This is a genomic window from Archangium violaceum Cb vi76, from assembly GCF_000733295.1.
GTDB classification, from domain to species: Bacteria; Myxococcota; Myxococcia; order Myxococcales; family Myxococcaceae; genus Archangium; species Archangium violaceum.
Genome location: NZ_JPMI01000367.1, coordinates 1 through 112,905, shown reverse-complemented (window position 1 = coordinate 112,905; position 112,905 = coordinate 1). Strand labels below are relative to the sequence as shown.

Sequence of the window (112,905 nt, the reverse complement as noted above, 5' to 3'; positions counted from 1 at the left end):
TGGTGGATGCGCTGGCCGGCGTCGGGCAGGGAGCGCAGCAGCTTCAGCGCGTAGCGCAGGTGGCTCACCGCCTCCTGGTTGGCCGAGTGCAGGCTGGCGCGGATGCCGGCCCTCATCCAGTGGTGGATGGCCGGCACGAAGTCCCCCGCCTCGGTGTAGTGGTGGGCCAGCACCTCGGGCTGCGTCTCCACCACCTCGGGGAATTGCTCCACCAGCGCCTGGGCGATGCGGCGGTGGTGCTGGCGCCGGGTCCCCCGCAGCAGCGACTGGTAGGCCGCGTCCTGGAGGAGGGCATGGCGGAACTGGTAGCCGGGCCCGCCCCCCTCGACGTCGTGTTGGAGCAGGCCCGAGGCCACCAGCTCCTCCAGGTCCCCGCGCAGCGAGGCGGCACCGCGCCGCGTCAGCGTGGCCATCAACGCGTGCGAGAAGCCGCGCCCCACCACCGCGCACAGTTGCGCCAGCGCCTTCTGTCCTGGCGGGAGCCTGTCCAGCCGCGCCAGCAACAGCTCGTGCAGGGTGATGGGGATGGAGGGCAGGACGCCGCCTCCGGCCACCATGCGCGTCATCTCCTCCACGAAGAGGGGAATGCCGTCCGTCTTCTCCACGAGCCTCAGCACCGTCTCGGGCGGCAGCTCCCGCTCCCCGGCGGACTCCCGCACCAGCGTGGCGGTGAGGCGGGCCGGCAGCCGCTCCAGCCCCACCCGGAGCAGCGGGCCCGTGGCGGGCCAGGTGTGCTGGAAGCCCGGGCGGGCGCTCAGCAACACCAGGACGCGCGCCTTCTCCACCCGGCCCATCAGGAAGTCCAACAGCTCCAGCGTGGAGGGATCCGCCCAGTGCAAGTCCTCCACCACGGCGAGCACCGGGCGCATCCGCGACATGCGCAGCAGCAGCTCCGCCAGGGCCTCGAAGGTGCGCTCCTTCTGACGCTCCGGCGAGAGCTGGAGGATGGGCAGGTTCTCCTTCACCGGCAGCGAGAGGAGCGCGGCGATGAGGGCCATGTGCTCCGGCGCCAGGCCGAACGCCCCCAGGTGCGACTCCAGCCGGGCCAGGTTGGCGCCGGGCGAGCCCTCCGCGTCCAGGCGGAAGAGGTGCTGCAACATCCCGACGAGGGGGTGGAAGGCGCTGTTGGCGAACTGGCTCCAGCACTGGCAGCGCAGGCGGAGGCGCGTGCGCGTGGGCACCCGGAGGCGCAGCTCCTGGAGGAGGCGCGACTTGCCGATGCCGGCCTCTCCCGAGACGAGCACGAAGGAGCCCCGGCCCTCCCCGGCCCGCTCCCAGACCTCGAGGAGCAGGCGCAACTCGTCCTCGCGGCCCACGAAAGTGGAGAGCGGACCGGTGGCCAGCGCCCGGTCGAAGCGGAACACCGCCTTGCGCACGCGCGTCACGCGCCAGGCCGCCACGTTGCGCGCACCGGACACCCCCTCGAAGGTGCGCGTGCCGAGGGCATCGGCATCGAAGGCCGCGCGCACCAGGGTGTGCGTGGCGTGGCTGAGCACCACCGTGCCGGAGCCGGCCTGACGCGCCAGCCACGAGGCGATGCGGGGGGCCTCGCCCTGGATGGTGGGCGTGCGCCCGCGCAGCTCCGGGAGGTTGTCGTCGAACACCACCGTCTCGGTATGGATGCCCACCCGCACCGGCAGCGACGCGGCCAGGCGCAGCCCCGCGTCCACCGCCCGCACCGAGTCCTCCTCGCGCGCCACCGGGTAGCCGAAGCAGGCCAGCACCTCGTCTCCCACGCAGGTGGTGATGGAGCCGCCGTAGCGTTGGATGACCTCCGAGCAGCTCTTCTGGAAGCTGGCCTCCAGCTCGCTGAAGTCCTCCGGGTCCAGCTCACCGGCCTGGACTCCGGAGCCCGCGAGCCGGCAGGACACCAGGGTCACCTGACGGCGCTGGGGCACCAGCGAGCGCGGCTCCTCGCGCCAGGGCCCCAGCCGCTCCTCCACCCGGCGCAGGCTGTCGCGCAGCTCGGCGGCGGAGCGCGGGCGCTCGTGGGGCTCCTTGGCCAGGACGGCGGCCACCAGCGCATCCACCTCCTCCGGCACCTCCGGACGGTGGGCACGGATACGAGGCGCGGGCTCGGCGGACACCACCTGGTCGCGCAGCTCCTCGAGCGTGGCGCTCGGGTAGGGCAGCTCGCCGGTGAGCATCTCGTACAGCATGACGCCAGCGGACCAGAGGTCCGTGCGCTCATCCTGCGCCCCGCCGCGCCACTGCTCCGGGGACATATAAGGAGGCGTGCCCGCGGTGGGCAGGTAGGGCACGGGCGAGTTGCTGGTGGACGTCAGCCACGCGAGCCCGAAGTCGAGCAGCTTCACCGGCCCCCGCCGGGTGAGGAAGACATTGCTGGGCTTGAGGTCACGGTGGACGATGTGGCGGTCGTGCGCGTGCGCCAGGCCCGTGGCCACCCCGGACATGATCTCCACCGTCCGCCGCACCCCCAGCCGGCCCTCGCGATGGAGCAGCTCGGCGAGCGACTCCCCTTCCAGACACTCCATGACGAGGAAGGGAATGCGCGGCTCCCAGGAGGCGCCCACCCACTCGGCCACGTCGAAGATGCGGACGATGTTCTCGTGGTCGAGGTGCGCGATGGCCCGCGCCTCCTGGCGCAGCATGGAGGTGAGCCACTGCCCGTCATGGCCCGTGCGCGGGAGGATGAACTTGAGGGCCACCTCGCGCTGCAATTCCTCGTCACGGGCGCGGAACACCTGTCCCATGGCGCCTCCGCCCAGCGCCGAGATGATGTCGAAGCGGCGGCCATCCGAGCCGCCCAGGCGCTCTCCGGGAGCGGGCTTGCGGAACGGGAGGGGCTCCTGCGCCACCTCCTTGAGGAAGGAATCGCCGAAGCCCGAACCCTCTGAGGAATGCCCCCCCGCCGGGCGAGGCTGGCCGCCCCTGGGATTGTGACCGGTCTCCTCACGCATTCGCTGCTCCCCGGTCGACGGGCCCTCGCGATGCAAGGCCTTGCTGGATGAAGTTACGGGTCCCATGGTCACCGGGCAATGCAACGGGCCAGCAGGGCAGGAGCTCTGTCCAGGGCTGGCAACCACCTCGTTCCGTCGAAGTACCTGTGGAGGCGGAGCCACGGTGCCGTGTTCGTGACGCGGCGGAGGGACGCCGCTCCCCTCTCCGCTCCCTGAGCATCCAGGCGAGGCGGCGCAAGGCGCCCCCGAGGGCCATACGCCCGGTGCGTCACACCACGGGGGAGCCCATTCTACCCGCCGAATCCGATGTGGCACGGGGGCCATGGGCGTGACATTTCCTTTCACGAATCTCGTCTTCGAGGGGGCCGGGGTCCGCAATTGCGCCTACGCCGGGGCGATGCTCGCCCTGGAGGAGCGGGGTGTCTTCGGGCAGGTGGAGCAGGTGGCGGGCACGTCCTCGGGCTCCATCGTCGCCACCCTGGTGAGCCTGGGCTACACGCCAGCGGAGATCCGCCAGGAGGTGTTGAACCTGGACTTCGCGGGCATCCAGGATGGCAACCTGCTCACCGGGCCCGTGCGCATGTTCAGACAGTATGGGTGGAGCCCGGGCGACTACTTCCTCGCGAGCATGGAGAAGGTCATCGCCCGCAAGACGGGGGATGGGCGCATCACCTTCGCCCAGCACCGCGCGCGCGGCTTCAAACCGCTGTACGTGGTGGGCACCAACCTGTCGGCGCGCGACGTGCGCGTCTTCCCCGACGAGCGCAGCCAGGACATGGCCGTCGCGGACGCGGTCCGCATCTCCATGTCCATTCCCTTCTTCTTCGCCAGCCGCGAGTTCCAGGGAGAGATCTACGTCGACGGCGGGGTGATGTGGAACTACCCCATCGACCTGTTCGACGGGCCGGAGGGCTACAACGCTCGGACGCTCGGCTTCTTCCTGGACACGTTCGACCAGCCGAAACCGGATCCCATCCACAACCTGCATGACTTCACCGGGTCCTTCTTCGCCTCGCTGATCAGCTCGCAGGAGATTGATTTGATGAACAGCCCCGCCAACCTGGCGCGGAGCATCCGCATCGACGACCTGGGCATCAAGCCCACGGAGTTCGACATCACCCGCGAGCAGAAGCTGGCCCTCATGCAACAGGGCGAGCAGGCCGTGCGGGCCTTCCTGGAGCGCCACGCCGCATCACATTCCGCGGCGTGAACCTCCCCCTCCCGAGGAGTGTGTCCATGTCCAGCCATGCCCTGACCGTCGTCACCCCCATCCAGCCCGACAAGGTGAAGGATCTCGACACCCTGCTGAGTGAAATCGGCGAGGACATCAGCAACCGGACGGGGCGCCACATCTCCTTCGCCCGGCTCACCACGGTGCACTTCCTGCGCTGGGTCATCCTTCCCGGGGACAATGATGGAGGGCGCCACTACCGCCCACAGCTCGCCTTCGAGAGCAATTACGACGGTCCGCTCGACGCGCACCTGGAGGAGCTCATCCGCGTGGGCGGGCCGGTGCTGGCGCGCATCTACGGTTACTGCGCGGGCTGTCCCTCGGACGTGGCGGGCAGTGTCGCTTCCTTCAAGCGCTTCCTGAAGCGCTATCAACTCCGCAGCGCCGCCTTCTACCGGGGCTACCCGAACCACAGCGTCCAGGACGTGATGGAGAACACCCGGGCGCGGCGGGCCATCCAGGACTTCCTGGACGACCCCGAGCGCCGGGCCACCCTGCGAGACATGCAGCCGGAGCGGCTCTGCCAGGAGATACAGAAGTACCTGGCCACCGTGCCCGGGCTGAAGCTGGAGCGCGACCCCGAGCCCAGGCCGAGCCGGTTGGATCGATTCGTCGAGCGCCTCATGGACTCGCGCCCCGTGCAGCTGGCCGTGGGCATTCCCGTGGTCCTGCTGCTGCTGCCCGTGCTCGTGCCGACGGCCCTGGTGCTGCGGTGGAAGGAATCCCGCGACGAGGTGGAACCCAAGACGAAGGACCTGGTGGATCCGCGCGTGGAGGGGCAGGAGGACTACAAGGTCCAGAACCAGCTCACCCACCTGGTGGAGGTGCACCCGGGCTTGTTCCGCCAGCTCACGCTGCGCACGGTGCTGGGCGGAATCAATTTCCTGGCGCGCCACTACTACAACCGCGGCAACCTGGGCGGCATCCCCAGCATCCACTTCGCGCGCTGGGTCCTCATCGACAAGGGCCGGCGCCTGCTCTTCTTCAGCAACTACGACGGGAGCTGGGAGCGCTACCTGGGTGACTTCATCGACCAGGCGGCCGTGGGGCTCACCGGCGTGTGGAGCAACACGCGCGGCTATCCGAAGACACGGCTGCTCTTCGGCCAGGGCGCGACCAACGAGGAAGACTTCAAGCAGTGGACGCGCGACCACCAGCTCTACACCCAGGTCTGGTACAGCGCCCACCCCGACGAGAGCGTCCGCAACATCCTGCAGAACGTGGCGGTGTGCGCGCAGCTCAAATCCCAGCTCAAATCCCAGGAGGCGGCACAATGGCTGCTCAAATTGTAACGTCCGGCGCTCAGACGGCGGCGGCGGTACCGGGCGAGGCACTCGAGTTCGAGGACATCCAGGGGCTCGTCTTCTTCGGGCACGGGCACCTGAAGTACTCGCGGTATGTCTTCCTCCGGGTGAAGGACGGCGCTGGGGCGCGGGCATGGTTGCGCACGCTGGTGGAGCGCAAGGAAGTCACGACCGCGAGCGGCAAGCAGCATCCCGGGCATGGGGAAGCCAGGGGCGAGCACGCGCTCCAGGTGGCCTTCACGGCCTCGGGACTGGAGCACCTGGGAGTGTCCCCGGAGGTGATGATCACCTTCCTGCAGGAGTTCCGCGAGGGGATGAGGGACCGGCGCCGCGCGCGCATCCTGGGAGACACGGGCGGGAGCGCGCCGGAGAAGTGGCAGTTCGGAGGCACGGACGAGACGGTGCCCCACGTGGCGCTGGTGCTCTTCGGCCGGGACGACGCGGACCTGGATGTCTTCCACGCCTCGCACCGCGAGCGCTACCAGGACGCCCTGGAGGAGGTGTTCATCCAGGACGCGGACATGCGCCAGGGAGACAAGGAGCCCTTCGGCTTCCGGGATGGCATCTCGTTCCCCTACATCAAGGGCGTGCCCACCACACGCACGTCGGACGCGCTCGGCCTGCCCATCGACGCGGGCGAGTTCATCCTCGGCTACCACAACGCGTACGGCCAGTACCCCTTCTCGCCCCGGGTGCCGCGCGGCGAGGATCCGCGAGACCTGTTGCCCGAGGTGCCTCGAGGGCAGACGGCGCCCGGAGAGCCCAGGCCCAAGGACCTGGGACGCAACGGCACCTACCTGGTCATCCGCAAGCTGCGCCAGGACGTGAAGGGCTTCTGGAAGTTCGTCGAGGAGAGCAGCCGCGACCCGGACAGGAGCGCGGAGGAGAACGAGGCGAACAAGGAATTGCTGGCCGCGAAGCTGATGGGCCGGTGGAAGAGTGGCGCGCCACTGGTGCTGTGCCCGATGAAGGACGACCCGAAGCTGGGCGGGGACGCCACGAGCAACAACCACTTCGAGTTCGGAGATGACCCGTACGGAACGAAGTGTCCCCTCAGCTCGCACGTGCGCCGCGCGAATCCCCGGGACACGCTCGTCGAGGACCCCGAGGAGTCCACCAAACTGGTCTCCCGCCACCTCATCATCCGCCGGGGCCGGCCCTATCACGACAAACTGGCCGGGGGAGAAGAGGAGCAGGGGCTGATGTTCGTGGCGCTCAACACCAACATCGGGCGCCAGTTCGAGTTCATCCAGCAGACGTGGATGAACAACCCCAAGTTCAACGACCTGTACGACAGCAAGGACCCCATCGCCGGAGACAACTACGATCCCCAGTATCCGGAAGACGACCCGAAGGACTACACGGCCGTGGTTCCCGGCTTCCCGGTGCGCCAGCGCATCTCCGGTGTGCCGCGCTTCGTGCACATGCGGGGCGGAGACTACTTCTTCATGCCTGGCATCAAGGCGCTACGGTACCTGGGCGCGGAGCGCGCGCGATGAGCTCCCGATTCGTCCGATGGTTCACCGGCGCGGACATGCAGCGGGCGGTGTTCGGATTCCTGCGCCAACACCACCCCAACATGAGGCTGGGCAAGCGGCTCCTGGTGACCCGGGCCGAGGACGTGAACGAGGTGTTGAAGACAGACGCTGTCTTCGGAGTGACGGAGATCTACGCCGAGCGCATGGAGCGCACCACCGGAGCCTTCTTCCTGGGCATGGAGAACACGCCGCAATACCAGCGGGAGGCGTCCATCTCCCGGAAGGCCGTGCGCCCGGAGGACCTGGAGCGGATCCGGAGCATGGCGCGAGAGCATGCCGAGCAACTCATCGCCCTGGCGCGTCCCACGGGGCGGCTGGACGTGGTGAACGGGCTCGCGCGGCCGGTGGCGGTGGGGATGGTGGACCGTTTCTTCGGCGTGCCGGGACCAGATCCGGAGACGATGAAGCGGTGGATGCGCATCATCTTCTGGGACATCTTCCTCAACCCGGGCAACGACGCGGACGTCACCGCGCGGGCGAAGGAGGCCAGCGCGGAGCTGAAGCGCTACATGGAAGGGCTCATCGCCCAGCGCAAGGCCGGGCTGGCCACCGAGAGCCGGGACGACTTCGTCACCCGGCTGCTGCGGATGCAGGAGGACGAGGCCACGCGCCTGGACGACGATGCGGTGAGACGCAACGTGGGCGGCATCATCGTCGGCGCGGTGGACACCACCTCCAAGGCCGTGGCGCAGCTCGTCAATGAACTGCTGGAGCGGCCCGAGGCGCTGGGAGAGGCGCAGGGCGCGGCCCGGGCGGGAGACACGGCGCGCGTGGCAGCCCATGCCTTCGAGGCGTTGCGCTTCGATCCGCACAATCCACTCCTGATGCGCACGTGCCACGAGGACTACGTGCTCGCGAAGGGCACGGACCGGGAGATGAGGATTCCGAAGGGCACGCTCGTGATCGCCTCGACGCTCTCGGCGATGTTCGATCCAACGGTGATGCAGCACCCGGACGAGTACCGGGTGGACCGTCCGCCCCAGGGCTACATGCACTTCGGCCGGGGCCTGCACACCTGCTACGGGGAGCGCATCAACCACCTCGTCCTGCCCGAGGTGCTCGGGTGCCTGCTGCGGCTGCGCAACCTGCGTCGCGCGCCCGGCGGCGAGGGACGTATGCGATTCGAGGGCCCCTTCCCGGATCGGCTGATGGTGGAGTTCGACCCGGGCTGACCCCGCTAGAGTGGGAAGCCTCCATCGGAGGCACTGATGACATCCATGCCGCGGGTGCTGAGTTCCCCATCGAAACGGCCCGACAACCCCCCCCCCGTGGATGTCTCGACGGGACGGTGGTGTAGGCGGACGCGCCTGAACGAGACGACACTGGCACTGCTGCTCGTGCTGGCCCTGCTGTCCACCGGCTGCGCCTCGCTGACGCCACTGCCCGGCAGGGGAATGAACCTACGCTACACGCATGGCGATGCCGACGCGCCCTCATGGGCCGGGGAGCATCGCAAGGGCGCGAGCGCGGCGGTGGACTCTGGCCGTGCGGAGGAGACCAAGAGGGCAAGCGCCCTGGCGGCCCACCTGGCGTTTCGCGGCGCACGGGATGAGGTGACTGGAACCCTCCGCCACCTTTCCGGAGAGCTCTCCAGGTTGGAGCAGAGCCACTGGGGCATCGCCGGAGAGAGCGCTGGCCTCTTCCTCCCCCATGTGGAGTATGGCCAGCGCCAGCTTCGGTGGATGGAAGCCGAGCTCACCACCGCCACCCGGCTGGCCCTCATGGCCTCTGAGGTGGAAGACGAGGACATGCAACTGGCCCTGTTGCGACTGGCGGGTCCCCGGCTCGAGGCAGCCATGCTGGGCTCGCTGCTGCTGGCCACCTGGGCGGACGTCCTCCACCTGCTCGATGTGGCGTTCAAGCACGGCTACACCTCGTTGGAGACGCTGTTCGTGGAGATGGACCGCTGGCGGAAGATGTTGGAGCCGGCCATGACGGCCCTGGCCTCGCATGCGCCAGGGCATCTGGAGGCAACGGCCCAGGACATGCCCATGCTGATGGGCCACCTGTCCAGCGAGTTCAACGCGACGGCACAGAGACTCCACTCGGGGCTGAGGAACACCCAGAAGGTGATGGCGCTGGCGCAGTTCGTGGAGATGGTGACGATGGTGTCGGCGATGAAGTTCTCGCTGCCTCGGCTGGGACCATCAGTTCCCGCGACACTGGGTGTGGGCATGGTGATGGGAGGCGATGGGGTGATGATGGGCACACGCATCGTCGTCTCCGCCGAGTGGGTGGAGATGATGCGGCGACTGGTGCGTACGGGCGTCCTCTCACTGCCTGTTGTGAGCGCGGCGGTGCGGATTCAGGCCGGACAGGTGTTGATGGCCGAGGCGCACGACGAACTGCCGCGCGGCGTGCGTGCGGCACTGGGCGATGGACCCGAGGTGCGGGGCATGCACGTGACGGGTAGAACAGGGGCAGGCATGGCCGAGCCACCGCGACACCACGTCCTGCCCAAGGAGTTCCGAGAGTGGTTCGAGAAGCGTGGTTTCACGGGCGAGATGGACATCGACCAGTTCTGCGTCAAACTGGAGCAGGCACACCATCAAGCCATACACGGCGGTGGGAACTGGAAGCTGGGGCGCGTATGGCCCGGTGAGTGGAACCGGATGATCATGGAGGCATTGCGCGGAGCCGAGTCCAAGACGGGCCGGATGTTGAAGCAAAACGAGGTCCTGGAACTCGTCGCGGAGCGCATGGAGGAGTACAGCATTCCGATGAACTTCATCAGTTGGAGTGGGCGATGAGCGACGGGCGTGCCTGGGAGGGCAACTGGAAGGTCCGCATCTACGAGCGGCTCCGCGAGCGCGGTTACGATTCGCTCACCGATTTCGCGGGAGCGCGCCCCACGGCGTCACTCGTGGCGCTGGCAGAGGAGCTTGGCAGGGATGACGTCGCCGGAGTGCAGGTATTGAGCGGTTTGCTCGCCGAGGCGGAGCAACGCAAGCAGGTCACACGCTTTGTGCGCGATGTGCTCGTGCGCATGTTGTGCAAGAGTCTGCCTGATGGCTGGCCTGCCGAGCTGGACGACACCAACCGGTTCAAAGTGGCCAAGGCGCTCGGCTCGTGGGTTGCCTATACCCCTGAATCCCATAAGGAGCGCGCCGATAAAGCTGGCGACGCGCTTCTTGCAACACCGCCGCCCCCCGGGTGGCGCCCGCTCGGCCCCGACGACGAGTTGCTCCTCACGCTCCTGCCCGACGAGGAAGTCTGACTGGCGGAACTCCACCCCGTTCAACGGTGCTCCGGGAACCTCCGCCGGAACTCCTCGCGCAGGGACTCGAGGTAGGCCGGGGCCTCCGGCGTGCCCTCCGCGGGCGCCCAGGACGCGAAGGCCTTGTCATTCGCCGGTGCGTACGGTCCGTTCTTCACCTCGTAGATGACGGTGTCCGGCGCCAGGGCCACCAGCCCGTGGAAGATGCCCGGTGCCAGGTCCACCCCGAAGTGCTCTCCCCCCGCCTCCAATGACAGACAGTCGCGCACGCGCCCATCGTCCTCGAAGGTGAAGAAGGCCACCGCCCCGCGCAGCAGAATCCACGCCTCCGTCTTCGGCGGCTCCAGGTGCCGGTGCGGCCGCACGTAGCTGTCCGGCTGGATGACGTTGAACATCCGGTGCAGCAGCTCCGCGTCACTCTTGTGGAAGGGCTGGATGATGCGCCGGCGGGGGCTCGTCCGCGAGGCCTCCGTCACCTCCTCCACCAGCGAGCGGGAGAGGACCACCAGTTCCCCCGCGGGGGCATCCAGGGCACGTCGATGGGAAGCGCTCATGTCCCCGAGCGGAGCACAGGCGCGTCCCGCCGGCCAGCCCGGACCCACGTCTTCCTCACGGATGGCGCGCGGGCGGCTCCTCCGCGAGCCCCAGCCGGCGCAGACTCGCCTGGGCCCGCTGCTCATAGGCCCGCATCCCGTGCTCCTGTGCGAAGCGGATGGCCTCGAGGAACGCCACGCGCGCCTCGTCCTCCCGGCCGGCCAGCCTCAGCAGCTCGCCACGGACACGGTGCAGCTCGGGCAGGTAGGAATACTCCTCCGTCACCGCCGGCCACGTCAGCGCCTCGTCCACCGCGGCCAGCCCCTCCCGCGCCTGTCCCAGCCGCAAGTGGATGTGGGCCAGCATGCCCAGGTTGTGGTGCATGCCCGCGATGATTCCCGAGCGCTGCCACCCCTCCAGCACCTGGCGCATCTGCACCAACCCCTCCTGGGGACGTCCCAGCTCGGCCAGGGCCCACCCCCGCACCGCCGAGGGCCACAGGACCCACAGGAGGAAGCGGTGCTCGCGCGCGAGCGGAATGCACTGCTCGGCCAGGCCCAGCGCCGTGCGCGCGTCCCACCGCAGCTGGCTGGCGATGGCGCAGTAGGTCAGCGCGAGCGACGTCGTGTGCGGATGGCCGATGCGGCCCGCCAGCTCCAGCGCCTCGCGGGTGAAGCGCTCGGCCCGATCCCACTGTCCGGACACCGAGAGCGGCAGCGTCGCATACGCCAGCGCGCCCACTCGCGGATTCACCCACTGCCGGATGGCGAGCGCCCGGTGCTGCTCCAGGTCCACCTCTGGTACCGACAGCGCCAGCTCCAGGTGCCGCAGCGCATCGTCCACCTGCCCCCAGGTGAACAGGTCCGTGGCCATCATCCGGTGCCCCATCGAGAGCAGCTCCGGCTTGTGCTGACGCTCGCCCAGGCTCACCAACAGCTCGGCCACCTCGTGCGAGTCGTGCGACTTGCCCCGCGCGAAGTAGTACGCGAAGGAGCCCCAGAAGCTCAGCTCCAGGCGGGGCAGCTCCTCACCCACCTCGCGGAAGAGGGCCTGCACCCGCGTGTACGTGCGCTCCACCTCGGGCGAGCGGTAGCCCTGCACCTGCACCAGGGGCATGCCCAGGGCGATGAGCAGTTGCAGCTCGTCCCGCGTGAGCACCGGGGCGTCCGGCAAGCTGCGCAGCAGCTTCAACGACTGCGAGAGGTGGCTCACCGCCTCCTCGTTGGCCGAGCGCTGGCTCGCCCGCATGCCCGCCAGCTTCCAGTAGTGGATGGCCAGCTTCAGCTCCCCGGCCTCGGTGTAGTGACGGGCCAACAGCTCTGGCCGCGTCTCCGCCACCGCGGGGAAGTGCGTCCCCAGGGCCTGGGCGATCCGCTGGTGGTACTGCCGCCGCGCGCTCCGGGGCAGTGACTGGTAGGCGGCCTCGTGGATGAGGGCGTGGCGGAACTGGTAGCCGGGCTCGTCCTCGTCCTGCGCCTGGAGCAACCCCGCGGCCACCAACCCCGCCAGGTCCCTGCGCAACACGGTGCCCCGGAGCCCCGTCAATTGCGCGAGCAGCGCGAAGGAGAAGCTGCGCCCCACCACCGCGCACAACTGCGCCAGTTGCTTCTGCCGGCGTGGCAGCGAGTCCAGCCGGGCCAGCAACAGTTCCTGCAGGGTGACGGGAATGGAGGCCGCGGCCCCGCCCTCCAGCATCACCCGCGTCATCTCCTCCACGAAGAGCGGAATGCCGTCCGTCCGCTCCACCAACTGCGTCACCACCTCCGCGGGCAGCTCCTGGCCCCGCGTCACCTCCTTCACCAACTGCTCCGTGCAGGCCGCGGGCAGCCGCTCCAGGGGGATGCTCTGGAAGCCGGAGTGCTGGGCCCAGGGCGGACGGAACTCGGGGCGGGCACTGAGGACGAAGAGCAGGCTCGCCCGCTCCACGAAACCCATCAGGAAGTTCAGCAGTTGAAGCGTGGAGGGGTCCGCCCAGTGCAGATCCTCCACCACCACCAGCACCGGGCGCTCCCCCGAATTCTCCATGAGCAGGGTGGCCAGGGCCGCGAGCGTCTCGTCCTTCAGCCGCTGGGGAGTGAAGCGCAGGTGCGGCGAGTCCTCCCTCACCGGCAGCGACACCAGCGAGGCCAGCAGGCGCACCTGCATGGGCGTCAGGCCGCGCTTCTCCAGGTGCCGCTCCACGGCGCGCAGGTTCTCCTGGGGCGAGCGCTCCGGGCTCAACCACGCGCGCTGCAGCATCTCGATGACAGGGTGCAGGGCGCTGGTGCTGTACTGGTGCCAGCACTGGAGCCGCAGGAGGAGGGGCTTCTCCGGCAGCACCCGCTCGCGCAGCTCCTGGATGAGGCGGGACTTGCCGATGCCGGCCTCGCCGCACAGCAGCACATAGCCGCCATGCCCCTCGCGGGTCCGCTCCCAGGCGGCGAGCAACTTCCCCAGTTCCTCCTCCCGGCCCACCAACGGGCTCAACTCGCCCATGGGCAGACGGGTGCCGGCCGTGCGCGAGCGGCCCAGCACGTGGTGCACCTCGAAGGTGCGCCGCCCGTCGAAGACGCGGGCCCCGAGCGGCTGGGTGTCGAAGGCGCGCCGCACCAGGCTGTACGTGCTGGGGCCCACCACCACCTCGCTCGGCCCGGCCTGCTGCGCCAGCCACGCGGCGATACGAGGGGCCTCCCCTTGAATGGTGGGGGTGTGCCCTCGCAGCTCCGGGAGGATGTCGTCCAGCACCACCTGGTCCGTGTCGATGCCCACCCGCACCGCCAGCTCCGCGCTCGTCCCCGGCGGCAACCGGGCCTGGAGCGCCGCGAGCACCACCGGGGGCAATTCCAGCCCCGCGCGCACCGCGCACTCCGCGTCCCCCTCCTTCGCCACCGGGTAGCCGAAGCACGCCAGCACCTCGTCTCCCAGACACAGGGTGATGAAGCCCCCATGGCCTTGAATGCCCTCCGAGGCCGCGCGGTGGAAGGCCGCCTCCAGCTCGCCGAAGTCCTCGGGATCCCACTCCTCCGCCAGCGCGCTGAGCCCCGTCACCCGGCAGTGCAGCAACGTCACCTGCCGGCGCTGGGGCGCCGTCGAGCGCCGCGGCGCCCGGCCCGGCCGCACGTGCTCCTCCATCTCGCGCAATTCCTCGCGCAGCTCCTCGGCCGACAGCAGGCGCTTCTCCGGGTCCTTCTCCAGCAGCACCGACAGCAGCGACTCCAGCTCCCAGGGCAGCTCCGGGTTGCGCTCGCGCGGCGAGGGCACCGGCTCCGGGGAGAGCACCTTCGCGCGCAGCTCGCCCACCATGAGGTGCGGATAGGGCAGCTCTCCGGTGAGCAGCTCATACAGCATGACGCCCGCGGCCCAGATGTCCGTGCGCGCGTCCACCTTCTCCCCGCGCCACTGCTCCGGGGCCATGTAGGGCGGCGTGCCCGCCGTGGGCAGCTCCGGCTGTTCGACGGCGAGGCCCGGCGCGGGTGCCAACCACGCGAGCCCGAAGTCCAGCAGCTTCACCGTGCCCTGGCGGGTGATGAAGACGTTGCTGGGCTTGAGATCCCTGTGGACGATTTGATGCTCGTGCGCGTGCGCCAGGCCCGCGGCCACGTCGCGCATGATGTCCAGCGCGCGCGCCAACGGCAGCGTCCGCTCGCGGCGCAGCAGCTCCAGGAGCGACTCGCCTCCCAGACATTCCATGACGAGGAAGGGGACGGTGGGCTCGCCCGGTCCGCCGCTCCACTCGGACACGTCGAAGATGCGGACGATGTTCTCGTGGTCCAGCCGCGCGATGGCCCGGGCCTCCCGCAGCCCCATGCCGGCCAGCTCCTCGCGCGGGAAGAGGAACTTGAGGGCCACCACGCGCTGCAACTCCTCGTCCTGGGCCCGGAAGACCTGGCCCATGGCCCCCTCGCCCAGCGACTCGAGAATCTCGAACCGGCGCCCGTCCGCGCCGCCCAGCCTGTCTCCGGGCGTGAGCCGGCGGAACGGCACGGGCACGTCGGCGCTCAACACCTCGTTCAGGAATGAATCACCGAAGCCGAGCTCATCGTCCAAATCCAGCTCGTCGTCGAAGTCGAGCTCGCCGTCGAAGTCGAGCGCGTCATCGGCGTCCTCCCCATGGGGAGCCCCCGGCTCCTGGCCGTCCTGCTCGCCACTGCGTCCCATGGCGCTTCCCCCCGCCCCTCTCGGTGAAAACTAGGGGCGCCAGCCAGGGCGGGCAACGCGCCGGCCCGGCGGGGTGGGGTAGACGTTGCCTTTCCACCGTCATTCCCGCCCGGCTGGCTGGCCCCGCCGCGGCCCCCCCGGCGTCCAGCGACGGAGCAGGCGGGCCCTTCCCACGTGGATGTGGCCATCCCGAGCAACGCGCACCAAATCACACACATCACACCAGGGAGACGTGGACTCCACCCGTTAGAGGCGGCATCCGGAGCTCCCTCCCTGGAGAAGCCCGGATCACGCTCTATCCCCAACCCGAGGAAAGGACAGGACAAGTCATGAGCACCATTCTTCTCGTTGATGACGAACCCGAGCTCCTCGACCTCTACACGGAAGTCCTGGAGCTGATGGACCATCGCGTGCTGCGTGCACATGATGGAAGGGAGGCCCTGGAAATCGCCCACGCGCGGCGGCCGGACCTCGTGGTGACGGACTGGCAGATGCCCCGGATGAGCGGAGTGGAGTTGTGCCAGTGGCTCGTCCAGGACGAGGAGTTGCACGACGTCCCCGTCATCATGCACAGCGCCGCGACGGACCCGCACGCGCCCGGCGTGACGGCGTTCCTCTCCAAGTGCTCGGAGCTGAGCGAGTTTGAAGAGGTGGTCAACCGGGCGCTCACGGATTCGGGCGTCTCCCCGCAGGGTCCGCCCACTCCGCGCAGGCTGTACCTGGATTGGGAGCACGAGCACGTGTGCTCCATGGGCCAGTGAGGCCCGGGCAGAGCGGGTGACCGAGCGGGCCGGGAGAAAATCTCCTGGCCCGCGTGCTTTTCGGGATGAGGCCCCCTCTATCCATGCAGGAGGCCACATGCCACGCACTTTCTCTGGAAACAGCCGGGAGTTCGCGGAGCTCATCGCCCCGCATGGAGCGCTGCTGATGGGGCTCGCGCACAAGCTCTGCCGCAACGGAGGAGTGGAGCCCGAGGACCTGATGCAGGACACCCTGGAACGCGCGCTGTTGCACTTCGAGTCGTTGCGGGGCTGGAGCGAGGGCACCCGCCGCGCGTGGTTGTGTACCACGCTCCAGCGGCGCTTCCTGGACCACTGCCGGCGCCAGCGCACCGAGAGCACCGAGGGGCCCGCGCTGGAGTGGGTGCACGCGCCCGTGCTCGTGCGCGAGCCGCGTCAGTGGCACACCTGGGAGCGCGTCTCCGACGAGGAGTTGCACGAGGCCATCGCATGTCTGCGCGCTCCGCTGAGGGAAGCCTTCGAGCTACACACGGCGGGAGTGCGCTACAAGGACATCGCGCGGCGGCTCGGCACCACGCCGGGGACGGTGGGCTTCTGGCTGCACCAGGCCCGGCTCGAGCTGAGGAGCCTCTTGCGGCCGCTCGCCACGGAGCGCGCGGAAGAGCTCGCGGCCTGAGCGGACAAAGCCAGACAAAACTCCGCCGGAAAGACAGACAAAAAGCCCGCACAAGAAAACCAACGCCGCGCGTCATGAACCCGGCACCCGCTGAAAACAAGCCAACCCCAACCCCAGAAGACAGACACCCATGAACTCACTCATGCGTCAGACGAATCCCCTTGCCCCGTTCTCCTCCTCCCGCGCCGACGAGAGCCGCCAGGGCTGGCGCCCGCGTCTCGTGCGCACGCTGGCGGCGCATCCCAAGCGCGACTACTGGATGGAGCGCGTCCCCGAGACTCCCGGCCGCTACCAGGTGCGCGGCGTGACGGGTGTCATCTTCATCCTCTTCGGGCTGATGAAGGCCTTCGACTTCACGCTGCCCATCCTCGTCGGCGCGCCGGGGCTGCAGGTGCACACCGGCGTGGAGGGCTTCGCGCAGTTGATCTCCGGCATCGGCATGCCCTTCCCGCTCTTCAACGCGGCCATGGTCATCGCCATGGAGGTGGTGCTGGGCCTGGGGCTCATCCTCGGCGCGTGGACGCCGGCGACGCGGCTCATCACCCGCCTGTGCGCCCTGCCGCTCGCGGGAGACATGCTGGTGGCGCTGCTGGTGGGCATCCGCCAGGTGCAGGGCAACCCGGTGCTCATCGACGGGCACGCCATCATGAACCAGTTCTGGCGGCTGCCGCTGGAGCTGGGCCTGCTGGCCGGCATGATGTACCTGCTGTGGCGGCCCGCGGCCCGGCCGGTGGCTCCGCGGCTGGTGCCCGTGCCCGCGCGTGAGAGCTGAGCTGGCGAGCGGACGAGCACCCCGCGCCCTGGTCTCCTGGCGAGCAGCGAGCCAGGAAGCCGGGGTGCTCGTGTATCCGGAGCCAGGGCTCCGGGCCCAAAGCCGGTGTCCGGTTTCCGGCCGATCCTTCGTTCAACCCAGAAACTCCAGGAAGGAGCTACAGGCCCGCCTTTCTTCCCACCAGGCAGGGGGACAGGGTCACCCGGCCGCTACACGGCGCGTGCGTAGCTTCACCCCCGCACCACAACGCAGCACGGAGGGGTCTCCATGACACCGACTCTCACGACCAGCGCCTATGTGCTTCACAACCTCGGCCTCGCGGCGGGCTTCGGCGGTTCGCTCTTCGGACGTATCGCCCTGAACCCGTCGGCCCGGCTCGTCAATGACAAGCAGGACCGGGCGAGGATCGTCAACGCCGCCTGGAACGGCTACAACATCATCAACGCCGTGGGCCTGGGCGCCACCGCCGTCACCTGGCTCATCGGCCGCTCCAGGATTTCCGGCCGCTCCATCTCCGCCAGCGCGCGCAAGCTGGTCCTCGTGAAGGATTTCCTGATGGGCGCCACGCTCGTCAGCGGTGTCATCAACCTCATCGGTGGCGGCTTCCTCGCCAGGCGCGCCCTCCAGGACGGCATCCCCATGGAGTCCGGCGGCAAGGCCGCCGATGACGCGCCGGAGGACGTGAAGAGCGCCACCAGGCTCGTCAACTGGCTGGGTGTCTTCAGCCTCGCCACCATGGCTGGCCTCATCGGCGTGTCCACGTGGCTGGACAACACCGCCCAGGCCAGCGGCAAGTGGAAGTTCATCGCTCGCGCCCTGCCGTAAGGACAAAGGCAGACAGTCGTGTCCACGGCCTCCGCGCGCCCTGCGAGCGGGGGCCGTCGTGTTTCCACGCCCCACGCCGTGCAACCCGCCGCCGGACACGAGCCGCTCGCCCGCCTGCCCTCCGGCGTGGGCAGCACGGGGGCGCTGGCCGGAGTGGGATGCAAGCCCCGCTCCCCAGCGGCCTGGACGGTGCACACCCTCTGGTACGAGGGGGGTTCGAATGGGCTGGCGGGAATGGACTCGGGTCCTGGTGTGTGCATGCGCGGTCCTCGTCGTGGCGGGATGCGACTCCACCACCCGGGAGGTGGAAGAGTCCGTCGAGCCACCCGCGTCCGAGGAGCCCACCTCCGAGCCGCCCGTGCCGGGCGACGAGGAGCCACGGCCTCCCACCGAGGATCCGGTGGTGGTGACACCCGTCGAGCCACCGCCCCCGGAAGAGCCCCGGCCACCGCCGCCCATGTTCCAGCCCGGCTTCCATCAGGCGCTGCGCTGGTCCTACAGCACGGGCAGCGTGACGTTCCGCCTGCGCGTGCCGGTGGGCCGGGCCGGAGAGCGGGTGCGGCTCGCGTTCCGCGCGGGAGATGGGAGCCTCGTGTTGCGCAAGGCCACCGTGGCGCTGGCGGGTCCGGATGGCTCGCTGGCCTCGGAGCCGGTGGCGGTGACGTTCTCCGGCACGCCGGGCTTCTCCGTGGCCGCGAGGACGCGCGTGGTGTCCGACCCCGTGTCGCTGCCCGTGCGGTTCCGCGACGAGCTGGCCGTGTCCTTCGAGGTGCAGGGCGCGCTGGGAGTGAGCGCCATCCATGCGCTGCCGGGCAGCTACGTGCGCTCGGGCGCCTACGCGAGCGTCACGGGCCCGTTGGGTGGGACGCCGTGGGATCGCGCCGTGGGACTGGCCACGGTGGACGTCGAGGGCCCGCCCGCGCGAGCCTTCGTGGCCCTGGGTGACAGCATCACCGAGGGCTACATCGACGAGCAGGACGACACGCGCCAGGCCTGGCCCTCCGTGGCCGAGGCGCAACTGGGCGTGCCCATCGTCAACGCCGGTGTCTCGGGCCAGGGCTTCTACGACGCGCTGCAGAACCTGGACGCGGAGGTGCTCTCGCTCCAGGGCATCACCGACTGCGTCGTCCTGCTGGGCACCAATGATCTGGCCGCGCTGGACATGGGCGGCCTGAAGTCGCGGATGAACACGCTCGTCTCGCGGCTGCATCCCTTCTGCCGCCTCTGGGTGGGGACACTGCTGCCCAAGGAGAAGAGCAACCACGGCGGCTACGAGGTGGTGAAGCAGCAGCGGCTGGACATGAACGCGTGGCTTCGCGCCACCTTCCCGGACGTCATCGACTTCGAGGCGGTGACGCGCCGGCCCGACAACGTGCACCTCTTCCTGGACGGGCTGGAGGTGGACGGCATCCACCCGAGCGCCGAGGGACACCGCGTCATGGCCACCGAGGCGGCGCGTGTGCTGCGCGAAGCAGGCGTGCAACCCGGCCCGGGCGTGCTGCTGCCCGCCGAAGGGGAGCCCTGAGCGGCGCGTCCCGGGTGCCGAACGGCTCGCCAGGAGGACGGCGGGCCGTTATGTCTCCAGGTGCCGGGGAGCGCCTCCGGCACGGCACCATGACGAACACCTGGTACGACACGGTGGTGGTGGGCTCGGGCTTTGGCGGACTGGCCACGGCGCTGGAGCTCACCCGGAGGGGCGCGCGGGTGGCCCTCTGCGAGACCCTCAACTACCCGGGAGGCTGCGCCAGCACCTTCCGCCGGCACGGCTACGCCTTCGAGGCGGGCGCCACCCTCTTCTCCGGGCTCGACGAGGAGCAGCTCTTCGGCCGGTGGGTGCGGCAGCTCGGGCTGGACGTGGCGGTGGACTGGTTGGATCCAATGGTGGAGCTGCGCACCCCGGCCATGCGGCTGGAGGTGTACCGCGACCGCCAGCGCCTCGTGGATCAGCTGTGCGCCTTCCCCGAGGCCCCCGTGGACGCCCTGCGAGACTTCTTCACGCTGCAGCGGCAGGTGGCCCAGGCGCTGTGGCCGCTCTTCGATGACCCGTCACTGCTGCCGCCGCTCGACGTGCGCGCGCTGCTGCGGCATGCCTCGCGTGCCCTGCGGTACACGCCGCTGGTGCGCTGGATGGGACGGCCCCTGGGCGCCATCCTGGAGCGGCTCGGGCTGCTGCGCTTCACCCCGCTGCGCACGTACCTGGACGCGCTCTGCCAGATTACGGTGCAGTGCGCCGCCGCCGAGGCCGAGGCCCCTTTCGCGCTCGCGGCCATGGACTACTACTGGCGGGGCACCGGGCACGTGCGCGGAGGGATTGGAAGACTGGCCAGTGCGCTGGCGGGGGCCGTCACCGCGGGGGGCGGCGAGGTGCTGTACGCCAACCGGGTGAAGTCGCTCGAGGCCGTGCCGGGAGGGTGGAAGGTGTCGGCGCGCCGGGGCGAGCTGCTCGCGCGCCACGTGGTGGCCAACGTGCTGCCCCAGGGGTTGATGCGGCTGCTGGGCCTCCCGCCCGAGCGGCTGCCCGCGCGCCTGCGGGAGCTGGCGGGACGGGTGGCGGACGGCTGGGGCGCGGTGATGTTGTACCTCGTGGTGCGAGCGCCCGGGGACGCCTCACCCGGTGCGCACCACCTGGAGCTGGTGCAGAACGAGCAGGCCGCCTTCGTCGAGGGCAATCACCTGTTCGCCTCGCTCAGCGGAGAGGCGGACACGGGCCGGGCGCCGCCGGGACACAGGACGCTCACGGTGTCCACGCACGTGCCGCTGCGCGCACTGACGGGGCGGCCCGAGGAGGAGCAGGCGCGCATCGTGTCCACGATTCAAGAGCGGATGCGGCAGGGATTGCGGCGCCTGGCGCCCGAGTGGATGGAGAACCTGCAGCACGAGATGACGGCCTCACCGCGAACCTTCGAGCGCTTCACGCAGCGCGAGGCGGGCGCGGTGGGCGGAGTACCGAGGCGGGCCGGGCTGTACCACTACCGTTCCCTGGGGCCGAGGCCGGTGATGAATGGATTGTGGCTCGTGGGGGACTCGGTGTTCCCGGGACAGAGCACGCTGGCCACGGCGCTCGGAGGCGTGCGCACCGCCGCGAGCATCACGCGCGGGTGACGAGGGAGGCTCAGTCGCCCTCGAAGCGCACGCCCGCCTTCCTGGCCTCGGCCACGAGCATGTCCACCTTCTCGAGATAGGCCTCCATGTCCGCCTTGCGCTCCAGGCCGCCCGAGGACATGTAGCGCACGGTGCCGAAGATTTCGCGCTCGCCCCAGGGCCTGTCGTGCAGTCCGAACAACCAGCCCACGTTCGCGTAGGAGTTGGCGTCACGCCCGTCCAGGAAGTACCGGTTGTTGAGCGCCAGCGTCGTGGCGTGCGCGTGCTCGGGGGTGCTGCTCCACTCGAGGATCTTCTTCCCCCAGTACATGCGCATGGCGTTGTGCATGTAGCCCGTGTAGCGCATCTCCCGCATGGCGGCATTCCAGTACGGGTCATGCGTGCGCGCCTGCTCGAGCTGCTCGCGCGAGTACTGGTGGTGCCGCTCGTCGCCGCGGTGCTTGTCCAATGTCTTGCGAGCCCACTCGGGCACGCACGCGAAGGTGTCGTAGTGGGGCGAGTACTCGGCGAAGTTCTGCGCCAGCTCGCGCCGGACGATGAGCTCCTCGAGGAAGCTCTCGCGCTGATGGTCGGCGGCCTTCGCCTCACGCGCCGCGAGCGCCACCTGCACCGGGCTCACCTGCCCGAAGTGGAGGTACTTGCTCATGTGCGAGACGTGCGTCGTCTCCGGGTGCGGCCGGCTCTCCTCGTACTCCGGGAGGTGCTCGGTGAGGAATTTGCGCAGCAGGCGCTTCGCCTCGCTCGTGCCTCCCCGAAAGCGGTGGCTCACCGGTGGCACGGTGCGATCCAGGTCCAGCTTCGCCAGCACCGCGTCGAGGTCCTCCAGGTCGAGTCCCTTGACGCTCAGCCCCAGTGAGTCTGTCTTCAGAGGCGTGGACGAGAGCTCCACCAGGTACGCACTCCAGAGACGATGGATTTTCGGGCGGAGGGTGCGCGCGGCGTACTCGGCCTTGCCCGAGGCGGCCTCCACCGGCACCACCACGTCGCCCTCGACTTGAATCACCGGGCAGGAAGCCTTCTGCGCCACGGTCTCGCGCCACTGCTTCTGGTGGCGCAGGTAGCCGCGGTCACACACCACGAGCGAGGCCTTCTTCGCGAGCTTCAGCGCCACCTCGTCGGGCGCACCACGCTGGAGCACGAGGGGAATCTTCCGGCGCGCCAGCGTGCGCTGCGCGTCCAGGAGCCCTTCCAACATGAAGCGGTAGTGACGGACATTGGCCTCGGGGTAGCCATCCATGAGACCGAAGCCCACCAGCAGCGGCAGCTTCGCCTCGTTGGCGCGCTGGATCGCGTACTCCAGTGCCGGGTTGAATTCGGCCCGCTGGCTCTGCTGCATCCAGTAGAGGATGTAGTCGCCGCGCTTCGGCTCGTGCGTGTTGAGCCGCTGGATGCGGCCCTCTTCGATGGTCCTGCTCGCCATGGAGCCCTTTTAGGGAAGTGCCTGCTCCACGGCCAGGAATGCCCCTTCTCCATGACGGAGCTTCCGCGTTAAAGGTGAAGTGAAGAACCATGCCGCCCGCCCCTGCGACGGGGCTGCTCTCGGGAGAAGGACACATGCGCTGGCGAGGCGTGCTCACGTTCACGGTATGGATGGCGATGGGGACCGGGTGTCCGGAGACGTGGCGGGAGGGCGGTACCATCGACCGGGCGATGGCGAAGGATCTCGCGGAGGAGATGCACCGCCACGACTGCTTTCTGAGTAAGGAGGAGTGGGAGACGCGCTGCAACGTTCCCCCTGAGCAGTGGGAGAATGAGGAATGCCCTCATGAGTGTCGGTTCCGAGGCAACCCATGAGCCGTTGGCGCATGGCGCTGGCCCCCTTGCTGGGGCTCTTGCTGCTGCTGCCCCTGGCCTGGGCCATCCATACGGCCATGCTCGGAGGACTGCGGCCATCTCCCCAGGTGAAGCTCGTCCCGATGCTGTCCCCTGGAGAGCGCCAGAGCCTGATGAGCTACCAGCGCCCTTGTAAGGGCCGCGCGGACTGTGAGCCACCGCTCGCGTGCTTCTTCAATGCACGCTCCATGTGGAGCTACTGCACCGACAGCCGGTGCATGACGGATCAGCAGTGCTCGGACGGCATGGTGTGCCGCACGATGGAGACGGTGAAGGGAGGCACCCGCCTGCGCCAGTGCACGCTGGTGGGCGTGCGCAAGGAGGGAGAGCCTTGTTCGGCCCTGTCGTCTTTGCATGAGGCGGCATGCGAACAGGGCCTGCTGTGCCAGGACCGCCGGTGCGGCCGGCCGTGCCGGGTGGAAGAGCCCGGGAGCTGTCCGGAGGGGTTCTTCTGCCGCGAGGGCCTCAATGGGCCTTCCTGCCTGCCCACCTGTGAGGGCCGTGCGTGTCCCGAGGGCCAGGACTGCATCCAGCCCAACGGGGAAGAAGGCGTGTCGATCTGCGCGCAGGTGTATGGCCAGAACTGCCAGCGGACACCCTGTTCCGAGGGCCAGAAGTGTGCCATGTCGAATGTCTTCGACCACCCGCGCGAAGCCTGGGGGAGGTGTCTCATCCGTTGTGGTGAGGAGCACACGCCCGCCTGCCCCGAAGGATTCGTCTGCCGGATGCATTATTGCAGGAAGACCTGTGACCCGGCCGTCCCCGGGGCCTGCGGGCCTCATTACAAATGTCACCGGTACAACAAGAATTTCGACTGGACGTGCGAGCCGGACTGGTGAGGCGCGCGGCTGGCGGCCTCGCCCGTCTCGCCCCGTCCGGGAAGTCCTCTACCGGCGCCAGGACCGGGGCTCGCGCGTGTCCCGGGAGCGCGCCGAGACCGGCATGTAGCACTTGCCCTTGTACTCCGCCTGTTTGTCGTGACAGGGCGGGCGCTTCTCGAGTGCCACCCAGCAGCCCCCGTTGATCTCCACCTCGCCTTCATTGGGGATGCAAGGGGCCTTGGCCTGATCGTCGAACGGCTTCCCAGGCAGGGGATAGGCGATGGGCCCCTGCCCCACCGCGGCCTTGTTGATCAACGCGGGCGCACGATGCACGACAACAGGCCGCACGGGCACCTCACGCTCCACGACCCGGGGGCTCATGTCCCAATTGAACCCATACACTTCCATCTCCACCACGTGGACGGCCAGACGCACGCCCAGGTACACCAGGAAGAAGACCGCGAAGGTGCGCCCGCGGCTGGCACGAGTCCACCGCCACGCGCGCCCGGCCCGGTGCCTCAACGCCTCCAGTGGCCCCATCGGCGGGCGCGTGAGGTGGGCCCGCGCCTCCTCCCCGTTCCCCAGCCGCTCGACAGCGGCTCCGAGCAACTCGAGCACCCCGCGCAACTGCGACAGCCTTCCCGAGGCCGGTGCCTCCTCCACCTCCAGCGCGATGTAGGGCGGCTCGGCCTGGGAGCGCAGGCGCACCCGCCACTCCTCCTGCGGCTCCTCGGGTGCGCTTTCGCTGGGGATGAGCACCAGGGCCGGCTTGTCCGTGAGGGCGTTGTGCGCCTCGTAGACGCGTCCCACCTCGCAGCCCCCTGGCTCCGGCTTGCGCGTCGTGTACCGCCGGGTGAGCTTGAACGGCCCCAACCACCCCTTGAAGAAACGCCTGCCCGCCATGAGCACCTCCTCGTTCCTCTTCTTGTAGCGCATCTCCCGCCTGACACCGCTCCCATACGGTAGAAGCCCCCCATCCATCCCCTGGACTCCCAAGGGCGGAAGGAGCCAGACATGAAGCCGAGAGTCACGCAGGCCCTGCCCGTGTTGATACTGGTGGCCCTGGCGCTCCAGGCCACACCAGCGCGAGCCCAGCAAGCACTGCCCCTGCTGGAGCCGGTGGAGGTGAGCGGCTACCAGGGGGAAGCGGGACAAGGGCTGCGGCTGCGCTTCAAGCGGTTGAAGCCAAACCCGGCCCTGGCGCCGTGGACGGTGGACCAGGCCAGGGAGGTGGTGGCGGCGCTGGAGGAGGAATTCCAGCAGACAAGCGCGAGGCCTGGACTGAAGCTGCTGCCGGAGGCCCACACGCGGGCGATGGCGGGCCTTCCGTTACCGCCGGACCTGCGCCCCTCGGCCCTGGAGAGACGGGTGCGCGAGGAGTACGAAGCGCTGTTGGGTGCGTCCCTGGTGCAGCTCCCCGGCTCTCTGGAGAGTGCCCGGTGGTTCCAGGCGCTGAAGCTCTCGCCGCGCTACATGGGCGAGGGGGTGCGCCAGGCCGCGGTGGAGCTGTTCAGCTCGCCCGCCGTCCTGCTCTCGGTGGCTACGTCCCTGGCCCTGTACGCGCTGGCGTGGGCAGCACCGGAGCCCGTGTTGTCCAAGGCGTTGGCGGGAGCGGTCACAGTGGCCCTGCTGCTGACGTACAGCGCGGCGGAGCTCTACAACGTGGGGCTGGCCTGCCTGACGCTGTACCGGGAGGCGGAAGCGGCAACGACGAGGGAAGCGCTGGAAGCGGCGGCCGAGCGCTTCGGCAAGTCGCTTGGCGGTGTGGGGCTGCGGGTGCTGGTGACGGTAGCGGGGGCGAAGCTGGCGCGCGGACTGCCGGAAGTGCCGAAGGGAGGGCTGTGGGCGAGTCTGTCCCCGCCGCGCTTCGCCCTGGCGGGAGGAAGCGCACGGGGAAGCGTGAGGGTGGTGGCGGGGACGCGGGCCCAGGTGAGCGTGGCGGACGGAACGGTGGTGTTGATGGGCGTGACGGGGAGCACGGCGGCGGCGGCGGTGACGTCGGCGGTGAGCGCAACGAGGACGACGGGAGCGTGTGCGGAGTCGGGGCAGGACGGCCACCAGCGCCACCACCTGTGCACCAACAAGAACGACATCTCCGAGAGCAACGGCGGCCCCTGGACTCCCCGGTTCGAGGGACTCTTCAAGCGAGCGGGGATGAGCCTGGATGACCCGGCGAACATCGTCTATCTGCGAGGCCACCAGGGGCCCCACCCCGAGTCGTACCACGCCGAGATTTTCGAGCGATTGGAGCAGGCGTTGTCGGGATGTTGGCCCCAGGCCGATTGCCGAACGAAGCTCGTGGACGAACTCGACAGGATCGCAGGAGATGTATGCAAGCAGGGCTCCAGACTCAACAAGCTCGCCACGAGGAAGCCATGACTGCCCAGACAAGATATTACAAGCTATACGACGACGTATACATCCCGGGGCGCTGGGAATTGGACATGCCGCTCTTCAAGGATGGCGAGCCCGAGAGAGGGCGCGAGGAAGATGACCAGCGCGAGTTGTTCGACATCTGGCGGTTCAAGGAGGGCCGCGTCCTGGAAATCGACGAGCCCATTCGCTTGAGCATGAAGCCGGCGGGCCTCGCACTCGAATTCAGTCATGCCATCGGTGTTCCCGTCGTCCACCGGAGGGTCGTCTCGCTCTTCGAGCGTCTGGGGCTCCAGAAGGACATGCAGTTCATCCCCGTGGAGATAGAGGGGCAGACGGAGCCCTGGTTCATCCTCAATGCCTTGCGCGTCATCCGGTGCATCGATGACGCCCGGTGTGAGGAGGTGCTCTACTGGCTCCCCGAGGACAACCGCCCGGACAAGGAGGGGCAGTACCGCAACGTCGCGGGGCTGAAGGTGGACCCGGAGAAGATTGGCGACGCCCACATCTTCCGCCCCTGGGGCTGGAAGGTCGTCCTCATCGTCTCCGAGCACGTCAAGTCCGCCATGGAGTCCGAGGGCATCACCGGCATCAAATTCCTCGAAGTCTGAAGCGCCAGCTGCTCCACTTCCTGCAGCTTGGACACCGCGAACCGCTACCTGCGCAAGGACCGGGGCTCTCGCGTATCCCCGGGAGCGGCCACGACCGGCAAATTGTCCGTGAGGACGTTGCGCGCCTCGTAGACGCGCCCCAGTTCCGGCTTCCGGGTCGTGTACCGCCGGGTGAGCTTGAACGGCCCCAACCACCCCTTGAAGAAACGCATGCCCGCCATGAGCACCTCCTCGTTCCTCTTCTTGTAGCGCATCTCCCGCCTGACACCGCTCCCATACGGTAGAAGCCCCCCATCCATCCCCTGGACTCCCAAGGGCGGAAGGAGCCAGACATGAAGCCGAGAGTCACGCAGGCCCTGCCCGTGTTGATACTGGTGGCCCTGGCGCTCCAGGCCACACCAGCGCGAGCCCAGCAAGCACTGCCCCTGCTGGAGCCGGTGGAGGTGAGCGGCTACCAGGGGGAGGAAGGACAAGGACTGCGGCTGCGCTTCAAGCGGTTGAAGCCAAACCCGGCCCTGGCGCCGTGGACGGTGGACCAGGCCAGGGAGGTGGTGGCGGCGCTGGAGGAGGAATTCCAGCAGACAAGCGCGAGGCCTGGACTGAAGCTGCTGCCGGAGGCCCACACACGGGCGATGGCGGGCCTTCCGTTACCGCCGGACCTGCGCCCCTCGGCCCTGGAGAGACGGGTGCGCGAGGAATACGAGGCGCTGTTGGGTGCGGCCCTGGTGCAGCTCCCCGGCTCTCTGGAGAGTGCCCGGTGGTTCCAGGCGCTGAAGCTCTCGCCGCGCTACATGGGAGAGGGGGTGCGCCAGGCCGCGGTGGAGCTGTTCAGCTCGCCCGCCGTCCTGCTCTCGGTGGCTACGTCCCTGGCCCTGTACGCGCTGGCGTGGGCGGCACCCGAGCCCGTGTTGTCCAAGGCGTTGGCGGGAGCAGTGACAGTGGCCCTGCTGCTGACGTACAGCGCGGCGGAGCTCTACAACGTGGGGCTGGCCTGCCTGACGCTGTACCGGGAGGCGGAAGCGGCAACGACGCGGGAGGAGTTGGAGGCGGTGGCCGAGCGCTTCGGCAAGACGCTTGGCGGTGTGGGGCTGCGGGTGCTGGTGACGGTGGCGGGGGCGAAGCTGGCCCGAGGACTGCCGGAGGTGCCGAAGGGAGGACTGTGGGCGAGTCTGTCACCGCCGCGCTTCGCCCTGGCGGGAGGGGGCGCACGGGGAAGCGTGAGGGTGGTGGCGGGGACGCGGGCCCAGGTGAGCGTGGCGGACGGAACGGTGGTGTTGATGGGCGTGACGGGGAGCACGGCGGCGGCGGCGGTGACGTCGGCGGTGAGCGCAACGAGGACGACAGGAGCGTGTGCGGAGTCGGGGCAGGACGGCCACCAGCGCCACCACCTGTGCACCAACAAGAACGACATCTCCGAGAGCAACGGCGGCCCGTGGACGCCTGATTTCGAGAGAGTCTTCTCCCGAGCGGGGATGAGCCTGGATGACCCGGCGAACATCGTCTATCTGCGAGACCACAAGGGGCCTCATCCGGAGGCATACCACACCGAAATCTTCAAGCGGCTGAACGATGCACTTGGAACCTGTAGGCCCCTGGCGGAATGTCGAGCGAAACTCGTGGACGAGCTCGACAGGATTGCAGGGGACGTCTGTAAACAAGGCTCCAGGCTCAACAAGCTCGCCACGAGGAAGCCATGACCTCATCAATGAAGTATTATGAACTATACGACAACAAATACATCCCGGGGCGTTGGCACTTGGGGATGCCGCTCTTCGCGGATGGCGAGGACGAGGACTCGGGAGATCCCGAGAAGCGCGAGCTGTTCGACACCTATCGGTTCCTGGAGGGGCGGGTCCTCGAAATCGAAGGGCCGATCCGCCTGGTGGTGAAGCCGGTAGGCGTCGCACTCGATTTCAGTCAGGCCCAAGGTATTCCCATCGTCAACCGGCGGGTCGTCTCACTCTTCGAGCGTCTGGGGCTTCAGAAGAAGGTCCAGTTCATTCCCGTGGAGGTCGAGGGACAGACGGACCCCTGGTTCATCCTCAATGTCTTGCAACTCATCCGGTGCATCGACGACGCCCGGTGTGAGGAGGTGCTCTACTGGCTGCCCGAGGACAACCGCCCGGACAAGGAGGGCCAGTACCGCAACGTCGCGGGCCTGAAGGTGGACCCGGAGAAGATTGGCGACGCCCACATCTTCCGTCCCTGGGGCTGGAAGGTCGTCCTCATCGTCTCCGAGCACATCAAGTCCGCCATGGAGGCCGAGGGCATCACCGGCATCAAATTCATCGAAGTCTGAAACATCAGCGCTCACCGCACGGCGAGGGCCCAGTGCGTCTTGTCACTCCGCGCCCTGGACCGCTCCGCTCCGCTCCCGCGCCGCGTGCCACGCCAATGCGCCGAACGTCCCCGCCAGCGCGCTCAGCAGGCCTCCCGCCGCCAGGAACGCGCCTCCCAGCCCCACCGCGCCAATCAGCGGCTGCGCCAGCAACGGTGACACGAACTGTCCCAGGAAGAGGCTCGTCGTCAGCAGACCCATCACCCGGCCTCGCGCGGCTTCCGGCGCCACCTCGCCCGCCCAGTTGGCCATGTTCGGCGTCAGCAACCCCTGCCCCAGTCCCGACACCGCCAGCCCGCCCACCACCGCCGCGTACGACTGCGACAGGCCCACCAGCACGTAGCCCAGCGCCATGCACGCGAAGAGCACCGCCATGATGCTCCGGTACCCGAGCACCTGCCTCACCCGCGCGTAACGCAGCGACACCACCGACCCCACCACCGTCGACACGCCCACCGCCAACCCCGCCATCGCCGAGGACTGCACCCCCAGCCTCCTCAGCAGGAACGGCAGCTGCACCGGAATCAGGTAGAAGATCATCATCCCCACCATCGCCAGCGCGTAGACCTGCCACAGCGTGCTCCACGGCAGCGCCACCCGCGCCCCACCACCCGCCGCTCCCCGCTTCACCTCCGGCTCGGGCAGGAACAGCAGGATGAGCGGGAGAATCAAAAAGGCATACAGGTAGACGGCGAACGGGGCCCTCCAATGCATGTCGGCCAGCAGGCCCCCGCCCAACATGAAGACGAAGCCTCCCACGCCCATGAACGCCGCCTGGCGCCCCAGCACCACGCCCCGCTCGGGGCCCGCGTAGTAGTCCGCGATGAGCGCCGCCGCCGTCGTCATCAACCCTCCCACCGCCAGCCCCAACAACGCCCGGCACACCAGGATCAGCGGCAGCGACGTCAGCACTCCCGGCAGCGAGCCCGCCACGCCGTACAGCGCCACCGACGCCACCAACAGGCGCTTGCGGCCAAAGCGGTCGATCAACACCCCCGCCAGCGGCGCCCCCATCGCGGTGAACAGCGCCGGCAGCGACACCACCAGCCGCACCCACAAATCAATCCCTGGCACCCACTCGAAGGCCATCCGCAGCCGCGGCAGCGAGGGTGAGATGGCGGCGCTCGCCATGATCGTCATCATGCTCACGAGCAACAGGGTGAGCAGACGCAGGGTCGGGTGGGGGGGGCGCATCCAGGGTTTGTAGCCCCACTGCTCCCTCGACTCCAGCCCCCCCGGGTGCGGCTCCGGCTCAGAGCTCCGTCACCGCCTTCACCACTGTCGCCGCACCGCGCCACTGATGAGCATCGCGAAATCGGCGTCCCCTGATTGATGACGATGATGGGCTCGTGCAGCGCCACCTCGCGCGCCGCCGACAGGATGGCCCGCGCGTCGCCAGATGTGGAACAGGCGCCTGACTACGCCCGGGACCGTGTTGGCGGTAGGCTTCTCCCGCCATGGCTCGCCGCAAACAAACCGATGAGGCCACCGCCCGTGTCCGCAACCTGATCGCCCTCGACGCGGCCAACATCATGCGCCGGCTCGACGCCCGCCGCGGTGAGATGTTCGCCCTCTTCTCCCGCCTGCGCAGCCGCGAGCCCATGCTCAGCACCATCTCCACCCGCTACACCTCGGCCACCTTCCAGGAGCTCATCCACCTCCCCGTCCTCGAGCAGTCCGTCGTGGACCACTTCTACGAGTGTCTCGACACGCTGCGTTGGTACTTCACCTACACCGAGGACATGCCCAGTACGGCGCAGCAGACCTTCAATACGCTGCACCGCCGTCTGGAGGAGGCCCACCGCAAGCTCGTCGCGACGCTCGGACACCCGGTGTCTCCGGATGGCACCACGGTGGTCGAGGGCGAGGTGCTCCGCCGGGCCGACAAGGCACTTCCCTGAAGCGAGTGGGCGGGCAAGCGACAGCCTGCTACGTGCCCCCGCTTCTCGGCCGGTTCCTGTCTCGGTCCGGTTCTTTCGTTTAGAGTTCCCGCCGCATGTTCCAAGCTTCTCGTGGCAGGCGGTGGGCGGTCGTCCTCCTCGTTCCCTTCCTCCTCGGTGCCCTCCTCTGGGCGTTCTGGCCAGTTCCCGCGAAACCACCGGCGCACCGGCTGGCCCGTGCTCCGCGTGCCCCGCGCGCCGCCGCCTCGGCCGACAAGCCGATCCGGCTCGCCCAGGCCTCCGCGCCCGCCCAGGCCGCTCCGGCTCCCTCCGTCCCGGCTCCCGCCGTCAACCGCGCGCTGCCTCCGCCCTCGCCCCGGGCCCTCAAGCTGTATCAGCTCGGCAAGAAGCTCGGTGTCCACGAGCCCCGTCTCGAGGACCCCTGTGTCGCTCCCTCCGGCACCACCTGCGCCCGCACCGCGCTCGCCCCCTTCTTCGAGTCCCTCGACGCCCTCTCCTCCCGCGAGTCCTCCTCCCCCATCGTCATCTCCGCCTTCGGCAACTCGCTGATCGCCGGAGATCGCATCGTGGACGTCATCCGCGAGGAGCTCGGCGCCACCTTTGGCGACGGGGGGCGCGGTGTGCTCACCGTGGATCGCCTCGCCAACTATGGGCCCCGCGTCCGCGCCGGCTTCGCTCGTGGCGGCTGGGAGCCTCGCACCCTGGGTGAGGTCAAGCTCGCGGAGCTCCCCTTCGGCATCAGCGGCATCTACCACCGCGCCACCACCGCGAAGGCCAGCAGCCGCTTCGCGCTCGACCGGGAGCCGCGGGGCACCCTGTGGTGGCTCGACGTGCCCCGCGCCGGCCGGCTCTCCGTCGAGGTGGATGGCAAGGAGCTCGCCCGCGCCGAGCCCCAGGGCTCCGGTCAGGCCCAGGCCCTCTCCTTCGACATCCCCGAGGGCGCCCGCTACCTGGAGGTCATCGCCGAGGGCCGTGACGCCGTGGTGCTCGGCGTCGTCCTGCAGCACCAGCGACCCGGCATCGTGCTCGACACGCTCGGGGTGCCCTCCGCCGATGCCAATCTCTTCCTGCGCGCCCGCGAGGACATCTTCCGCGCCCAGCTCGCCGAGCGCTCCCCGCGCCTGCTCCTCTTCATCCTCGGCGGCAACGAGGCCAAGCGCCTCGAGTGGGGCCGCTCCAAGCTCACCGAGGTCGAGGAGGGTCTGCGCACCTTCGTCCGCCGCTCGCGCGCCGCCGCTCCCGGCAGTGCCTGCCTCGTGGTGGGCCCCATCGACGCCGTGCGCGGAGGCAGCGGCGCCAAGAGGCTCGTCCAGCGGCCCTACCTCGACGAGGTCATCTCCATCGAGCGGCAGATCGCCCTCTCCGAGGGCTGCGCCTTCTTCGACATCTTCTCCGCCATGGGTGGCGCTGGCTCGCTGGCCCGCTTCGTCGAGGCCGGGCTCGTCCACGAGGACCTCGTCCACCCGCGCGGCCATGGGCTCGACATCCTCGGCCAGCTCATCACCGATGCGCTGCTGCGCTCGTGGGTGGACGCGGCGGACCCGAGCCGCCAGGCCGCCATCGCCCCGCCCCTCCAGGCCTCCGAGGAAACGCGGTGAGAGCGCTCCTCGCCACCCTCCTCCTCCTCTGCCTCACCGCACCGCTCCCGGCCCCGGCCCGCGCCCGCACCACCGCCGCGGCCCGGAAGAAGGACGCGCCCTTCCCTCCCGAGGTGCGGCGCGCGCTGAATGCGCTCGTGCGCGCCGAGCTCGCCAAGGGCGCCTACGCCGGGCTCTCGGTGGGCGTGCTCCACGGCGGAATGCGCTGGGTGCAGGGCTATGGCATGAGGGATCTCACCCAACAGCTGCCCGCCACGCCCCGGACGACGTACCGGATGGCCTCCATCACCAAGTCCTTCACCGCCGTGGCGGTGATGCAACTGGTGCGGGAGGGCAAGCTCGAGCTCGACACGGACGCGCGGACCTGGGTGCCGCAGTACCCCGAGAAGCCCTGGAAGTTCACCGTCCGCCAGCTGCTCGGCCACCTCGGCGGCGTGCCCCACTATGACGGGCCCGAGGCCGCGGAGAACACCCAGCCGCTCGACACCGCGGGAGCCCTCGCCCTCTTCGCCGACAAGCCGCTCGCCGCCGAGCCCGGCACGAAGTTCGTCTACACCACCTGGGGCTACAACCTGCTCGGCGCCGCCGTGGAGAAGGCCTCGGGCCAGGGCTACGGCCGCTACCTGAAGTCCCACGTCTTCGGCCCCGCCGGCATGCGCCACGCCGCGCTGGATGACCAGCGCACCCGCGACAAGCAGCACGCCGTGGGCTACCGCCACTTCCGGGGACAGCTCGTCCCCTCGCACTTCCTCGATGTCTCCAGCCGTTTCGCCGGCGGTGGCACCCGCGCCTCCGTGGAGGACCTGCTCGCCTTCGGTCAGGCCATCCTCCAGCACAAGCTGGTGCCCGCTGAAACAGCACGGATGATGCAGGCCTCCCTGAGCACCCGCGAGGGCCAGCTCACCGACTACGGCCTGGGCTTCGCCACCTACCCGCTGCGCGGCCACTACATGGTGGCCCACGCCGGAGGCCAGCCGGAGACCACCTCGCTGCTGGTGATGCTGCCCGCCGAGGACGTCGTCATCGCGATCGCCAGCAACCTGGAGGGCGAGGCGAAGCGGCAGCGGCGCATCTCCACCCGCATCATCGAGACGCTGCTGGAGGACGGGCTCGTCCGCCGCGACGCGCACCTGGTGGACCCGGTGGACGCCGTGGTGCACGAGGGACTCGCCCGGCTCTTCACCTACGGGCTCGCCTACCACCTGTGGGCCACCCGCGGCCCCGGCGCGCTCCCCGAGCCGGGTGACCTCTCCGAGGCCTTCACCCGCATGTCCGCGCTGCTCGACCGCGCCACCATCGCGCGGGACCCCGAGGCCGCGCTGCGGCGCGTGCGCGACGCCCACCACCCCCGCGAGTCCTCGCTGCTCATCCGCGTGGGCGCGCACATGGCCCTGACGCTGGAGAAGACGCTGGGGCCCGAGAAGCTCCGCGAGTACCCCCAACGCGGCGCGCTCGCCTTCTTCACCGACTACCTCGCCGCCTGCGAGCAGGTGCCCTGCCCCGCCCCGTTGCGCTTCAGCGAGGCACTCCAGAAGGACGCGCGGCACTTCGACGACGTGTGGCAACGCGCGCAGGTGGCCGAGCTGCGGCGCGTCCGGCTGGACGAGGTGAAGGACCCCGAGGCGCTCTGGCCCGCGCTGGAGCTGGCCACCGCCAACACCGCCCTGCATCCGGACTACGTGGATGAGATGCTCCGCGTCGCGGGACTGCTCGGCAAGCGAGGCAGGAAGGAGGAGCAGTTGCGCTGGCTGGAGCGCACCGTGGCCCTGCATCCGCAGTCGGCGCCGGCACGCGAGGCGCTCGCCAAGGTGCAGGCCCCTGGGACGCAGGCGCCGCAGACGCTCCCCGCCGCCACCGCGCCCCTCCGCGCCACCGATGGCAGCAGCCCCGTGCCCGATGACGCCGGACTCCTGCCCGCCTCACGCCCCGCTCCGAAACCGGCACAGGAACGCGCCGCGGACCAGGGGGGCTGACCCGCGGAGTTCACGCTGTGCAGGCTACCCCGCCCTCCACCTGGAGCCACCGACGACCATGATCGAGCTGCGCGCCTGTATCGATGTCGAGGACCTGGACAAGGCCATTGCGTTCTACACCCAGACGCTCGGGTTGAAGCCCGGGCGCCGGCTGGGCTCCGACTGGGCCGAGTTGCTCGGGGCCACCTCCCCCATCGACCTGCTCGCCCGGCCGGCGGGGAGCCCGTCCAGTCCCGGGGCCTCCACCGTGCGCGACTACCGCCGGCACTGGACCCCCGTCCACCTGGACTTCACCGTCACCGACCTCGACGCCGTCGTCCAGCGCGCCCGGGCCGCCGGCGCCACGCTCGAGCGCGACATCCAGGAGCAGAAGTGGGGACGCATGGCCAACATGGCCGACCCCTTCGGCAATGGCTTCTGCCTGCTCGAGTTCCGGGGCCGCGGCTACGACGAAATCGTCGGCGCCTGAGCCACGCCCGCCCGCCCGCCGTGCTCGCGGCCTGACGTGCCGCCGGGTGGCGTTGATTCCGTTCGGGCCAACCGGCCCCCTCCATGGAAGACTGCGCCGCCATGCGAGCCTTGCTCCGTTCATCGCTCATCGCCCTGACGCTCGTGCTGTCCACCGCCGCCGGTGCAACCCCGCCGGCCGGCAAGCCCAAGGCCTTCCACGCCCGCGTCCCCGAGGAGGCTCGCGTGGAGCGCGTCCTCCAATCCCTGTCCCCGCGCGAGAAGGTGGGACAGTTGCTCCTCGCCTACCCGCAGATCGGCAAGGAGAACCCCGTGGAGGTGGGTGGGGTGCTCTTCGTGGGCGGGACGCTCAAGAAGCTCGACGCGGCGAAGGAGCGCATCCGCTCCTCCAGCGCGCGGGCGAAGATTCCTCCCTTCTTCGCGGTGGACATCGAAGGGGGTGGCTTCAACCGGCTCAAGGCGCACCCCTCGCTCAAGGAGCTCCCGCTGGCCCGGGACATGGCCACCCTGGCGGACGCCGAGGTGGAGGCGTGGGGCGTGCGCGTCGGCAAGGCGATGCGCGAGGTGGGGCTCAACATGAATCTCGCGCCCGTGTTCGATGTGTCCCCCAAGGGCCACATGTTCCGCAACGGCCGCGCGTTCTCCGGAGACCCCGAGGTGGTGAAGCAGAAGGCCACCGCCTTCGCGCGCGGCCTGGCGAAGGCCGGCGTCGTCTCCATCGGCAAGCACTTCCCGGGCTATGGGGACATCGACGCGGACTCGGACCACGAGCAGGCCGTCGCCGACTGGGACGAGGAGCGCGTGCGCCTGGAGGCCGCCGCGTTCCGTGCCGCGGACAAGTACCTGGGCGGGGTGATGCTGTCGAACGTCGTGTACGCGAAGCTCGGAGCGGGGCCCGCGATCCTCGAGCCCGCGCTCGTGTCCATGGCGCACGAGAACGGGTGGATCTCCGTCACCGACGACGTGGCCATCCGCGCGCTCGCCGAGCGCATTGGCGCCGAGCGCGAGGAGGTGGTGCGCCGGGCCTTCCTCGCGGGCAATGATCTCATCCTCACCACCGAGCCGCCGGACTGGTCGGGCGGCCTGGACTACTTCGGCATCCTGACGAAGCTGGCCGGGTCGGACCCGAAGGTCGCCGAGCAGCTGGACGCGGCGGTGCGGCGCGTGCTGCGCATCAAGGACCGGATGGGCCTGCTGGACGGGATGTAGCGAGCACTCCGGATTCTTGAGCCCGAGAAGGGTTCGGACTGAAGTGTCTGCGTCCATGGCACTGAATCCGAACCCGGTAGCGCCTCACCAGAACGCCCGTTGGCGGCTCGCGCGCCTGCTGCTGACCAGCGTCCTGCTCGGCGCCTGCGCCACCAGCCCCGGGCATCCTGGCCCTGCAACTCGCGGAGACTTGCGGCTCGACACGGAGACCGCCGCCCGCGCGCGCTACGCGGGCCTCGCGCGCGGTACGGGCACCACGGTCTCTGGCAAGGCCTTCATGCTCACACCAAGAGGGTTCTTTTGATGAAGGAGCACATTCCCCATATCCGAGTGCGGGCGAACAATGGGTTCCTGGTGGCTCGTGACGGCCTCATTCTCAGCTTCTTCATGCGCCGCTCCCATCAGGAGGTTGCCCCCCTTGTTTGGAGGGCCCTGCAGACGTATCTCGATGCCATCCCGCCTGGGGCTTTGAGCGGGTACGTCGCTTGCGAAGGGGGACTCCTGCCTCTCGATGATGAGGGCTGGGAAGACATCCGTCAGGACATGCTCGAACGCCCCTGTCCAGTCTCTCGCAGCGTCTATCTGCGGGAGCACATCGATCAGGTGGGCAGCTACAACTTCGAGTACTACGGCCGCCGGCTCGATGCGCCCATATTCGCCCGCGACGAGTACTCCACCAGCGCCGTGAGCTTTACCCTTCCCACGGGGTACCTGATGGAGCACGGCCCCGCCCGCATTCGCGCCCTCGCTCTTGAGCTCGCTCGCGAGCTGCCCTTCAGCTTCGGCTACGCCAGCCCCGTTCTCGTCGCGCCCAACTATTGGTGGTACGCGGCTCGCGGCGCGGTTCGAGCACTGCGAGACCGCTACCCGGGATTGGATGTCTACGACCTTGAGGAGACCAGCCGGCGCCTCGGAAGCCGTGCCCGAGGCGTCTATTGGCTCACCTTCCTCGGTCAACCCCTGCTCGGCCATCTCGGCGGGCTCGAGAGTCTGCGGCAGCGGCTTCCCTTCTCAGAGATGTCCTTCCAGGCCCTGGATGGCGAGCGTGCACTGCTCTCCCTCAGCGAATGGCCCGACGCCATCGACACAGAGCAGGAGCCCATTCCACCCCAGTTCCCCGCCCTCGCCCGGCTGCTCGAGCCTTTCATGTACGAGCAGGAGGTCTCCGGCTGGTTCTTCCACGACGACCAGGAAGGACTGGAGGACATGCGCCGGTGGATCCGCCGCTTCTGTCCCTGAGCCGCGCTCCCTGGCTCACCGCTTCCGTCGGCGTGTCTCCCGCTCGTAGCTCTTGAGCTTGCGGTACAGCGTGGTCGCGCCAATACCCAGTTCCTGCGCGGTGCGCGTCCGGTTGCCTCCGTTGTGCGCGAGCACCGCGAGGATGTACTCGCGCTCCACCGCCTCCAGCGTGCGCACCTCTCCCGTCAGCGCCGGCATCGGCAACGCCGCCCGCACATCCTCCGGCAGGTCCTCCAGCTCCACCCGCACACCCCGCGAGAGCGCCACCACCCGCTCCATCGCGTTGCGCAGCTCGCGCACGTTTCCCGGCCAGTCGTAGCGCTGGAGCTGATCCGCCACCTCCGCCTCCAACCCTGGCGCCGCTCGCCCCAACTGCCTCGCCGCGTCCACCAGGAACACCCGCGCCAGCGGCAGGATGTCCTCACGCCGCTCCCGCAGCGGAGGCACCGTCAGCTCCACCACGCGCAACCGGTAGTACAGGTCCTTGCGGAAACGGCCCGCCGCCACCTCCTCGGCCAGCGGCCGGTTCGTCGCCGCCACCACCCGCACGTCGATGGGCCGGTTCGTGTTCTCCCCCACCCGCCTCACCTCGCGCTCCTGCAAAGCCCGCAGCAGCTTCGCCTGCATGCCTGGCGGCATCTCCCCCATCTCATCCAGGAAGAGCGTCCCGCCCGCCGCAGCCTCCAGCAGCCCCACCCGCTCGTGCGTCGCCCCCGTGAAGGCTCCTCGCGCATGGCCGAACAGCTCCGCCTCCAGCAGCGACTCGGTGAGCGCCGCGCAACTGATGGCCACCAGCGGCCCTCCCGCTCGCGCCGACTCCTCGTGCACCAGCCTCGCCACGCGCTCCTTCCCCGTGCCGCTCTCCCCGATGATGAGCACCGTCGCCTCGCTCCTCGCCGCCCGCTGGGCCAGGTCCACCACCCGTCTCATCCCCGGGCTGCGTGCCACCAGCCCTCCCGGCCCCTCCGGCTCGCCCACCACCTGCTCCAGTGCCCTCGCCCGCTCGCGCAGCTTGCGCTCCGTGCGCTTGAGGGCACTCGCCACCTGGTGCAGCGAGGCATCGAGTACCTCTCCCTGGAAGTACGGCAGGTGCTCCTCCAGCTGGCTCCCCCACTCCTCCAGCGTCCGGCCCGCGAAGTGGCAGGCCGCATCCCCCCTCGCCACGCACCGGTCCTCCAGCACGTAGAGGGGCCGGCCCGCCGCCCGGCTCATGTAGCCACTGGCGAAGCCACACTGCGTCCAGCACGAGGGCGCCTCCGCCCGTCCCAGGTGCAGCAGGTGCTGCTCCGCTTCGTACGAGTACTCGACCGTGGCTCCCCGGGGCGCCAGCGGATTGTCTTCCCCCGGCCGGATACGGATGAGCCCCTGCAGCGTGTGGAGGAGCCCCCCGGCCATCTGCCACTCGGCCTCGCTGCTCCACCGGTAGCCCGTGCGCAGCGCCTCCGCCATGCGCCAGCCGTGGGCGAAGCCGAAGCGCGTCAGCACCGCCCTCGCTCCCGCGAGGCCCAGCATCTCCACCAACTGCTTGCGCAGCATCCCCATCGCCACCGCGTCCAGGATGAGCGCCCGTTCTCCCGCGAAGCGCACGCCCTCCCGCGGATCCACCTCCAGCAACGTCTCGATGCGCAGCTCCCCGGCTCGCATGGGTGACCCTTTCATTCTGGAAGAAGGGTCATTCGTTTCGACCGGTGCGTCCAGCCCCACCTTTTCCAAGCCCTCGGACGTCCTGGACCCATGGAATGGCCCGGGGTTTGCTGTGTTCTCGGGACGCCAGGAGGACCCATGTCGTTCAAACGAGAGACGCTGGAGGACGGCGCGGTACGGCTGTCGAGCGAGCGGTGCAGCTTCACCTACCTGCGACCGCGCCCGGGCGTGGTGTTCATGCGCATCGTCGGGACCGACAAGGGCGAGTTCGGCACCGCCCCCATGGACGAGCTGCGCGAGGACATCAGCCGATACAGCCCCATCGAGCTGTTCATCGAGATGGATGAGATCACCGGCGCCAACCTGCCCGTGCAGGAGGCGTGGACCGCGTGGTTCAGCACGCACCGCCCGGCCCTCAAGAGCGTGAGCATCCTCACGCGCAACAAGTTCATGCACTTCACCGCCGAGGTGGTGAAGTTCTTCTCCCGCACCGGCGAGCTCATCCGCGTCTACCTCGAGCCTCGGCCCTTCGAGGAGGCGCTCGAGCGCGCGGCACCCGACTTCCCGGGGCTCGACGCCGCCCGGAAGCTCGGCCCCTAGTCAGCCCCTCCGGAGTCAGGCCCTCCGGAGTCAGGCCACACGGCCCCGCATCACATCCACCAGCCACTGCCAGTAGGGCGTCAGGGGATAGCGGAAGGAGACCAGCGCGCCCACCAGCGCCCATCCCCAGGCCGCCCACCAGAGGCGCGGAGCGGGTGGCGCCGAGGCGGGCCGCTCGGCCGCGAGCACCAGGGCGGGCACCACCAGCGGCAGCACGTGCCAGTAGCCGTGCGAGCGGTCCATGAGAGCCACCATCGCCCCCGCGAGCACGCTGAGCGCCGACCACACGTACCGGTAACGGACCAGGTACCCGGCAACACCGAGCGCCAGGAGGATGAAGGCGGGCGGCGAGGACTTGCCGCGCAGCAGGTGGGAGAAGTGCACGGGGTTGTCGGCGGGGATGGTCTCCAGCGTGCCGGAGAGGGCCGCCGCGCTGGCCGCCGCGGTGAGGACGAGGCCCACCGCCACGGCCCCCGACGCGAGCGCCCTGCCCCGCCCGGCGCGCCACGCCGCGAGCAGCGCCCAGAGTCCCACGGGCGCGAACACCAGCGCGCGGAAGTGCACGGCCGCGCAGAGGCCCAGCAGCACCACCGCGGTGGCGGGCCTCTGCTCGCGGAGCGCCAGGAGCGCCGCGGTGCCCACGAGCACATAGGCCACGTCGTAGAAACCATTCGCCCCCGAGCCCACCAGCCCGGGCCACAGGAGCAGCGCGCCTCCAGCCAGTGCCCACCGTCCATGCGGCCGCAGCAGCACGAGGCCCAGGAGCCCGGCCGCCAGCGCCACCGCGAGCCACTGGAGCGTCATCAACCGGTGCGCCGTCGTGGGCGCGAGGTACCCCGCCCGCTCCAGCCAGCCTGGCGGCCAGTGCAGGAGCATCCCGAGCGGCGGGTACGGCGCGGTCCGGTCAGGGAACAGCCCCTCGTGCTCGGGACAGGGGAACAGGCCACGCGCGGCCTCGCCATACGGCTGCCGGTAGATGGCGAAACCCCGCTCCACGAGCGCCTGCGACTCGGCCATGTGCCGCAGGTGGTCCGTGTAGTGACTCGAGAGGTCCCCGCCCGGTGAGGCCAGGAGCGCCTGCGCGCCCAGCAGCCCCAGCACGAGCAGGGCCACGAGGGCGGTACCGCGGGAGGGCCTGGGCAGCGAGCGCGCCATGGCCCCTCCCTATCAGAAGGCGCAGAAGTACGGGGCCTCGGAGTCCTGGTTGAGCAGCTCCGCCTTGTCGCCGCGCCGCACGGCCACCGTGAAGAGGTGCCCCTCGTAGCGCCGGGTGCCGAGCACCACCACCACCGGCCCCTCCTTGCCCAGCTGGAAGGCCGCTTCCGGGCGAGGCACGCCCACCTCGTCCTTGTCGTAGAGGTTCAGCGGCGACCGCTCGCTGCCCTCCATCTCGCCCTTGGACATGGAGTCCGTCCCCACCTTCTTGCCCCCGAGCAGCACGGTGAGCTGCCCGCGCAGCTTGCCCGTCTTCGTCAGCAGGAAGCCGAGCCCCCCGGCCTCGTAGGCCCGGAGCTCCTTGCTCGCCGCCTTCTTGCCCTTCGGCAGCGGGGCGCCCAGCGAATTCGCGGGGACTTCCTTCACCGGCAGGGACTCGAGCCCCTCGCTGTCTCCGGGCGGGAGCACCCACACGGGGCCCTCGGGCAGCGGCTTCGCGGAGGAGAAGCCGGCGAAGGTGGCCGTGTTCCCGTCACACCCGTAGGACTCATCCGAGGTGCCCAGATAGGTGCCCTCGCCCGGCCCGGCCGAGGAGACGAGCCGCACCTTCGTGCCCTCGGGTACGGACTTCCACATATCCGTGAAGAGCACCACCTGGGCCTTCGGGTGCCTGGGCGTCCAGTACGCCCGGCTCTGCTCCACATCGGGCTTCACCGTGGCGAAGCCCAGCCACCCGGGCAGCCCCTGCCAACGCGGCTCCGGCAAGGAGGCCGGGGCCTTGGCGCCCTGGGCCGCCGCCGGTGCCTGCGCCCGAGGCTCCGGAGCCTGGCTCCCATCCGCGAGCGCCACCACCACGAGAACGACGAGAGAGAAGGTATTCATAGGGGCCAGCAGCCTAGCCGCCCCAAGCGCCGATATGCCCGGGCTTCCCGCGCGTTACCGCCGCGACCCCCTATCGGGCCGGAGGGGGACAGGAGACATGTCCATGTCGGAGCTGACGTCCGAGGTGCGCGTGGTGGTCGCGCGGTTGAGGAATCTCTTCGTCGACATGGCCCGGCAGGGGGCCTTCGCCAACCCGCTGGACGAGCTTCCCCACGCGGAGCTCGAGCCCCGGCAGATGCAGGCGCTCTGGTGGTTGCGAGCCGAGAGCTTCCTCTCCGTCAACGGACTGGCCGAGCGCATGGGCATGGCGATGCCGCCCATGACGCGCCTGCTGGACCGGTTGGAGGAGCTGGAGCTCATCACGCGGCATCGGGGCATGCGCGCGGACAAGCGGCAGGTGGCGGTGCGGCTCACCGCCAGGGGCGGCGCGGTGGCCGACGAGGCCGACGCCGTGGTGCAGGAGCGTCTGGCCCGGCTGCTCCTCCCCATGGAGGGAGAGGAGCGCAGCGTGTTGCTGGATGCGCTGGAGCACTGGGTGCAGGCCCTGGCCCTGGCCCGCACCTCGGGAGACGACAGCCGCACCGCGGCGTGACTCAGCGCTTCTCCAGCTCCTCGGGGTGGAAGACGCGCGAGGCCACCCGGTCCAACACCTCGTCACCCCAGACGACGCTCGCCTTCGCCAGCCGCTTCATGTCCTTGGCGAAGGCGTTGCCGTCCGGCACCTGCGTGTAGTCGCGGCTCAGGAAGAGGCCCCGGTTCTCCCGCTCGTAGTCCACGGTACCGCCACCGGTGTCCGTGCCCTCACGGGCCTCCGCCTGGAAGCCCTCCAGCACGCCCGGCTTGGGCGGCTCCTTGAAGCGGTAGACGAGCGCGCTGCACTCCAGCGTCTTCGTGTCCTCGTGGTACTCGAAGTACACCTGCGCCGGGCCCACGGTGATGCCACCGAAGCCCTGCGCGTTGAGGCCCTCGCTCAGCACCGCGCCCTGTGAGCGCGCGTACCAGCGCAACAGCTCCCGCGCCAGCTCGCGCGTCATCTCGCCCCCGCTCGGAGGCGGAGGCGGGGCCATTCCCACCGCGGACAGAATCCACTGCAGCATGGCGCGGGGCTCCGTCAGTTGAACTGGCCGGCGCGGGCCTGGTCGAAGGGCACGCGCTGCGGCAGGTACGCATCCCCCAGCCCGTGCGCGCCATTGATGCCCGAGCCGTGCTCGAAGCGGTGGATGACCGCGCCCCTGCCGCCGTTGCGCGCCCACTCGTCCACGCCCGAGCCGTTGCCCTGGCCGAACCACGTGGGGACGAGGTCCTTGTTGTTGACGTAGTGCACGTACTGGGGGCCGTCCGGGAAGTTCGCCGCCGCGCCGCCGAAGGTCTCCACCTTCACCTTGCTCAGCAGCTTCTCCACGTCCGCCTTGGACATCCCATCTTCGATGCGCAGCCGGTTGGCCACGTCATTGAGGGCGCGGCTCGTCACCAGGGCGCCCTGGCTGTGGGCGAACAGGTGCACGTCTCGCCCCGCCTTCAGCTCCGAGTAGACGGTGTCCGCCATGGAGTCCACGGCCGGGTTGTGGCCCTTGTCCAGCTTGTCCTTCACGCACTGGGCGAGGTCCGCCACCATGCCCTCGGTGGAGTTGTGGATACCGACGACCTTGGCCCCGGTCCGGTCGGCGATCGCCTGCATGCTGTTGAACTGCTGGTCCTTCGTGTTGGAGATGCCGTTGACGTAGATGAACGTCTCGGAGGGGTTGGGGTTGTTGCGCGGGGTGACGCCCGGGACGTCGCTCAGCGAGGTGCCCGGCGGGAACGTCTGGCCGCCCGCGCCCACCAGGTGCCCGTCGAACGCGCGGTCCGGCTTCGAGCCACCGAAGAACTGGTTGTTCAGCTCACGGGCCTTGCTCGTGGCCTTGTCCTCGAAGCCGTCGACGAACTGGCCCACGCGCTGAGCGCCCTCGGTCACCTTGTCGGTCACCGTGTTCGCCACCTGCTGCGTCTTCTCAACGGCATTCTGCGCGCCAGTGCGCACGGTGTTGATGAGGTTACGGCCGCGGTCGATGATGCTCATGGGGGGCTCCAGCGGTAGGGCTCGGGAAAATCCGTTGAGGGATTATCGCGATCAGCGGGCGGAAGTTGCGTCCCACTCTCCGTGCGGGCTCCCACACCCCGAGTCCGGCCCCAGTCCCCATGACGCCCCGCGTCACACGGCCGCGTCGACGGCGCGGCGGACGCGGGCCCAGTCGAAGTTGTCGGCCGGGTCCGTCTTGCGGCCCGGGGCCACGTCCCGGTGCCCGAGGATGTTCTCCTTCGGCACCCAATACCGCCGGGCCAGGTACGGCACGAGCTGCTCCAGCGCCCGGTACTGCGCCTCGGTGAAGGGCGTCTGGCCGGTGCCGTCGTTGGTGATTTCGATGCCGATGGAACGCGTGTTGACGCTGGGCTCGGTGTCGCCGTGCAGCGAGGAACGGCCCGCGTGCCAGGCGGCCATGCTGTCCGGCACGAGCTGGTAGACGGTGCCATCCGGCCCCACCAGGTAGTGCGCGCTCACCCGGTTGTTGCCGCGCACCCAGCGCAGCGTGGCCAGGTCTATCCGCGCGCTGTTGGTGGCGGTGTGGTGCAGGACGATGGCGTCGATGGGCACGCCCCGGCGAGACTCCTGGTTTCGCGAGGGCTTGGAGACAATGGGGGGCTTCTTCACGGGCACCAGCGCCTTGAGGAGCGCGGCGCGCGTCCGGGGCCCGTACTCACCGTCCTGGGTGAGCCGCCACTCCCGCTGGAAGCGCATGAGGGCCTGCTTCGTCTTCGGCCCGAAGTCCCCGTCCGCCTTGCCGCTCAGGTACCCGAGCTGGATCAACACGGCCTGGAGCCGCTGCACGTCCGGGCCCTTGCTGCCCTCGGACAGCGGGCCCTCGGGGAGGGAGGAAGAGGAGCTGCCAGAAGCGCCCAGAGCGGAGGCATTCGACGTGGCCATACCCGGGATTATCGCCCCGGCCTGACCCCGCCGCGCCTCGGGGCCGGGCCGAGCCTCCGGTAGCCAACACCCGGAAGAGTTCGTGACGGATAGGCCCCACGCATTGTCTCCACGTCAACGAAGGGCCCTGAACTTCACGCCCGCGCTGAAGCGCTGTCGATGATCTGGAGAATCTGCTCGAAGTTGGAGATCCGGTGCGTCGGATGCGCATTCTTACGAGCATCGCCATCAAGGATGCTCGCAGCATGGCGCTTCGTGATGGCCGGAGCCGAGATGATTTCGAGCCGCTCCTTGTACTCCAAAGAGATGTAGGTGCCGTATTCGGCCCAGCAGTCCACTGCACCCACCTCCCGAGCCACGGCCACGTCCTTCTTGAGCGCGTCACCCACAACGAGCGTCTCCGTCGGCGAGACCCCCATCTCCTCACAGATGCGCCGCAAACCAAGCGGATTTGGCTTCTCGTAGTCTCGAGGCAGCTCTGTTACCCGACATGCGGCCCGGTACTCGCCCTGCTGCTCTTTTTTCTCAATGCGCGGAGAGATCTTCTTCTCTCCGCCATCGCTTTTCGGGAACTCGAATCCCGGCAGGCAGTAGATGGCGTCCAGATACTGATCGAGCTTGAGCATCTTCGCCCGAAGTTCCACGGGATTGCGCGGTGCGTCCGTAAGCGCCACCACGGGGATACCCTGCTGTTTCAACTTCTCAAGCGTGTCGATAACGCCCGGGTAGGGCTGGAGGTACTTCTTACGGGCGTCCTTGAAAGCGGTACGTGCGGGCTCGATGATCAGTTTGTCGAACGAGCCGAACTCGGGGAACGCCTCGAAGATCTCCGACTCCTGGAGGACGAACGGATACTCGTTCGATTCGTACTTCGCGTAGACCTTCTTGAGTGCCTGCACAATCTTGATGCGCGGCCAATCGGTCGAACGCTCCACTGAGCCGACCAGCGCCTCCACCGCCGGAACGATGTAGTCAATCCACGAATACAGCGTTCCGTCCATGTCCGTGACGACCAGCCGAATCATGAGGTGCGCTCCAGGGAGACCGCAAAGGGACCCGGACGATCTACACCCCTGCAGAGAACACGCAACGACCCTGACGCTGGGAGGCCTCTCACACGACCCCACCCCATTCCGAGAAGGAACGGTAAGCGCGCCCATCCTCGTACAGTGCCGCAGCGCTTATAGGTGCACGAAGAGCGGGGGACCGCTAGCGGTTGGTGCTGGTGGTGCTTACTCCTACCTGATCTTTGACTCCACCGGGATCCCTGGGAGGATGCCCCCGTGCAAAAGCGTCACCTGAAGAAGGGTTTGCTCCTCGTCATCGAGGGCATTGATGGGGCGGGAAAGACCACTCAGGCCGAGCGCCTGCACAAGATCCTTGCCGAAGATGGCTGGGACGTCATCCGCAGTAAGGAACCCACGGATGGGAAGTGGGGGCGCAAGCTGCGTGAATCGGCCACCACGGGTCGGCTCTCACCTGAAGATGAACTCGAACTCTTCATGCGAGACCGCAAGGAACACGTCAAGACGCTGCTCAATCCCGCGCTGGAGCAGGGCAAGATCGTCATCGTGGATCGCTACTACTTCTCCACGGCTGCTTATCAAGGGGCTCGGGGATTCGATCCTGAAGAGATCCTCCGGAAGAACGAAGAGTTCGCTCCGCCACCAAACCTGCTGGTGTTCCTTGATGTGGAGCCAGAAGAAGGAGTGCGGCGCATCCGCAAGCGTGGAGACCGAGAAAACCTCTTTGAAGAGAGGGACACCCTCGCCGCAGTGGCAAAAGTCTTCCGCAGCATCAAGCGGCCTTACCTACACCCCGTGAACGGCATGTTACCGCCCGACGACATCACCCACGGGCTGATTGAAAAGCTCTATGCAGGACCTCTCTCCTCGGCGCATCCACAGGAATTTGATGCACCGACATCTGGAGACCTCTGGATGGAGCAGTTCGCACTCGTCGGCACGAAGGGCCATAAGCGGTAGCCCCATGCCATCAGGAGTGAGCCTCGGGCTCGCGTGTTGAACCCCGAGAAGCACGACCCAAGCCAGTTCGGAATCAGTTCTCTCAGGGGTGCTCCTGTAGGAAATGGGAGCACCTTCCAGAGCGAGGCATGCCGATTGGTCCGACTATTGGGATCAATTGCCCCCGCTCGTAGCCAAAACCAGGGCAGGCCCTCTGCACAGCGGCTCCCTGTCCCGACAACCCGTCCAACGCCCGAACCACGGAGTATTTGACGCGCTTGGCCAACAACCAAGCCTGCGGCAACACCCGTGTGTGCAGCGCGTAGCGGCTAATGGGACTGGCATCGAAGCCACGGCCCTTGGAACACGCCGTCAGCTCTCAAGGTAGCCCCCCTCCGGTTAGTGCCGAGCCTCCGGTAGCCACCACCTCTCGCCCCAGAGGGAAGGACTGTTGCCTCCCGAACGTCCCAAGGAGGCCTTGCCTGCTCTCCTGCCTCTTCCGCTTGAACTGGACTTTCATGTTTTTGTATATTGGTTCAACTTCATGAACGCGCGCTCAACCACCCCCCGCGGCAAGCCCCAGTCCATGCGGATGCGGATGAAGGAGGAGGCGCGGGCCGCCATCCTCGACGCCGCCGAGCAGGTGCTGAGCGAGCAGGGCCAGGCCGCGCGCATGGACGACATCGCCGCGCGCGTGGGCGTCTCCGTGGGGACGCTCTACAACTACTTCGAGGACCGGCAGCAGCTCCTGGCGGCCCTGCGCGACACGCGTGGGCGCGAGCTGCTCGCCCTGCTCGACGCGGAGCTGGAGCGCAGCCTTCAAAACCCCTACCGCGCGCGGCTGCACGGGTTCCTGCGCTGCATCCTGGAACACTCCCAGACGCACTTCCGGCTCCTCTCCCTCCTGTTGGAGGACTCGCTGCGGCGCGATGCCTCGCGGGAAGAGGACCTGGATCGCCACCTGGAGATGTGGCGCGAGGTCTCCCTGCGCCTCGAGCACCTCGGCGAGCAAGGCATCCAGGAAGGTGCCTTGCGGCCCGAGGATGCCCCCCACTACCCCGGGCTGTTGCTGGACATGATGTATGGCCTCGTCGTGCGCCAGCTCCTCGCGAAACAGCCCTCGCCCACCGAGGCGCTGCTCGCGCCGCTGCTGCGGTGCTTCCTGGAAGGCGCCGCCCCGCGCTGAGCCCTCACTCCTGTCACCGCTGTCGTTCCCACCAAGGAGCCACACCATGAGCCTGTTGGACACGTTTGACGTCCTCAACCCCGAGGTCATCAACAACCCGTACCCCTACTTCGCCGAGCTGCGAGAGAAGGCGCCCCTCTTCTGGCTCAAGAGCCTCCAGGCCCACGTCGTCAGCCGCTACGAGGACGTGACGTACATCCTGAAGAACCCCGCCCTGTTCTCCTCCGTGGACATCCGCGTCAACGGCCAGCTGGCCAAGGAGACCTCCCCCCTGGATGGCTCGGTGGCCAACCTGGTCAACTCGGATCCGCCCATCCACACGCGGCTGCGCGGCCTGGTCAGCCGGGCCTTCCTCCCCAAGCGCATCGCCGAGATGGAGCCCCGCGTGCTCGAGCTGTCCCGGGGGCTCATCGCGGAGATGACCGCCCGTGACGAGTTCGACTTCATGGACGGACTGGCCTCGCCCCTGCCCGTCACCGTCATCTCGGAGATGCTCGGCATCGAGGTGTCCCGGCGCCGCGACTTCAAGCGCTGGAGCGACTCGCTCATCCAATCCGGCGCGCAGACCCTGCGCGATGGCAAGCCCCCGGAAGAGGCCATCCGCAACACCAAGGAGATGAGCGACTACATGTCGGAGATCGCCGAGAAGCGCCGCCTCGAGCCCAAGGGCGACCTCATCTCCCTGCTCGTCCAGAGCAGTGACGGCGTCGAGGCCCTGACGCCCCAGGAGGTGAACTCCTTCGCCATCATCCTGCTCATCGCCGGCAACGAGACGACCACGAACCTGCTGGGCAACAGCCTGGTCTCCCTCATCCGCAACCCGGAGCAGTACGAGTGGCTGCGGCGCAACCCCACGCGCGAGGCCTGCGCCCGGGTGTCCGAGGAGACGCTGCGCTACGACTCGCCCGTGATGGGGCTGATGCGCCGCGCCACGCAGGACGTGGAGCTGAGCGGCGGGAAGGTGCCCGAGGGGTCCACGGTGGTGGCGATGCTGGCGTCCGCCAACCATGATCCGCGCAAGTTCTCCAACCCCGAGCGCTTCGACCCCGAGCGAGAGACGAACGGCCTGATGTCGTTCGGCCACGGCATCCACTTCTGCCTGGGTGCTCCGCTGACGCGGCTGGAGGCCCCCGTGGCGCTCAAGGATCTGATGGAGCGCGCCCCGCGGCTGGGCTTCGCCTCGCGCCAGCCCGAGCGCATCGACTACGGTGGCTCGTTCTTCCTGCGTGGGCCCCGCTCGCTCTGGCTGCGCAAGAACTGAGGCATCCACTCCCGGGAGACGACCGATGACCCCTGAAATCAACCTCAAGACCCCGGAGCTCCGGGCCAACCCGTACCCCACCTACGCCCGCTTGCGGAAGGAGTCACCGGTCGTTCTCTACAAACACCCCATCTTCGGGAAGACCTACTACCTCACGCGCTACAACGACATCGTGAGCTCCTTCACGGACCCACGGCTCGCCAACGACCGCCGCAACGTCCTGGAGGGCAAGGATCCCATGGACCGCTGGTGGGTGCCCAAGCTGTTCCGGATCCTCCAGAACAACATGCTCTCCAAAGACGCGCCGGATCACCGCCGCCTGCGGGATCTGGTGCACAAGGGCTTCACCCCCCGGCGGATCGAGGAGATGAAGCAGGCGGTGGAGAAGATCGTCGGCGAGCTGCTCGACGCGGCCCAGAAGAAGCCGACCGTCGATCTGCTCGCCGACTTCGCGCTCCCCCTGCCGCTGACGGTCATCTCGGAGATGATGGGCGTTCCCGAGGAGGATCGGCTGACGTTCCACCGGCAGATGGGCGGCCTGCTGGACAACCTCGGCACCCCCTCGGGGTTCCTGCTCCAGACGCCCAACGCCTTCAACATGATGCGCTTCTTCCGCAAGCTCATCCGCCTGCGCCAGACGGAGCCCCGGGATGACCTGCTCACGGCGCTCGTGCAGGCGGAGGAGCAGGGAGAGCGTCTCAGCGAGGACGAGCTCATCTCCATGATCTTCCTGCTGCTGCTGGCGGGACATGAGACCACGGTCAACCTGATTGGCAATGGAACGCTGGCGCTCCTGCAGCACCCGGAGCAGCTCCAGAAGCTGCGCGAGAATCCCGAGTTGATCGGCTCCGCGGTCGAGGAGCTGCTGCGCTACGGCAACCCCGTCGACCAGCCCTCGCCCCGCTACGCCCGGGAGGACATCCAGCTGGACGGGCACGTGATTCCCCGGGGAGCCACGGTGCTGCCCCTGCTGGCCTCGGCGAACCGGGATGAGTCGGTGTTCGAGAACCCGGACACGCTCGACATCACCCGCAAGCCCAACCGCCACGTGGCCTTTGGAATGGGCGTGCACTACTGCCTGGGGGCGCCGCTGGCGCGGCTGGAGGGAACCATCGCGCTCCAGCATCTGGTGCGGCGCTTCCCGGAAATGAAGCTCGCCGTGCCCGCGGAGAAGCTGCGCTGGCGCGGCTCCATCGGGCTGCGGGGACTCAAGGCCCTGCCGCTGATCCTGTCGCCGTCCGGAGCCCAGACCGCCGTGCGCGAGGCCGCCTAGCCGCGTACCCACGCTGGATCGCGGAGCGGCGGGTTCGATTCCCGCCGCCTCTTGAAAGTAGCCCGCCACTCTGAGCCAAGCCCACTCCTACCGAGGAGGCGCGGATCGCCTGGGAGACCAAACAGGTTCTTGGCGGAGGGCTGGAACCGAGGGGTCGCGGAGGGCTGCTGCCGAGTGTCACGCGAGCTGTGCGCCGTGCTGGTGGAGAGGCAGTGCAGCCCCTTTGGGCACACGCTGACCCAGGCGGCTCCCCCCCCAGCAGGGGCAGTGGGCGTCTGGGGCACAGTGACTGCTCACCCCAGGCCTTCGAGCGCGGTTGCCTGGTGGGCGTACCGCCCCACCACTGGAAATCCGTCAGCCCTCTCGACCGCATACGGGAAGATCGTGGAGTTCCAGGGCGGAGATCAGTCGTGTTTGCCCACGTGCTTCGGCCCGTGTTCGGGACATTCCCATGCCATGGCGCACGAACATGGAACCTTATTGGCACGAGGACAGCATCGGCCAATGTCATAGTTCGCCCTGCGCATCGGCAAACTATATGCTCTTCCCACTGAATGCTCGACGGCAGCAGGCAGTTCGCGAAGTGGGTCGTTGGCTCGTGGAAAAGCATGACCCTTGAGTGTCCTCGCAGGGGAATGTCCACAACATCCTTTGGCCAAGCATTTTCGGCATAACCTGCGACCACACCCCTCGCACGAGCTGAACGCGGGCTCATTGGGTCCGGTGTACCAGCCACAGCCCTCGCAGCACTCGACCGGTGTATGATTCATACGGATGACAGTATCGGGTTTGGGACGAAGTCGGCGAAGCCGGAGAGGGCCGCGGCTGAGGACAGGTGCCTAGTGCCTTGCCGCCTCGCGGCCCATGGCCGAGCCGGGCAATAGAATCAGTACGCGTTCACTTTCATCCCCTGCTCCGATTGACTCCCACTCCTTCCAGGAGAGGCCATGCCGGATGCAATGCTCAAGCTGGGTGTCGAGCGTCACGAGTCCCTCCGCCTCCATGCGTGCGGAGCCGAGTGCATCGCGAACCGAGGCTTGCGCTGCGGGAGCCAGCGTGAGCAGCTCCGGATGTTTGTCGAGCTGACGGAGAGGCGCCCGCAGCACCTCGGTGAACTGCTCCACCTCTTTCTTCACAGGCAGGAAATGCTCTCGGGCCTGTTGGGGTCCATCGAGCAATGCATCGCAGCGCGCCCGAGCAAGGCCGCTCTGCGCCAGACCCATCAAATGGGCCATGTAGGCTCCTGCGTGCGCATGGACCCGTTTCGCGCTGCTGGCCGCAGTCAACAGTGCGCGATGGTGAGAACAGGCTGCCGTGAACGCATGTCGCAACTGCGTCAATTGCTCCAGCCGACCGGACCGTTCCGCCCAACGCGCTGATTCGATCGCCGCCGCGGAGCGCGCGAAGATCTCGGCATCCGCGCGCCGATCCAGCCAGGACACCTCCACCTTCAATTCGGCGAGTCGATTCAGTGCTTCATCCAATCGTTCCTGGATGCAGCCGAGTTTGCGATACAGCAGCGCGAAACCGATCGCCGTCAGCCCCAACTGAAGAGTGGAAAGTCCGATGGCGCTGGTGGTGGGCACGCCAGCCTGATCCATTGCCCCCTGCAGGGTCCGCTGTGCGGCTTGCACGGGCTGGGCCTCCAGCGCTTTCTGGAGCCCACCTGACTCACGCAGCCACATGACGACGGCTCCATCCGGGCGCTGGATGACCCCGCCCCGTCGAATCAGTTCTCCCTTCTTCAATCCTTCCAGGATCCGTCCAGGGACCTCGAAGGCAACGGAAATGGTCAAGTGGGTCACAGGGCCACCTTGTAGGCCTGCTTCTGGCGCAAAAACGCCACGTGGCACACGCAAGGCAAGGTCACCCGGAACGCCGGGCCCGCGATGTCGATCGCCGTCCACAGCCCCGTGAGCACCCAGCCGATGGGGCCCGCGGCCATTCCCAGCACGCGCATGAGTGCCGCATTGGCACCCACGGACAGCCCCCGGCCAAGAACCGCGCGAGCCACCGCATTGGCGACAATGGCGGCCAACCGGTAGGCCATGAAGCCCGACAGACGCACTCCGCCTTGCAGGATCAGTATGCTCAGTGGGACGGTGGCGCCCTTGTCCCCCACGGCCCGTCCGGCCTCGGCGAATTCTTCATCCAGCCGCTGCCGCTCCTCGGGGGACATCTTTTCCAACATGTCTTCGAGGACCTTGGTGAGGATGCCGCTTTCCATCTCCTCGACAGTGTCGTCCTCCGACACCTGGACCTTCAGTCGCTCGGCGACGTCCGTGACAACCTCCCGATAGGGGACGCCGTCTTCACGGAACATGTTGGCGAAGGTGTTGCCGCCGAATGTCTTGATCTCGTAGACGATCTCCGAGACGTATGTGGACGGAGCCCCAGGCCGGGCTTCGTAGCCTGGGGATGTCGTAAGATCATTGGTCGAGGCGTTCAGGATATAGTCAACGAGTGGCTGGAGATCTTCATCGCCGCACTGATTGAGCAGCGGAGTGAGATCGTGGTCGGTCGCAACCCCCATTACGGGCCTCCGATAGCGCCATCCATCCGTGGCGCGCCGGGAGGTTCTATGCCACCTTGCCCGTACCGTCTCTACCTCTCAAGGGGGATTGACCTCGCGGAAGGGCAGTACCCAGCAGAGGAGGTCGCCCCACGTCCCCACCGCCGCGAGGTCCACCGTCGGGTCCACGAGCCGCTGACGCGGCCAGCCATGAAGGCTCACGAAGACGTCCGCCCGCACCTTCACTCCCAGGTGTCCCTGCTCGGCGAAGTGGCGCGCCAGATAGTGCGCGAACGTCAGCAGCATGTATCGAAACCCTCCCGGGTGAGGTCCCCGGGCAGACGGGCAGGGCGGAAGCGGGAGCAGCGTGCCCGCCGCGGGCCAGGGCCGCGTGCCCATTCCCTGACGTCAGGTCCCCTCGTCGAAGAGGCCGGTCGGCAGCCCGTCGAGGCTGCGCGTGTTCTTCTGGCGCCGGTAGGCGTCGAGTCCCTCCGGGCCCTTGGCCTCGGCCCACTTCGTGAGCGTGGGGCGCTCGCCTTCGTATTCGTAGAGCGGCACGCCGTAGCCGCACGAGGTCTGCACGAGCTCGATGTCGAGCAGGATGAGCTGCCGCGCACCGAGTGGCTCCACGCCGCCGAAGTCCGAGGCGAGCAGCCGCGTGTATTCCTCACCGCCGCGGCGCAGGGCCCGGCCGCGGCCGTAGAGGCGCAGAATCATGGGCGGCCCCTCGAAGGCGCAGAACATGAGGGTCAGCCGCCCGTCCGCGAGCAGGTGCGCGGCCGTCTCGTTGCCGCTGCCGGTGAGGTCGAGGTACGCGACTGCCCTGTCTCCGAGCACCCGGAGTGCGTCGAGCCCCTTGGGTGAGAGATTCACGTGTCCGGTGGGCGCGGCGGACGCGGTGAAGAACACCCGCTGGCGCTGGATGAACTCACGGTGGGCGGGCTCGAGCCGGGGAAACTGTTTCGCCATGTGGGACGGACCTCCACCGGCAGGCTAATCCATCCGCCCGCGTCATGGCTCAGGGGATGACGCGGCGGCCCACCTTCTTGGCGAGTTTGGCGCGCAGGTATTTCATGAAGGAGGCGAGCGCCACGCCTCGGGTCCACACCAGCAGGTGGAAATGGTTGGACGCGAAGATGAGCCGAGGAGTGAGGCCCTGGAGCGCTGGCGTGGCGGCCAGCCCGACGTGCGCCTGCTCGGTGATTGGGAGGCGGCTTTCATCCTCGCCATTCCGGTTCTCATCGGCCTTGCGATGAGCGCGTTGGGGCTGCGCCGGAAGGACAGGCCGCGCTCCCCGTCGCATGAATGAAGAAGGGGCCCTCTGCCCAGCGCCGCCGGACGCAGCCGGCGGCGTGCACGAGCACCGCCACCGGCGCCAGGCCTCTGGGCGGTGGCCGCCGCACAGCGGTTCAGGGACAGCTGGACGGCTCGAGGTTGCCGCTGATGGTGGTGCTGAAGAGGTGGGCCGCCACCTGCGTGCGCAGCGCCATGGCCAGGCACGTGGGCAGCTTCGTGTTGTTCGTGAGGGTCAAGCTCTCCACCCACGACAGCGCGGACAGGTCCAGCGAGGCGAGCTCGGGATTGCCCGAGACCTTCACCGTGTATGCGGTGACGAGATTGGAGAGGCCCCTCAGCTGGCTCAGCTTCGGATTGTCGTTCACCTCCAGCCACAGGAGGCTCCGCAGGTCCGACAAGCCTCCGGCATAGGTCAGATTGGCGTTGCGCTCGAGAACGACGCCGTTCGCACTGCGCAAGGTGAGAAAACGCGGATTGCTCAGCAACAGGTTGTCCGTCAGGACGAGCCATCCTCCGATGGACACCAGCTTCTCGAGGTACTGCAATCCGTAGATGGCGTCATTGTCGATGAAGCGGAAGCTCCCCCCCACGTGCTCCAGGGCGTCCAGGTGGAGCTGATCCAGGAACTGGAACCCTTCCAGATGAAGGTCCCCTTGCACGAGGCGCAGCGTCTCCAGACCCTGCAGCCAGTACAGGACGGGATTGCCTCTCAGGACCAGGCTGCCCGGCAACGAGGTCAACCCATGCACACGGAAGTGCTCGAGCTTGGGATTGTCCTGGACGGTGATGCCTCCACCCATGACCGCCAGCTGCGTGGCAAACTCCGCAAGCTCGGGGTTCTGGAGCACCGTGAGCTGTCCGAGAATGGACCGGGGTCCACTGAAACCAATCGAGGCCCACCCGGAGTGGTGGAGTGAGGCGTTGTTCTTCACGGTCAGGTTTCCACCGATGTGCCGCACCGACGCCAAACCCCAGAGCTCCGTCAGCGACGCGTTATCCTCCACCACGACGTGGCCGGAGATGTCCGTCAGGTCGCTCACACTGAACGAGACGAGGCGGGCGTTCCGGGTGATGATGACGTCTCCCTTGATCGGCCCCCCCGCCAGATCGACGTACTTCAGCAGGGGATTATCCAGAACAACGACGCCTCCGTTCACGTACTCGAGGCCGGACGAGAACCGCTTGAGCAACGGATTGTTCTGGATGACCAGGCCGCGAACGGTCTTGAGCAGCGGCAGATCGATCTGCTCCGCCGAGCTCGCCTCGATGCGCAGCAGCCCCATGATGTGGCCCACGCGCGCGAGCGCCACCACATCCGCCGCGTTACGGATCGTGTATTCACCGTAATAGGTCCAGTAATCCGGGCGGGCACGGCAGAGCGTGAGCGTCTTCTCCACCTCGGAAGCCTCGAGGAAACCATTCGCGTTGTCATCGCGTCCGGCGAACACCCGGGAGCCTCCGTCGGCGCACTCCGTACCGGCCGCGATGGCCTCGGTCCTGGTCAACACGGGGTGCTCGGGCTCGCCACACACGTACGAGGTCGACTCCACCTCGTCGTCCGACAGCACCCCGTCCCGGTTGGCGTCCGCTCCCGCCTGGATGGCCACGCCGCCCTCGGCACAGTGGGCCCCCGGGGGCTCGTTCCTCTCGCGGGTCCGCACCGCCAGGGGCGCCTCGGGCTCGGTCTGGCACCCGTAGAAGGAGCGCGTCACCTCCGCGTCCTCCAGCACGCCGTTGCCGTTGGTGTCGGCGCCCGCGCGCACGAGCACGCCCCCGGCGGTGCAATTCGCACCGGGTGCCTCGGGCGTCTGGGTCAGGAGCACCACGGGCTCGCCGGGTGGAGGCGCTTCGCTCCGGCAAACATGGTCGACGGCTTCCACTTCCGCGTCGGCCAGTTGCCCATCGCCGTTGCGGTCCGTTCCCCGCCGGATGGCCCGGCCGCCGAGCGCGCACGCCGTTCCGGCGGCTTCCTCCTCGACACGAACGAGCACGGCGGGCGTGGACTTCACGGTCTCACGCGGGACGTCTCCACACGCCAATCCAAGCACCGCCACCAGGCTCCACATTCCTCGATATCGCACGGGCACCCCCAAGGTCTCTCGGGGCCATCGTGCCGCCTCGAGACCGATCCAAGACACGTGAGCATCCCTACCGGCCCAGGCGTGACGGAAGCGTGACGGCTGAAACATCCACCCGAGAGGGTGTCCGGCGGCAGCGTCACGCATCGCGCCCCTCAAGGGCCGAAAGGGTGTCAGAGAATTCGAGTGAAGCGACCCGGCACGACACGCGGCGGAAAAGAGAAGAGCGGAAAGCTGGCCAGGAAATCCCCTCGCATCCACCGTTCGAGTCCTTCGACACCGTCTCTGGACACCGTCTCTGGCTCGGTACACACCTACCCCGTGCTGCTGTGGACGGAACTCTTCACCCAGGAAGGGACCGGCATCGTCTTCCCGTTCCTCTTCGCCTCGTGGAATGACAGGAATTTCACTCTGTCCCTGTATTGTCTGGCTGACTGCGCCTTCCTGGGAGTATGTTCTTTCTTCACGCGGAGAGTACTCCGTCAATATCAACAGGTCGGCCTGTATGCACCCTGGCAATGACGCCAGACCACTGACGAGGAGCCATACCATGACGAAGCCATTCATCTGGTTGCCCACCGTGCTGGCATTGATGGCGTGTGGAGGCGAGGACCCCATGCCACAGGGCGAGCCAGTTGCGCGGCCCTTGGCCGGGCGGAGCATGTTGACGCCCAAGCCCTGGGCCCAGCTCGCCCCCGGTGTCTGGGAGCGCGTGCGGGAGGACGGCATCCGTGAGCGGTCCAGCACCGGCGTCGAGGGCCTGGAGTATGAGCTGCAATTGGCCCGAACAGAGCGGGCCCTCATCGCGCAGGTGTTCAAGGCGAACGGCAACGTTTCCGCGCTCAAGGCGAGCCCGCAGGAGAGTGATCAGCGCATCCAATTCTTGGAGAACGCCCTCGCCGAAGAGAAGAACAGCGTCAGGGTGCGGACGCCCAACGAGCGCCTCTCGGCCCAGGGCTTCTACGAGGAGGGCAGTAGCTCGGGTCCATTCTGCGGCGGCACCTACGGCTTCGACGCCCAGTTCTTCATTGAAATGACCGGCGGCTCAGTCTCCATGCAGGGCTACTTTTTGGAGCCCAGCCCGTACTCTCCCTACACGAAGAGGATCTACGTGAGGGCAGCTGCCTGGATGTATGACCCCGATATCGTGAACTACGACGCGGAGTGGAGCCCCACCTTCTCGAACACCTGCTGCTTCAGCACCAACCAGGTGTACGCAGGGATCGACCCGACCTTCAGCCCCGTGCTGGAGGCCTATGGCTACATCAAGTCAGATGGCTGCGGCTCGATTATCTACACGGCCAGGACCTACTGAGCTCTCTCCTTAGGGGCCACATGCTCCAACCGTACGATGCCCGGTACGGGCATCACGGACGGGCGGCCCAGGACGGCGCCGAGTGTGGGCGCGAACTCCGCGTTGGGTAGGGGCTCCGGTGCGGTGACGTTCACCGGGCCCTCCCACTCCGAGCGCTCCAGCAGGAAGCGCGGCGCCGGAAAGGGTGTCACCCAGCTCACGCCGACCGGGCCAGCGCCACGGCATCGGGGCCGGCGGGGAAGCGGAGCGTCCGCGACGTGTCGTTCGCGGCCCGCCAGATGGCTTCGGCCACATCGGACTCGCTCGTCACCGCGGACAGCTGTCCGAACGAGGCGAAGATGCGCTGGGCGAAGGGGGCATAGGCCTCGGGGAAGAGCCCTTCCATGCGGGCGCCGCCGTTGCTCGTGAAACGGGTGTTCGGGCAATAGCCCGGCTCGACCAGCTTCACGCGCACGCCGAACTCCTCGAGCTCGAATGCGAGCGACGCCGTGAATCCCTCGATGGCCGTCTTGCTCGCGGTGTACACGGCCACCAGCGGCATCGGCGCCAGCGTCGCGCTGGACGTCACGTTCACGATCACGCCCGACCCGCGTGCTCGAAACCGGGGCAGCACCGCCTGCGTCATCGCCATCACGCCGAAGGTGTTGGTCTCGAACACGTCACGCACCGTGGTCATCGGCGTGGCCTCGAAGGCCCCCATGAGCCCGATGCCCGCGTTGTTGACGAGCACGTCGATGGGGCCACTCGCTTCGAGCGCCGCCGCGATGGAATCGGGCCGCGTCACGTCGAGCGACACCACGCGCAGCCGGTCCGACCTGGGGAGGGCGTCCTCGCGCGGCGTCCGCATGGTGGCGACCACATTCCACCCCTGCGCGTGGAAGTGGCGTGCGGTCTCGAGCCCGTACCCGGAGGAGCACCCCGTGATGAGCACCGTCTTCATCGCGCACCTCCCACGTGAAGCTTTCCGCCGACAGGCACCTCGTCCTGATACCGGGCATCGCCCATGACGAGCGGGACGAGCTTCGCGAGGAACGCCCGGGCCTCCTGGCTCGCGAAGTTCGCGGTCATCGTCGCTCGAAATCCGTATGTCGCCTTCATGTCGACTCCTTCACTTGCCGCGAATCGCGGCGTCGATGCATGCAAGGTAATTTCGGCGGGCTGGACCATCCACCACGTGGAGTCCACATTTCATTGGCTAGAGTCCAGGCATGAGCGATCCCCTCTCGGAAGTCATCACGCTGCTTCAACCGCGAGCCGTGTTCTCGAAGGGCATCAGCGGAGCGGGACGCTGGGCCGTCCGCTACTCGGACTTTGGCCAGCCAAGCTTCTGTGCCGTGCTCGAGGGGAGCTGCCGGCTCGCTGTCGCCGGCCAGCCTCCCCTCACGCTCGAGGCGGGCGATTTCGTGCTCCTGCCGGCGACGCCGGGCTTCACCATGTCCGGCTTCGAGCCGGTGAAACCCGTGTACATCGACCCCAAGGTGATGGCTTCACCCAGAGGCGAGGTCCGCCACGGCACGCGTGGCGGCCGGCCCGACGTGCGCCTGCTCGGTGGGTATTTCGTCTTCGACTCACCCGACGCGGACCTGATGGTGCCGCTGCTCCCGGCCCTGGTGCACGTACGCGGCGTGGAGCGGCTCTCGGTGCTGGTGCGACTCGTCGGCGAAGAGACGAGCGGGCAGCGCGCGGGGCGCGACCTCGTGCTCACGCGCCTCACGGAGCTCCTGCTCATCGAGGCGCTGCGATCGACATCAGGCGACGACGCGCCTCCGGGACTGCTGCGGGGCCTGGCCGATGCGCGGCTCGCACCCGCGATACGGCAGATGCACGGCCACGTGGCGCGTTCGTGGACGGTGGAGCAGCTCGCCAGGAGTGCGGCGCTTTCGCGCTCGGCGTTCTTCGAGCGCTTCACGCGCACCGTGGGTCTCCCCCCGATGGAGTACCTGCTGGCCTGGCGGATGGCCGTTGCGAAGGGACTGCTTCGCCGCCGTGAGCTCGGTATCTCCGAGGTCGCCGAGCGCGTCGGCTACAGCTCCGCGAGCACCTTCAGCACCGCGTTCAGCCGGCACGTGGGCCAGGCCCCGGGCCGCTATGCGCGGGCGAGCACGAGGGCGAGGCCTCCGAGGTTGCCCGCCGCCTCGAGTCAAACCCACTCCTGACGAGGAGGCGCGGGGGTTCAGAAGGGAGGACCCTTCACCTGCACGTCGACGCCGCCCGCGTTGACGAAGACGGCGAAGCGCCGCCTGAGCTCCTCCCGCTGGGCACCGTTCAGCTCGCGCATGGCGCGACGCATCGCCTGTGCATCCTCCTCCCGCCACCGCTGAGAGCGGCTGGCCTCGTCGAGGAGGCGGTGACCCTCCTGAAGCCCCATCAGACTCTCCGTCGAGGGCTCCGGGACGGGAGTCCGCGCCCCCTTCGCCTCCGCGCGCTGTGAGCCCAGCTCCTCATGGAGGATGCGAGCCAGCTCCGCCTGGAGCCATGCTGCATCGAGCCCGGACGCTCCGGCCGGTGCGGCCACGGCACAGCGCATCTGTTGCGAGGCCGGACCGAGGCGGGCTTCCATGGCCTCGAGCTGCGCCCCCTGCCGTGCGAGCAGGCGCAGCAGTTCATCATGAGAGGACTCGGGGGCCGTGACTCTCCCCGCGAGGAAGCTCAGGGCGCAACCCAGCCCCCCTGTGACCAGGAGCAGCAGCTTGATATGCGATTGCATGGGCCATACCTCGCACGTCAGGGGAGGGGCGCGGCCTCCGCGACCGCGCTCCCTCGTGGATGGGATTACAGCTGCTTCGGCGCGTACTCCGAGCTGTGTCCGATGCCCAGGTACGTGCACGCGCCGCTCGAATCCCACTCGAAGAAGACGAACGAATCGCCGGAGACGCCTCGTGCCGAGTCCACCAGGCTCGCCACCGTCGACGTGCAGTACACGTAGGTGCCCGACGTGTTCTTCGCGGAACAGCTCATTTCCTTGGTGCCATCCTTGTAGGCGTGCACGTCACACGAGATGAACTGGGTCGCGTCGGTGCTGTTCCGAGCGGCCCCGAGCGTGCCGTAGGCCTTCTTCTGGGTCAGGTCGATGAAGACGGGATAGCCATACCTGCTACCCGCCCACGCCGCCGACCCCGCGAGTACGGCCGCCACGGCACACCCCAGCACTGCATTCATCTTCGTCATGTTTTGTCTCCCTGTTGGATTATCGGATTCGGAGAAACCTGCTTCCCAAGACACTGGGGAGCACCCAGGAAATGGGGGCGGAGGAAATCCGCGCCCGTGCAGACGGGCTCCACGGGGAGACATTCAAATTCCAATAGGAGCCGCGCTCGCGGCCCTCACGGCCGTATGCCGGTGAGCGGCTCGTCTTCGTTGGCGACGGCAATCGCGTTCGCCAGCTGCATCAGGTCCTCCGTCGTGGCGCCCGCGTGGAGCGCTCCCACCGATGACGCCCGTGCCACCAGCCCGTTCAACACGTCGAGCACCATGGGGGCTCCTGTCGCAGCATGGCCGTCCCGTACTCCGCGCGCGTATGACTGCTCTCGACCCATGATTCGACCACGAGGGACTCCAGTCCCAGAACTGGAGTCCCGGGCAACCCCAGGCCGCGGAGGGACTACTCGTTGGACCGCTCCTGGCAGTAGCTTCGTCCCGAGCAGCACTGGTAACCTCTCCCCTTGGCTATCTGGACTGAAGTGACTCATCTCAAAGGAGAGGTACCATGCAGGTGAAGAGCGTCATGAGTGGAGTGCTGCTCGCGGTGGGACTGCTGTCGGCCGGGTGCGGCAGCGTTCCGCAGGACGAAAACACGGAGCTCCTCGAGCTCGGCACCCGTGAGGATGCACTCCCGGCGTGTAACGGCAGCGCCTTCTTCTATGACTATTACAAGGACGCCGCGCTCACCCAGTATACGGGTTCGGGTTGGTGCGACTGCGGTGACAGCACCATGTGGCTCTCCGGCAGCATGGCTCGCTACAAGGACGTCGTCTTCGAGTCGGTGTGCGCCGAGGCGCCCGCTCCCACGAACTGAGTGAATCCGCGCGGGAGCCGAGCTGAAACGGTTCCCGCGCGCTCACCTCCTCGCCACGGACGGCCGGGGCGGCCCCGTGGACAACGGGTGTCACTGGCGCAGCGTGCGGAAGAAGGCGCGCACGTCCTCCAGTAGCAGCTCGGGTGTCTCGACGGCGGCGAAGTGGCCGCCGCGAGGCATCTCCGTGTACCGCCGCAGGTCGAACCTCGCCTCCAGCCAGCGCCGGGGCGACGCGTAGAGTTCCTTGGGAAACGCCGCCACCGCCGTGGGCACCCTCACGGGCACGCTCAGGTCCAACCGCCGCGAGAAGGTCTCGTAGTACAGGTTGGCCGCGCTCGCGATGCTGTTGGGCGCCCAGTAGAACATCAGGTTCGTCAGCAGCCAGTCCTTGGAGAAGCAGCGCTCCACGTCCCCTCCACAGTCGCTCCAGGTGCGGAACTTCTCGACGATCCACGCGGCGAGCCCCGCGGGGGAGTCCGCCTGCGCGATGGCGAGCGACATGGGCTTCGTGCCCTGCACGTGGCTGTAACCCGCCTCGGCCGCCTGCCAGGCCGCCGCCTTCTGACCGACGGCCCTCGCCTCTTCGCTCTGTTCCTCACCCGCGGGAGGCGCCGCCACGGCCATGTTGAGGTGGATGCCCAGCACGTGCGCGGCGTGGTTCATCCCCAGCGCCGTGGTGACGAGGCTGCCCCAATCCCCTCCCTGCGCACCGTAGCGGGGGTAACCGAGCTCCTCGACCATGAGCCGATCGAAGGCCGCGGCGATGCGCGCGGCGTCCCACCCGGCCTCGCGAGGCTTGCCGCTGAAGCCATAGCCGGGAAGGGAGGGAATGACGACGTCGAACGCATCCGCCACATCGCCCCCATGCGCGGAGGGATCCGTCAGCGGGCCGATGAGGTGATGGAACTCGTACATGGACCCGGGCCAGCCGTGCGTCAGCAGCAGCGGCATGGGCGCGGGGCCCTTGCCCCGGACATGCCAGAAATGGATGTCCACTCCGTCCACCTCGCAGAGGAACTGCGGAGGGCGGTTCAGCAGGGCCTCGTGCTTGCGCCAGTCGTACTGGTTGCGCCAGTACGCGCACAGCTCGCGCACGTAGGAGACATCGGCGCCGCGCGCCCAGCCACCGCCGGGGAGCGGCTCCGCGAAGCGCGTGGCGTCGAGGCGGCGGTGGAGCTCGGCGAGAACACTCTCGTGGACATCGATGCGGTAGGGACGAGCGGGCATGAAGGGAGGCTAGCCTCTACGGATGCCACGTCGCGAGCCCGAGCGCGAGCAGGGCCCCGCCGAGCCGCACGGCCCGCTCGTTCTGCGCGCCCCCGAGAGGGACCTCCGCCTGACGCGCGGCTCGAAGCTCGGCGGGCTGCAGGCGGAGTGCCCCCAGGGCATCCTCGCCGGCGTGGAGTTTCAGCGCTCCGGAGGTGACGCCGAGGTATTGCCGGACGGCTTCGGCGGGCAGCGCGCGGAACTGCTCGAGCAGCAACGCGCCGAGGTGCAGCCGGATCATTCCCCTGCCAACGCCCCCGGCCGCCGCCGCGGCCTGCCCTTCACCGAGCATCGCCGCCCGGAACCGCACCGTCGCCAGCCGCTCCAGGGCGCCGACGACGTCCGCGGGTTGAATCAACTTCTCCTCGAGCAGCAGGTGCTCTGGCGGAAGGCCTCGTTTCGCGGCCGCCGCCCCCAGGGGCTCGACGAGTCCGTGGTCGAGCTGGCCCTCCGAGGCGAGCAGCTCCAGCAGCCCTTCCGACGGGACCGTCGACTCGGAGGAGACGATGTACCCGTTGGCCACCCAGAAACACCGGATGCCCGAGGGACCCCTGGCGACGACACGTGCCGACAGCTTCGACCCGGCGAGCGAGACCGCGGACAGGAAGCGGGGGTTGAGCATGGGGGGGCCTCTCCTTTGCCTCCAAACGACAATAATGGCACTCGGTGCCACCGGCAACATGTCGCGCCAGGATTGCCGGGGTCCGGAAAGTAGGTTCAGCTACGCGGATGAAGGAGAAGGAACCCTCCCCGGCCCCTGGCTCTCTGCAGGAGCGAAAGCAAAGGCTGGTCCGGGCGAACATCGCGGAGCTCGCCGTGGTGCCGCTCATCGCGCACGGCTTCGATGCCGTGACGATCGACGACCTGGCGAAGGCGGCGGGCATCTCCAAGAGGACGTTCTTCCGCTACTTCGCGACGAAGGAGGAAGTGGTCACGTGGGAGTTCGATGAAACAGGCACGGCGCTGCTGACGGCGTTCCGACTTCGTCCCCGGGATGAGCAGCCACTGGTGTCGCTGCGCCTCGCCATGGGCTTGATCATCGACCGCCTCACCAGCGACCCGGAACGCGCCCGGGAGTTGATGCGGCTCATCCACCGGACCCCCGCGCTCCGCGGGCGCTTCCTGGTCACCCAGGACCATTGGAGGGAGCAGTTCACCTCGGCGATCGCCGAACGGCTGCCTGGAGGTCCACGGACCCCGATGCTCGCGCGCCTGACCGCCACCGTGTCGATGGGCGCGGTCGACGCGGCGATGATGGCGTGGGCCGAGAGCAGCGACAGGGACATCGGCACCGTCGTGGACGAAGCGTTCGAAGCGCTCGCCGCCGTCGTCAAGGCGGCAACGCACCCGGCCCAGGGCCGTGGGAGCCGCCCGAAGGCGAAGTGGTAGCGTCGCCGCCGCATGAACGACGTGCGCCCAGATTCTCGCCCGCCTCTGAAGTGAGCCTGCCCCGATTTCGTGGACACACCCAGCGAGTCCCGGCAGCCGAGCCTCCGCCAGTCAGGCCGGTGGGCATGGACGGGAGGGGTCTTGTCGCACCGTCCACACCCGCCCTCCTCCAGACTGACTTCGAGGGCCGCCCAGTGTGCTTCCCGCGCCGTACTGTTCGCGCCGGGGCAGAGGATGCCGTAGCGGTCCGGCACTCCCCAACTTGGAGACGCCGTGGGCCATGCGCCCCGGCGCATCAGGAGGGGGAAAATCATGTTGTCCGTCTGGTCTCGAAGACTCGTACCACTCGTGTTGGCACTGGGCCTCACGCACTGCGGAGGCACGGATCCGGATTCGCAGCCACCCGCGCCCGGGACAGCCTCCAGCGAAGCCGGGATGCGAAGCTCCTGCCCACGCGCCAGGCTCGTCGAGGACATCAACGAGGGCCTGGAGCCCTCGAGCATCGCGAACCTCAAGGACGTGAACGGGAAACTCTTCTTCACGGCCGACGATGGCGAGCACGGCGTGGAGCTGTGGAAGAGTGACGGCACGCGAGGAGGGACGCGGCTGGTCAAGGACATCACGCCAGGCGCCGCGGGCTCGGCCATCCGCGAGCTCACCGAGGTGAATGGCAAGGTCTTCTTCGCCGTGGGCGCCGAGCTGTGGAAGAGCGACGGCACGGAGCGTGGCACGGTGCGCCTGGCCACCTTCGCGGTCGAGTTCGCTGACTTCTTCCCGCGCAACCTGTTCGAGTACCGGGGCAAGCTCGTCTTCGAGGGATTCGATGAAGAGCACGGCACGGAGCCGTGGGTCAGCGATGGGACGTCTCGTGGGACCCGGCTCCTGCTCGACTTCAACCCCGGCCCCGAGGGCAGCGGTCCCAGCGACTTCGTCGAGCTGGATGGAGACCTCGTCTTCGAGGTGTTCGACGAAGCCGCGCTGACGGTCAAGCTGGTGAAGCTCGAGGACTGGAGGCGCGTGGTCGAGCTGGTGGACCTGGGAGACGAATCCAGCGTCCGGAAGACGCTCGTGGTGGGGCACCGGCTGTTCATCTATTACACGGACGAGGGAGATCCGACCATTGCCGTGACCACGGGAAGGCCGGGGACGTTCCGGGATCTCTTCCGCACCCGCCGCTTCGGCGCCACTGGTGTCCGCGATCTGCTGGCCCTCGAGGGCAAGGTGTACTTCCAGGTGGGCTCGGCGCTCTGGGTGACCGATGGCACCGAAGCGGGCACGCGGCTCGTCAAGGACGTCCTGCCCGACTCCGGGGTGGACAAGGTGCTGCTGTTCCTCACGGTGTTGAGCAACCGGCTCTACTTCAGCGCGGATGATGGCGTGGCCGGACGCGAGTTGTGGATCAGCGACGGCACCGAGAGCGGTACGCGGCTGTTCGCGGACCTCAACCCGGGTCCCGCCAGTTCCTCGCCCACGGACCTGCTCAACGTGCACAACAGCAAGCTGTTCTTCGCCGCGGATGACGGAGTGCATGGCCGGGAGCCCTGGAAGCTGCACCGCGGCGGGACTCCGGAGCTCCTGATGGACATCGCGCCCGGAATGGCATCGTCCTCGCCTCGAGGCTTCATCCGCTCCGACGAGGACATCTTCTTCGCCGCCGATGACGGCCGCGGGGGAGAGGAGCTGTGGGCCACGCCCAAGGAGCACAACGACTGCCACCGGTAGGCTGTTGAACCTCTGGGGCCGGCGTCAGGCATCCGCCGCGCCGGCCTCCTCCCCTCCGACACGGTGTCGGAAATCCCCTCCCACTCGAGGTGTGGAGGCAGGCGTCTGCTCATCGCGGACTGACGGGCTCTCTGGCGGTTCCGCCGCGAGCACCTTTTTCCGTCAGGGCCGCGCCGTCTCTTTTTTAAATATCCGAGTGGGACGCGCCCCGCGTTTCTCCGTCCTTACAGGGCAACCGACGCTGGCGCTGACTTCCGGCGTTCATCCACGGAGAAGAGCATGATGAAGAAGCAGACGCGTTCCTGGGTCATGCCACTGGCACTGCTGGGCGTGGTGGGCTGTGCCAGCAGCGGGACCGATGAGTCGAAGCCGAGCGAGCCCGTTGCGCAGGACACCGAGGTGACGGCGTGGGTGCCCGGGACGCCGATGCCCGCCCAGGCGCACGCCGAGGGAACGAAGCACACGCTCGAGATGGATTGGATCCGCCATGAGGGCTCGATCGAGGACCTGACCGACCACTCGGCGTTGGTCATCGGCGGCCGGGTGGAGTCCACGCGCTTCGACGTCATCCGCACCTACGCGCAGTCCAAGCTGGAGGGGCAGCCCTCCGGAGAGGCGAGCGGCATCTACACCGATCTTCCGGTGACCATCGCGACCGTGAGGATCGACGACCTGGCGCGCTCCTCGGTGGCGCTCGAGACCGCCTCGGGCGGTGTGGTCGCGCAGGGCGCCACCGTGGAGGTCATGTTCCCCGGCGGCCTGCTCTCCGACGGCTGCACGCTCGCGCCGCGGGACAACCCGCTGCCGAAGGTGGGCGAGCAGGCGGTCTTCTTCCTCACGCCGCAGGGGGGCGCCAGGCCCATGGCCGCGAGCTCCATGACGGGCGTCTACTCCGTGACCGGTGGACCGCTGGGCCGGGTGCTGGTGCAGGACGGCCTCGCCCAGGGCAAGCCGGTCAACGCACTGCTCGACCGGGTCGAGGCCCGCGCACAGGCCGTCCAGTACCAGGGCCCCGACGAGCGCGAGGAGACGCTGTTGAAGGCGGGCCCCCAGGCGCCGACCGCCCAGGGAGTGACCGCCCAGAGCTGGTGCGGGCTCCAGACCTTCGGCTACAAGTGGTGCCGCAAGCCCACCAACGTCACCTTCACGGACTACACGGGCACGCGTTGGCCCATCGGTGACGCCATGAACGCGTGGATGTACACGGGCATTTCGAACAGCCTGTACCTCTACTGGCGTTCCAGCGGCACCTCCGACGTCTACGTTTACGAGAGCTACTACGGCTACACCGGCTGGTACGGGTACGCGGGGAACAACTGGTCGGGCTCCTGCATGACCCGGAGCACCATCCAGCTGAACAACACGTACTACACGGGCGCGCACTACGCGAAGACCGTGGCGATCCACGAGGTCGGGCACTCCCTCGGCATCTACCACCACCCGAACTGCAACTCGATCATGTACACCGACCCCACCCAGTGCACGGCCGCCCTCACGTCCTGCGACGCGCAGGCGATCGCGGAGCTCTATCCGTACTGAAGGCCTCAGGCCTCCCACACGCCCGGGGCGCGCCGGAGGGCTTCGGAGATGATGACGAGAACGCACATGCTGTGCGCGTCCGTGGTGGGTCGTCAACGCGGGCCCACGGGGCTATCTCTGGGGACCTGGCAATGAGAACGAATCGGAGCTCCCCGTGAAGACCTCCAGCGACGACAACGAGACGCCCCCTGAGGTGCAGGCGCGGTGCGACCCCGAGACAGGGGCGTGCGCGCTGCCCGGCGCCGCGCCGAAGACCGCCGGGCCGGGTGCCAAGGGGCCCTTGGGAGAGGTGCTCTACGTAGGGGACCCGATGTGCTCCTGGTGCTGGGGCGCCTCGCCCGGCCTCCGCCAGCTGGAAGCGGCGGCGAATCGTCGAGGCCTCCCCTTCCGCGTCCTCGTGGGCGGGCTCCGTCCCGGAGGCGGGGACGCCTGGACCGAGCGGTTCAGAGGCTTCCTGCGCCACCACTGGGAGGAGATCGCCGCGCGCACCGGGCAGCCGTTCTCCACCCGGTTCCTCGACCGAGCGGCGTTCAACTACGACACCGAGCCCGCGTGTCGCGCGTTCCTCATCATGCGCGGGATGCTCGCGGAGACGTCCGGACCGGCGACGCGCGCGTACGAGGTGTTCGCCGCCATCCAGCAGAAGTTCTACGCCGAGGGGCAGGACCCGACCGTGGCGTCCTTCTACGAAAACATCTGTGCCGCGCGGAGCCTCGACTTCGGCGTGTTCCTGGAGCGGTTCAGCCAGGCAGCCGCGAAGCGGGCGACGGCGAACGAGTTCCAGGAGGTCAGGGCCCTGGGCGTGAGCGGGTTCCCCACCGTGCTCTTCCGTGGCGGCGCCGGCCTCGCGGTGCTCGCAAGTGGCTTCGCGACCGGAACGCACCTGGTCGAGGCGCTCGTTCGGGCGACGAAGCAGGCAAGGGTCGAACCGTGAAGCTCGGCCGTCGTGAGCTGGTGCGCGGCGGCTCCCATCTGTGGGGGCTCGCCGCGCTCGGCTGTTCCTCCCCTCCAAAGCCCGCGCCCGCGGCCGACGTCCGCTTGCGCCCGCTCTCCTCCCTGCCGGTGACAGAGCTGCCCTGGCTGCCACTTCATCGCCACCGTGGGCCCCCAGGCGGGCAAGGGACGCCCACTCGGCGGCCTTCTCGTCCTGGCCGATGCCACCTTCGCGCCCCGCTCGCGCTTCCCGCTCCACCCGCACCCGGAGATGGAAATCTTGAGCATCGTTCTCAGCGGAGAGCTGAGCCACCACGGGGACCAGTCCCATGGGGCGACGCTGCGCCCGCGCGAGGCGCAGTTGATTTCGGCCCGGGACGGCATGGTCCACGCCGAGGGCAACGAGACGGATGAGGACACACGGATGCTTCAGCTGTGGTTCACCCCCGAGCAGCACGGCGGTGCGCCCGCGTACTTCCGCCGCTCCGTCCCGCCCGCTCCATCGGGAGGCCGCCACCTCATGGCCGGGGACGAGGCGATGCCCCTGCGGAGCGACGCGCGCGTGTGGTGGCTGGACCTGGTAGCGGGACAGGAGACCGCCATCGCGGTGGCCGCGGGACGTGCCGGCTATCTGCTGTCCTTGGATGCCCCCCTGCAACTGGGGGAAGGGCGAGTCCTTGCCAGAGGCGAGGGGGCGCAGCTGAACCAGGGAGGCCTGACGCTGCGAGCCTCGCAGGATTGCGGCGCGCTCTGGATTGACGTCGCGGCCTGACATGTCATTGGTCCGGACGGGCACAACGACACCTGGGTCACGGACGCGCCGGAGCAGGAGCTTCGCCACGACTCCGAGGAGGAGCAGCTCGAGTGCCGTTCCTGGGACGGCACGGCGTGGCGCCCGAGCTGATGACTGGAGGCGGCGGGAATCGAAGCCGCCTGTCACTCCCAGAGCGGGCTTGGCGGAGTCTCATGGGAGCCTGGCGGTCGCCCCCCCTGCTGGGTGGGCCGCGTGGGCCGACGTGTGCCTGAAGAGGGCTGCAGCGCCTCTCCACCGGCCCGGCGCATAGCCCTGGCCGCCCCTTCAGCGGCCTTCGTCGCCCCCCTCCGCTGCCCCATCCTGCCTACACGCCGCTGCCCCCCTATCTCAATCGCCCTGTGGACCCAATTGGCCCTGCTTCCAAAGGCGCTCAAGCCGGTCGAGGAGGTGCTCGCTTGAGCCCGTTTCCAATCGCGCGAACTCATCCCTCGAGAGCTCAGCGAACGGGTCCGGCCCTAGCACCACCTTGGGGGTCGCACGGGGCAGATGGGCTGTCGTGCGACACTCCGGGCACCAGACCCAGATCGTCCCCAGGCGCTTCTCACGCTCGAACGCGTGGAAGTAGGCGCGCAGCGTCGTCTGCTCGCACTTCGGGCAGACGATCCCCCGCTCCCCGCGTAGCGAACGGCTCGCCGCGCCCATGAATGGGAATTGGAAGGCTCCCCCAGCCTCACTCCATCGACGTGCCATCACCGCACCAGTGTCTTCTTCACGAGGGCCCAGAGTTCTTCGCCGGCTCGCTCCGCGAGCGCCTCGCTTGAGGTTACCATTCCTGCGGCGAAGTCCTTGATGTGCTTCGACTCGTGCCCGAAGCTTTTGATGGCCTCCTCCAGGGAGGAGAGGCCCTTGTCGGTGAAGGTGATCACCGGGCGCCCGCGTGCATCTCTGATGAGGGCACCATTCGCATCACGCGAGACCCAGGCATAGATCGTCGACGGCTCGACGCCCGCCTTCTCGAGAGCCTCCATCTCCGCCTTCGCTGCTTTGCGAAGACGGTACCCGGACGGGCTCACGCCGACCTTGCCCAGAACGATGCGCAGCCGCTTGAGTGTTACGGGTCCCGTGCTCTCGACCTTGCCTCCACGGCGCAGGATGCGGGTCAGGCCCAGTTCCTGTTCGGCGGCGCGGAAAACGCGGTTGTCCGCCTCCACCTGACGCAGAATCCGCTGGAGTTGAGCAACCTCCTCGGCGGTCAGCTTCCCACCCGCCTTGAGCGTCGCCTGCCACCGCTCCACATTCGCTACCTCGGCGCCCTGCTTTTCGGCGGCGCGTAGCAGAGCGAGCACCTCGTCCTCACTGCGCCCGATCCTCGCAGCGATCCTGGCCACGTTGGCGCCAGTCCGTGTTATGCCTTTGGCCAGAAGTCCACCGGCAACGGGCAAGAGGGCTGCGAGTCCAGCAATCACTCGCTCCCCAGCGGAGAGCTTGTCACCAAAAATCGAATACCCGGTGACCGCCTCACCCAGCAGGACGATCTCTCCGATGACTGGAATTGCGGTGATGGCGATTTCCCAGGTCGTCTTCGAGGTGAAGATGTCCCCGAGAAAGTCGACGAAGTCGTCCTGCTCGCGGCGTGGAGCCCAGTTGCCTTGGTATCCGTACTTCCATGCATCGTTCTGGATGAAGTGGAAGCCGAACTTGTAGGATTTCTTGTTGTCGTACGCCGTGAAGTTGTACTCGCGGACGGTGTTGCTGGTGGTGAACGAGAGCCGGATGGAGAAGTCGGGCTCCCCATCATTGTTCAAGTCGAAGGTCCACACCGTCGCCTGCTGTTCGGGGAGCCGCTTGAGGTCGATGGGATCGAAATTCGCGCGGTTCGCGAGCTGTATCGTCTGCACGAACGGCTCCGCCGGCACGCTCCAGGTACCCGTCGTTTTCCATCGGTCATCCGGGCCGACCTCCCGGCCCTTGCCGTCCCAGTACTTGAGCTGAGCCTGGTAGGCGCGCGAGTAGTCGACTGGCGAGACCACGACGCGTACGCTTGCTGTTGTCGTGGCACCGGGAAGCAGCTCGAAAGACACGACAAATGCGTCCTGCCCGATGTTGATGACGAAGTCGCTCTGCTTTTCCGGACGCGCCTTCGCCATGGTGGTGGCTGCGGGTGAGGACATGACCCCCAGCGGTGGAATCGCTGTTCCAGTGGAGCGCGCTTGAACGAAGCGAGCAGCCTCGATGACCTGTCCACTGGAACCACCTTCCTGAGTGGAGGAAGGCGGCGATTGCGACGAGCGCGCGACTTCGTTCGTGCGTCGCAGAGCCACGAGCTGCCCGTTCGAGAAGGCACGCAGGACGTATGTGAGGACATTATTTCGCTTCGTCAGATGTGACCGGGGGGCACCTGTGGCGGCGGCCATCTCCTCGAGTTGCCAGTCACGCAGACCGTCGGTCCCACTGTTCAGCGAGAAGAAGGAGCGCAGCTCACTCGGATTCCGGGCCCGGGTCTGCTCTTCCGGTGTGAGCTCCCCCTGGTGGACGATGACTGCTTGCCGCGTGTACCAGCGGTTGTGCGACATCGAGAGTTCCTCCCCCAGATATGGAGACGACACGCAGGAGTCCAGTATATAGGGAGAACGGAGCGGCGGCGTTGCACCCAGGTCGCCCCCCGCTTCCTGATCTCCACCACCCGCGTGGAGTTCGGCAGGATGCGAACGGGCCACCACTCCCACAAGCGGCTGGCGAAGAATATGGAGGCGCTCGGCCTGCGGCATCGGCGGGGCCATGCTCTGCGCCGGACCATGATCTCCCAGGCCCGCACGGATGGAGCCCAGAAGGACCTCCTCGAACTCTGTACAAACACCCCGCCCACGAGAGGCAACACCATCGATTACTACATGCTGAGGGTGACGGTGCTCGTGCGATCCGCGTCCCACAGGACGACCGCACTTCGTGTGACTCAATGGAAACCCCCAAGCAGGTGACCCAACCCTCCACAGGGCCCTCATCCCGCCCATACGCCTCCGGATTTGGTCCAATTCGGTCCGACAAGAACCGATTTGGTCCCCTGATGCGAGCCGTGCCTCCTTTGTAGGAGTGGGTTCGACTCGAGGCGGCGGGCAGCCTCTATTGGAGGCAGCGGGAATCGAACCCGCGCCGGGCGGTGCGAAACTCCCAGCAGAATCGCGCCTCTACCTCGCGACCGCCCGGAATGATTGGGAGTCGATATCCCGCCCCGTTCCGCACGCTCCTGCGACATACGTGCAACATGGCGGGGACCCGCCCACCTCCCCGCCGTTGGGCCATCCCGGGCAGTGTGGCTCCCCGCTCCTGTGGCCGTCCTGAACCTGCAGTTCGTCCCGCTGCCGGGCTCCTGTGCCGGTGCTGCTGCGGCAGGGGGCATCGGCTCTACTGGCTACGAGGACTCAACCTGAGCGATAACAGGGGTGCCATTCGAGGCAGGAACGCCTTGGATGCCCGGCAGCGCTCCAGCTACCGACAAGCGGTCGCCTGTCCCGGCACAGTTCGCGAGAGCGTGCCCGCTGGCACCGCTACCGCCCTGGGAGCCCTCCCCCTTAAGAACTGCCTCAGAGGCCCTTCTTCGTGCTCAGCGCGTTCAGTGTCGCCTCAAGCACCTTCACGATGGCAGCGTCGCTCTCACTGTCTGACTCCCTCACTTCGCTCTTCCCAGATAGGGCTGCAGGAGGGAGAGCATTCGTTCCGGAGCTGGCGGGAGGAAGCGCAAGGAGTTGAGTGACAACTTGGTCCAGCGCCTTCGCGTGGGTGGAGCCAGCCTCGGACTCGATCCGCGCGTATTCCAGCGCCAAGTCCAGTCGCTCAAGGTTCGCAACCTCGCGCGACACCTCACGGTACTGCTCACGGAGTTTCGCCTCGTGGCGGAGCATCGCAGCGCCGAGGAACAGTGGAACCGCCGCCAGTCCTACGCCGCCGAACATGAGGTACCACTCAGCCGCAGCGCCTCGGAGGAACAGAAGCGTAGCCGACACTACTGGGCCACCCAGCGCGATGATTAAGACTCCGACTGCGGTGCGGCCAACCCGCACTGACCGCTTCCAAAGTTGATCGGCATCTGTCCGCATCCTGCCGGCGCCCAGCCGAAGTGCTCGCTTAGCGTCCTCAATACGCCTTCGCTGCTTCGGATCCTCATCTGCAGCGGCAGCTCGGGGCGAGCCCTCGAGATCAAGATGGGGGGGGGATGCCTCGTCGGCGAGCCAAGCGCATGCGCTTGGCTCGTCTTTCCTCTTCAAGGACGAGCTGAGGCATCGCTGCCTCGGGGCGAGCCTCATCGTCATTAGCCGTGTCATAATTAAACCACGCGGCGATACCAACTATTGCGAACAAAGGGATAGCGGCGAAGCCAATCAACCCCGCGCGCCCAAACCTCTCCAACAGACCCTCCGCAATAACAACAAGGGCCGCCAAAATCGTGGCAACTACGACTGCAACCTGCAGCGTCGACCATGCTGCTTTGCGGAGGCGGCGCATGTCGATGCGCGAACGTGGCCGGAAAAGCTCAACATCCTTGAGGCTGACTACCGTGCCGCTGTCGGGCGCTCCCGAGAGCGCCGCCCCAACTTGCTCGAAGAAGGCTTGAGCCATCGCCTTCGGGTCGGACGCTTCCTCTGGCACGCGGCAGCGGATGGCGAGCTTTTGGCCGTCAATGGCCAAGGATGAACGGACCTCCACCTGCGAGGTGCCCGTGAGGCTCTCGAGCTGCTTCTTCCATGTTTCTGGATCCGGGGCGCCGGTGATGTCGTACCGGCCGACGAAGTCACGCATGCACCTATCTCAGCGCACTTCGCGGCACGCCGCCACTCATGGATGTGCGCTGAGTGGTGCGTATAGGAGGGATGGGGGCCCTGTTGAGGGTGAGGGCAGGAGCCGAGGGGCCGAGGAGGGCCGCTGACGGGAGCCCCCCGGGCTGTGCGCCAAGCCGGTGCAGAGAGAGTGCAGCATCCTGGAGACACACGCCGCCCCGCCCCTCGCCCCTCCTCCCCGAAAAGATGTCAGAGAATTCGAGTGACGCGACCCATCAAGACACGCGGCGGAAAGGAGAAGAGCGGAAAGCTGGCCGAGAAATCCCCTCCCCTCCACCGTTCCGCCGCCTCTCGGCACGCCGCGACGATGGGCCGGTATTGCTCACGCAACTCCTTCAAGGCCTGGCGCGTCGAGGCATGCCCCAATGGCTGTGGGCTGCGCTCGAGGTGCTCGGGCCGGGTATGCGGGTGCTGGGCCCCACGGCCCCGGCCCCCAACACAGGCCTCTTCCGTGCACGAGACTCGGCTTCCACCTGCTCCACCAGTCTCCGCACCGCTCGCTGCCTCTCCCCCGCCCCCAGTCCTTCGGACGGCGCGAGAGGCGCGTGCTCCTGCAACTCCCGCAGGGAACTCCGTGACCAGCAGGACGAACCAGGCGCACGTCGCGTTCTCCGCGCCCCACTGGGTTTCTCGCAACTCGGTCTCCAAACTCGGCCACCCGGTGCACGATTCGCTGCCACCGCGCGTGCCCATCTCGAGAGGCTGGTGCTCCATGCCCGGGGGACGAGGTGGATGTCCCCCTCATGGACCTCGAGCGGCGCTGCTCCGCGCCGCGCCCTCTCCTGTCTAATGCCGCCCCAACTCCCTGTCCCAGTCCGACAACTGCGTGGACACCGCATATTTGTAGGCGCTGGAGATCTCCTCGAACTTCTTCGGGGGAAGCGCGGAGAGGCGCTCACGCAAGAAGCCCGGGTCGCCGAGCACCTCGCGGTGTTTGAGATCGGTGTCCACCTCGACCATTCCAGGAATCACCCGGAGCACGGCCTCCAGGCAATCCTCCCGGGTGGCGCGAGACATGCGCTCCACCGTCAGGGCCAGGTGTTCTCGCACAGGGGCAGGGCCTCCGGGGCACCATGCCTCCAGGGTCCTGCGATAGATGTCATCCATGAGCTCTTCCAGCGTGTACTTCTGATCGAACGACCAGAACGCGTAGCGAAGGCCCTGGAGAACCTCCCAGAAGCGGAGCAAGGCGGCGAGCCGGTTCGCCATGCGTTCAGCGCTCCGCAAGGGATGCGGAGACACGGCATGGTCGAGAGCCCCCCAAGGGGTGCTGAGGCAGAAGGATTCGAAGGAGTTCCTCATGCGCGGGCGCTCCTCCTTCGGGACTCCCTCATTCAAATACATGAAGACGTCGCCGAACATGTGCATCCGCCAGCGGGGATCGCCCGTGTCGAAGTCGGCCACCGAGTGCATCACCAGCACTTCGCCGGGTGACACCTGTCGCATCTGCCGGGGCTGGGGAAAGGCGCCGGTCTCGAGATACTCCCGAGCCCACCAGTGGCCCTCGGCCCTCACCTTGCGGAGGATGGCGGCTTTGGTGCCGTAGAGCCACGCCGGAAACTCGAGCACCTGGGAGCGTTCAGTGTTCATCGCCTTGCGGCCCTACCACAGCCGTCAGATGCGCCTCAAGCGACAGACACTTCGCGCACGCCAGGAGCGCAGAGGCCTCCGGCCCGCTCAGTGGCAGTCCACGGGCACCAGGAGAAAACCCGCCATCCCCCAGGTGCTCCTCATCCTGCTTCCGCTGCTTTTCATTGCCGACATGCTCCTCCCAGTGCGGAGTGAGGCCAGGGAGGCAACCATGAGGGGCTGACACATCAATGAGGGCCGTGGACCTCTCCTGGTGGCGCGCAAGCGGCCCATCGCCGCCTCGATCCAATTCACCCATCAGGCCTGTCCCCTGCGGCTCCAGCTGCGCGCGCGCGTCACTACTTCGCGACGATGTCGACCATCTTCGCTTTGAGATCCCTGTCGCGCATCACCTTCTTGACGATCGGGCCCGTCAGGCGATTGCCCATGAGGCGGATGGTCGCCCCGCGAATGATTCGCTGCGCCTCGTTGGCCGGAGTGAAGAGCGCTCTCGCTTTCAGCGAGTCGCGCTGCGTGTCCTCGATGAAGGGGCGCAGCTTCTCCTCCCACCGGCTCAGCGCGCGTTCCATGTCGTCTGGATACATCTCCAGCATGTTGCCCAGGAGCTCACCTCCGGCCAGACCGGTCGACGCGCCCATCCCTGAATACAGGGTCAAGCACCACGCGGAATCGCCCACCAGCACCACCCGCCCCTTGTGCCAGCTCGGCATCCGGACATGGTTGGTCGAGTCGAACAGATATTCGTCCGCGGTCTCGAACTCGTCGAACAGATGGCTCAGCACCGGCCCCGCCTCTTCCGGTCCGTACGCCTCGCGCAGCGATTCGATGGGACGGCCTCGGAACTGCGCGGCCACGTCCTCGACGCGGTAGGAGAAGAGCAAGGTGGGGTTGTGATTCGCGAAGGGAAACACCCACGCCGACCTTCCCGCCTCGGCCAGGACCAGGCCTTCGTGCGTGGCGTAGCCCGGCACCGGGTTGCGCAGGACGCAGGCGGCGATCATGTAGTTCAGCGGGTGCAGGAAGTCCTCGTGCGGACCAAAGACGAGCCGGCGGACCGTCGAGCGCATGCCGTCCGCGCCCACCACGAGGTCGAAGCGCTCGGTCGTGGCCGTGCCGCTCTTCGTGTGGGTCATCGTGACGTCGACCCCACGCTCGTCCTGCGCTATCCGGGTGGGGACCGTCGCGAAGCGGACCTCCACATCCCGCGGCAACGCGGAGAACAAGCAATGCTCCATGTCGCCGCGCAGCATCGGGCGAGGCGCGCCGGGCGCATCCACGAAGTTCATGCCCTTGTGCCGACGGCCGGCCCGGTCGATTTCGTAGGTCTCCATCCTCGGAGAACTTCGATCGACCAGGGTCTCCATCACGCCGAACCGCTCGGCGGAGGCCTTGCCGGTACCGAACAGGGCGATGAAGTAACCACCCTTGCGCCGCTCGGGAGCCCGCTCGATGAGAACGGGCTCCCAGCCCAGCTTGTGAAGCCGGATGGCCGTGGCGATACCGCTGATGCCGAGTCCAACCACCAGGACGCGGCGACGGGGTGTCGTTGAGTTCGTCATGATGCCCAGACAGTAAAGAGCGGTGGTGCCTGTCACCAGAGCGCTGCCTGGGGCGGAAATCGGCTTGGATTGGGGTTGGCGGACAGAACCTACCCGGGGTGGCTCAGTAGGTGCCCTTCATCGTCACGTTGGTGTACGCGCTGTAGCCGTACGAGCAGGCGTACCAGGTCCCCGCGCTCGGGTTGCTGAGGGTGCAGCTCTCGGTGCTGCCCCCGAGGTACGGACGGCAGTTGTAGGAGCTGGTGGTCGGAGCGGAGCCGAACTTCACGTACAGGTCCGCGTCGCCCGAGGTGCCGCTCTTGCCGGTCTGGTTGAAGACCAGGCTCGTCCTCCCCGCCGGCACGGACAGCGTATTGCAGGTCCACGAGCCCTGGGCGCCCGAGTACTGTGCCGACTCCACCCCGTTGCTCAGCGTGCCACCACCGCCGCCGCCGCCACCGGTGCTGTACGCGCCCTTGAGCGACATGCCCGAGGCCGCCGAGTAGCCGTTGAGCTTCACGTAGTACGTGCCGGCGCTCGGGGTGGGGAAGGTGCAGGTCTCCACATTGCCGGACTTGTACGGACGGCAGTCATAGAGGGAGCTGGTCGGCTCGGAGCCGAACTTCACGAACATGTCGGCGTCACCCGTGCCGCCGCTCAGGTCGAACGTCAGGTTGCTGGCGCCCGAGGGCACCACCAGGGTGTAGGCGCAGCTCCACGTGCCCGCGGCCACGGAGATGTTGGACACCGTCACGCCGTTGGAGAGCGTCACCGGCGTGCAGGGCGGGGGCGGCGGGGGGCCGCTATCGTCCACCGGCGGCGGGGTGTTGCCGGTGGTGGCGCCCTTGGCCCGCTCGGCCATGAAGGACACCGCCAGCTTGGAGAACTTCACCGAGTTGCTCGCCGTGCCGCCCATGGCGGTCAGCGTGTCCCCCGTGGAGTGGATCTTCGGGTTGGACGTGCTCATCGTGGCCTCGAAGGGCATCGAGGCCGGGAAGCCCGCGCTGTTCCACGAGGCGTGGTCCGAGCAGCCGTAGCCGCACGTGATGTTGGTGTACGTCATCCCCGGCTGGTACGTGGAGATGAGGTGGGTGACGAAGGTGTTCTGCGCCGCGTGGGTGTTGTCCGTCACCATCGCGAAGTCGTAGCTGGAGCCCTTGTAGTTCGTCATGTCCAGCTGCAGCACGCCCACCACGTTCACCTGGTTGTTCTTGTGCCAGTTGGCGATGTCCCCCGAGCCCTTCAGGCCCACCTCCTCGGCGGCATAGGCCATGAACTTCACCGTGCGCGCCGGCTGGTAGCCCGTGGCCATGGCCACCCGGAAGGCCTCGGTGATCGAGGCCACGCCCGAGGCATCGTCATCCGCGCCCGGCGCCGCGAGGGAGGAGCCACCCGTGTTGATGGAGTCCAGGTGGCCGCCGAGCACCACCACCTCGTTGGGGTGCGTGGTGCCGGTGATGGTGGCGATGACGGACGGCTGCGGCGAGACGGTGCTGGAGTGCGTGAAGAACGCCACCGAGACGTCGGTGCGCCCGTTGGCGAGGGTGGTCCACTCGTTCTTCAGCCACGTGGCCGCGTCGGCACCCGACTGCACGTTGTAGCGGCGCGTGGTCCAGTTGGTGGACAGCGTATTGATGGTGTTGCGGATGTTGAGCTCCTGCACCCCGCCCAGCATCGCGTTCACCGACGGGGCGTTGTTGAGTGTGTAGGCCGCCAGCGACGCCAGGGACGGAGGGGCGCTGCTAGCCTCCACGGCCGCGCGTGCCTGCGCCTCCGTGTCATGGGCGAGGAAGCCCGCGCACCGGTTGAGTTTGGCGTGCATCGCCTCGGACAGCTTCACCAGGTGCGACTCGGGCACGCGCAGCACCGCCACGCCGCCCTTCTCCAGCGCCGGAGCGGGCAGCGCCAGGCCCTTCTCCTTGAACGAGGCACGCGCGGGCCCCAGCGCGTCCGTTCCAATGGTAATCCACACCTCCCTCTCCTTCGGGGGGGCCTCGGCGAACGCGGGCGCGGCCAACACGAGCCATACCGCAACCGAACCAGATTTCCTCATTCCCATACGCATCTCCTCGACTCGGGTATTTCCTCGTGAAAGCTCGACTCGAACGAAGACGCCCGGGGCCATGCATGAGGCTCCCGAGCGTCCGGACTTCACGGCTGATTCAGCGCGCGGTCAGGAGGTGTCCTTCATCCGCACCTGGCGCGCTGGCACTCGGGTGGTGTCGCTGGGATTCAGCAGGAAGCGTGCCATTTCACCAGGGCTCGTCACTCCACGCAGTTACCATCCCCAGGGCGTGCGGAGTGGAGCGAGGAGCTCCCACGGGCCCGGTGCGTTCTGTATCGAGTCATGACAGCACCGTGACCAAGAGCGCGAAATGACGGGAGATTCAGTGCTGGCGCCCCCTGTCCGCGTTTCAGTCACTTCCGGAGGGGCAGGGGTCGTCTTCAACCCATCCTCGTCAGCGGCGGTGCTGCTCGCGCCAGGCCCTGGGCGTCACGCCGTGGACGCGCCGGAAGGTGCGGATGAAATGGGTGACGTCGGTGTAACCCACCTGGCTGGCGATACTCTCGATACTGTCTCCCGTTTCCCGCAGGCGCCGCCGGGCCTCGGCCATGCGGTGCTCGCGCAGCCAGTCCCCCACCGTCAGCCCCGTCTCCTCGCGGAAGACGTTGGCCAGGTGCGAGGGCGTGCACCCCACCGCCGCCGCGACGTCCTGGAGCGAGAGGGGTTGCAAGCAGTGCGCCTCGATGAAGGCGAGCGCCTCGTGCACGAGCCCGCCACTCATGGACGGCGCGAGAGGCGCGCGCTCCTGCAGCTCGCGCAGGAGCTCCGTGACCAGCAAGACGAACCATGCGTGCGCGGCGTTCTCCACGCCCCACCGGTCCTCTCGCAGCTCGGCGTCCAGCGCGGCCACCTGGTGCACGACCCGACGCCACCGGGGTTGTCCGGGCCGCAGCCGGAGCAGTCCCCGGACGAAGAGGCTCCGCGTCGGAGGGGGCTGCGTCTTTCCAGTGCCTCGATGCAGTGCTGGCAACCACTCCGGTCCGAGCGAGCGGAGCAGCAGCGGATCGAACCCCACGATCCACCCCTCGAGGTCGCCCATATCCAGGGGCTGGTGCTCCATGCCCGGGGGGACGAGGTGGATGTCCCCCCCATGGACCTCGAGCGGCTCCAGGAGACGGGCCCGCCCCCTTCCCGCCGTCATCACGAAGATCATGAAGAAGGTCGAGACGAGTGGCCCGGGCGGAATCACGGGCACCTGCCCTCCTGGAATGCGAATGACACGCAAGGGCAGGCCCCCAGCACCCATCTCCTCCAGGGTGACGACATGGGGAGGCGAGCGCGGAGGCGTGCGATTCATGGCCGGTGAGTATGGCCCAGCCCTCCCGGAAGCCTCGACCCCAATCCAGGCCCTGCGCGCGGATGCGGCGGCACGCGAGCTGCTGTTCTCCAACACCCCCGCGAAGCAGCTCCTCGAGCAGTTGGTGGCCCTGCCCGGCGCCGTGGGCGAGCAGATGCGGACGTACCTGGAGTGGGTCGGCTACCGCAGCCTGGGCTACGACCTCGCCGATCAATATGCCCTGGAGGTTCCCGAAGCGATGGTGAATGGCATCCGGGGCGCCGTGACGGGACGCACGCGGACGGAAGACGCCTCGGACCCGGGGCTGCTGGAGCGGGTGCGCGAGGCCGTGCCAGAGGCGCACCGGCGGGAGTTCGATGAGCTGTTCGCCGAGGCGCGGCTCGTCTACCGGCTCCGGGACGAGCGCAATACCTACAGCGATGGCTGGGCCCTGGGTCTGGCCCGCCGGGCGGTGCTCGCCGTGGGGGCTCGCCTGAAGGAGCTGGGGCGGCTCACCGACGCGGAGCTGGCCATCGAGGCGAGCCATGACGAGCTGCTCGGCCTGCTGCGCGCCGCCCACCACCCGGCGAGCGAGGAGCTCCAGCGGCGCGCTCAGTGGAGGAAGACGAAGACCCACGCGGATGCACCCGCCTGGCTGGGCGCGCCTCCCTCGCCCCCTCCTCCCATGGACTTCCTTCCCCCGGCGGCGCTGCGCGTGAACAACGCGATCATGTTCTACATGCAGGGCGTCTTCGATTCGCCCCCGGCCCAGTCGACGGAGACGTCGGTTCGCGGCCTGCCGGTGAGTCCGGGCATCTACGAAGGCATCGCGCGCATCGTGAAGGAGCAGACCGACCTCGGCCGCATCGAGAAGGGCGACGTGCTGGTGGCGAGCACGACGTCGCCCTACTTCAACGTCGTGCTGCCCCTGCTCGGGGCGATGTCCACCCTCCGCTACCTCGGAGGCGTGGCGGGCATCGCGGTGCTCGGAGGGGTGCTGGCCAAGGGAGGCGCGGCGGCGACGCTCGAGCAGCACCGCGCCGCCATGGCCGTCTTCGGGGGAGCGCTGGCGGTCTCGGCCTTCGCGGCCCTCGCGCTTCCACGCCGGGAGCCGGCGGGCTGAGGTTCAGAGGCGGCACCGCTCCGTCGCTCAAGGACGGGGCGGGGCTGCCTGGATGGACTCCAGCAGTTCCTGGGGCGGAGGCGTCAGGACCGGCTGCCACTTCTCCACCGCGCCGCGGGCTCCCTGTCAGCGCGCCCCCTCCGCCCGCGTCCGCCGCGGCCGAGCGCCGCGAATCACTCATGGAGCGGGCATCCCCATCTCCGCCAGGAGCAGAGCGGGTCCATGGGCTGGCTTCAGTCGTCGTACAACGCGTCCATGAGTTCCTGGAAGCTGTTGGCGACGGAGTGGACGGAGCCCTCGACGGAGACGAGGACGATACGAGGCTGTTCGGGCGAGCCTCGGTAGTCGAAACACAGGTCCTCTCCACCAGGGGTCCTGGCGAAGGGGAAGATGCCCGATGGGACATGGGGGCGAATGACTTCGTATGAATTGAAGAGGGAGTAGCTCTCCCTCCCCTCATGTTCGGAGACTGTCAGGAGCACCCCCAATGCATTGTCGCCTCTCCCAACCCTGAACCCATTGGGCTCGGGGGTCATCCCCTGATACATGGATACAACCCGCTTGTAGTCATCGGGAAGTCTGACGCCCCATGCAGACTCGAGCCGCTCCAATTCATGTGGACTGACGGAACCTGGCGCTTTCAGGACGTGCGGTCTCCAGTGAATGCTCATTTGAACTCCTCCCTCTGAAAATCTACTGGTATCCGCCTCCCCAGATGGACATCCCTCCGGTGTGCGGTCTCGCGAGTTGGTGTGCGCCATCCGTAATGAGTTGCATTCTGCATACGTCCTGATGGTGATGCCATGTATAACCACTTGGAGCAGCCGTGCTCGTCGGCAACGCTTCAATCTCTCCTGGAGAGAGATTCAGCTCTCTCGCCAGACGAGGATCAGCCCTGACCGCCTCATGCAGTCGCTGGTTGGCCGCCTTGAAATGCATCCTGTGGCTGCTGCTCCCGATGTGGACGTCATCAATGAGCGTCTCGAACTTCGTCTCGAACTCGGCGAAGCCGTGCTTGCCGAAGCGGACGGTCTCCTTCCCGTTCGTCACCGTTTTGCCCGCACGGTTGCGTCCGAGAATGGCAATGGGTTGAGGCGGCTGCCTTGTCCCCTTGTAGGGCAGCACTCGGCCGTCCGGGGTGAGCCTGGGCTCGCGCCACTCCTCCACCTGCTCGATACGGTGGCGCTTCGGGGCCGGGCCTTCGGAGGAGACAGAGGCCGAGGCGTGCACGCCCTGGCTGCCGCTCATGCCCTGTTGCGCCATGTACGCGGCCGTCGGCGTCAGGGTCACCGTCACCGCAGGCCGGGCCACCACCACTGCTTGTACCTGGCGGGCAACCGCCAACAGGTCCAGCCCCATCTCCGCCTTGAGCAGGTGCGCTGCCCGGCCAAAGCCCGGCAGCCCCGGGCCCCTCATCATCCCGTGCGCCGTCCACCCCAGTGCCGCCGTCGCCACCAGCACCAGCACCCGCCCCACCTGCTCGCCCAGCACTCGGCCGTAGCGCTCTCCGATGCTCCTCAACTCCAGCAGGGAGCGAGCGCTCCGGACCGCCGCCTGCAACTGCCGGTAGCCCTCTACCACGTTGAAAAGCGTGTTCGCGCCCAGGTACGCGATCAGCGTCACCGTCATCCCCAGCGCGATCAGCTTGGAGGTCGGCTCGGGCAGTAGCAGCAAGCCGAGGTAGGTGGAGAGCGAGGTGTAGACAGCAATCTTCAATTGCTCCGGGTCTACCGAGGCCTCTACTACTGACTGAACGCCGGGCCAGAGGCTCTCGAACGCGAACATGAGCGCCATGTCCGCCCGCTCCTCCTCGCCCAGGTGCAGTTCAGGCTCTCGGAGAGTCACGCAGCGAAAAGGGGCCTCGTGCTGGGAGCACGGACTCGACCAGGCGAACTGCTGGGAGCCTCGCCAGGCCGCGGAGAGCCTCGGAGTCTTGCCCGGCCGGTGGAAGAGAGGCTGGGGCGGACCGGGGAGTTGCGCCACCAGCAACCGCATGGCGTGCTCGAACTCGGACTGGGAGAAAGGCACGGGCTCGCGCCGGGGCAGGGTGGGGAGCACCACCTGTCGGCCTTCCGCCTCAAGCACCACCCGCGAGAGCCCGGCCACCGACTCGCAGGACTCCTCCGCCACCGCTCTGGCGGGCTCCAGCTCCCACCGCAGTCCATCGTCCGTTGCGCATGCGGCCAAGGCCAGTAACAGCGTCACAATCCACGGGCGCAGCCCTTGAGGGCCTCGGCTCGTGCGCTCATGGCTCGGTGGCGGCCCGCGCCCTCTCCTGCTCGTGGTCGGCATGAGGGCGGAGCATGTCATTTGATTGGTACAAACCGGAGCACGAGCGTAGAGCAGCGCCTCGCGCGGCCCGGGTGCCAGGCGGCTGGGTGCGCTTCCGTGGCTCAGCGCCGGGACACGGTGGGCAGGGCGCCTGCGGCACGGTGAATCGGCGCCAGAGCGCTACAGGGACATGGCGGGAAGGGGAGCGGCCTCGTCGGCGCCCCAGAACCACTCCACCCGAGCGCTCCGCCGCTTCTCCTCGAGCCAGGCGTCGAACAGCAGGCTCGAGATCCGCTGGCGCGTCGTCTCGTCGAACCGCCCTGGCAGCACTTGCATGACCCACAGCAACTCGTAGCCCTCTCCGCTGGGGACGGGCCCGGTCAGCTCGCCCGGCTTCGTGCCGAACACCAGCGCCGCCTGCTCCGCGTCCAGTTCCCTCCGCTCCAACGTGGTGAAGAGGGTTTCCTCGTCTCCTGTCTCCACGAAGCGCGCCTGGGCCACGGCCAGCAGCTGGCTCGGATTTCCCCGGAGCTTGCCGTACAACCGCAACGCCTCGTCCCGCTCGGGCACATACAGCCGGGCGGCCCGGACCCGATCGAAGCCGGAGCGGTGGTCCTCGAAGTACGCCGCCTCCTGTCCGGCGACCACCTGCTCCTTCAACTTCTCGCGGCCCTGCTCGTCTCGCAGGTGCCTCTCGAGCTCCGCCTGCGTGGTGCCATGCTCGACCATCCAGCGCTCCACCTGCGCGGGCGTGAACAGCCGCCGCTTTCCCCTGAAACGGACCAGCGCCTCGGCGAGCTCTTCGTCCGAGGTTTCAATGCCGCGGGAGCGCGCGGACGGAGGCCACGAGCAGATGGGCATCGGCGTCCAGGCGCTCGAGTCCGAGCTTCAGCGGCTTCGGGTACAGCGGGCCCTGCTCCAGCAGGTGAGCGGGATGGGCGGCACGTCTGGCGCGCTCGCCGGGTACCTGCGCGAGAGCGACAAGCGCATCCAGTTCCTGGAGACCCACCTGGAGGAGGCCCGGATGGAGGAGCCGCTTCGCCTGGCCCTGGGCGGCAGCGAAGGCACGCCCTCGGGCGCGTTCTGCGGGGGCTACTACGGCTTCGAGGTCGAATTCTCGTATCACATGGCCGGGGGTGGCGTCACCACTCGGGCCGGGTGGACGGAGTTCGGCCCCTTCGGGCCCTACACGAAGCAGCTCTACGTGCAAGCGACCGGCTGGGTCGACGGTATTCCACCGGACCAGACCTCTCAAATGAGCGACCCGTTCACAGCGACCTGCTGTGTGAGTATCGAGACGAGCGCGGGCGCCTACCCGACCTTCACGCCGGGGCTCGAGGGCGTTGGCTACATCTTCGGGTCGAGCGGCTGCGGCTCTCCCCGCTACTTCAGGGCCTGGAACTACTGAGTGAGCACCGGTGGCTCGGAGCCGGGACATGGCGGGCAGGGCCGCCCGCCATGCGGTGAACCGGCTCAGCCGCCCTTGAGGTTCTGGAGCGCGAAGTCCCAGTTCACGAGCTTCTCGAGGAACGTGCTGATGTACTTGGGACGCGCGTTGCGGAAGTCGATGTAATACGCGTGCTCCCACACGTCGATGGTCAGCAGGGCCTTCTGGCCGTGCTTCATCGGCAGGTCCGCGTTGCCCGTCTTGGTCACCTTGAGCTTGCCACCCTCGAGCACGAGCCAGGCCCAGCCGGAGCCGAACTGCGTCGCGGCGGCGTTGGAGAACTCCTCGGAGAAGCGCTCGAACGAGCCGAAGTCGCGGGTGATGGCATCCGCGAGCTCCCCCGTCGGCTTCCCGCCACCGTTCGGCTTCATGCAGTGCCAGTAGAACGTGTGGTTCCACACCTGGGCGGCGTTGTTGAAGACGCCTCCGTCACTGTTGAGGATGACCTGCTCGAGCGACTGGTTCAGCTCGGGCTTGCCATCCAGCAGCTTGTTCAGGTTGTTCACGTACGCGGCGTGGTGCTTGTCGTGGTGGTACTCCAGCGTCTCCGCGCTGATGTGGGGAGCGAGGGCGTCCTTCTTGTAGGGCAGTTCGGGCAGGGAGAACGGCATGGGGTCGTCCTTTCGGGTGAGGGTGGTGATGAGATGTGCCTACGTAATGGTTCGATACGCGCGGTTCCAGTACAGAAGAGGTTCCCCCTCCTCTCCGCGTCGGATTCCCACCACCCGCCCGATGAGCAGGAAGTGGTCTCCATAACGGGGCGTGTCGAGGAGTGTGCAGGAGAGGCCCGCCAGACAGTCTCGGACGAAGGCGTCCTCGTCGAACGCGGCGTCCCCGGCCTCGCCCTTCGCGCACCGCACCGAGATGTCTCGCTGGGCGGAGGAGAGAATACTCACGGTGAAGCGTCCGGAGTCCTGGACCCGCTTCAGGGTCCTCGAACTCTCCGAGAGGGCCACTAACACGAGCGGTGGCTCCAGGGAAAGCGAGCTGAAGGCGCTCACCGTCGTCGCCGCGAGGCCGTGCGCATCACGGACCGAGACGACCGACACACCACTCGCCCACCGGCACAACACCTCCCGGAAGTCGGGAGCGCTCACGCCCTCTGGAGTACCCTGAGCCATGTCCCGGCTCTACCGGCTTCCCGCTCATATGTCAGCGGCCTTGCCAATATATTGGCGGATTGTCATCCCGTTGGCGGAGCCCGGCGGTGCTCGCGCCGGTACGCACCAGGTGCCACCCCGCCCCAGCGCTTGAAGGCCCGGTTGAAGGAGGCCTCGCTCTGGTAGCCGATGGACTCGGCCACCTCGAGCAGCGGCAACTCGCTCTCGCGCAGGAACTGGGCGGCCTTCGTCATCCGCCACCGCGCGAGGTACTCCAACGGCGGCTCTCCCACCATCTCGCTGAAGCGCGCGGCGAAGCTGGAGCGCGACAGGGCCACCGCCGTCGCGAGGCTCTCCACCGTCCACGGCTCCGCGTGCCGCTCGTGGATGAGCGAGAGCGCCTTGCGAATCTGTGGATCCGCGAGCGCGCACAACCCCCGCTCCTGGCACTGCCCCGCCGCGATGTGCGTCCGCAGGGCCTGCACCAGCAGGATGTCCGCGAGCCGGCTCATGACGACCGTGGCCCCCGGGCTGGACGAGGCGCTCTCCGTGATGAGCAGCTGCACCAGCGCCGGCAGCGAGGGGGACGCCTCGGCGTGGTCCGCGGTGATGTGGATGACGCGTGGAAGCCCCTCGAACAGCGGGATGCGGGACGCGGCGCCGAGCCGGAAGGACCCCACCACCAGCACCGTCCGGGCCCCGTCGCCGCCGAGCCGGTGCGTCCCAGGTCCCCCATGCCCCCGCGTACAGGAGTCCTTCCCGAGGATGTGGAGCGGGCTTCCCTCCGCGTCCCGGATCGCGTGCTCTCCCCCGTGCGGCAGCAGCGCCAGGTCCCCCGCCGACAGGGCGATGGCCCCCTCGACCCCCTGCACCTCCAGGCGGGCGCTTCCCCGCGCCACGACGATGATGTGCGCGCCCGGCAGCTCGGGGAACTGGACGCCCCAGGGCGCGAACAGCTCCAGGCGGCCGTACACGAGCGTCGTCAGGCGCATCGAGTCCAAGACCTCCGCGAGGACGTCGGTTACCCGCTCGTCCCCAGGCGCTGGACGATCGGTCAATTCTTTCGGACTAGAGGTCATGGCACGTCCATAGCGACCCCGGCATTTTCTGGCCATGGCAAACGCACACCTCTTCTCTCCCTTCCGCCTGGGCCGCCTCGACCTGAAGAACCGCATGGTGATGGCGCCCATGACGCGCAGCCGGGCCCTGGTCGACGGCAACGTGCCCAACCCGCTGGCGGTGACCTATTACGTGCAGCGCGCCTCCGCGGGGCTCCTCATCACCGAGGCCACCCAGGTCAGCACCCAGGGCGTGGGGTACATCCGCACGCCCGGCATCCACTCGTCCCCCCAGGTGGCGGGCTGGAAGACGGTGACGGACGCCGTCCACGCGGCGGGCGGCGTCATCTTCGCCCAGCTGTGGCACGTGGGGCGCGTGTCGCACCCGGACTTCCATGATGGCCAGTTGCCCGTGGCGCCCTCGGCGATTCCCGTGGAGGGCGGCCAGGTCTTCACCTTCAAGGGCCGGACGCCCATGGTGACGCCGCGGGCCCTGGAGACCCACGAGCTGCCCGGCATCGTCGAGCAGTTCCGCCTCGCGGCCGAGAACGCCAGGGCGGCGGGCTTCGACGGCGTCGAGCTGCACGGCAGCAACGGCTACCTGCTGGACCAGTTCCTGCGGGATGGCTCCAACCAGCGCACGGACGCGTACGGCGGCAGCATCGAGAACCGGGCGCGCTTCCCCTTGGAGGTGGCTCGGGCGGTGGTGGGCGTCTGGGGCGCCGAGCGCGTGGGTTACCGGCTCTCGCCGCAGCCCTTCCCCTACGCGGGCATGACGGACTCCACCCCGGCCGAGACGTTCACCCATATGGCCCGCGAGCTGGGCCGGTTGGGGCTCGGCTACCTGCATGTGACCGAGGCCGTGTCCGGCAAGGACGTCCCGGGCCCGGAGCGGCGCATCACCCCGCTGCTGCGCGAGGCCTTCCCGGGCGCGCTCATGGTCAACGGCGGCTACGACGCGCAAACGGGAGAGGCGGCGCTCTCCCGGGGTGAGGCGGATCTCGTCTCCTACGGCGTGCCCTTCCTCGCCAATCCGGACCTGGTGGAGCGCTACCGGAGTGGGGCCGGGCTCAACGCGCCAGACGCCGCCACCTTCTTCACCGGCGAGGAGAAGGGCTTCATCGACTACCCCGCACTGCGTTGACGGTGGGAGCTGGCTCCCACCGCCCGTCCTACCCGGAGCGCTGCTCGTTACGGGTAGCGCACCGCCATCATGTCGCCGACGACAGCGGTGACACCGCAGGAGCCGCCGCCCGTCACATTGACGACCTGGTCATTGGAGGAGCGCGTGTACCCCCCCTTCGCCTCGTAGCCGGTCGTCGCCCACGTCGCCGTCACGGCGAACGGCGTCCCGCGCAGGTCCACGTTGGCCCGGCCCGTCGAGGAGCCCCACCCGACGCAGTCTCCCGCCTCGCCAAAGGACGCGTAGTACTTGTTCCACGCCGGGATGGCTCCGACGGACGTGGCGAAGCGGGCGTCGTAGATGTCCACCTTCTCGGCCACCGTATCCAAGCGGACCTTGCTCCACGTGGTGGTGACCGAGGCCCCCTCCACCTTCAGGTACTGCGAGAAGTTGCTGCCAGCCGCGTTCGACAAGGTCAGGTAGGTGCCGCCGCTGCCGTGGCAGTACGCCGTGAAGGGCTTCGCCGGGTTCAGGCCGAAGTACAGCGTGTAGTCCTGGTTCGGCGTACCGCCCCCCTTGATCACATCCAAGCAGGCGGAGTAGCCCGTGTAGCGCACCGTCAGGGCGCCGCTGACAGCGGTGACGCCACAGCGACCGCCGCCCGTCGCATTGACGACCTGGCCATTGGCGGAAATCGTGGACCCACCGGTCGCCTGGTAGCCGGTCGTCGCCCACGTCGCCGTCACGGCGAAGGGCAGCCCGCTCAGGTCCACGTTGGACTTGCCCATCGAGGAGCTCAACGTGTCGCAGTCTCCCGCCTCGCCATAGGCCGCGTAGTACTTGTTCCAGCTCGGGATGCCCCCGGTGTTCGTGGCGAACTGGATGTCATTCATGTCCAGCGTCATGGCCACCGGATCCAGCCGGACCCTGCTCCACGTGGTGGTGACCGATGTCCCCTCCACGCTCAGGTACTGCGAGAAGTTGCGGCCAGGCCCGGTCTGCAGGTTCAGCCAGGTGTCACCGTCGGTGTCGCACCAGGCAGCGAAGGGCTTGCGGAGGTCCCCGCCCACGTACAGCGTGTAGTAGCGGCCCATCGGCTGCCCCGCCGCCATCAGGTTCGCGCAGGAGTTGGCCGTCATCGCCATCGCCTGGATGCCCACCTCGTCCACCACCTCGTCCTCCTGCTGCTGCGTCTGGGCCACGGAAGCAGGTCCGCAGGCGCCGAGCAGCAGGCCTCCCGCCAGCAGGCTCATGGACAGGTAACGGCGCTTGGAGTTGTCAGGATTGAAAGTCGTCATCGGGTCCCCCTCATGTGGGTACGGAGCGGGTTCGTCCCGCTTCCTGTCCCTTCATCCGAAAGCGGCGGAAAAGACCCGACATGGCCCCGTTCATTTTTTTCCCAGAGCCCCACCCCAGGCCCGGGGCCCGGGTCAAGACCTACCCGCCGTCCCCGACTTCTGCGAGATTCCCGGCTCATGGCACGCGACGTGACGCAACTCCTGGAGGACGCCAGCCGAGGTGAGGCCCGGGCCGCCGAGGAGCTGCTCCCCATCGTCTATGACGAGCTGCGGCGGGTGGCCGCGGCGCAGATGGCCCACCTGAGGCCCGGACAGACGCTCCAGCCCACCGCGCTCGTGCACGACGCCTGGATGAAGCTCGTGCGCAACCAGGAGCCGGGCTGGAGCGGCCGCGCCCACTTCTTCGGCGCCGCGGCCCAGGCCATGCGCGAGCTCATCATCGACCACGTGCGCCGCAAGGCCGCGCACAAGCGGGGCGGCGGTCAGCCAGGCGAGGCGCTGGAGGCGGCCTTCGAGATCGCCGCGGACGGGCTCCCCACCGAGGACGTGCTCGCCGTGGATGCGGCATTGAAGCAGCTCGAGGCCGAGCACCCGCGCAAGGCCCGGGTCGTGCTCATGCGCTACTTCGGCGGCCTGTCCGAGGAGGAGATCGCCCAGGCGCTCGGCGTCACCACCCGCACCATCGAGCGCGAGTGGCGCTTCGCCCGCGCCTGGTTGCACGAACGGCTCTCGGCTCCGGCGGGGTGAGGACGTGGCGCTGGACGCACGGAGGGTCGAGGAGCTGTTCGACGCACTGGCCGATCTGCCGCCGGAGGACGCGGCACGGCGGCTCGACGAGGACTGCGTCGACGATGCGGCGTTGCGGGAAGCGGTGGCGAAGCTGCTCGCCCACGACCGCGCGGCGGGAACGGACTTCCTCGCGAGTCCCCCCACCCTGGTGGCCGAGGCGATGCGTGCGCGGGAGCCCTCCGCGAGCCCACCGTCCGGGCTGCCCGACCGGCTGGGGCGCTTCGCCGTCATGCGCAAGCTGGGCGAGGGCGGCATGGGCGCCGTCTACATGGGCCACGACGCACTGCTGGACCGGCGCGTGGCGCTCAAGCTGCTCCACCGGGACACGGACGCGCGGGAGTGGCTCCTGCGCGAGGCCCAGGCCTTGGCGCGGCTCTCGCACCCCAACGTCGTCGCCGTCCACGAGGTGTCCGAGCACGAGGGCCGCGTCTTCGTCGCCATGGAGCTCGTGGAGGGCCAATCCCTGCGCGAGTGGCTCGCCGCCGGCAAGCGCACCGTCCCGCAGGTGCTGGCCACTCTGGTACAGGCCGGCAAGGGGCTCGCCGCCGCGCACGAGGCTGGACTGGTGCACCGCGACTTCAAGCCCGACAACGTGCTCGTCGGCAGGGATGGTCGCGCACGGGTCGTCGACTTCGGTATCGCCGCGCTCGCCCCCCGCCCCGAGGAGCCGCCGCCCGGCACGGTTCCGAGTGCGTTCGCCCGCCAGTTGACCCACCGGAGCGCGCTGATGGGCACGCCCACGTACATGGCGCCGGAGCAATTCCTGGGCGAGCGCGCCACCCCGGCGAGCGATCAGTTCGCGTTCTGCGTCACGCTGTACACCGCGGTGTATGGGGAGCCGCCCTTCGCCGGGGAGGACCTCGACTCGCTGTCCCGGAGCGTGCTCGCCGGCCAGCTCCGGGCTCCCCCCGCGCTCCCGGGCACGCCCGAGTGGCTCGTGCCCCTCCTCCGCCGAGGACTCTCGCGCGAGCCGTCCGAGCGATTTCCCTCCATGGCCTCGCTCATCACCGCGCTCGAGGAGCACCTCGCACGGCTTCCCTCGATGGATCCAGAAACGGCGCGGAGGGACCGGCTGCGCATCACCGGCGTCGGCCTCCTGGTCATCCTGGGCGTCGGCACCGCCGTCATCCTGCGTGTCGACAGACGCTTCCATCCGAGCCACGCGGATCTCCTCGTCCTCCCCATCGTGATGATCGCCGTCTCGAACATCGTCCGCGTGGTGCTCCGCGAGCAGATCACCCGGCTCGTGAATGGCAGACAGTTCGCCCAGCTCTTCCTGGTCATCGGCCCCACGCTGCTCGCGCACCGGTTGCTCGGGTTGCGGTTCGGCATCCCGCCCCTCCACATCCTCGCGGTGGACCAACTGCTGCTCGCGGCCATCTTCGGCGTCACGGCGCTCGTGCTGGATCGGACGATGGCGGCCTTCTCCGTCATCGCGCTCGCGGGCGCTTGCGTGGACGCCTATGAGCCTCGCTGGGCCGGGGCCGTGTTCGCCGCCACCTGCCTGCTCGCCCTGCCCGTCGCCATCCTGCGCTGGGCGTACCGGGAGCCGGGCTGAGCATGTCCGTCAGGAGGCCCCTGGGGAGCCCCCTGGCAAAGCCCCTGGGAACAAGCGCGGCCACTTCCCCTCGCCCTCCGGGAGAGGGGATGGTGCCAGGGGATGGTGCTCAGAACGCGGAGCCGTTGGCGCGCGTCCCCGGTGACGAGCCCGCCGTCGACACAGACGTGTGCAGCACGAAGCTCCCCGTCGCGCTGGCATCCGGGCTCCGATTGGCCGAGACGCCGTCAGTACCCGCCAGCGTGCTCGACACCACCAACGAGTCCACGTTGGCGCTGCCCGCGTTCTTCACCGTGACGGTGTCCCCGCTATTCCCCAGGCCCAGTGTGCCGGTGGAGGCCCCCACCGCGTTGGGCGTCCCCGCCGGAATGCCGCTCGTGGACCCGAACACCACGATGGCCTTGCCCGCCCCCAGCACCGTCCCCGTGGCGAACGTGTGCCGCTTCGCCGTGGAGTCCCAGATGCTCCAGCCTCCGATATCGATGGAGGTGCCACCCACGTTCACCAGCTCGACGAACTCCTTGGTGACATCGGAGCCGGGCTCGTTGACGAGGAGCTCATTGAGGATGACCCGGGCGGCGCTGGTGGTCGCCGGAGTGGTGGCCGAGGCGGTATTGCTCACGGCGGATTCGTTGTTGGCCGCGTCGTCGGCCGACACACGGTAGTAATAGGTGGTGCTCGCGGTACGGCCGGTGTCCGAGTGGCTGGTGCCGGAGACGCTCGCCACGGCCGAGAAGCTGGCGTTGTCGGTGCTGCGGTAGACGTTGTAGCTGGCCACGCCCACGTTGTCGGTGGAGGCCGTCCAGCTCAGGTTCACCTGGCTGGAGGAGACCGCCGAGGCGCTCAGGCCGCTCGGAGCGGTGGGCGGAGTGGTGTCCGAGGTTCCGCCGCCGCCACCCGCGCCCGCCAGCCACGCCACGGCGTTCAGGTGGATGAGCGCGTTGTCGTACAGCGACTCGTTCCAGCCGTTGTGGGTGGTGTGGCCGCAGCCGTTGGTGGCGTCCTCGGAAGGCGAGGAGTCACCGATGGCCGCGATGCGCCCCGTGCCATCGGTGGAGGTGGCGAACGTCACCCGCGAATTGGAGCCCGCGGTGCCGGTGGTCATCCACACGTGCCCCTTGGCGTTGGGGTTGGCCGAGGGGTTGAGGGTGATGGACGTGGAGCCGAAGAGGCCCAGGCCCTTGCCCACCGTGGCCTTGCCATAGGCTCCCGCGTGGACGATGGGCGACGTGGTGTCCGTGGTGTACCTCGAGTCCGGGTTGTCGTTGAACCAGTTGTCCGATTCGCCCATCACCTGGAAGCGCAGGCCCCAGGAGACGCCCGTCATCAGCTCGTTGAGGATCTCCGGCGAGTCCCAGCCATCGTTGTTGCGGTCCGAGTTCCCGTGGTCCGAGATGAGGAACACGCCGCCCCCGTTCTTCACGAAGGCCTGGATGGCCGTGCGCTCCGCGGTGGTGTAGCGGATGTTGGGCTCGGGCAGGATGAGGACCTTGTAGTTCTTGAGGTCCTGCGCGTTGGAGGTGTCGCCGTAGGTGATGCGGCCGCCGCCAGGCAGGCTCTCCACCGAGAAGCCCTTCTTCACCAGGGCCACGCCGAAGGACGAGTAGGCGCCGCCCCAGTACGTCTCCGGGGTGGTGGCGGTGATGCCGCTCTGCGCCGGCGTGGGGTAGCGCTGGGCCGTGCCGCACGAGTCCTCGTCCAGCACCCAGTCCGCGTTGCCCGCCGTCTGCGCGTGCATCGCCTCGAACAGCACCTTCGTCTGGGCCCACGCGCTGGCGGGCTCCATCAGGCCCATGACGGACAGGGCGAAACACAGTGACCGGAGCAGCTTCCTCATACGACGCCTCCTCGGCTGGGGGGGAGACGACAGGGAAGCACCTGTCTTCTCGAAATTCAATACAGCGAGAAATCCACCCCCGGTGCTGAAAAACCCGTGCTCGATTCACGAATCACCGGGTCATGAAAGGGGCTCAGCCCATGCCGGTGACACCACCGGGTGACGTGGGACCCATGGGGCATGCTGTCCTCTCGAAGAACCCCCCACCGCCCAGCACGAGGCACCCGTGAGCACCCAACGAACCGAACGGTGGCAGCAGCTCCTCTCCCCGCACCGCGTGGGGGACAAGAAGGACCGGCCCCTGTCGCAGGACCTGCGGGACGAGCGGACGGCGTACGACGTCGACTACGACCGCATCGTCTTCTCCAGCGCCTTCCGGAGCCTGCACGACAAGACGCAGGTGTTCCCGCTGTCCTCGAGCGACTACACGCGCACGCGGCTGACGCACAGCATCGAGGCCTCGAGCGTGGGGCGCTCGCTGGGGCAGTTGGCGGGGCGGGCCTTGAAGCAGCGGGACGTGAAGGTGGAGCCGCCGCACCTGGGCACCATCGTGGCCGCGGCGTGCCTGGCGCACGACATCGGCAACCCGCCCTTCGGGCACTCGGGAGAAGCGGCCATCCAGCACTGGGTGGAGAAGCGCTACCGGCCCGGCAAGCCCGGGGAGCGCACGGAGCCGGTCTGGCCCTTCGCCACCTGGAGCGAGGAGCAGGACGTGACGCGCTTCGAGGGCAACGCGCAGGGCTTCCGCATCCTCACGCGGCTGCAGGCGCGCAACCGGGACGGAGGGCTGCGCTACACCGTGGCGACGGTGGGGGCCATGAGCAAGTACCCGAGGCCCTCGGTGCTGCCGGGGCGGCGCCCGAAGGACAAGGCCCGCGTCTCGGAGAAGAAGTTCGGGTTCTTCCAGGAGGACGCGCAACTGGCGCGCGAGGTGTTCCGCACGCTGGGGCTCACCGAGCGCGAGCCGGACGTGTTCAGCCGCCACCCGCTGGCCTTCCTCGTCGAGGCGGCGGATGACATCTGCTACGCGCTCATCGACCTGGAGGACTCGGCGAAGCTGGGCCTCATCTCCATGGAGGAGGCGTGCTCGCTGCTGGAGAGCGTGGCGGAGCTCGGCGGCCACTTCCGGGCCCTCAAGGACAAGGTGGACTGGGAGTCGCGCATGGGCGTGGCGCGAGCGGGCGCCATCTCCGCCCTCATCCAGGAGTGCGTGGCGGCCTTCGAGGAGCACGTGGAGGCCATGGAGGTGGGGCGCTTCGAGCAGCCCCTGGTGTCGGCCCGGCCGGAGGTGGACGCCCGGCTGAAGGCCATCACCGGCATCACCCGCAAGAAGGGCTACGAGAGCGAGCGGGTGCTGCAAATCGAGGCGGCGGGCTTCAAGACGCTCGGGGGCCTGCTGGACATGTTCGCGCCCGCGGTGCTGGCGGACTCGCCGGACCTCCAGGAGAAGAAGCTGCGGCAGCTGCTCCCCATCGAGTTCTTCCAGCGCCCGGGGCCCTACCTGGAGAACCGCGACGAGGCCATCGAGCGGCTCACCCCCTACCAGCGGCTGCTGTGCGTGACGGACTACGTGTCCGCCATGACGGATGGCTTCGCCGTGGAGCTCTACCAGCGGCTCTCCGGCATCAAGCTGCCCGAGTAACCCCTCTTCCTTTCTCAATCCCAGACATCCGGCTGTTGCCCGCGGAGCAACACGATTGCCGTTGCACTCCGGGCAACGCCCCTCACTCCCTCTCTGTAGCCGCCAAGGCAACAATCCTGGAATACTCCGCCATGCTTGCAAAACAAACCCAGACGTGAGAGGTTTCCCCTACGCCAGCCGGACGCGGTGTTTCGCGCGGTCCGCTCCATCACCCGGGAAGCCGTGGACCGGCGGGCGTCCATTCAAAGAGGGGAAAACCATGACCTGGAAGAATCTCGCCCTGCGCCTCGGCGCGGGCCTGGTACTCGTCACCGGAGGCGCCGCGTCCGCGCAGGAGGTTCCGGAGGACAAGTACTACGCGGAGAAGGTGCTCGCCGAGGGCGAGGGCTGGCAGCTCAAGAACATCAGCGGCTATGCCGTGGATGACGACGGCCGCTACTACTCGCAGGACATCTACAACATCAAGAGCACGGCCCGCGAGGCCTTCTACCAGCTGCCGCTGCACCCCTACCTCCAGGAGGAGCTGTCCGCGGCGGCCACCGAGTCCAAGGACGAGACGATCTTCGTGCTCGACAAGAAGATCGTCGATGAGATCGCCCTCTCCTACGAGAAGGGAGAGCTCACCGAGGCGCTGAAGGCCATCGCCGAGCCGCCCGACGAGGAGTCCCCCACGGGCGTGCACAAGATGGGGCCGTTCGGCTCGTGCTCGGACCAGACGTTCAGCCGGAGCAAGAGCTTCAACCTCAACACGCCCATCTCCACGAGCCACAACTTCGGCTCGGGCTTCTCCGGCACCCTGAGCGCGACGGGCAACATCAACGGCAGCGCGACGGGTGAAGTGGTGCTGAAGGTCAAGCGCCACAAGATCTTCTGGGTGTGCGTGCCCTACGGCGTCAACTTCCAGCACGCGCGGGCCTGGGGCAACGTGAGCGTGGCCAACGGCTCGGCGGTGAACGGCACGCTCAGCTACAACTGGAGCTGGAACGGGCAGATCGCCAAGCCGTCGCTGGGCTCGCTGAACTTCTTCATCGGCCCGGTGCCGGTGCACATCGGCTTCAACCTGCCCATCAACCTGGGCCTCGAGGTGGCGGCGAGCGTCACCGGCTCGGTGAACTACAACGGCAACCAGACGGCCACGGGCGCCTTCGACTACACCTGCACGCTGAGCTCGTGCGGTGGCTGGGCCAACTACAACCTGGGCACCAACTCGCTCCAGCCGCTGACGGGCAGCGTGTCGGGCCGCATCCAGCCCACCGTCTGGGTGCAGGTCGCCGTGCGCGCCTACCTGTACTCCGAGTGGCTCGCCTATGCGCAGGTGGGCGTGCGTCCCTACCTGTACGGCGACCTGTGGGGCTACTACGGCAACGCCTGTGGTGACGCGGATGGCAATGGCCTCAACGAGACGGTGAGCGCGCTCACCTTCAACCTCGACTGGCGGCTCTTCATCACCGCGCAGGCCTCGGCCTTCGGCGGCAACCCCCGGCAGTGGAACAACCTGTGGAGCACCCAGCGCCGTCACATCAAGTTCTGGGATCTCATCAGCGGCGGCTCGAGCGCCATCCGCCCCATCCTCGGCGGCCCCGCGAGCACCAACGTGAACACCTCCACGGGCTACACCGCGAAGATGCGCCCCTGCTGGCCGTACGGCGACAACGTGAACTACCGCTTCAACTGGGGTGACAGCACCCTCACCAACGTGAGCGGCGCGCCGCAGACCGCCACGGCCGCGGGCAAGGCCTGGTCCTCCTCCGGCGCCAAGACGGTGCAGCTCACCGCGCTGAGCGACTCGTGGGGCCGGCAGCTCAACGCCACCACCTCGCGCTCCGTCCAGGTCAACGGCTCCACCGGCACGTGGACGGGCTGGTTCAACCGTGACCTCCCCAGTGGCAGCGGCGACTACGAGACGCTGAGCGACCTCATCGCCGGCGGCTACCCGGTCTGCGCCAACCCCATCGGCGTGGAGTGCCAGACGGCCAGCGGCGCCCCCTACACCAGCACGGGTGAGGTCTACAGCTGCACGCTCGCCGGCGGCACGTGCACCAACTCGCAGCAGTCCGATGGCAGCTGCCAGGACTACCGGGTGCGCTTCCTCTGCCCGTAGTACCCGAGCCCTTCATCCGTGAATGAAGGACGCCGCCCCCTCTCGCTCACCGGGAGGGGGCGTTGTCATTTCGAGGGGGCCTTGGGCACGGACAGGACCTCGATGCTCGTCACCGGGTTGCCCCGGGCGTAGAGGTCCGCGGAGGTGCGCACCAGGGTGCCCTCGCCGAGGTTCTTCAGGGACATCTGCTGGCGGCCCTGGGTGACGCGCACCTCCTTGGCGAGTGACAGCGTGCTGGTTCCTCCGTCCTCCTCGTCGAGCACGAGCTGCTGCTGGGTGACCGAGCGCACACGGCCCCTGTGGATGACAGTGGCCACGGCGTAGCCCTCGTTGTTGCTGGGGTTCGTCGCCGTGCCCGTCGGCGTGCCGGTAGGAGTGCCGCCACTGCCCACGCCCTCGGCCGTGGAGGAGCCGACTCCGGTGGCGCCCGCGGGGGCCTCCGCGTTCGGCTCGCCAACTGCCGGGCTCCCGGTCCCGCCGCCGCCCGTGCCCGTCTCCTGGCCGCTACCGCCCGTGCCCTGGCCGGCCTGGACGCGCGCCAGGTTGACCCGCATCTGCGCCAGTTGCTGCTCGAGCCCAGCCACCTGCGCGCGCAACCGGGCGATCTCCACCCGCTGCTGGGCCTCCAGTGTCGACAGTTGTTGCGTCCCCGTCCCCGTGCCCTGCCCCGCGTCCACTCCGGAGCCGCCCGTGCCCGTCTGGGCCGTCGTCGGCAGCCCCTGGTCCGAGCCCATCCCGTCCGACGTCCCCGTGATGCGCGTGTCCTGGGTGACATCACCCACCGAGCCCTCGGGGGACTGCTCCTCGGGGTCCTGAGCCCCGGGATACTGAGCAAGGGACACACCCTGCGTGGCGCTGCACACGAGCACCAGGCCGAGCACCGCGATTCCCAAATCCCACCAGGTCGGCTTCCGCATCTACGCCGCGCTCCCTTCTTCCGATAGAACGTTGGGCGGCGGACCCCCGCGAGCAACCGGCTTGGAGCTGGAGGCACGGGACGACTCGAGCGGAGCATCGGCCGCTCTCCGAGCCTCCGAGGAGGCTCCCGACACACGGATGCCACCTCCGGGTGTCGGGCCGGTCTCGCGTGGCACATGGGGGCGCAGCGCTTGTCGACTCAGGATCCATCGTCCAGCAACCCGGGTGGTACCGCTCCGGCAGGCACCAGCACGTCCGGCCCCCTGCCCTCGCCTGCGTCCCCCGAGCCCACGGGCCGCCTCGAGGCCGCCCGTCCCCGCAACGTCCTCCGCGCGCCCGCCCCCTGGCTGGTGGCCGACTCGTCCCGCGCACTGGACATCAACCACCGCATCACCCAGGGCTACATCCAGCTCGCCCATGACCTCCAGACGCTGCTCGACCCGGAGCACCGGCCTGGCGGAAGCCCTCGCGTCCTCTGCAACTGGTTCGCCTTCGCCCCCCACGCCTCCCTGGAGGCGGGCAAGGGAATGCTCGGTGCGTACCTCGCCCGGGCCATCATCGACACCGCTCAGGGCGAGCCCGCTCCCTCCATCAAACAGGCGCTCGACCGGGGAGGCCTCACCGGGCCGGACCGGCTCGTGGCGGAGAAGGTGGCGGGCACGTTGCGTTTCTTCGGCCTGTCGCACGACGTGGCCGCCTCCCTGGGCACGCTGCTGAGCGCGGCCAACCTGGACGTGCTCGCGGACCCGCGCACCCTGTGGATCACCACCTGGCGTGTCGCGCGCGTGCTCCATGACGCCCCGGGCGCCACGCCGCTCGACAAGGCCGAGGCGGTGGCTCGCACGCTGGAGCAGCTGCTGCTCGATGGGAACGTGGCCATCTACGGGGACATCGCGGCCTCGGCGCGCGCGTACCTCGATTGGCGAGGGCAGTCCGGTGGAAACGAGGTGAAGCCACTCCAGGTGGTGGAGACCTTCGCGCTGGACGGAGCCTCCGCCAGCGAGGCGCGCCGGGCCCGGGAGTACGCGCTCGAGCACGTGAAGGACTCACCCCAGCCCACCCACTTCGGAACCGTGCTGCCCGAGGTGCGCGGGCGGAGCTTGCTGGTGGCCGCCTTCGCCCTCTTCGAGGAGGCGCGGCGGACGGCGGAGGCCTCGGGACGGAATGCACTCATCGCCTTCGCCAACAACTACCTGGCGTGGCACGAGCAGCACAACGCCGTGCAGCCGGCCTTCACCCCGTCCTCCCCGCGCGCGGGCGAGGTGCCCCGCGACGCCCTCATGCACGCGATGACGCCGACCCTGCGCCTGCCCATGGGCCCCATCGCCTGGGAATTCAGCGACTACACCGAGCGGCAACCGGACCGGGACCACAACTTCCTCACCTCGAAGCCGACCGAGTACAACTGGGCCGTCTTCGCGGATCGCTGGCCCGCCATCCTGGATGCCTTCGAGGTCGGCTACCAGCACCAGGCGGGGCTGTGGCAGATGCCGCCGCCCCTCATCCCATCGCTGGACTTGCTGGAGGTCGACTGAGCCAGCGGCACCCTCCGGCCGCGCGGCGTGCCAACTTGTCCAACAGTCGGACAAGTTGCTCCCCATCGCCGCCGGACCCTCCCCCCTGACAGGCCCGCCCCCTCCTGGCCTGTCCTACTGCTCCGGGGTCGGCTGCGGCGGAGCCTCCCTCCGCGGCCCGGGCCCCCGCTGCTGCTCCTGCTGCCACCGCGGCGCCCGCTGGGGGTTCGTGACGATGTTGCGCGCATGCTCGACGCCGGAGATGAGCGCGAACGAGGTGCGCACCGGCGTCCCCTCGGAAATCTGTCCCACGGGGATGCGCTGGAGGTCCGGCCCCACGAAGGCCTTCGTCTGGGCATCGACGGTGAGGCGATAGAAGGTGCCATCCGAGGTGTCGACGATGTCGATGTGCTTGCGCGCGACGTCGACCACGCGGCCGTCGAACACCGCGGTGGCCACGGTGACAGGCCCCTGAATCCTCATGTCCTCCGGATCCGGACCCGGGGTGCCGGTATCGACTCCCGGGGTGGCGCCGCCGGTGCCCCCACCACCCGTGCCACGCAGGGCATCCACCTCGGCCTCCAGACGGGCCACGCGCTGGCGCAAGAAGGCCAGCTCCCGCTGCATCGCCTCGGAGCCCATGGGCGCCTGCTGCATCGCGGACTGACCGCTGGCGCCTCCACTCCCCGTCCCCGTACCGCCGCCCACTCCGGTGCCGCCCGTGCTGGTACCGCCACTGCCTACCGAGCCCGTCCCGGTGCCGCCCGTCCCCGTCGCACCGGTAGCCCCGCCTCCGGTGCCACCGCCACCCGTGCCGGTGCCCATGTCCGCGCCCCCTGCCCCGCCCACTCCACCGGTCTGCCCGGGGGTGCCGTGCGTCCCAGCGGGGCCTCCGGTGGCGGGCTGGCCCTGAGTGCCGATGGTCCCGGCCGACTGCTGCCCTGGCGCCCCGGGGGCCTGGGTGGCTGTCGTGTCCTGGCCCTGCTCGACGCTCGCCGCCCCCGAGGGACTCGCCGCCGGGGCATTTCCCGTGTTCTGCTGCTGCGCCAGGGCCACCAGAGGGGCAGTCCCCATGAAGGCCAGCGCCATCCAGATGGCTCTCCGCATGCCGTTCTCCTCGTTGACCCCTCCCCGTGGCGAAAGGTGGGAATTGTTCTCGAAGGGACACACCCGGCCTGGGGCGGCACCCCGCCTCCCTGGCGGCTCTCGGAGCGGGCGTGTCCGGTTCGACCCACGGGGCCGGCATGAAAGAGAACGAGCGGTGAAACTCCCGGCGGCCTCATGTCACCACGGCGCGTGAGCCACCTTTTCGCGGTCCGATTGCCCCTGGTGGGCGGTGCGCCCTCGGCCGGGGACGCCGAGCGCCGGCTGCTCACGCGTGCGCGCAAGGGGGACCCGGTCGCCTTCCGCACGCTCTTCGAGCAGCACTCGCCCGCCGTGTGGCGCTTCCTGAGAGATCTCTTCCGGGACGATGCCGCCGCGGACGAGGCCACCCAGGAAACCTTCGTCCGGGCGCACGGGAAGCTCGGGGCGCTGCGGGACGATGCGCGCCTGGCCTCGTGGCTGCTGGGGATTGCCCGCCACATCTACCTCGAGTCGCGGCGGACGCGGGGCACGCACCTGGACATCGCCTCCGAGGAGAACGAGCCACTGCTGGAGGCCAGCCTGCCCTCGCCCACGCCGGAGGAGCTGCTGCTGAACCGGGAGATGGAGGGGTTGTTGGCGGAGGCACTCGGGGAGTTGCGCGAGGAGCGGCGCTCGGCGCTGCTGCTGCGCATCGATCATGGGCTGGCGTACGAGGACATCGCCCAGGTGATGGGCTGGTCGCTGCCCAAGGTGAAGAACGAAATCCACCGTGCACGGCTGCAGTTGCGCGAGCGGCTCGCGGGGCACGTGGGAAATGGAGGACATTCATGAGCACCCCCTGCCGCGAGTCGGAGTTGGACGCGCTGCTCGCCGGAGAGCTCTCCGCGGAGGACGCCGAGCGGGTGAGCGCGCATGCGGCCACGTGTGCCACGTGCACACGGGCGTTGGCGTGGCTGCGCACGGAGCGCGGGTGGATGGCGCAGCGGGCCCGGCGGATGCCGTCGCGGCCGGCGCTGCGCTTCGAGGCACTGGAGGCGAAGCTGCGTCCGGCGCCCGCGCCGCGTCAGCCGCGCCGGGAGCACCGGGGGTGGGTGGCGATGATGGGAGCGGCGGCGGCGGTGGCCTTCATGGCGCTGAGCATGGCGCCGCGCTCGCATTCCACGTCGCACGGCGCGTTCGCCTCGTTCTCCTCGGAGGACGCGTGGAGCCAGGGAATGGTGTCCATCGCGCGCGTGCCGGCGTGCATGGACCCCAGCGTCGAGGCCGTGGCGCTGGTCGAGGCGAGCTTCGGGGCGTGCCTGCTGGCGTCGCCCGCGCGGCCGCTGCCCTGAAAATGAAGCGGAAAATGGCGCGCTGAAACCCAGGCGCCGTGAGTGTCACTTCTGGGGGCAGGACAATCCCAACCACTCCAGAGGTCACTCATGAAGCGCATGCTCACCGCCGCGCTCGTCGGCGCGTTCGTGTCTGGTTTCGTCCCGGTGTCGTCGGCCGAGGCCTGTGATGGCAACAACTGCAAGACTCCGCACCCCGCGGCACCGCGGGCGGCCACGCCCCGCCGCGAGGCACCGAGCCAGGGCCCGGCGGACGCGAAGGTGACGGTGGAGGTGTGGTCGGACTTCCAGTGTCCCTTCTGCTCGAAGGGCAGCAACACGCTGAAGCAGCTGCGCGAGAAGTACGGGGACAGAATCCGCATCGTCTTCCGGCACTCGCCGCTGCCCTTCCACGAGCACGCGCGGCTGGCGGCGGCGGCGAGCATGGCGGCGGCGGAGCAGGGCCGCTTCTGGGAGTACCACGACGCGCTCTTCCAGCAGCAGAAGGAGCTGGACCGGGCGTCGCTGGAGAAGCTGGCGAAGAAGCTGAAGCTGGACGTGGAGCGCTTCAACCGCGCGCTGGACAGCGGGGCCTACGACAACTACCTGGACGCGGAGGTGACGGAGGCGCGCCAGCGGGGCGTGTCGGGGACGCCCACCTTCTTCATCAACGACACGGCGGTGGTGGGGGCGCGCCCGATGGAGCAGTTCATCGAGGCCATCGACGCGGAGCTCGCGGGCTGAGGCTCCGGGGCTCCGGGCCGGGCGTGGGCGCTCCCGCGGGACACGGGAGCGCCAGGGGACACGAGCGTCCCGGAGCTACGGCAATTGCCTGTAGGCCTCCTCCACCGCGGCCTTGGCCTGCACCAGGCCGTAGCCGAAGACGGGATCCTTGCCCACGGTGGAGTCCGGCGAGTCGATGGGATCCACGAGGTCCTTGGCGGTGCTCTCGAGGATGCGGCGCACATCGGCGTTCTTGAGGCCGCGGTTGGCGCTCCACACCAGGGCGGCCACACCGGCGACGTGGGGCGTGGCCATGGAGGTGCCGGAGCTGAAGGCGTAGTCCCCGCCGCGGATGCCCACGCGCACCGTCTTGCCGAACTGGCCGCGGAGGAACTGCGCGGTGCCGGTGGGAACGGCCGTCACGGGCGGCCATTCGGCGGCGTTGCCCAGGGTGAAGCCGAGCGAGTCATCATCCTCGGGGTCGTTGTTGCCGATGATGACGGCGCGCGCGCCCTGCGAGCGCACGTTCTTCACCTTGTCGTTGAAGCGGATGTCGCCGCGGTCCACGTAGGCGACGAAGCCCTCGCAGGTGACGCTGCCGCCGAGGCACGAGCGCATGCTGGCGCCCAGGCCGCAGTCCACGAGCGTGCCCTCGTACTCCTCGAAGGGGACGTAGTCGAGGGAGCTCGATTTGTAGAAGGTGCCATCGATCATCAGGTTCGCGAAGGGCGAGTTGCCCCGCGGGTAGGTGGAGTACACGCCGCTGCCGGGGGCCACGAGGCTCAGGTGCTCACCGCCCTGCGAGTAGCGGGCGTGCTTCATCTCGGAGTCCACCGCGCCCACGGCGATGACGGTGCCGTAGGCGGCCGGGTACATGGGGTTGTACGGGGTGGCTTCGCCGGAGTTGCCGCTGGCGGCGATGGCGAGGATGCCCGCGTCCCACAGAGCCTGGAAGGTCTCCTCCTCGACGGGGTCCGGGGTGGACGAGCCGAGCGAGAGCGAGACGATGTTGGCGTTCTCCTCCTTGCACCACTTGAGGGCCTCGATGACGTCGGAGGTGCGCCCATCGCCGCGCTCGTCGAGCACGCGGGCCACGAGGAGCCGGGCGCCGGGGGCCACGCCCACCATGCCGTTGGGGCTGAGGGTGGAGTCGTTGAGGTCCACCTGCCCGCCGGAGCCGAGCTGGGCGAGGATGGTGCCAGCCACGTGGGTGCCATGGCCGCCGCCCCACGCGCCCGAGGCGTCCTTGTCCTCGGGGTCATCGTCGTCGTCGATGTAGTCCTTGCCCTTGACGTACGCGGCCTTGAGCTCGGGGTGGTCGCGGTCGATGCCGCTGTCGATGACGCACACGGTGACGCCGGAGCCATTGGGGGCGTCGGTGTCGAGCGCGCCGTCATTGTTGGCGTCCCACACCTCGTTGGCCTGGGACATGCGGACGGACCAGGTGTACTCGGAGGGAGGGGCGGGGGTTTCGGGCACGGAGGCCAGGGCGGAGACGGGCACGCGGGACGGAAGGCCGAGCGCGCGCACGGTGCGGTCCGGGGTGATGGAGAGGACGTCGGGGTCCTGGGCGAGCCGGGCCTGGGCCTCGGGGGTGAGGGAGAGGGCGGCGGCGTCGAGCGAGGGCCAGTGGTACTTGAGGTGGCCGCCGGCCTTCTGGAGCGTGTCCTCGCGCTGGCGGAGCGCGGCGGCCGAGCGCATGCCGGCCCGCGAGCGGAAGCGCACCAGCACGGGCTGTGCGGTGGTGGACGAGGCGCTCAGCGCGGAGGACGCGGTGCCCACGGAGAGGCTCTGGCTGGGCGAGCGGCTCAGGTCCGAGATGACCAGCTCGGGGCAGAGCGGCTTCTCGAGCTGCTCGGCGCCACCATCGGGGGGCTCCACGGCGCACCCATTCACACCCAGCCCCAGCAGGCCCAACAGCACCAATCGCCTCATATGTACGTCTCCCTACCCCCGTCTGGGGGATGGCACCGCCTGGCGGAACCGGGCGGAGGACAAAGGCCCGCGAAACGCCTGGAGGACGGGCCCATTCCGTATTGAATCACGGTAGGTCGTCCGCTTGCAGGCCGGTAGGGCGGACGGGCGGAAGTCCCCCGGTCGGCTGAGCGCTGGTGGACGTCAGGCGTCGGCGGGGTCGATGCCGAAGAGCCGCTCCACGTCGCGGGAGTAGTCGGCCAGTTGGCGCTCGACGTCCTGGGGGCTCCACCCGAGCAGGGGGGCCATGTCGGAGGCGGCGATGCGGGCGGCGGCGCGGCCGAGGTCCCGTGTCTCGAAGGCGACCTTGAGGCGGCGCACGAGCAGGTCGGACAGGGTGTGGACGAGCTCGTGGGTGACGCCGTGGACGGCCTCGGCGCGGAGGTAGGGGAGGCCGGGGGCGAGGGGCTCGGCGAGGAGGGGCTGCGCGTGGGTGAGGGCCCAGACCTGGCGCCAGCGGCCGCCGTAGGCGTGGACGAGGTGGGTGGCGATGTCGTCGCGGCCCACGGTGGAGCGGGCGGAGGCGAGCTCGGCCTCGAGGGAGGGGATGTCGCCGCCGGGGAGCGGGAGGGCGTGGGTGGGGGCCTTGCGGTGGGGGAGGCCGAGGGCGTGCTCGACGGCGTCGACCATGTCGCGGGCCATGACGCGGTAGGTGGTGAGCTTGCCGCCGGAGATGGCGAGGACGCCGGTGGGGCTGGTGTGGATGGCGTGCTCGCGGCTGGCGCTGCCGGCGTCACCGGAGCCGGAGTAGGCGCTGGCGACGAGGGGGCGGATGCCGGCCCAGGCGCTGACGACGTCCTCGCGGGAGAGGTGGGCGGTGGGGAAGAAGCCGTTGGCGGAGGCGAGGAGGTAGTCGACGTCGGAGAGGCTGGCGCGGACCTCGGAGGGGTGGGCGCGGGTGGCGGTTTCGGTGGTGCCGATGATGGTGTGGGAGTGGGCGGGGAGGATGAACATGACGCGCCCGTCGACGGGGGACAGGAGGGTGAGGGCGCAGTCGGTGGGGAGCCGCTCGCGGGGGACGGAGATGTGGACGCCCTTGGAGCCGCGGACGGTGGGGCCTCCGCCGTTGGTGGCGTCGAGCTTGCGGATTTCATCGGACCAGGGCCCGGTGGCGTTGACGATGGCGCGGGCGCGGACGGTGAGTGGCTGGCCGGTGAGGGAGTCGACGACGGTGGCACCGCGGGCGCGGCCGTCCTGGACGACGAGGGAGCGGACGGAGACGTGGTTGAGGACGATGGCGCCGGCCTCGGAGGCGGCGAGGGCGTTGATGAAGGTGAGGCGGGCGTCGTCGGTGGCGGCGTCGTAGTAGCGGGAGCCGCCGCGGAGACCGTCGGTGCGCAGCCCGGGGACGACCTCGGAGACCTGGGAGGCGTTGAGGCTGCGGGAGCCCTTCACGTTCCGGAAGAGGGCGAGGGCGTCATAGAGCTTGAGGCCGGCGGCGAGCTTCCAGCGGGGGATGCGGGCGCCCTGGTAGACGGGCCAGACGAAGGCGAGGGGCCGGACGAGGTGGGGGGCGAGGCGGAGGAGGCGGTAGCGCTCGATGGAGGACTCGAAGACGAGGCCGAGGTGGCCGTGCTCGAGGTAGCGGACGCCGCCGTGGATGAGGCGGGAGGAGCGGCTGGAGGTACCGGAGGCGAAGTCCTCGCGTTCGACGAGGGCGACGCGGAGGCCGCGGAGGGAGGCATCGCGGGCGATGCCGGAGCCGGTGACGCCGCCGCCGATGACGAGGAGGTCGAACTCGGTGGAGGAGAGGGCGAGCAGGCGCTCGGAGCGGGGGCGAGGGGGCTGGGGGAGCGAAGGGGAAGCGACGGCGAGCGAGTCGCTGGAAGGGACGGGGTGGGAAAGGGCGGCGGATTCAGGACGCACGGCGGGAGTGTAATGGCGTGGGGAGGGGGCAGACAGCAGGAAGCGAACGCGGTGCGTCAGAGTCAACGCCCTCTCCCTCTGGGAGAGGGTTGGGGTGAGGGAAGAAGAACACTCGGAGTTCCAAGGAAGGAACACTCCCCAGGAAGGAACACTCGAGCGGGAGCAATCTCCCCTCGCCCTCCGGGAGAGGGACGGGGTGAGGGTGCCGGGCCCCCCGGGTTCCCCCCGCTGGACCCCCACCGTGCCCCGGCGAGGGAGCAAGCGAGCCACGAGCCGGAGAAGTGACTACCTCCACAAGGCGGAGCCCGTAGGCCGAGCCGGGGGAGGTGGAGCGTGAAGACGGTGACGTACGAGCGCAACGGGAGGACGAACACGGGGGCGCAGGCGGTGCGGGTGGAGAGGCTGAGGCACCTGAGGGTGCTGGAGCAGGGCGAGACGGTGGTGGAGCGGGAGCTGACGGAGGAGGAGATCGAGCGCCTGGGGCCGCTGGTGGAGGAAGCGGAGAGACAACCGGCGCCGGCGGTGGTGGAGCCGGTGGCGGGGGGCCCGAGGGGGATGGCGGTGAGCCTGGCGTTCGAGGACGAGGAGACGCCGAGAGTACGGCTGGAAGCGCACGCGGGGCAGCGAGCGAGGGGAGACGGAACGCCGTACGACGAGCTCCTGGAGGAGTTGGACGAGCTCCTGACGGAGGAGTTGCACCTGAGGGCGCCGAGGCACGCGCACGCGGTCTTGCCGCACGAGCTGCGCGTGGAGGAGTAATCCCCTCCCCCACTCCGCCACGAGAGGCTCAGTTGGCGACGTGGGAAGCGGGAGCGGAGACGGCGTCGGAGCGGCCGCTGGGGGGAGGCGCGAGGGGGAGGGCCACGGTGAAGGTGGCGCCCCGTCCGGGCTGACTCTCGACGCGAATATCCCCGCCGAGCGACTCGACGATCTGCTTGACGATCCACAACCCGAGCCCGAAGCCGCCGTAGTGGCGTTCGGAGACAGCGCGTTCGAAGCGCTGGAAGATGCGGGCCTGGTGCTCGGGGGCGATGCCGATGCCGTGATCTCTCACGGTGAGGAGGGCGAGGTCGCCGTCCTGGACGACGGTCATCTCGACGGGGTGGTTGGCGCCGTACTTGATGGCATTGGAGAGCAGGTTGGTGACGACCTGCTCGAGGCGGAGGCGGTCCCAGCGGCCGATGACGGGGGACTCGGCCCGGAGGAGCAGGGTGCACCCGGCGCCGGCGGCATCGGCCTCGGCGCGGGTGACGACGTCCTGGAGGAGCGAGGAGAAGTCGACGGTCTCGTGTTCGAGGGCGAGGCGGCCCGCGCGGATGCGGGAGACGTCGAGCAGGTTGTTGACGAGCTGGTGGAGCCGCTCGGCGGGGCGGCGGGTGGCCTCGATGCGCTTGCGAGCGGGGTGGGTCTGCCCATCGGGACCGGACTCGGGGAGCGAGCGCCAGAGCAACTGGAGCTGAAGCTGGAGCGAGGTCAGGGGCGTCTTGAGCTCATGGGAGGCGACGGAGAGGAAGTCGTCGCGAATCTGGAGGGCCTTCTGCAGGTCGGAGGCGAGGGCTTCCACCTCGCGTCGGGCGAGCACCTGTTCGGTGACCTCGGCGCACAGGCCCATGGTGCCGAGAATCGCCCCGTCGTGACCGCGCCAGGGCTGCCAGGTGAGGTCGAAGTACTTCACCTCGGGGTGGCCGGAGCCGGAGAAGTCGGCGCGGAGGGGGACCTCGTGGCCGGTGAAGGGGGTGCCCTTGCGGAACACCTCATCGAGCAGTTGGAGGAGGTGGGGGTCGAGCCCGGAGATGGACTCGCGGACGGAGCGGCCGGGGGTGAGGAGCTCGCCGACGAGGGTTTGTCCGAGCGGGTTGACGAGCTCGACGACGTGGTCATCGCCGCGGGTGAGGCAGATGGCGACGGGGGCCTGCATGAAGAGGGTCTCGAGACGTTCGCGCTGGGACTCGGCCTCGAGGTGGGCGTCGTGTTCGCGGGCGAGGAGCTGGGCGTGCTCATGCTCCTCGCGGAAGCGGGCGGAGATATCGCGGAAGACGATGACGGTACCGAGGGAGGAGCCGTGGGGGTCGGAGATGGGGGCGGCGGTGTGCTCGATGGGGAGCTCGGCGCCGTTCTTGGAGAGGAGGAGGGCGGGGAGGCCGAGCTGGACGGGCCGGTCCTCGAGGGGTGCGAGGAGGGAGGAGTCGAGGGGCTGGCGGGAGGAGGGGTCGACGAGGCGGAGGACGCGGGAGAGGGGCTGGCCGATGGCCTCGGTTTCGCGCCAGCCGGTGAAGTAGGAGGCGACGGGGTTGATGAAGCGGACGAGCCCATCGGGGCCGGTGGTGAGGACGGCGTCGCCGATGCTGCGCAGGGTGATGGAGAGGGTCTGACCGTGGGCCTGGGCGGAGGCGCGAGCGGAGTGGGCCTCGTGGAGGAGGAGGCGGACGCGGGAGGCCACCAGGGTCATCAAGGCGGAGACGCCGGTGAAGAGGGCGCAGGAGACGAGGTGGTGGGAGGGGGAGCCGCCGGGGGGCCGGAAGAAGAAGAAGGTGAGGACGAGGGCCAGGAGGGTGGAGAGGGCACCGGGCCCATGACCGCCGAGCCAGGCGGCGAGGAGGATGGAGGAGAGGAAGAAGAAGGAGGGGGAGGGAGGGAGCCAGGGGGCGAGGAGCCACTGGAAGGAGAAGGCCAGGCCGGTGAGCAGCAGGGCCAGACCGTAGCGGGCCCACAGGGGAGCGCCATGGGGCTGGGAGGGGCTGCTGGAGAGGAAGGCCACGGCGTCTCCGAGGGGAAGCGACGGGGGAACAAAAGCCGGCAACGGATAGAGGGAGGAACGCTGGGAGGGAACCGGAGAAGTCCCCTCGCCTTCCCGACTGAGTTCTAAACCGAGCAGAAATCCCCCCTTGATCGGCACAGTGTACGCGGCAGGCCGAGGAGCAGGCCAGGGAGGGAGCTGAACTCGTGAGGTGGGGACGGGTGGAGGGGGTGGGTTGCGGGGAAGGAGGGCGGGTGGGTAGAGAGGGACGATGAAGCGAGTGAGGTTTTCGGTACACCGGACGGCGGGGGAGGCGCGCTTGAGGGCGGGGTTGCTGACGGGCTCGGGGTTGTCGGTGGAGGTACGAGGGGAGAGCCTGGCACCGTTGGCGGGGGAGATACCGAGCACGGAGACGTGGGTGGAGTTGTGGGTGCCGGAGGAGGAGGTGGAGAGGGCGAGGGAGCTGGTGGAGGAGTTGGAGGGGGATGAGGAGAAGGCGGCGAGGGAGGTGGAGTGCCCGGGGTGTCGGGAGGAGAACCCGGGGAACTTCGAGCTGTGCTGGAGCTGTGGGGAGGAGTTGCCGGAGAGGCCGAGGCCGAGGCTGAGGGCGGTGTCCTGAGGTGAGGGGGGGATGAGCCTGGCTGATTGCTGCTGGCAACGGGTGTCGGACAGTGACCAGGGGAGTGGGCGGGGGGCGCTGCGAAGGGAGCGGCGAGTCCCTTAGAGTCGAAGGGCCGTGTTGAACGTACCGCCGCCCGCCGAAGAGACCCGGAAGCACCGAGGCCCCGAGCAGCCCCCGGAAGAGAGGGGAGCGCCGGAGAGGCCGCGCCACTGGTGGCTCGAGCGGGGCATGAAGGGAGTGCTGATCGCCTGCACGGTGGCCTTCGTGGTGCATCTGATCCCGCTCTTCCTGCCGAGGAACATGCCGGAGCAGGAGCTGGCGATGGCGAAGGCGATTCCGGACGCGGTGCAACGGGCGCAGGTGCTGAAGAAGCTGAAGGAGAACCCGAAGACGAGGGGTGAGCACCTGAGGGCGGGGGCGGAGCTCTTGCTGGAGGGAGCGCCGTTGGACGCCTACGAGCTGGCGAAGGAAGCGGAGCGGCTGGAGCCGGGGGACGTGGAGACGCAGCTCTTGCTGGCGAGGGTATGCCACGAGCAGCGGATGAACCGGTGCGAGGAGGAGTCGCTGGCGAGGGCGGAGGAGTTGGCGCCTGGGGATGTGAGGGGGGCGCTATTGAGAGCGGACTTCGCGGAGAGGGACGGGGACGTGGCGGGGGCGCTGAAGGCGGTGGAGGAGGCGTACGGGAAGGCGCCCGGGGAGACGGGAGTGGGGCTCAGGTACGGGAGGCTGTTGAGCGCGGCGGGCCGTGGGGAGGAAGCGCTCCAGGTCTTGAAGAAGCTGGAGGAGAAGCTGGGGAGGGCGAGGCTTTGGGTGGAGGAGGGGCTGGTGAGGGTGGCGCAGGGGAGGATGGAGGAAGCGAGGGAGCTGTTCGCGAGGGCGGTGGAGGAGGAGCCGGGGCTGGTGATGGGGCACTACCAGTTGGGGATGGCGGCGTACCGGGTGGGGGACGTGGAGGGGGCGGAGGAGGCGTTGAGGGAAGCGGATCGCCTGGACATGTCGGACATGAGACCGCTGTCCGCGCTGTGTGAGATTCAAAGACAGACAGGGCGGCTGGACGACATGAGGGCGACGAGGATGGACCTGGAGAGACGGTTTCCGGAGCGGATGGACGCGGTGAGAAGCGCCTGCCGCACGCCGTAGCGCATCACCCTCTCCCTCTGGGAGAGGGCCGGGGTGAGGGTCTACTCCTCGGGGATGCCGCGGATCCGCCGGAGCAACCGGGCAGCGGCCTTGACCTCGAGATCAACAGAACCATCCGCGATCTCGGTGCGAACAACGGCCTGGAGGAAGGGGATGGCCTCGTCATCGCGGCCCTCGGAGGAGAGCAGTTCACCCAGGGCCATGCGAGCGCGGGTGAGCATGACGAGGTCCTCGGCCTGGATGGAGGCATCGATGGCATCGCTCAAGGCGGACTCGGCGAGCTCGGGCCGGCCGCGCTCGAGGAGTTCACGGGCGCGGAGGAGGTGGCGGGAGGCATCCATGGGGAGAGCCAGAGGGCAACGGAACCGCGACCCGGGACAACGAGCTCGAGACCGGGTTATCCCAGGGGAATGGAAGACGAGTCGCGGATCGTGGAGTTGGAGCTGCGTTACATGCAGCAGCAGGAGCTGCTGCAGGAGCTGAGCGAGGTGCTGTACGCCCAGCAGCGGGAGATGGACGTACTGAGGGCGGAAGTCGAGCAGCTGAAGAAGAAGCTGCAGGACGAGCCGGGCCTGGTGGACGCGAGGCAGCACGAGAAGCCGCCGCACTACTGATACGCGCCTGGCCAGGCCGGGCCCTGCGAGGACTAGAAGCGCCAGCCGAGGCGCAGACCGATATGAGGACTCGGCTGGAGGTAGCCGACCTCGAGGCCGAAGCTGACGGAACGGCCCTGATAGCCGAAACCAAAGGCGGCGTGGGCGCGGAAGACGTCCCCCTGGAAGAAGATCCACGGACCACCGAGGAACTCCACGTACAGAGGAGTGCGCCGAGGGGTGAAGCGGATATTCAGGTCAAGAGGGACGCCGAAGGTATTGGGCTGGGTGGCGAGGAGGGCGCCGAAGCGGGTGCCGATAGAGAGGGGGCCGACGAAGATGAAGTCGACGGAGCCGGTGAGGTGGAAGAAGGCGCCGGAGTTGATCTGGTAGTCAGCGCCGAGGGTGAGCCGGAAGTCAGTCGCCTCGGCACGTTCGGGAGAGAGGAAGACGGCGAGGGCGAGGAGACCACCAAGGGCGGGGCGCAGCAGCTGCTTCATGGACGAGGAGCTCCTGGACTTGAAGAGAGGAACACCAATCAAGCAAGCCTGGAGAGGCATCGCCAGCGCGAAGATGGAAACGGTGTGAAGCAAGGCACTGCGCTGCGGAAAGACACACGCGGAGCGGAGAAATGCAGCAGCCCGCAAAGGCGAAGGCCCCGAGTCTT

General features: G+C 68.6%; 103 protein-coding genes (1 of these 103 only partly in view). 54 read left to right on the top strand and 49 right to left on the bottom strand.

What is annotated here, in order from left to right; genetic code table 11:
• Positions 1-2,921, bottom strand: the 5' portion of a protein-coding gene (locus tag Q664_RS45935) for a protein kinase domain-containing protein (protein ID WP_084610907.1). 1,069 nt of this gene lie to the left of the window's left edge; 2,921 of the gene's 3,990 nt are visible here — the first part of the coding sequence; the start codon lies at positions 2,919-2,921; the stop codon falls past the left edge of the window.
• Between the two features lie 328 nt (positions 2,922-3,249).
• Between Q664_RS45935 and Q664_RS53660 the strand changes: the two genes are divergently transcribed.
• The 6 genes from Q664_RS53660 (at position 3,250) to Q664_RS45905 (ending at position 10,211) form a co-directional block, all read left to right on the top strand.
• A complete protein-coding gene (locus Q664_RS53660) occupies positions 3,250-4,131 on the top strand; it encodes a patatin-like phospholipase family protein (protein ID WP_160174645.1) in 882 nt (293 codons plus the stop codon).
• Positions 4,132-4,157: 26 nt separating this feature from the next.
• The gene (locus tag Q664_RS45925; protein ID WP_043411949.1) at positions 4,158-5,444 is read left to right on the top strand and encodes a hypothetical protein; all 1,287 of its coding nucleotides are present in this window, start codon (positions 4,158-4,160) and stop codon (positions 5,442-5,444) included.
• Positions 5,426-6,955 carry a Dyp-type peroxidase gene (locus tag Q664_RS45920; protein WP_052519527.1) on the top strand — a complete coding sequence of 510 codons (1,530 nt, stop codon included), beginning with the start codon at positions 5,426-5,428 and terminating at the stop codon, positions 6,953-6,955. Before Q664_RS45925 ends, Q664_RS45920 begins: the two co-directional genes overlap by 19 nt.
• The gene (locus Q664_RS45915) at positions 6,952-8,166 is read left to right on the top strand and encodes a cytochrome P450 (protein ID WP_052519526.1); all 1,215 of its coding nucleotides are present in this window, start codon (positions 6,952-6,954) and stop codon (positions 8,164-8,166) included. The genes Q664_RS45920 and Q664_RS45915 overlap by 4 nt, the downstream gene beginning before the upstream one ends.
• A 96-nt stretch (positions 8,167-8,262) precedes the next feature.
• Positions 8,263-9,744 (top strand): TIGR02269 family lipoprotein, encoded by a 1,482-nt coding sequence (locus tag Q664_RS45910; protein ID WP_235217137.1) that lies wholly within the window; start codon positions 8,263-8,265, stop codon positions 9,742-9,744.
• A complete protein-coding gene (locus Q664_RS45905) occupies positions 9,741-10,211 on the top strand; it encodes a hypothetical protein (protein WP_043411947.1) in 471 nt (156 codons plus the stop codon). Before Q664_RS45910 ends, Q664_RS45905 begins: the two co-directional genes overlap by 4 nt.
• Before the next feature lie 20 nt (positions 10,212-10,231).
• On the opposite strand, the gene Q664_RS45900 is transcribed toward Q664_RS45905, so the two are convergent.
• Both Q664_RS45900 and Q664_RS62480 read right to left on the bottom strand, forming a co-directional pair.
• Complete coding sequence (locus tag Q664_RS45900) at positions 10,232-10,765, bottom strand: WbuC family cupin fold metalloprotein (protein WP_043412052.1); 534 nt, start codon at positions 10,763-10,765, stop codon at positions 10,232-10,234.
• Positions 10,766-10,820: 55 nt separating this feature from the next.
• Complete coding sequence (locus tag Q664_RS62480) at positions 10,821-14,882, bottom strand: protein kinase domain-containing protein (RefSeq protein ID WP_084610906.1); 4,062 nt, start codon at positions 14,880-14,882, stop codon at positions 10,821-10,823.
• Positions 14,883-15,211: 329 nt separating this feature from the next.
• Between Q664_RS62480 and Q664_RS45890 the strand changes: the two genes are divergently transcribed.
• The 6 genes from Q664_RS45890 (at position 15,212) to Q664_RS45865 (ending at position 20,997) form a co-directional block, all read left to right on the top strand.
• A complete protein-coding gene (locus Q664_RS45890) occupies positions 15,212-15,643 on the top strand; it encodes a response regulator (RefSeq protein WP_052519525.1) in 432 nt (143 codons plus the stop codon).
• A gap of 97 nt (positions 15,644-15,740) precedes the next feature.
• Entirely contained in the window at positions 15,741-16,298 is a 558-nt protein-coding gene (locus tag Q664_RS45885) for an RNA polymerase sigma factor (RefSeq protein WP_043411943.1), read from the top strand.
• Between the two features lie 130 nt (positions 16,299-16,428).
• On the top strand, positions 16,429-17,070 hold the full coding sequence (locus Q664_RS45880; RefSeq protein WP_052519524.1) for a DoxX family protein: 642 nt from the start codon (positions 16,429-16,431) through the stop codon (positions 17,068-17,070).
• Positions 17,071-17,337: 267 nt separating this feature from the next.
• Complete coding sequence (locus Q664_RS45875) at positions 17,338-17,895, top strand: hypothetical protein (RefSeq protein WP_043411940.1); 558 nt, start codon at positions 17,338-17,340, stop codon at positions 17,893-17,895.
• A 274-nt stretch (positions 17,896-18,169) separates the two neighbouring features.
• Positions 18,170-19,420 carry an SGNH/GDSL hydrolase family protein gene (locus tag Q664_RS45870; RefSeq protein ID WP_235217136.1) on the top strand — a complete coding sequence of 417 codons (1,251 nt, stop codon included), beginning with the start codon at positions 18,170-18,172 and terminating at the stop codon, positions 19,418-19,420.
• A gap of 89 nt (positions 19,421-19,509) precedes the next feature.
• Positions 19,510-20,997, top strand: coding sequence for a phytoene desaturase family protein (locus Q664_RS45865; RefSeq protein ID WP_043412041.1), 1,488 nt, complete (start codon positions 19,510-19,512; stop codon positions 20,995-20,997).
• A 10-nt stretch (positions 20,998-21,007) separates the two neighbouring features.
• On the opposite strand, the gene Q664_RS45860 is transcribed toward Q664_RS45865, so the two are convergent.
• Positions 21,008-22,417, bottom strand: coding sequence for a deoxyribodipyrimidine photo-lyase (locus tag Q664_RS45860; protein WP_043411938.1), 1,410 nt, complete (start codon positions 22,415-22,417; stop codon positions 21,008-21,010).
• A gap of 149 nt (positions 22,418-22,566) precedes the next feature.
• Between Q664_RS45860 and Q664_RS45855 the strand changes: the two genes are divergently transcribed.
• Together Q664_RS45855 and Q664_RS53655 are read left to right on the top strand one after the other, a co-directional pair.
• On the top strand, positions 22,567-22,791 hold the full coding sequence (locus Q664_RS45855) for a hypothetical protein (protein ID WP_160174644.1): 225 nt from the start codon (positions 22,567-22,569) through the stop codon (positions 22,789-22,791).
• Complete coding sequence (locus Q664_RS53655) at positions 22,788-23,669, top strand: hypothetical protein (RefSeq protein WP_052519522.1); 882 nt, start codon at positions 22,788-22,790, stop codon at positions 23,667-23,669. The genes Q664_RS45855 and Q664_RS53655 overlap by 4 nt, the downstream gene beginning before the upstream one ends.
• 48 nt (positions 23,670-23,717) lie before the next feature.
• Here the strand turns inward: Q664_RS53655 and Q664_RS45845 are convergent, their stop codons facing one another.
• Entirely contained in the window at positions 23,718-24,587 is an 870-nt protein-coding gene (locus Q664_RS45845) for a hypothetical protein (protein ID WP_043411932.1), read from the bottom strand.
• Between the two features lie 78 nt (positions 24,588-24,665).
• On the opposite strand from Q664_RS45845, the gene Q664_RS62475 reads away from it, so the two are divergent.
• Both Q664_RS62475 and Q664_RS45835 read left to right on the top strand, forming a co-directional pair.
• A complete protein-coding gene (locus tag Q664_RS62475) occupies positions 24,666-26,030 on the top strand; it encodes an AHH domain-containing protein (protein ID WP_043411930.1) in 1,365 nt (454 codons plus the stop codon).
• On the top strand, positions 26,027-26,635 hold the full coding sequence (locus tag Q664_RS45835) for an imm11 family protein (protein ID WP_043411928.1): 609 nt from the start codon (positions 26,027-26,029) through the stop codon (positions 26,633-26,635). The genes Q664_RS62475 and Q664_RS45835 overlap by 4 nt, the downstream gene beginning before the upstream one ends.
• 44 nt (positions 26,636-26,679) lie before the next feature.
• Here Q664_RS45835 and Q664_RS45830 read toward each other — a convergent pair whose 3' ends face one another.
• Positions 26,680-26,889 (bottom strand): hypothetical protein, encoded by a 210-nt coding sequence (locus Q664_RS45830; RefSeq protein WP_043411926.1) that lies wholly within the window; start codon positions 26,887-26,889, stop codon positions 26,680-26,682.
• Positions 26,890-26,967: 78 nt separating this feature from the next.
• Between Q664_RS45830 and Q664_RS62470 the strand changes: the two genes are divergently transcribed.
• Positions 26,968-28,332 (top strand): AHH domain-containing protein, encoded by a 1,365-nt coding sequence (locus Q664_RS62470; RefSeq protein ID WP_043411924.1) that lies wholly within the window; start codon positions 26,968-26,970, stop codon positions 28,330-28,332.
• Positions 28,329-28,934 (top strand): imm11 family protein, encoded by a 606-nt coding sequence (locus Q664_RS45820; RefSeq protein ID WP_235217135.1) that lies wholly within the window; start codon positions 28,329-28,331, stop codon positions 28,932-28,934. Before Q664_RS62470 ends, Q664_RS45820 begins: the two co-directional genes overlap by 4 nt.
• A gap of 42 nt (positions 28,935-28,976) precedes the next feature.
• Here Q664_RS45820 and Q664_RS45815 read toward each other — a convergent pair whose 3' ends face one another.
• The gene (locus Q664_RS45815; RefSeq protein WP_043411920.1) at positions 28,977-30,167 is read right to left on the bottom strand and encodes an MFS transporter; all 1,191 of its coding nucleotides are present in this window, start codon (positions 30,165-30,167) and stop codon (positions 28,977-28,979) included.
• Between the two features lie 263 nt (positions 30,168-30,430).
• Here Q664_RS45815 and Q664_RS45810 point away from each other — a divergent pair, with 263 nt between their 5' ends.
• The 7 genes from Q664_RS45810 (at position 30,431) to Q664_RS45785 (ending at position 37,361) form a co-directional block, all read left to right on the top strand.
• A complete protein-coding gene (locus Q664_RS45810) occupies positions 30,431-30,874 on the top strand; it encodes a hypothetical protein (RefSeq protein ID WP_043411918.1) in 444 nt (147 codons plus the stop codon).
• 95 nt (positions 30,875-30,969) lie between these two features.
• The gene (locus Q664_RS45805) at positions 30,970-32,472 is read left to right on the top strand and encodes a GDSL-type esterase/lipase family protein (RefSeq protein ID WP_152622739.1); all 1,503 of its coding nucleotides are present in this window, start codon (positions 30,970-30,972) and stop codon (positions 32,470-32,472) included.
• On the top strand, positions 32,469-34,445 hold the full coding sequence (locus tag Q664_RS45800) for a serine hydrolase domain-containing protein (protein ID WP_052519520.1): 1,977 nt from the start codon (positions 32,469-32,471) through the stop codon (positions 34,443-34,445). Before Q664_RS45805 ends, Q664_RS45800 begins: the two co-directional genes overlap by 4 nt.
• 58 nt (positions 34,446-34,503) lie before the next feature.
• On the top strand, positions 34,504-34,914 hold the full coding sequence (locus Q664_RS45795; protein WP_043411916.1) for a VOC family protein: 411 nt from the start codon (positions 34,504-34,506) through the stop codon (positions 34,912-34,914).
• A 101-nt stretch (positions 34,915-35,015) separates the two neighbouring features.
• Complete coding sequence (locus tag Q664_RS45790) at positions 35,016-36,122, top strand: glycoside hydrolase family 3 N-terminal domain-containing protein (protein WP_043411913.1); 1,107 nt, start codon at positions 35,016-35,018, stop codon at positions 36,120-36,122.
• A gap of 55 nt (positions 36,123-36,177) precedes the next feature.
• The gene (locus Q664_RS58580) at positions 36,178-36,426 is read left to right on the top strand and encodes a hypothetical protein (protein ID WP_152622738.1); all 249 of its coding nucleotides are present in this window, start codon (positions 36,178-36,180) and stop codon (positions 36,424-36,426) included.
• Between the two features lie 83 nt (positions 36,427-36,509).
• On the top strand, positions 36,510-37,361 hold the full coding sequence (locus tag Q664_RS45785) for a DUF3396 domain-containing protein (protein WP_052519534.1): 852 nt from the start codon (positions 36,510-36,512) through the stop codon (positions 37,359-37,361).
• A 15-nt stretch (positions 37,362-37,376) separates the two neighbouring features.
• Here the strand turns inward: Q664_RS45785 and Q664_RS45780 are convergent, their stop codons facing one another.
• The gene (locus Q664_RS45780) at positions 37,377-39,005 is read right to left on the bottom strand and encodes a sigma-54-dependent Fis family transcriptional regulator (RefSeq protein WP_043411909.1); all 1,629 of its coding nucleotides are present in this window, start codon (positions 39,003-39,005) and stop codon (positions 37,377-37,379) included.
• Between the two features lie 138 nt (positions 39,006-39,143).
• Here Q664_RS45780 and Q664_RS45775 point away from each other — a divergent pair, with 138 nt between their 5' ends.
• Positions 39,144-39,605: a hypothetical protein gene (locus Q664_RS45775; protein ID WP_043411907.1), complete on the top strand. Its 462-nt coding sequence runs from the start codon at positions 39,144-39,146 to the stop codon at positions 39,603-39,605.
• A gap of 30 nt (positions 39,606-39,635) precedes the next feature.
• Here Q664_RS45775 and Q664_RS45770 read toward each other — a convergent pair whose 3' ends face one another.
• Both Q664_RS45770 and Q664_RS45765 read right to left on the bottom strand, forming a co-directional pair.
• The gene (locus Q664_RS45770; protein ID WP_043411905.1) at positions 39,636-40,760 is read right to left on the bottom strand and encodes a hypothetical protein; all 1,125 of its coding nucleotides are present in this window, start codon (positions 40,758-40,760) and stop codon (positions 39,636-39,638) included.
• 12 nt (positions 40,761-40,772) lie between these two features.
• Complete coding sequence (locus Q664_RS45765; protein WP_152622737.1) at positions 40,773-41,642, bottom strand: hypothetical protein; 870 nt, start codon at positions 41,640-41,642, stop codon at positions 40,773-40,775.
• 103 nt (positions 41,643-41,745) lie between these two features.
• Here Q664_RS45765 and Q664_RS45760 point away from each other — a divergent pair, with 103 nt between their 5' ends.
• Complete coding sequence (locus Q664_RS45760; RefSeq protein WP_052519519.1) at positions 41,746-42,234, top strand: MarR family winged helix-turn-helix transcriptional regulator; 489 nt, start codon at positions 41,746-41,748, stop codon at positions 42,232-42,234.
• Position 42,235: 1 nt separating this feature from the next.
• On the opposite strand, the gene Q664_RS45755 is transcribed toward Q664_RS45760, so the two are convergent.
• The 4 genes from Q664_RS45755 to Q664_RS45740 form a co-directional block, all read right to left on the bottom strand.
• Positions 42,236-42,676 (bottom strand): type III secretion system chaperone, encoded by a 441-nt coding sequence (locus Q664_RS45755; RefSeq protein WP_198956272.1) that lies wholly within the window; start codon positions 42,674-42,676, stop codon positions 42,236-42,238.
• A gap of 77 nt (positions 42,677-42,753) precedes the next feature.
• Positions 42,754-43,701: a hypothetical protein gene (locus tag Q664_RS45750; RefSeq protein WP_043411898.1), complete on the bottom strand. Its 948-nt coding sequence runs from the start codon at positions 43,699-43,701 to the stop codon at positions 42,754-42,756.
• Positions 43,702-43,833: 132 nt separating this feature from the next.
• Positions 43,834-44,604 (bottom strand): peptidoglycan recognition protein family protein, encoded by a 771-nt coding sequence (locus Q664_RS62805; protein WP_043411896.1) that lies wholly within the window; start codon positions 44,602-44,604, stop codon positions 43,834-43,836.
• Between the two features lie 134 nt (positions 44,605-44,738).
• Positions 44,739-45,629, bottom strand: coding sequence for an HAD family hydrolase (locus Q664_RS45740; protein ID WP_052519518.1), 891 nt, complete (start codon positions 45,627-45,629; stop codon positions 44,739-44,741).
• Between the two features lie 258 nt (positions 45,630-45,887).
• Here Q664_RS45740 and tmk point away from each other — a divergent pair, with 258 nt between their 5' ends.
• The 4 genes from tmk (at position 45,888) to Q664_RS45720 (ending at position 50,288) form a co-directional block, all read left to right on the top strand.
• Positions 45,888-46,589 (top strand): dTMP kinase, encoded by a 702-nt coding sequence (gene tmk, locus Q664_RS45735; protein ID WP_063934881.1) that lies wholly within the window; start codon positions 45,888-45,890, stop codon positions 46,587-46,589.
• A gap of 523 nt (positions 46,590-47,112) precedes the next feature.
• Positions 47,113-47,754: a TetR/AcrR family transcriptional regulator gene (locus Q664_RS53650; protein ID WP_052519517.1), complete on the top strand. Its 642-nt coding sequence runs from the start codon at positions 47,113-47,115 to the stop codon at positions 47,752-47,754.
• Between the two features lie 46 nt (positions 47,755-47,800).
• Positions 47,801-49,015, top strand: coding sequence for a cytochrome P450 (locus Q664_RS45725; RefSeq protein WP_043411894.1), 1,215 nt, complete (start codon positions 47,801-47,803; stop codon positions 49,013-49,015).
• Between the two features lie 25 nt (positions 49,016-49,040).
• Positions 49,041-50,288: a cytochrome P450 family protein gene (locus Q664_RS45720; RefSeq protein WP_052519516.1), complete on the top strand. Its 1,248-nt coding sequence runs from the start codon at positions 49,041-49,043 to the stop codon at positions 50,286-50,288.
• A gap of 839 nt (positions 50,289-51,127) precedes the next feature.
• Here the strand turns inward: Q664_RS45720 and Q664_RS45715 are convergent.
• The 6 genes from Q664_RS45715 to Q664_RS45690 all read right to left on the bottom strand — a co-directional run bounded on the left by Q664_RS45715 (position 51,128) and on the right by Q664_RS45690 (position 56,177).
• Complete coding sequence (locus Q664_RS45715; RefSeq protein WP_152622736.1) at positions 51,128-52,084, bottom strand: hypothetical protein; 957 nt, start codon at positions 52,082-52,084, stop codon at positions 51,128-51,130.
• A 5-nt stretch (positions 52,085-52,089) separates the two neighbouring features.
• Entirely contained in the window at positions 52,090-52,821 is a 732-nt protein-coding gene (locus Q664_RS45710; RefSeq protein ID WP_043411889.1) for a YaaW family protein, read from the bottom strand.
• 78 nt (positions 52,822-52,899) lie between these two features.
• Positions 52,900-53,106, bottom strand: a complete 207-nt coding sequence (locus tag Q664_RS45705; protein WP_043411887.1) for an HTTM domain-containing protein — start codon at positions 53,104-53,106, stop codon at positions 52,900-52,902.
• Between the two features lie 102 nt (positions 53,107-53,208).
• Positions 53,209-53,769: a pyridoxamine 5'-phosphate oxidase family protein gene (locus tag Q664_RS45700; RefSeq protein ID WP_043411883.1), complete on the bottom strand. Its 561-nt coding sequence runs from the start codon at positions 53,767-53,769 to the stop codon at positions 53,209-53,211.
• A gap of 49 nt (positions 53,770-53,818) precedes the next feature.
• On the bottom strand, positions 53,819-54,103 hold the full coding sequence (locus tag Q664_RS45695) for a hypothetical protein (protein ID WP_043411880.1): 285 nt from the start codon (positions 54,101-54,103) through the stop codon (positions 53,819-53,821).
• A 106-nt stretch (positions 54,104-54,209) separates the two neighbouring features.
• Positions 54,210-56,177 carry a DUF7151 family protein gene (locus Q664_RS45690; protein WP_152622734.1) on the bottom strand — a complete coding sequence of 656 codons (1,968 nt, stop codon included), beginning with the start codon at positions 56,175-56,177 and terminating at the stop codon, positions 54,210-54,212.
• Positions 56,178-56,724: 547 nt separating this feature from the next.
• On the opposite strand from Q664_RS45690, the gene Q664_RS45685 reads away from it, so the two are divergent.
• Positions 56,725-57,489 (top strand): hypothetical protein, encoded by a 765-nt coding sequence (locus Q664_RS45685; RefSeq protein WP_043411875.1) that lies wholly within the window; start codon positions 56,725-56,727, stop codon positions 57,487-57,489.
• A gap of 196 nt (positions 57,490-57,685) precedes the next feature.
• On the opposite strand, the gene Q664_RS45680 is transcribed toward Q664_RS45685, so the two are convergent.
• Positions 57,686-58,429, bottom strand: a complete 744-nt coding sequence (locus tag Q664_RS45680; RefSeq protein WP_043411873.1) for an SDR family oxidoreductase — start codon at positions 58,427-58,429, stop codon at positions 57,686-57,688.
• Entirely contained in the window at positions 58,426-58,587 is a 162-nt protein-coding gene (locus Q664_RS60350; RefSeq protein WP_200883863.1) for a hypothetical protein, read from the bottom strand. Before Q664_RS60350 ends, Q664_RS45680 begins: the two co-directional genes overlap by 4 nt.
• A gap of 110 nt (positions 58,588-58,697) precedes the next feature.
• On the opposite strand from Q664_RS60350, the gene Q664_RS45670 reads away from it, so the two are divergent.
• Entirely contained in the window at positions 58,698-59,645 is a 948-nt protein-coding gene (locus Q664_RS45670) for an AraC family transcriptional regulator (protein ID WP_052519515.1), read from the top strand.
• Between the two features lie 17 nt (positions 59,646-59,662).
• Here Q664_RS45670 and Q664_RS45665 read toward each other — a convergent pair whose 3' ends face one another.
• From Q664_RS45665 to Q664_RS55805, 3 genes are all read right to left on the bottom strand, one after another.
• Positions 59,663-60,196, bottom strand: a complete 534-nt coding sequence (locus tag Q664_RS45665; RefSeq protein ID WP_043411870.1) for a hypothetical protein — start codon at positions 60,194-60,196, stop codon at positions 59,663-59,665.
• A 65-nt stretch (positions 60,197-60,261) separates the two neighbouring features.
• Positions 60,262-60,657, bottom strand: a complete 396-nt coding sequence (locus tag Q664_RS45660) for a hypothetical protein (protein WP_043411867.1) — start codon at positions 60,655-60,657, stop codon at positions 60,262-60,264.
• Positions 60,658-60,812: 155 nt separating this feature from the next.
• Positions 60,813-60,962: a hypothetical protein gene (locus Q664_RS55805; RefSeq protein WP_235217133.1), complete on the bottom strand. Its 150-nt coding sequence runs from the start codon at positions 60,960-60,962 to the stop codon at positions 60,813-60,815.
• Positions 60,963-61,195: 233 nt separating this feature from the next.
• Here Q664_RS55805 and Q664_RS45655 point away from each other — a divergent pair, with 233 nt between their 5' ends.
• Positions 61,196-61,504, top strand: a complete 309-nt coding sequence (locus tag Q664_RS45655; protein ID WP_043411865.1) for a hypothetical protein — start codon at positions 61,196-61,198, stop codon at positions 61,502-61,504.
• A gap of 90 nt (positions 61,505-61,594) precedes the next feature.
• On the opposite strand, the gene Q664_RS45650 is transcribed toward Q664_RS45655, so the two are convergent.
• Positions 61,595-62,731 carry an epoxide hydrolase family protein gene (locus tag Q664_RS45650; RefSeq protein ID WP_043411861.1) on the bottom strand — a complete coding sequence of 379 codons (1,137 nt, stop codon included), beginning with the start codon at positions 62,729-62,731 and terminating at the stop codon, positions 61,595-61,597.
• A 16-nt stretch (positions 62,732-62,747) separates the two neighbouring features.
• Positions 62,748-63,392, bottom strand: a complete 645-nt coding sequence (locus tag Q664_RS45645) for a hypothetical protein (RefSeq protein WP_043411858.1) — start codon at positions 63,390-63,392, stop codon at positions 62,748-62,750.
• A gap of 107 nt (positions 63,393-63,499) precedes the next feature.
• On the opposite strand from Q664_RS45645, the gene Q664_RS45640 reads away from it, so the two are divergent.
• The 5 genes from Q664_RS45640 (at position 63,500) to Q664_RS45620 (ending at position 69,125) form a co-directional block, all read left to right on the top strand.
• A complete protein-coding gene (locus tag Q664_RS45640) occupies positions 63,500-64,159 on the top strand; it encodes an acyl-CoA-like ligand-binding transcription factor (RefSeq protein ID WP_052519514.1) in 660 nt (219 codons plus the stop codon).
• Positions 64,160-64,594: 435 nt separating this feature from the next.
• Positions 64,595-65,881, top strand: coding sequence for an ELWxxDGT repeat protein (locus Q664_RS45635; RefSeq protein WP_052519513.1), 1,287 nt, complete (start codon positions 64,595-64,597; stop codon positions 65,879-65,881).
• A 279-nt stretch (positions 65,882-66,160) separates the two neighbouring features.
• The gene (locus Q664_RS45630) at positions 66,161-67,420 is read left to right on the top strand and encodes a matrixin family metalloprotease (RefSeq protein WP_043411856.1); all 1,260 of its coding nucleotides are present in this window, start codon (positions 66,161-66,163) and stop codon (positions 67,418-67,420) included.
• Between the two features lie 154 nt (positions 67,421-67,574).
• Complete coding sequence (locus Q664_RS45625) at positions 67,575-68,354, top strand: DsbA family protein (protein WP_052519512.1); 780 nt, start codon at positions 67,575-67,577, stop codon at positions 68,352-68,354.
• Positions 68,355-68,519: 165 nt separating this feature from the next.
• A complete protein-coding gene (locus Q664_RS45620) occupies positions 68,520-69,125 on the top strand; it encodes a pirin family protein (RefSeq protein WP_043411854.1) in 606 nt (201 codons plus the stop codon).
• A 731-nt stretch (positions 69,126-69,856) separates the two neighbouring features.
• On the opposite strand, the gene Q664_RS45610 is transcribed toward Q664_RS45620, so the two are convergent.
• The 7 genes from Q664_RS45610 to Q664_RS61825 form a co-directional block, all read right to left on the bottom strand.
• Positions 69,857-71,887 (bottom strand): pre-toxin TG domain-containing protein, encoded by a 2,031-nt coding sequence (locus Q664_RS45610; protein WP_152622733.1) that lies wholly within the window; start codon positions 71,885-71,887, stop codon positions 69,857-69,859.
• 801 nt (positions 71,888-72,688) lie between these two features.
• Complete coding sequence (locus tag Q664_RS45600; protein WP_043411843.1) at positions 72,689-73,108, bottom strand: hypothetical protein; 420 nt, start codon at positions 73,106-73,108, stop codon at positions 72,689-72,691.
• Positions 73,109-73,301: 193 nt separating this feature from the next.
• On the bottom strand, positions 73,302-73,901 hold the full coding sequence (locus tag Q664_RS45595; protein ID WP_043411840.1) for a hypothetical protein: 600 nt from the start codon (positions 73,899-73,901) through the stop codon (positions 73,302-73,304).
• A gap of 824 nt (positions 73,902-74,725) precedes the next feature.
• Complete coding sequence (locus Q664_RS45590; protein WP_043411836.1) at positions 74,726-75,529, bottom strand: hypothetical protein; 804 nt, start codon at positions 75,527-75,529, stop codon at positions 74,726-74,728.
• A gap of 338 nt (positions 75,530-75,867) precedes the next feature.
• Positions 75,868-77,124, bottom strand: coding sequence for an FAD-dependent monooxygenase (locus Q664_RS45585; protein ID WP_084610904.1), 1,257 nt, complete (start codon positions 77,122-77,124; stop codon positions 75,868-75,870).
• Positions 77,125-77,191: 67 nt separating this feature from the next.
• Positions 77,192-79,120, bottom strand: a complete 1,929-nt coding sequence (locus Q664_RS61830) for a M20/M25/M40 family metallo-hydrolase (RefSeq protein WP_075207697.1) — start codon at positions 79,118-79,120, stop codon at positions 77,192-77,194.
• Between the two features lie 406 nt (positions 79,121-79,526).
• A complete protein-coding gene (locus tag Q664_RS61825; protein ID WP_052519511.1) occupies positions 79,527-80,429 on the bottom strand; it encodes an AraC family transcriptional regulator in 903 nt (300 codons plus the stop codon).
• Here Q664_RS61825 and Q664_RS45570 point away from each other — a divergent pair.
• The gene (locus tag Q664_RS45570; protein ID WP_043411829.1) at positions 80,428-81,531 is read left to right on the top strand and encodes a hypothetical protein; all 1,104 of its coding nucleotides are present in this window, start codon (positions 80,428-80,430) and stop codon (positions 81,529-81,531) included. The genes Q664_RS61825 and Q664_RS45570 overlap by 2 nt on opposite strands.
• Positions 81,532-81,764: 233 nt before the next feature.
• Here the strand turns inward: Q664_RS45570 and Q664_RS45565 are convergent, their stop codons facing one another.
• The 3 genes from Q664_RS45565 to Q664_RS45555 all read right to left on the bottom strand — a co-directional run bounded on the left by Q664_RS45565 (position 81,765) and on the right by Q664_RS45555 (position 84,663).
• The gene (locus Q664_RS45565; protein ID WP_160174643.1) at positions 81,765-82,202 is read right to left on the bottom strand and encodes an SMI1/KNR4 family protein; all 438 of its coding nucleotides are present in this window, start codon (positions 82,200-82,202) and stop codon (positions 81,765-81,767) included.
• A gap of 22 nt (positions 82,203-82,224) precedes the next feature.
• Positions 82,225-83,718, bottom strand: coding sequence for a SitA5 family polymorphic toxin (gene sitA5, locus Q664_RS62465; protein WP_268811456.1), 1,494 nt, complete (start codon positions 83,716-83,718; stop codon positions 82,225-82,227).
• A 264-nt stretch (positions 83,719-83,982) separates the two neighbouring features.
• Positions 83,983-84,663 carry a peptidyl-prolyl cis-trans isomerase gene (locus Q664_RS45555; RefSeq protein ID WP_152622731.1) on the bottom strand — a complete coding sequence of 227 codons (681 nt, stop codon included), beginning with the start codon at positions 84,661-84,663 and terminating at the stop codon, positions 83,983-83,985.
• Between Q664_RS45555 and Q664_RS45550 the strand changes: the two genes are divergently transcribed.
• Complete coding sequence (locus Q664_RS45550) at positions 84,656-85,210, top strand: hypothetical protein (RefSeq protein ID WP_152622730.1); 555 nt, start codon at positions 84,656-84,658, stop codon at positions 85,208-85,210. The genes Q664_RS45555 and Q664_RS45550 overlap by 8 nt on opposite strands.
• A gap of 65 nt (positions 85,211-85,275) precedes the next feature.
• On the opposite strand, the gene Q664_RS45545 is transcribed toward Q664_RS45550, so the two are convergent.
• From Q664_RS45545 to Q664_RS45535, 3 genes are all read right to left on the bottom strand, one after another.
• On the bottom strand, positions 85,276-85,860 hold the full coding sequence (locus Q664_RS45545; protein WP_043411818.1) for a superoxide dismutase: 585 nt from the start codon (positions 85,858-85,860) through the stop codon (positions 85,276-85,278).
• A gap of 39 nt (positions 85,861-85,899) precedes the next feature.
• Positions 85,900-86,370 (bottom strand): flavin reductase family protein, encoded by a 471-nt coding sequence (locus tag Q664_RS45540; protein ID WP_043411815.1) that lies wholly within the window; start codon positions 86,368-86,370, stop codon positions 85,900-85,902.
• Between the two features lie 62 nt (positions 86,371-86,432).
• Positions 86,433-87,428: an AraC family transcriptional regulator gene (locus tag Q664_RS45535; protein WP_043411812.1), complete on the bottom strand. Its 996-nt coding sequence runs from the start codon at positions 87,426-87,428 to the stop codon at positions 86,433-86,435.
• Positions 87,429-87,462: 34 nt separating this feature from the next.
• Between Q664_RS45535 and Q664_RS45530 the strand changes: the two genes are divergently transcribed.
• The gene (locus tag Q664_RS45530; RefSeq protein WP_043411809.1) at positions 87,463-88,551 is read left to right on the top strand and encodes an alkene reductase; all 1,089 of its coding nucleotides are present in this window, start codon (positions 87,463-87,465) and stop codon (positions 88,549-88,551) included.
• 47 nt (positions 88,552-88,598) lie between these two features.
• Here the strand turns inward: Q664_RS45530 and Q664_RS53640 are convergent, their stop codons facing one another.
• Positions 88,599-89,828 carry a GON domain-containing protein gene (locus Q664_RS53640; RefSeq protein ID WP_052519509.1) on the bottom strand — a complete coding sequence of 410 codons (1,230 nt, stop codon included), beginning with the start codon at positions 89,826-89,828 and terminating at the stop codon, positions 88,599-88,601.
• A 177-nt stretch (positions 89,829-90,005) separates the two neighbouring features.
• On the opposite strand from Q664_RS53640, the gene Q664_RS45520 reads away from it, so the two are divergent.
• Complete coding sequence (locus Q664_RS45520) at positions 90,006-90,575, top strand: sigma-70 family RNA polymerase sigma factor (RefSeq protein WP_043411806.1); 570 nt, start codon at positions 90,006-90,008, stop codon at positions 90,573-90,575.
• A gap of 4 nt (positions 90,576-90,579) precedes the next feature.
• Positions 90,580-92,175 (top strand): serine/threonine-protein kinase, encoded by a 1,596-nt coding sequence (locus tag Q664_RS53635; RefSeq protein ID WP_052519508.1) that lies wholly within the window; start codon positions 90,580-90,582, stop codon positions 92,173-92,175.
• Between the two features lie 109 nt (positions 92,176-92,284).
• Here the strand turns inward: Q664_RS53635 and Q664_RS53630 are convergent, their stop codons facing one another.
• On the bottom strand, positions 92,285-94,012 hold the full coding sequence (locus Q664_RS53630; RefSeq protein ID WP_052519507.1) for a lamin tail domain-containing protein: 1,728 nt from the start codon (positions 94,010-94,012) through the stop codon (positions 92,285-92,287).
• Positions 94,013-94,238: 226 nt separating this feature from the next.
• On the opposite strand from Q664_RS53630, the gene dgt reads away from it, so the two are divergent.
• Both dgt and Q664_RS45500 read left to right on the top strand, forming a co-directional pair.
• Positions 94,239-95,654 (top strand): dGTP triphosphohydrolase, encoded by a 1,416-nt coding sequence (dgt, locus tag Q664_RS45505; protein WP_043411803.1) that lies wholly within the window; start codon positions 94,239-94,241, stop codon positions 95,652-95,654.
• A gap of 259 nt (positions 95,655-95,913) precedes the next feature.
• Complete coding sequence (locus Q664_RS45500) at positions 95,914-97,755, top strand: hypothetical protein (RefSeq protein ID WP_043411801.1); 1,842 nt, start codon at positions 95,914-95,916, stop codon at positions 97,753-97,755.
• A 65-nt stretch (positions 97,756-97,820) separates the two neighbouring features.
• On the opposite strand, the gene Q664_RS45495 is transcribed toward Q664_RS45500, so the two are convergent.
• Positions 97,821-98,672 carry a hypothetical protein gene (locus Q664_RS45495; protein WP_043411798.1) on the bottom strand — a complete coding sequence of 284 codons (852 nt, stop codon included), beginning with the start codon at positions 98,670-98,672 and terminating at the stop codon, positions 97,821-97,823.
• 192 nt (positions 98,673-98,864) lie between these two features.
• On the opposite strand from Q664_RS45495, the gene Q664_RS45490 reads away from it, so the two are divergent.
• Positions 98,865-100,208 carry a hypothetical protein gene (locus Q664_RS45490; RefSeq protein WP_152622728.1) on the top strand — a complete coding sequence of 448 codons (1,344 nt, stop codon included), beginning with the start codon at positions 98,865-98,867 and terminating at the stop codon, positions 100,206-100,208.
• A gap of 114 nt (positions 100,209-100,322) precedes the next feature.
• Here the strand turns inward: Q664_RS45490 and Q664_RS58570 are convergent, their stop codons facing one another.
• Positions 100,323-101,294 carry a coiled-coil domain-containing protein gene (locus Q664_RS58570; protein WP_152622727.1) on the bottom strand — a complete coding sequence of 324 codons (972 nt, stop codon included), beginning with the start codon at positions 101,292-101,294 and terminating at the stop codon, positions 100,323-100,325.
• Between the two features lie 189 nt (positions 101,295-101,483).
• On the opposite strand from Q664_RS58570, the gene Q664_RS45480 reads away from it, so the two are divergent.
• The 3 genes from Q664_RS45480 (at position 101,484) to Q664_RS45470 (ending at position 103,327) form a co-directional block, all read left to right on the top strand.
• Positions 101,484-102,104 (top strand): RNA polymerase sigma factor, encoded by a 621-nt coding sequence (locus tag Q664_RS45480; protein WP_043411994.1) that lies wholly within the window; start codon positions 101,484-101,486, stop codon positions 102,102-102,104.
• Positions 102,101-102,604 carry an anti-sigma factor family protein gene (locus Q664_RS45475; RefSeq protein ID WP_043411793.1) on the top strand — a complete coding sequence of 168 codons (504 nt, stop codon included), beginning with the start codon at positions 102,101-102,103 and terminating at the stop codon, positions 102,602-102,604. Before Q664_RS45480 ends, Q664_RS45475 begins: the two co-directional genes overlap by 4 nt.
• A gap of 90 nt (positions 102,605-102,694) precedes the next feature.
• Complete coding sequence (locus Q664_RS45470; protein WP_052519505.1) at positions 102,695-103,327, top strand: DsbA family protein; 633 nt, start codon at positions 102,695-102,697, stop codon at positions 103,325-103,327.
• A 75-nt stretch (positions 103,328-103,402) separates the two neighbouring features.
• On the opposite strand, the gene Q664_RS45465 is transcribed toward Q664_RS45470, so the two are convergent.
• Both Q664_RS45465 and Q664_RS45460 read right to left on the bottom strand, forming a co-directional pair.
• Entirely contained in the window at positions 103,403-105,241 is a 1,839-nt protein-coding gene (locus Q664_RS45465; protein WP_043411791.1) for a S8 family serine peptidase, read from the bottom strand.
• Positions 105,242-105,424: 183 nt separating this feature from the next.
• The gene (locus tag Q664_RS45460) at positions 105,425-107,146 is read right to left on the bottom strand and encodes a glycerol-3-phosphate dehydrogenase/oxidase (RefSeq protein WP_043411988.1); all 1,722 of its coding nucleotides are present in this window, start codon (positions 107,144-107,146) and stop codon (positions 105,425-105,427) included.
• Between the two features lie 333 nt (positions 107,147-107,479).
• On the opposite strand from Q664_RS45460, the gene Q664_RS45455 reads away from it, so the two are divergent.
• Positions 107,480-107,905 (top strand): hypothetical protein, encoded by a 426-nt coding sequence (locus tag Q664_RS45455; RefSeq protein WP_043411789.1) that lies wholly within the window; start codon positions 107,480-107,482, stop codon positions 107,903-107,905.
• Positions 107,906-107,933: 28 nt separating this feature from the next.
• Here Q664_RS45455 and Q664_RS53625 read toward each other — a convergent pair whose 3' ends face one another.
• Positions 107,934-109,904, bottom strand: a complete 1,971-nt coding sequence (locus Q664_RS53625; RefSeq protein ID WP_052519503.1) for a sensor histidine kinase — start codon at positions 109,902-109,904, stop codon at positions 107,934-107,936.
• Between the two features lie 250 nt (positions 109,905-110,154).
• On the opposite strand from Q664_RS53625, the gene Q664_RS45445 reads away from it, so the two are divergent.
• Together Q664_RS45445 and Q664_RS45440 are read left to right on the top strand one after the other, a co-directional pair.
• Entirely contained in the window at positions 110,155-110,502 is a 348-nt protein-coding gene (locus tag Q664_RS45445) for a putative signal transducing protein (protein WP_043411786.1), read from the top strand.
• A 231-nt stretch (positions 110,503-110,733) separates the two neighbouring features.
• Positions 110,734-111,645, top strand: a complete 912-nt coding sequence (locus Q664_RS45440; RefSeq protein WP_043411783.1) for a tetratricopeptide repeat protein — start codon at positions 110,734-110,736, stop codon at positions 111,643-111,645.
• A 41-nt stretch (positions 111,646-111,686) separates the two neighbouring features.
• Here the strand turns inward: Q664_RS45440 and Q664_RS45435 are convergent, their stop codons facing one another.
• Positions 111,687-111,986: a hypothetical protein gene (locus Q664_RS45435; RefSeq protein WP_043411781.1), complete on the bottom strand. Its 300-nt coding sequence runs from the start codon at positions 111,984-111,986 to the stop codon at positions 111,687-111,689.
• A 69-nt stretch (positions 111,987-112,055) separates the two neighbouring features.
• Here Q664_RS45435 and Q664_RS45430 point away from each other — a divergent pair, with 69 nt between their 5' ends.
• A complete protein-coding gene (locus tag Q664_RS45430) occupies positions 112,056-112,259 on the top strand; it encodes a SlyX family protein (RefSeq protein WP_043411779.1) in 204 nt (67 codons plus the stop codon).
• 32 nt (positions 112,260-112,291) lie between these two features.
• Here the strand turns inward: Q664_RS45430 and Q664_RS45425 are convergent, their stop codons facing one another.
• Entirely contained in the window at positions 112,292-112,738 is a 447-nt protein-coding gene (locus tag Q664_RS45425; protein ID WP_200883862.1) for a hypothetical protein, read from the bottom strand.
• Positions 112,739-112,905 lie beyond the last annotated feature (167 nt).

What these genes read in the sequence shown, in the direction of transcription:
- Q664_RS45925 (WP_043411949.1), top strand. Translation starts at nt 4,158, where the DNA reads ATGTCCAGCCATGCCCTGACCGTCGTCACCCCCATCCAGCCCGACAAG.
- Q664_RS45920 (WP_052519527.1), top strand. Translation starts at nt 5,426, where the DNA reads ATGGCTGCTCAAATTGTAACGTCCGGCGCTCAGACGGCGGCGGCGGTA.
- Q664_RS45915 (WP_052519526.1), top strand. Translation starts at nt 6,952, where the DNA reads ATGAGCTCCCGATTCGTCCGATGGTTCACCGGCGCGGACATGCAGCGG.
- Q664_RS45905 (WP_043411947.1), top strand. Translation starts at nt 9,741, where the DNA reads ATGAGCGACGGGCGTGCCTGGGAGGGCAACTGGAAGGTCCGCATCTAC.
- Q664_RS45900 (WP_043412052.1), bottom strand. Translation starts at nt 10,765, where the DNA reads ATGAGCGCTTCCCATCGACGTGCCCTGGATGCCCCCGCGGGGGAACTG.
- Q664_RS62480 (WP_084610906.1), bottom strand. Translation starts at nt 14,882, where the DNA reads ATGGGACGCAGTGGCGAGCAGGACGGCCAGGAGCCGGGGGCTCCCCAT.
- Q664_RS45890 (WP_052519525.1), top strand. Translation starts at nt 15,212, where the DNA reads ATGAGCACCATTCTTCTCGTTGATGACGAACCCGAGCTCCTCGACCTC.
- Q664_RS45885 (WP_043411943.1), top strand. Translation starts at nt 15,741, where the DNA reads ATGCCACGCACTTTCTCTGGAAACAGCCGGGAGTTCGCGGAGCTCATC.
- Q664_RS45880 (WP_052519524.1), top strand. Translation starts at nt 16,429, where the DNA reads ATGAACTCACTCATGCGTCAGACGAATCCCCTTGCCCCGTTCTCCTCC.
- Q664_RS45875 (WP_043411940.1), top strand. Translation starts at nt 17,338, where the DNA reads ATGACACCGACTCTCACGACCAGCGCCTATGTGCTTCACAACCTCGGC.
- Q664_RS45865 (WP_043412041.1), top strand. Translation starts at nt 19,510, where the DNA reads ATGACGAACACCTGGTACGACACGGTGGTGGTGGGCTCGGGCTTTGGC.
- Q664_RS45860 (WP_043411938.1), bottom strand. Translation starts at nt 22,417, where the DNA reads ATGGCGAGCAGGACCATCGAAGAGGGCCGCATCCAGCGGCTCAACACG.
- Q664_RS53655 (WP_052519522.1), top strand. Translation starts at nt 22,788, where the DNA reads ATGAGCCGTTGGCGCATGGCGCTGGCCCCCTTGCTGGGGCTCTTGCTG.
- Q664_RS45845 (WP_043411932.1), bottom strand. Translation starts at nt 24,587, where the DNA reads ATGCGCTACAAGAAGAGGAACGAGGAGGTGCTCATGGCGGGCAGGCGT.
- Q664_RS62475 (WP_043411930.1), top strand. Translation starts at nt 24,666, where the DNA reads ATGAAGCCGAGAGTCACGCAGGCCCTGCCCGTGTTGATACTGGTGGCC.
- Q664_RS45835 (WP_043411928.1), top strand. Translation starts at nt 26,027, where the DNA reads ATGACTGCCCAGACAAGATATTACAAGCTATACGACGACGTATACATC.
- Q664_RS45830 (WP_043411926.1), bottom strand. Translation starts at nt 26,889, where the DNA reads ATGCGCTACAAGAAGAGGAACGAGGAGGTGCTCATGGCGGGCATGCGT.
- Q664_RS62470 (WP_043411924.1), top strand. Translation starts at nt 26,968, where the DNA reads ATGAAGCCGAGAGTCACGCAGGCCCTGCCCGTGTTGATACTGGTGGCC.
- Q664_RS45820 (WP_235217135.1), top strand. Translation starts at nt 28,329, where the DNA reads ATGACCTCATCAATGAAGTATTATGAACTATACGACAACAAATACATC.
- Q664_RS45815 (WP_043411920.1), bottom strand. Translation starts at nt 30,167, where the DNA reads ATGCGCCCCCCCCACCCGACCCTGCGTCTGCTCACCCTGTTGCTCGTG.
- Q664_RS45810 (WP_043411918.1), top strand. Translation starts at nt 30,431, where the DNA reads ATGGCTCGCCGCAAACAAACCGATGAGGCCACCGCCCGTGTCCGCAAC.
- Q664_RS45805 (WP_152622739.1), top strand. Translation starts at nt 30,970, where the DNA reads ATGTTCCAAGCTTCTCGTGGCAGGCGGTGGGCGGTCGTCCTCCTCGTT.
- Q664_RS45795 (WP_043411916.1), top strand. Translation starts at nt 34,504, where the DNA reads ATGATCGAGCTGCGCGCCTGTATCGATGTCGAGGACCTGGACAAGGCC.
- Q664_RS45790 (WP_043411913.1), top strand. Translation starts at nt 35,016, where the DNA reads ATGCGAGCCTTGCTCCGTTCATCGCTCATCGCCCTGACGCTCGTGCTG.
- Q664_RS58580 (WP_152622738.1), top strand. Translation starts at nt 36,178, where the DNA reads ATGGCACTGAATCCGAACCCGGTAGCGCCTCACCAGAACGCCCGTTGG.
- Q664_RS45785 (WP_052519534.1), top strand. Translation starts at nt 36,510, where the DNA reads ATGCGCCGCTCCCATCAGGAGGTTGCCCCCCTTGTTTGGAGGGCCCTG.
- Q664_RS45780 (WP_043411909.1), bottom strand. Translation starts at nt 39,005, where the DNA reads ATGCGAGCCGGGGAGCTGCGCATCGAGACGTTGCTGGAGGTGGATCCG.
- Q664_RS45775 (WP_043411907.1), top strand. Translation starts at nt 39,144, where the DNA reads ATGTCGTTCAAACGAGAGACGCTGGAGGACGGCGCGGTACGGCTGTCG.
- Q664_RS45770 (WP_043411905.1), bottom strand. Translation starts at nt 40,760, where the DNA reads ATGGCGCGCTCGCTGCCCAGGCCCTCCCGCGGTACCGCCCTCGTGGCC.
- Q664_RS45765 (WP_152622737.1), bottom strand. Translation starts at nt 41,642, where the DNA reads ATGAATACCTTCTCTCTCGTCGTTCTCGTGGTGGTGGCGCTCGCGGAT.
- Q664_RS45760 (WP_052519519.1), top strand. Translation starts at nt 41,746, where the DNA reads ATGTCGGAGCTGACGTCCGAGGTGCGCGTGGTGGTCGCGCGGTTGAGG.
- Q664_RS45755 (WP_198956272.1), bottom strand. Translation starts at nt 42,676, where the DNA reads ATGACGCGCGAGCTGGCGCGGGAGCTGTTGCGCTGGTACGCGCGCTCA.
- Q664_RS45750 (WP_043411898.1), bottom strand. Translation starts at nt 43,701, where the DNA reads ATGAGCATCATCGACCGCGGCCGTAACCTCATCAACACCGTGCGCACT.
- Q664_RS62805 (WP_043411896.1), bottom strand. Translation starts at nt 44,604, where the DNA reads ATGGCCACGTCGAATGCCTCCGCTCTGGGCGCTTCTGGCAGCTCCTCT.
- Q664_RS45740 (WP_052519518.1), bottom strand. Translation starts at nt 45,629, where the DNA reads ATGATTCGGCTGGTCGTCACGGACATGGACGGAACGCTGTATTCGTGG.
- Q664_RS53650 (WP_052519517.1), top strand. Translation starts at nt 47,113, where the DNA reads ATGAACGCGCGCTCAACCACCCCCCGCGGCAAGCCCCAGTCCATGCGG.
- Q664_RS45725 (WP_043411894.1), top strand. Translation starts at nt 47,801, where the DNA reads ATGAGCCTGTTGGACACGTTTGACGTCCTCAACCCCGAGGTCATCAAC.
- Q664_RS45720 (WP_052519516.1), top strand. Translation starts at nt 49,041, where the DNA reads ATGACCCCTGAAATCAACCTCAAGACCCCGGAGCTCCGGGCCAACCCG.
- Q664_RS45710 (WP_043411889.1), bottom strand. Translation starts at nt 52,821, where the DNA reads ATGGGGGTTGCGACCGACCACGATCTCACTCCGCTGCTCAATCAGTGC.
- Q664_RS45705 (WP_043411887.1), bottom strand. Translation starts at nt 53,106, where the DNA reads ATGCTGCTGACGTTCGCGCACTATCTGGCGCGCCACTTCGCCGAGCAG.
- Q664_RS45700 (WP_043411883.1), bottom strand. Translation starts at nt 53,769, where the DNA reads ATGGCGAAACAGTTTCCCCGGCTCGAGCCCGCCCACCGTGAGTTCATC.
- Q664_RS45695 (WP_043411880.1), bottom strand. Translation starts at nt 54,103, where the DNA reads ATGCGACGGGGAGCGCGGCCTGTCCTTCCGGCGCAGCCCCAACGCGCT.
- Q664_RS45685 (WP_043411875.1), top strand. Translation starts at nt 56,725, where the DNA reads ATGACGAAGCCATTCATCTGGTTGCCCACCGTGCTGGCATTGATGGCG.
- Q664_RS45680 (WP_043411873.1), bottom strand. Translation starts at nt 58,429, where the DNA reads ATGAAGACGGTGCTCATCACGGGGTGCTCCTCCGGGTACGGGCTCGAG.
- Q664_RS60350 (WP_200883863.1), bottom strand. Translation starts at nt 58,587, where the DNA reads ATGAAGGCGACATACGGATTTCGAGCGACGATGACCGCGAACTTCGCG.
- Q664_RS45670 (WP_052519515.1), top strand. Translation starts at nt 58,698, where the DNA reads ATGAGCGATCCCCTCTCGGAAGTCATCACGCTGCTTCAACCGCGAGCC.
- Q664_RS45665 (WP_043411870.1), bottom strand. Translation starts at nt 60,196, where the DNA reads ATGCAATCGCATATCAAGCTGCTGCTCCTGGTCACAGGGGGGCTGGGT.
- Q664_RS45660 (WP_043411867.1), bottom strand. Translation starts at nt 60,657, where the DNA reads ATGACGAAGATGAATGCAGTGCTGGGGTGTGCCGTGGCGGCCGTACTC.
- Q664_RS55805 (WP_235217133.1), bottom strand. Translation starts at nt 60,962, where the DNA reads ATGGTGCTCGACGTGTTGAACGGGCTGGTGGCACGGGCGTCATCGGTG.
- Q664_RS45655 (WP_043411865.1), top strand. Translation starts at nt 61,196, where the DNA reads ATGCAGGTGAAGAGCGTCATGAGTGGAGTGCTGCTCGCGGTGGGACTG.
- Q664_RS45650 (WP_043411861.1), bottom strand. Translation starts at nt 62,731, where the DNA reads ATGCCCGCTCGTCCCTACCGCATCGATGTCCACGAGAGTGTTCTCGCC.
- Q664_RS45645 (WP_043411858.1), bottom strand. Translation starts at nt 63,392, where the DNA reads ATGCTCAACCCCCGCTTCCTGTCCGCGGTCTCGCTCGCCGGGTCGAAG.
- Q664_RS45640 (WP_052519514.1), top strand. Translation starts at nt 63,500, where the DNA reads ATGAAGGAGAAGGAACCCTCCCCGGCCCCTGGCTCTCTGCAGGAGCGA.
- Q664_RS45635 (WP_052519513.1), top strand. Translation starts at nt 64,595, where the DNA reads ATGCGAAGCTCCTGCCCACGCGCCAGGCTCGTCGAGGACATCAACGAG.
- Q664_RS45630 (WP_043411856.1), top strand. Translation starts at nt 66,161, where the DNA reads ATGATGAAGAAGCAGACGCGTTCCTGGGTCATGCCACTGGCACTGCTG.
- Q664_RS45610 (WP_152622733.1), bottom strand. Translation starts at nt 71,887, where the DNA reads ATGGCCCCGCCGATGCCGCAGGCCGAGCGCCTCCATATTCTTCGCCAG.
- Q664_RS45595 (WP_043411840.1), bottom strand. Translation starts at nt 73,901, where the DNA reads ATGCGTGACTTCGTCGGCCGGTACGACATCACCGGCGCCCCGGATCCA.
- Q664_RS45590 (WP_043411836.1), bottom strand. Translation starts at nt 75,529, where the DNA reads ATGAACACTGAACGCTCCCAGGTGCTCGAGTTTCCGGCGTGGCTCTAC.
- Q664_RS61830 (WP_075207697.1), bottom strand. Translation starts at nt 79,120, where the DNA reads ATGAGGAAATCTGGTTCGGTTGCGGTATGGCTCGTGTTGGCCGCGCCC.
- Q664_RS45570 (WP_043411829.1), top strand. Translation starts at nt 80,428, where the DNA reads ATGGCCGGTGAGTATGGCCCAGCCCTCCCGGAAGCCTCGACCCCAATC.
- Q664_RS61825 (WP_052519511.1), bottom strand. Translation starts at nt 80,429, where the DNA reads ATGAATCGCACGCCTCCGCGCTCGCCTCCCCATGTCGTCACCCTGGAG.
- Q664_RS45565 (WP_160174643.1), bottom strand. Translation starts at nt 82,202, where the DNA reads ATGAGCATTCACTGGAGACCGCACGTCCTGAAAGCGCCAGGTTCCGTC.
- Q664_RS45550 (WP_152622730.1), top strand. Translation starts at nt 84,656, where the DNA reads ATGGGCATCGGCGTCCAGGCGCTCGAGTCCGAGCTTCAGCGGCTTCGG.
- Q664_RS45555 (WP_152622731.1), bottom strand. Translation starts at nt 84,663, where the DNA reads ATGCCCATCTGCTCGTGGCCTCCGTCCGCGCGCTCCCGCGGCATTGAA.
- Q664_RS45545 (WP_043411818.1), bottom strand. Translation starts at nt 85,860, where the DNA reads ATGCCGTTCTCCCTGCCCGAACTGCCCTACAAGAAGGACGCCCTCGCT.
- Q664_RS45540 (WP_043411815.1), bottom strand. Translation starts at nt 86,370, where the DNA reads ATGGCTCAGGGTACTCCAGAGGGCGTGAGCGCTCCCGACTTCCGGGAG.
- Q664_RS45535 (WP_043411812.1), bottom strand. Translation starts at nt 87,428, where the DNA reads ATGACCTCTAGTCCGAAAGAATTGACCGATCGTCCAGCGCCTGGGGAC.
- Q664_RS45530 (WP_043411809.1), top strand. Translation starts at nt 87,463, where the DNA reads ATGGCAAACGCACACCTCTTCTCTCCCTTCCGCCTGGGCCGCCTCGAC.
- Q664_RS53640 (WP_052519509.1), bottom strand. Translation starts at nt 89,828, where the DNA reads ATGACGACTTTCAATCCTGACAACTCCAAGCGCCGTTACCTGTCCATG.
- Q664_RS45520 (WP_043411806.1), top strand. Translation starts at nt 90,006, where the DNA reads ATGGCACGCGACGTGACGCAACTCCTGGAGGACGCCAGCCGAGGTGAG.
- Q664_RS53630 (WP_052519507.1), bottom strand. Translation starts at nt 94,012, where the DNA reads ATGAGGAAGCTGCTCCGGTCACTGTGTTTCGCCCTGTCCGTCATGGGC.
- Q664_RS45500 (WP_043411801.1), top strand. Translation starts at nt 95,914, where the DNA reads ATGACCTGGAAGAATCTCGCCCTGCGCCTCGGCGCGGGCCTGGTACTC.
- Q664_RS45495 (WP_043411798.1), bottom strand. Translation starts at nt 98,672, where the DNA reads ATGCGGAAGCCGACCTGGTGGGATTTGGGAATCGCGGTGCTCGGCCTG.
- Q664_RS58570 (WP_152622727.1), bottom strand. Translation starts at nt 101,294, where the DNA reads ATGCGGAGAGCCATCTGGATGGCGCTGGCCTTCATGGGGACTGCCCCT.
- Q664_RS45475 (WP_043411793.1), top strand. Translation starts at nt 102,101, where the DNA reads ATGAGCACCCCCTGCCGCGAGTCGGAGTTGGACGCGCTGCTCGCCGGA.
- Q664_RS45470 (WP_052519505.1), top strand. Translation starts at nt 102,695, where the DNA reads ATGAAGCGCATGCTCACCGCCGCGCTCGTCGGCGCGTTCGTGTCTGGT.
- Q664_RS45465 (WP_043411791.1), bottom strand. Translation starts at nt 105,241, where the DNA reads ATGAGGCGATTGGTGCTGTTGGGCCTGCTGGGGCTGGGTGTGAATGGG.
- Q664_RS45445 (WP_043411786.1), top strand. Translation starts at nt 110,155, where the DNA reads ATGAAGCGAGTGAGGTTTTCGGTACACCGGACGGCGGGGGAGGCGCGC.
- Q664_RS45440 (WP_043411783.1), top strand. Translation starts at nt 110,734, where the DNA reads ATGAAGGGAGTGCTGATCGCCTGCACGGTGGCCTTCGTGGTGCATCTG.
- Q664_RS45435 (WP_043411781.1), bottom strand. Translation starts at nt 111,986, where the DNA reads ATGGATGCCTCCCGCCACCTCCTCCGCGCCCGTGAACTCCTCGAGCGC.
- Q664_RS45430 (WP_043411779.1), top strand. Translation starts at nt 112,056, where the DNA reads ATGGAAGACGAGTCGCGGATCGTGGAGTTGGAGCTGCGTTACATGCAG.
- Q664_RS45425 (WP_200883862.1), bottom strand. Translation starts at nt 112,738, where the DNA reads ATGAAGCAGCTGCTGCGCCCCGCCCTTGGTGGTCTCCTCGCCCTCGCC.